Origin of the sequence: Pseudomonas sp. DVZ6 (assembly GCF_024259445.1) — a bacterium.
GTDB lineage: Bacteria > Pseudomonadota > Gammaproteobacteria > Pseudomonadales > Pseudomonadaceae > Aquipseudomonas > Aquipseudomonas peradeniyensis.
Window position 1 is genome coordinate 1 of sequence record NZ_JANCLM010000026.1, and the last position, 90221, is coordinate 90221.

At 66.9% G+C, this 90221-nt stretch carries 59 protein-coding genes, 1 pseudogene and 1 riboswitch; of the genes and pseudogenes, 33 read left to right on the plus strand and 27 right to left on the minus strand.

Translation table 11 applies throughout. The features are described from left to right. Positions 1-170 precede the first annotated feature (170 nt). The 7 genes from ribD to NMG10_RS16030 are packed head-to-tail and all read right to left on the minus strand — an operon-like array spanning position 171 to position 7103. Positions 171-1085 carry a bifunctional diaminohydroxyphosphoribosylaminopyrimidine deaminase/5-amino-6-(5-phosphoribosylamino)uracil reductase RibD gene (gene ribD / locus NMG10_RS16000; RefSeq protein ID WP_254464689.1) on the minus strand — a complete coding sequence of 305 codons (915 nt, stop codon included), beginning with the start codon at positions 1083-1085 and terminating at the stop codon, positions 171-173. Then, positions 1082-1741 (minus strand): cyclopropane-fatty-acyl-phospholipid synthase family protein, encoded by a 660-nt coding sequence (locus NMG10_RS16005; protein ID WP_203647086.1) that lies wholly within the window; start codon positions 1739-1741, stop codon positions 1082-1084. Before NMG10_RS16005 ends, ribD begins: the two co-directional genes overlap by 4 nt. Positions 1742-1753: 12 nt before the next feature. Next, a complete protein-coding gene (locus tag NMG10_RS16010) occupies positions 1754-3445 on the minus strand; it encodes a WD40 repeat domain-containing protein (RefSeq protein WP_203647087.1) in 1692 nt (563 codons plus the stop codon). Positions 3446-3468: 23 nt separating this feature from the next. Next, entirely contained in the window at positions 3469-4065 is a 597-nt protein-coding gene (gene ribA, locus NMG10_RS16015; RefSeq protein WP_028691687.1) for a GTP cyclohydrolase II RibA, read from the minus strand. Between the two features lie 34 nt (positions 4066-4099). After that, complete coding sequence (locus tag NMG10_RS16020; RefSeq protein WP_254464690.1) at positions 4100-5110, minus strand: SUMF1/EgtB/PvdO family nonheme iron enzyme; 1011 nt, start codon at positions 5108-5110, stop codon at positions 4100-4102. Positions 5111-5166: 56 nt separating this feature from the next. After that, positions 5167-6060 carry a VOC family protein gene (locus tag NMG10_RS16025; RefSeq protein WP_254464691.1) on the minus strand — a complete coding sequence of 298 codons (894 nt, stop codon included), beginning with the start codon at positions 6058-6060 and terminating at the stop codon, positions 5167-5169. Next, positions 6060-7103 (minus strand): methyltransferase, encoded by a 1044-nt coding sequence (locus NMG10_RS16030; RefSeq protein WP_203647098.1) that lies wholly within the window; start codon positions 7101-7103, stop codon positions 6060-6062. Before NMG10_RS16030 ends, NMG10_RS16025 begins: the two co-directional genes overlap by 1 nt. Positions 7104-7413: 310 nt before the next feature. On the opposite strand from NMG10_RS16030, the gene NMG10_RS16035 reads away from it, so the two are divergent. Then, entirely contained in the window at positions 7414-8058 is a 645-nt protein-coding gene (locus tag NMG10_RS16035; protein ID WP_203647100.1) for a metalloregulator ArsR/SmtB family transcription factor, read from the plus strand. 109 nt (positions 8059-8167) lie between these two features. On the opposite strand, the gene NMG10_RS16040 is transcribed toward NMG10_RS16035, so the two are convergent. Continuing rightward, positions 8168-14506, minus strand: coding sequence for a non-ribosomal peptide synthetase (locus NMG10_RS16040; RefSeq protein ID WP_254464692.1), 6339 nt, complete (start codon positions 14504-14506; stop codon positions 8168-8170). A gap of 418 nt (positions 14507-14924) precedes the next feature. Here NMG10_RS16040 and NMG10_RS16045 point away from each other — a divergent pair, with 418 nt between their 5' ends. Beyond that, the gene (locus NMG10_RS16045; protein WP_232856474.1) at positions 14925-15677 is read left to right on the plus strand and encodes a LuxR C-terminal-related transcriptional regulator; all 753 of its coding nucleotides are present in this window, start codon (positions 14925-14927) and stop codon (positions 15675-15677) included. A gap of 16 nt (positions 15678-15693) precedes the next feature. Then, a complete protein-coding gene (locus NMG10_RS16050; protein ID WP_254464693.1) occupies positions 15694-17124 on the plus strand; it encodes an efflux transporter outer membrane subunit in 1431 nt (476 codons plus the stop codon). Here the strand turns inward: NMG10_RS16050 and NMG10_RS16055 are convergent. Both NMG10_RS16055 and NMG10_RS16060 read right to left on the minus strand, forming a co-directional pair. Further along, entirely contained in the window at positions 17094-17846 is a 753-nt protein-coding gene (locus NMG10_RS16055) for a helix-turn-helix transcriptional regulator (protein WP_254464694.1), read from the minus strand. The two genes, NMG10_RS16050 and NMG10_RS16055, sit on opposite strands and share 31 nt — an antisense overlap. A 442-nt stretch (positions 17847-18288) precedes the next feature. Then, the gene (locus NMG10_RS16060; RefSeq protein ID WP_198743248.1) at positions 18289-18726 is read right to left on the minus strand and encodes a PACE efflux transporter; all 438 of its coding nucleotides are present in this window, start codon (positions 18724-18726) and stop codon (positions 18289-18291) included. Positions 18727-19041: 315 nt separating this feature from the next. Here NMG10_RS16060 and wecB point away from each other — a divergent pair, with 315 nt between their 5' ends. The 5 genes from wecB (at position 19042) to NMG10_RS16085 (ending at position 27432) form a co-directional block, all read left to right on the plus strand. Then, positions 19042-20196 carry a non-hydrolyzing UDP-N-acetylglucosamine 2-epimerase gene (gene wecB / locus NMG10_RS16065; protein WP_203647108.1) on the plus strand — a complete coding sequence of 385 codons (1155 nt, stop codon included), beginning with the start codon at positions 19042-19044 and terminating at the stop codon, positions 20194-20196. Further along, on the plus strand, positions 20193-22367 hold the full coding sequence (nrfB, locus tag NMG10_RS16070; RefSeq protein ID WP_203647111.1) for a cyclic di-3',5'-guanylate-activated glycosyltransferase NrfB: 2175 nt from the start codon (positions 20193-20195) through the stop codon (positions 22365-22367). The genes wecB and nrfB overlap by 4 nt, the downstream gene beginning before the upstream one ends. Next, positions 22364-25366 (plus strand): phage receptor, encoded by a 3003-nt coding sequence (locus tag NMG10_RS16075; RefSeq protein WP_254464695.1) that lies wholly within the window; start codon positions 22364-22366, stop codon positions 25364-25366. Before nrfB ends, NMG10_RS16075 begins: the two co-directional genes overlap by 4 nt. After that, positions 25366-26211, plus strand: coding sequence for a DUF4434 family protein (locus tag NMG10_RS16080; protein ID WP_254464696.1), 846 nt, complete (start codon positions 25366-25368; stop codon positions 26209-26211). Before NMG10_RS16075 ends, NMG10_RS16080 begins: the two co-directional genes overlap by 1 nt. Before the next feature lie 132 nt (positions 26212-26343). Further along, complete coding sequence (locus NMG10_RS16085) at positions 26344-27432, plus strand: diguanylate cyclase (RefSeq protein WP_254464718.1); 1089 nt, start codon at positions 26344-26346, stop codon at positions 27430-27432. A gap of 155 nt (positions 27433-27587) precedes the next feature. Here NMG10_RS16085 and NMG10_RS16090 read toward each other — a convergent pair whose 3' ends face one another. Both NMG10_RS16090 and NMG10_RS16095 read right to left on the minus strand, forming a co-directional pair. Then, positions 27588-28886, minus strand: coding sequence for an ATP-binding protein (locus NMG10_RS16090; protein ID WP_203647117.1), 1299 nt, complete (start codon positions 28884-28886; stop codon positions 27588-27590). Between the two features lie 6 nt (positions 28887-28892). Beyond that, the gene (locus NMG10_RS16095; protein WP_050705882.1) at positions 28893-29594 is read right to left on the minus strand and encodes a response regulator transcription factor; all 702 of its coding nucleotides are present in this window, start codon (positions 29592-29594) and stop codon (positions 28893-28895) included. 158 nt (positions 29595-29752) lie between these two features. On the opposite strand from NMG10_RS16095, the gene NMG10_RS16100 reads away from it, so the two are divergent. The 3 genes from NMG10_RS16100 (at position 29753) to mobA (ending at position 34699) form a co-directional block, all read left to right on the plus strand. After that, on the plus strand, positions 29753-30928 hold the full coding sequence (locus NMG10_RS16100) for an efflux RND transporter periplasmic adaptor subunit (RefSeq protein ID WP_232856464.1): 1176 nt from the start codon (positions 29753-29755) through the stop codon (positions 30926-30928). An 11-nt stretch (positions 30929-30939) separates the two neighbouring features. Then, positions 30940-34062, plus strand: coding sequence for an efflux RND transporter permease subunit (locus tag NMG10_RS16105; RefSeq protein WP_254464697.1), 3123 nt, complete (start codon positions 30940-30942; stop codon positions 34060-34062). Positions 34063-34123: 61 nt separating this feature from the next. Then, a complete protein-coding gene (gene mobA / locus NMG10_RS16110; protein WP_232856462.1) occupies positions 34124-34699 on the plus strand; it encodes a molybdenum cofactor guanylyltransferase MobA in 576 nt (191 codons plus the stop codon). Positions 34700-34915: 216 nt separating this feature from the next. Here the strand turns inward: mobA and NMG10_RS16115 are convergent, their stop codons facing one another. Genes NMG10_RS16115 through NMG10_RS16125 form a run of 3 tightly spaced genes read right to left on the minus strand, consistent with a single transcriptional unit; the run spans position 34916 to position 40605 of the window. Continuing rightward, on the minus strand, positions 34916-36319 hold the full coding sequence (locus NMG10_RS16115) for an efflux transporter outer membrane subunit (protein WP_254464698.1): 1404 nt from the start codon (positions 36317-36319) through the stop codon (positions 34916-34918). Continuing rightward, entirely contained in the window at positions 36319-39447 is a 3129-nt protein-coding gene (locus NMG10_RS16120) for an efflux RND transporter permease subunit (RefSeq protein WP_254464699.1), read from the minus strand. Before NMG10_RS16120 ends, NMG10_RS16115 begins: the two co-directional genes overlap by 1 nt. A gap of 15 nt (positions 39448-39462) precedes the next feature. Further along, on the minus strand, positions 39463-40605 hold the full coding sequence (locus NMG10_RS16125) for a MexC family multidrug efflux RND transporter periplasmic adaptor subunit (protein ID WP_254464700.1): 1143 nt from the start codon (positions 40603-40605) through the stop codon (positions 39463-39465). Positions 40606-40787: 182 nt separating this feature from the next. On the opposite strand from NMG10_RS16125, the gene NMG10_RS16130 reads away from it, so the two are divergent. From NMG10_RS16130 to NMG10_RS16140, 3 genes are all read left to right on the plus strand, one after another. Beyond that, positions 40788-42287, plus strand: a complete 1500-nt coding sequence (locus NMG10_RS16130) for an FAD-dependent oxidoreductase (protein ID WP_254464701.1) — start codon at positions 40788-40790, stop codon at positions 42285-42287. An 89-nt stretch (positions 42288-42376) separates the two neighbouring features. Next, positions 42377-43384, plus strand: a complete 1008-nt coding sequence (locus NMG10_RS16135; RefSeq protein ID WP_254464702.1) for an aldo/keto reductase — start codon at positions 42377-42379, stop codon at positions 43382-43384. 242 nt (positions 43385-43626) lie between these two features. Then, positions 43627-44259 (plus strand): LysE family translocator, encoded by a 633-nt coding sequence (locus NMG10_RS16140; protein WP_232856454.1) that lies wholly within the window; start codon positions 43627-43629, stop codon positions 44257-44259. Between the two features lie 3 nt (positions 44260-44262). On the opposite strand, the gene NMG10_RS16145 is transcribed toward NMG10_RS16140, so the two are convergent. Next, the gene (locus tag NMG10_RS16145; protein ID WP_337994567.1) at positions 44263-44514 is read right to left on the minus strand and encodes a hypothetical protein; all 252 of its coding nucleotides are present in this window, start codon (positions 44512-44514) and stop codon (positions 44263-44265) included. A 274-nt stretch (positions 44515-44788) separates the two neighbouring features. On the opposite strand from NMG10_RS16145, the pseudogene NMG10_RS16150 reads away from it, so the two are divergent. The 4 genes and pseudogenes from NMG10_RS16150 to NMG10_RS16165 form a co-directional block, all read left to right on the plus strand. Beyond that, a pseudogene (locus NMG10_RS16150) lies at positions 44789-44992 on the plus strand (type VI secretion system tip protein VgrG); the annotation flags it as partial. A gap of 143 nt (positions 44993-45135) precedes the next feature. Next, a complete protein-coding gene (locus NMG10_RS16155; protein WP_254464704.1) occupies positions 45136-48393 on the plus strand; it encodes a T6SS effector BTH_I2691 family protein in 3258 nt (1085 codons plus the stop codon). Then, the gene (locus NMG10_RS16160; RefSeq protein ID WP_234562394.1) at positions 48390-49208 is read left to right on the plus strand and encodes a DUF6708 domain-containing protein; all 819 of its coding nucleotides are present in this window, start codon (positions 48390-48392) and stop codon (positions 49206-49208) included. The genes NMG10_RS16155 and NMG10_RS16160 overlap by 4 nt, the downstream gene beginning before the upstream one ends. Next, a complete protein-coding gene (locus NMG10_RS16165; RefSeq protein WP_234562395.1) occupies positions 49205-49462 on the plus strand; it encodes a PAAR domain-containing protein in 258 nt (85 codons plus the stop codon). The genes NMG10_RS16160 and NMG10_RS16165 overlap by 4 nt, the downstream gene beginning before the upstream one ends. Before the next feature lie 125 nt (positions 49463-49587). Here NMG10_RS16165 and NMG10_RS16170 read toward each other — a convergent pair whose 3' ends face one another. Continuing rightward, a complete protein-coding gene (locus tag NMG10_RS16170; RefSeq protein WP_254464705.1) occupies positions 49588-50487 on the minus strand; it encodes an MFS transporter in 900 nt (299 codons plus the stop codon). 76 nt (positions 50488-50563) lie between these two features. Here NMG10_RS16170 and NMG10_RS16175 point away from each other — a divergent pair, with 76 nt between their 5' ends. From NMG10_RS16175 to NMG10_RS16190, 4 genes are all read left to right on the plus strand, one after another. Then, positions 50564-51733, plus strand: a complete 1170-nt coding sequence (locus tag NMG10_RS16175) for a DUF1624 domain-containing protein (protein WP_254464706.1) — start codon at positions 50564-50566, stop codon at positions 51731-51733. Between the two features lie 27 nt (positions 51734-51760). Beyond that, positions 51761-51959: riboswitch (cobalamin riboswitch) on the plus strand. A gap of 113 nt (positions 51960-52072) precedes the next feature. Continuing rightward, positions 52073-53086, plus strand: a complete 1014-nt coding sequence (locus NMG10_RS16180; protein ID WP_254464707.1) for an ABC transporter substrate-binding protein — start codon at positions 52073-52075, stop codon at positions 53084-53086. Beyond that, positions 53083-54099, plus strand: coding sequence for an iron ABC transporter permease (locus tag NMG10_RS16185; RefSeq protein ID WP_254464708.1), 1017 nt, complete (start codon positions 53083-53085; stop codon positions 54097-54099). The genes NMG10_RS16180 and NMG10_RS16185 overlap by 4 nt, the downstream gene beginning before the upstream one ends. Further along, the gene (locus tag NMG10_RS16190; protein WP_254464709.1) at positions 54096-54881 is read left to right on the plus strand and encodes an ABC transporter ATP-binding protein; all 786 of its coding nucleotides are present in this window, start codon (positions 54096-54098) and stop codon (positions 54879-54881) included. Before NMG10_RS16185 ends, NMG10_RS16190 begins: the two co-directional genes overlap by 4 nt. 549 nt (positions 54882-55430) lie before the next feature. Here the strand turns inward: NMG10_RS16190 and NMG10_RS16195 are convergent. Further along, positions 55431-55865, minus strand: a complete 435-nt coding sequence (locus NMG10_RS16195) for a VOC family protein (protein WP_254464710.1) — start codon at positions 55863-55865, stop codon at positions 55431-55433. 223 nt (positions 55866-56088) lie between these two features. Next, the gene (locus tag NMG10_RS16200; RefSeq protein WP_232857425.1) at positions 56089-56460 is read right to left on the minus strand and encodes a GFA family protein; all 372 of its coding nucleotides are present in this window, start codon (positions 56458-56460) and stop codon (positions 56089-56091) included. 167 nt (positions 56461-56627) lie between these two features. On the opposite strand from NMG10_RS16200, the gene NMG10_RS16205 reads away from it, so the two are divergent. The 3 genes from NMG10_RS16205 (at position 56628) to NMG10_RS16215 (ending at position 59054) form a co-directional block, all read left to right on the plus strand. Beyond that, the gene (locus tag NMG10_RS16205) at positions 56628-56783 is read left to right on the plus strand and encodes a hypothetical protein (protein ID WP_155952705.1); all 156 of its coding nucleotides are present in this window, start codon (positions 56628-56630) and stop codon (positions 56781-56783) included. Between the two features lie 58 nt (positions 56784-56841). Then, a complete protein-coding gene (locus NMG10_RS16210; protein WP_234562402.1) occupies positions 56842-57321 on the plus strand; it encodes a hypothetical protein in 480 nt (159 codons plus the stop codon). 149 nt (positions 57322-57470) lie between these two features. Then, positions 57471-59054, plus strand: coding sequence for a sensor domain-containing diguanylate cyclase (locus NMG10_RS16215; protein ID WP_254464711.1), 1584 nt, complete (start codon positions 57471-57473; stop codon positions 59052-59054). A gap of 43 nt (positions 59055-59097) precedes the next feature. Here the strand turns inward: NMG10_RS16215 and NMG10_RS16220 are convergent, their stop codons facing one another. The 4 genes from NMG10_RS16220 to mqo all read right to left on the minus strand — a co-directional run bounded on the left by NMG10_RS16220 (position 59098) and on the right by mqo (position 75161). Next, positions 59098-59403, minus strand: coding sequence for a hypothetical protein (locus NMG10_RS16220; protein WP_186734798.1), 306 nt, complete (start codon positions 59401-59403; stop codon positions 59098-59100). 134 nt (positions 59404-59537) lie between these two features. Further along, positions 59538-71789, minus strand: a complete 12252-nt coding sequence (locus tag NMG10_RS16225) for a filamentous hemagglutinin family protein (RefSeq protein ID WP_254464712.1) — start codon at positions 71787-71789, stop codon at positions 59538-59540. A 265-nt stretch (positions 71790-72054) separates the two neighbouring features. Beyond that, the gene (locus NMG10_RS16230) at positions 72055-73200 is read right to left on the minus strand and encodes a substrate-binding domain-containing protein (RefSeq protein WP_203647159.1); all 1146 of its coding nucleotides are present in this window, start codon (positions 73198-73200) and stop codon (positions 72055-72057) included. A gap of 386 nt (positions 73201-73586) precedes the next feature. After that, complete coding sequence (mqo, locus tag NMG10_RS16235) at positions 73587-75161, minus strand: malate dehydrogenase (quinone) (protein ID WP_203647160.1); 1575 nt, start codon at positions 75159-75161, stop codon at positions 73587-73589. Between the two features lie 338 nt (positions 75162-75499). Here mqo and aroQ point away from each other — a divergent pair, with 338 nt between their 5' ends. Both aroQ and NMG10_RS16245 read left to right on the plus strand, forming a co-directional pair. Then, the gene (gene aroQ / locus NMG10_RS16240) at positions 75500-75949 is read left to right on the plus strand and encodes a type II 3-dehydroquinate dehydratase (RefSeq protein ID WP_203647161.1); all 450 of its coding nucleotides are present in this window, start codon (positions 75500-75502) and stop codon (positions 75947-75949) included. After that, a complete protein-coding gene (locus tag NMG10_RS16245) occupies positions 75946-76791 on the plus strand; it encodes a shikimate dehydrogenase (RefSeq protein ID WP_254464713.1) in 846 nt (281 codons plus the stop codon). Before aroQ ends, NMG10_RS16245 begins: the two co-directional genes overlap by 4 nt. A gap of 48 nt (positions 76792-76839) precedes the next feature. On the opposite strand, the gene NMG10_RS16250 is transcribed toward NMG10_RS16245, so the two are convergent. Both NMG10_RS16250 and quiC read right to left on the minus strand, forming a co-directional pair. Beyond that, positions 76840-77502 carry a TetR/AcrR family transcriptional regulator gene (locus tag NMG10_RS16250; protein ID WP_203647163.1) on the minus strand — a complete coding sequence of 221 codons (663 nt, stop codon included), beginning with the start codon at positions 77500-77502 and terminating at the stop codon, positions 76840-76842. 211 nt (positions 77503-77713) lie between these two features. Then, on the minus strand, positions 77714-79606 hold the full coding sequence (gene quiC / locus NMG10_RS16255; protein WP_232857437.1) for a 3-dehydroshikimate dehydratase QuiC: 1893 nt from the start codon (positions 79604-79606) through the stop codon (positions 77714-77716). A gap of 504 nt (positions 79607-80110) precedes the next feature. Here quiC and NMG10_RS16260 point away from each other — a divergent pair. Both NMG10_RS16260 and NMG10_RS16265 read left to right on the plus strand, forming a co-directional pair. Continuing rightward, positions 80111-81484 carry an MFS transporter gene (locus NMG10_RS16260; RefSeq protein WP_254464714.1) on the plus strand — a complete coding sequence of 458 codons (1374 nt, stop codon included), beginning with the start codon at positions 80111-80113 and terminating at the stop codon, positions 81482-81484. Between the two features lie 93 nt (positions 81485-81577). After that, entirely contained in the window at positions 81578-83485 is a 1908-nt protein-coding gene (locus NMG10_RS16265) for a hypothetical protein (protein ID WP_254464715.1), read from the plus strand. Between the two features lie 60 nt (positions 83486-83545). On the opposite strand, the gene NMG10_RS16270 is transcribed toward NMG10_RS16265, so the two are convergent. Further along, on the minus strand, positions 83546-84457 hold the full coding sequence (locus NMG10_RS16270; RefSeq protein WP_203647171.1) for a LysR substrate-binding domain-containing protein: 912 nt from the start codon (positions 84455-84457) through the stop codon (positions 83546-83548). 94 nt (positions 84458-84551) lie between these two features. On the opposite strand from NMG10_RS16270, the gene NMG10_RS16275 reads away from it, so the two are divergent. The 4 genes from NMG10_RS16275 (at position 84552) to NMG10_RS16290 (ending at position 89887) form a co-directional block, all read left to right on the plus strand. After that, a complete protein-coding gene (locus NMG10_RS16275; RefSeq protein WP_234562408.1) occupies positions 84552-85643 on the plus strand; it encodes a tartrate dehydrogenase in 1092 nt (363 codons plus the stop codon). Between the two features lie 282 nt (positions 85644-85925). Beyond that, the gene (locus tag NMG10_RS16280) at positions 85926-87524 is read left to right on the plus strand and encodes a BCCT family transporter (RefSeq protein WP_198744704.1); all 1599 of its coding nucleotides are present in this window, start codon (positions 85926-85928) and stop codon (positions 87522-87524) included. A 209-nt stretch (positions 87525-87733) separates the two neighbouring features. Then, a complete protein-coding gene (locus NMG10_RS16285; protein WP_050706148.1) occupies positions 87734-88855 on the plus strand; it encodes an aromatic ring-hydroxylating dioxygenase subunit alpha in 1122 nt (373 codons plus the stop codon). Between the two features lie 57 nt (positions 88856-88912). After that, the gene (locus NMG10_RS16290; RefSeq protein WP_254464716.1) at positions 88913-89887 is read left to right on the plus strand and encodes a PDR/VanB family oxidoreductase; all 975 of its coding nucleotides are present in this window, start codon (positions 88913-88915) and stop codon (positions 89885-89887) included. Positions 89888-90038: 151 nt separating this feature from the next. Here the strand turns inward: NMG10_RS16290 and NMG10_RS16295 are convergent. Further along, a partial coding sequence (locus NMG10_RS16295) for a hypothetical protein (RefSeq protein WP_254464717.1) occupies positions 90039-90221 on the minus strand: 183 nt, incomplete at its 5' end.

Here is a 90221-nt window from a genome sequence, read left to right on the forward strand (position 1 = left end):
TATCACCGGCAAAGCCGGTGCCACACATCGCATCGCGGGGCAAGCCCGCTCCCACGCTATTGCAGTTAAATCAATAAGGCCCCAAGGATCTGTGATGTGAACACGATCGCCGGGGCTGCTTTGCAGCCCTTTCGCGGCACAAGGCCGCTCTACAGGGAAAGCACAGGGCGCTAGACCTGGACCAGCCACTCATCCACCAGCCCCTGGCGCGCCAGGGCCTCGCACCAGGCCGGCTCGGCCTCCACCTGGACTTCGTTGCAGTCGAGTTCATGCAGCGCCTGTAGTACCTGCAAGCCACCCAGATCCTCCAGCTCCTGGCAACGCGCCCGGGCATAACGACCGTCCCGCCTCGCCTGCGCCCCATGCAACACCAGCGTCGGCGCCCGCCCATCGAGCATCTTGGCCGAAGCCGGGCAGTCCAGCCCCTGGTCGAGCAGTACCCGCAAGGGCACCACCGGCTCGGCCCTTTGCCCGGCAACCTGCGCCACCAGCGAGGTGTCGCAGGCCTTCACCCAGTCACAAGTGGTCAGCAACGCCGAAGCCCTGCCCCGCCAGTGCGCCAGGGGCGTCTGCTCGTCGCAATGGCTGAGCATCGTGCCTTCGCCCAGCGCACCGATCTCCAGCGCCGCCGGACGCAACACCCGCACCCAAGGGCGCTGGCGCTCGATGCGCGAGAAGAACCCGCGATTGAGCGCCCGTGCCCGTGGGCAAGGCAATGCCTCGACCGCGATGCCCGCACCACGCAGGCGATCCGCGCCGATGCTCTGCGAGACATCGCCGCTGGCCGTGACTACCCGACTCACCCCCGCCGCCACCAGGGCATCGGCGCACGGCGGCGTGCGCCCATGGTGACCACAGGGTTCCAGGGTCACATAGGCGGTCGCCCCCCGCGCCGCCGTGCCCGCCTCGCGCAGGGCGTGCACTTCGGCATGGGCCTGGCCGGCGCGCTGATGCCAGCCGCGCCCCACCACCTGCCCGGCGTTGACGATCACGCAGCCGACCCGCGGGTTGGGCATGGTGCTGTACAGGCCCTGGCTGGCGAGCGCCAGGGCCATGTCCAGGTAGTGGCGATCAATTGCACTCACGTGCGGACCAGCGCCAGCAGATAGCGAGCCTCGCCATGCTGGCGCTCGATCACCTCCAGCCCCTGCCAGGTGAAGCCATGGCCCTCGAGGGTCTGGCGGATGCCGTCGTCGGTGAAGAAGTAGCCCTGGCGCTGGTTGTCCATCTCGCGCCAGCCCGGCTGCGGATGGGCCGCGTCGACCCCGAACACGTTCAGCCCCACCAGCGCGCCGGGGCGCAGCAGGCGGCGCACATGGCCCAGGTATGCAGCCCACTCATCCGGGTGCTGGTGGTGGAAGCAGCCATTGTCCAGGGCCGCGTCGAACACCGTGCCCGGCGCCGGCTGCCAGTCCTGCATGGCCTTGTTCACCAGGTCCAGTCGATCGCCCCAGCGCTTGCGCAGCAACGGCCAGCTGGAGTTCTCGACGATATCCAGCCCGGTGACCCGGTGCCCGGCGAGGATGAAGGTGGAGGCGTCACGGCCACGGCCCACGCCGATGTCCAGCACATGCTGGTCGGCACGCGGGTCGAGCCGTTCAAGGAAGGCCTGGGCCGCCTGGATCATGCCGATATCCCACGACCACTCGTCCTCGCCATGGCTGTAGCGGTGCACGAACGAAGTGTCGAGGGCCTTGCGGTAATCGCCCTGGGCCATGAAGTCGCTTGCTTGCTTGCTCATCGTGCTGCTCCTTCAGGACGCCAGGCGGGCGTCGATACCGTAGATGCGCCCGTCATAGGAGCTGGCCAGGAAGGCGTCGCTGACGGCGTCGTGGGTCAGGCAGGAAATACCGCTGGCGGTCGGCCGCTGCATGGGCAGCCAGCGCCGCGAGGCCAGGTCGAACAGCGCCACGGTACCGTTGTAGGCCGCGGTGGCGATCACCCGGCCATCGCCGGAGGCGGCGATGCACTTGATCGAGTGCTGGTGCGGCGAGTCGAACACCTCGTCGCCGGTCTCCAGCCACAGGCGCAGCTTGAGGTCGCGACCGATGCTGGCGAAGCCGCCGGTGATCGGGCAGCAGCCATTGGAAATACGCGTGTGCGCCCCCTCGATATGCCGCACGCTGCTGAAATCCTCGATGCTGTGCAGCGCGGCATCGGCCGAGGCGCAGACGCTGAACAGGTGGCGCTCGTCGGCGGCCACGCCCTTGATCGCGTTGTCGTGCATGGGGATCGACGCCACCAGGCGCAGTCCGCCCTGGCCGTCATGGCCGAACACCAGGCCTTCGCCGGTGTAGGTGCCGATCAGCGCCAGGTCCTCGCCGTTCCTGACGAAAGTGGCGCCGCAGTTGAGCGGCGAACGGTGCTGGTACAGCATGCGCCCGGACAGGCCGTCGAACACCTGGCCCATCTGGCCGCCGGTCAGCAGCAGCGGGCCGAACGGCAGGAGGAAGTTGCACAGGCTGCCGACACTGGTCACCGGCTGGTCGTCACGGTGCAGGATGCCGGCGTCGCCGATGCTGTACTGGCGCTCGTCGCTGCGCACCACGGCGTTGATGCTCACCGCCGGCTCGATGCCCGACACCTGCCACTGGTCCTGCTCGTAGTTCCAGGTGGCGTAGCGCGAGCCGAAGGTGGCGAACACCAGCTGTTCGTCACCGACGAAGGCGCAGCTGCGCGGCCAGACGATGCTCGGCAGCGCGGTGCTGCGGCGCTTGACCAGGTTACGCCCGGCGTCGAAGGTCCAGAGGATCGCCGAGCGGTCGTAGCTCAGGCTCACCAGCAGGCGCTTGTCGTCGTTCCAGACGATGCGCTTGATCCCGGCGGCATGGGCCGGCACGGTCTGCACCTGGCCCTGGGCGATGATCGAGATGCGCCCCTCGTCGTCCCCGGCGAACACCACGCCTTCGCGGGTGATGGCAATGGTGTCGGTTTCCACGCCGCCGATGTCCACCTCGTCGCATTGCTGGCCGGTGCGGGTGTCCCACTGGCGCACGGTACCGTCGTCGCTGCTGGAGATCAGGCGCTGGCCATCCGGCGACCAGACCACCGAGATGACGTCGGCCTGGTGGCCATGGAACGCCTGCAGCTGCACGCCGTCGAGGTCGAAGATGCGCAGCACGTGGTCACGCGAGCAGGTAGCCACGCGCTGGCTGTCGGGCGAGAACACCGCCATCTCGACGTCGTCGTTGTGCCCCTGCAGCACGGCTTTCAGGCGCATGCTCGGCACTTCCCAGATGCGCGCGGTGTAGTCGCTGCTGGCGCTGACCAGGTGCTTGCCGTCACTGCTGAACGCGCACTGGTTGGCCAAGTGGTCGTGGTGCACGCGGTGGATCGGCTCGCCGGTGGCGGCGTTCCACAGGATCACCTGGTTGTCGTAGCCGGCGGTGGCGACGAAGCGCGCGGCATGGGCGGCGATACCGCTGATAGGGCCAATGTGTTTCATCGAAAGATCCTTTTTCGCTGGAGTCAGAGCTTGATCGAATGGCTGGACTTGACCGCCTTCGCCTGCAGGTAGTTGCGGTTGTGATTGGTCAGGAACACCCCGGTGGGGACCTGCTCGATCACATCGATGCCGCCGGCGCGCAACTGGGCGACCTTCTCCGGGTTGTTGGTCAGCAACCGGCACTGGTCAACGCCCAGGGCGCGGAGGATCTGCACGGCCGGGTCGAACGAGCGCGAGTCGGCCAGGTGGTTCAGACGCAGGTTGGCCTCGTAGGTATCCAGGCCCTTGTCCTGCAGCAGGTAGGCCTCGAACTTGGAGTACAGGCCAATGCCGCGCCCTTCCTGGCGCAGGTAGATCAGGTAGCCGCCCACCTCCTTGAGGGTGCGCAGCGCCTCCTGCAGCTGCGGGCCGCAATCGCAGCGCTGCGAGCCGAACACATCGCCGGTGATGCATTCGGAGTGCACCCGCACCAGCGGCACGTCGCACTGCTCGCGGCCGATGCCGACGGCGAAGTGCTCCTGGTCACGCTCGAAGCCGTGGAAGCCGAAGAAATGGGCGTCGACGTCGCCGCCGAGGATGGAAATCGGCACGATGGTGTGAAGCGAAACATCCTTGTTCATGGAATCAGACCTCTTGCACGGAAGACGGAACAGCTCAGTTGTGGTTTTCAACCAGGCGAAAACCCATGACGTAGATCGGTCGCGGGTAACGCCCGTGGCGGCGCGCGGTGCGCGCCAGGTCGCGGAAACGGGTGAAGCTGCCACCGCGGGCCACGCGGTGGGTGCCGACATCGAGCACCAGGTCGTCCTCGATCTGCGGTCCGCCGGGGTATGGCCGGTAGTCCTCGGCCACGTACTCCTCGACATTGCCGGCCATGTCCAACACGCCGAAGGGCGAGGCGGCGTCGATGAACACGCCGACCGGCGTGCTGTCCAGGTAGCCCAGCTCGGCGGTGTTGGCCTGCTCGACCTGGTAGGCGTCGCCCCAGGGGAACTGGCGGCCTTCAGGGCCGGCGGCGGCGTACTCCCATTGCGCCTCGCTGGGCAGGGCGAAACGCCGGCCGGTGCGTTCGCTGAGCCACCGGGCGTAGGCGTCGGCGTCACTGGCCGAGACGCTGTACACCGGATGGTTGGCGTGATGCCGCGGGTAGCGGCCGAACGCCCAGCCGTCAGGGATGCCGGCATGCCCGCTGTCGAGCAGGAACTGGCGGTACTCCTGGTGCGTCACCGGGAAGCGGGCGATACGAAATGCCGCCAGCTCCACGGCGTGGCGCGGGGTCTCCTTGTCGATCCAGCTGCGGTCCAGGCCGAGCCCGTCGAACTGGTCCATCACCTGCTCGACCGCGCGCGGATCGAGGCCGATGTGCACCCGCGCGGCGGGAATGTCGATCATCTGCGGGGCGAAGGTGTCGATGCGCGGGTCGCCGCGCAATGCCAGCACCTCGCCGGCGGCAATACGCCGGGCCAACGGCTGGCGCGGCTGTTCGAGCAACGTCAGCAGGACGTCCAGCGGCGCCTGGAGCAGATCGTCGAGCGCCGTGGCGACCTGCGTCTGCAATGGGTGCTCCTGGTAATGCTGCGGGTAACCCATCAATGCCCGGTCGCTGACATCCTTGGGCAACGGGCTGGGCAGCCGTGGCCAATGCCACTGTTTGTAGCTGTTCATGCAAATACCTGCCTGGGCACAGGCCTGCCCGATGGCAGGCCTGCGACGACGTGGGATCAGAGGCGGTCGAGGAGCAACCGTGGGTTGCTTTCGATCATCTCCACTTCAGCGCTGTAGACTTCGATCACCAGACCATCCGGGTCCTCGAAGTAGACGGCGCTGCGCACGTTGTCCGGCCCATGGTGGTAGCCCGGCGCCGGGCCGTTGCCCTTGACCAGCTTGATGGTGCCGGCGGCGCTGACCTGCTCGGCGATGCGCCGAACGTCCTCGGGCAGCGCCCGCACACCGATGTGGTAGCCGGTCGGGTAACTGAACGACTCGCTCTGCTCGATGAAGAAGTCGAAGCCGTTGAGCTCCATCACGGCCTTGCGCGGCCCCAGGTTGTAGCAGTAGTTGGCGCCGAGGATGTCGCTGTAGAACGCCTTGGAGGCTTCCAGGTCGCGGGTGAGGATATTGACGTGGTTCATCTCGGGACGCTGCGCGGCCCGCGCCGCTTCGTCCAGCCCCAGGCCGTCGAGCGAGCGCCACAGCTTGGTCGCGGCTGCGAACTTGGCGAAGCCCGCCAGCCAGTCCTTGATCGCCAGCTCCGGCGCCTGCCCGGCACCGATATCCAGCGAGTAGGGATAGAGGAAGCCCTGGCTCGCCTGCTGCCACTGGGCGATCACGCCGCTGGCAGGCGGCAACTGCGCCAGTGCGCCCTGCACGCGGACCAGCACCAGCGCGGTGTTGCGGCACAGTCCGCTGGCCTCGTTGAGCAGCGTGTTCAACGCCGCCGGCGGCGTGGCGCTGTCGAGCAGCAGGCAGACCGCGTCCACCGGTCCCTGGCCGGCCGGCTTCTGGCTGACCTGCAGGCTGAAACCCGCCGCCGCCGCTGCGCTGCCCAGGCTGTCCAGGGCCTGGGCCGCCGCGTCGCCGAGCGGCGCGGCATGCAATGCCAACAAGCGCAGCATCAGACAGCCCTCCGTCCGATCAGCAGGGTGTAGCGGCCGATCGGCTCCTGCTCCACGGTGAGCCCCGCCTTCGCCATGCTGTCGATCAGGTAGCGGGTCGAGTGCAGCTCGCCGTTGACCGTGTTGAGCATCATGTGCAGGGAGAAGTCGGCCGACAGCGCCGGATGGATCTCGTCATCCTCCAGGGCCATGCTCAGCACCAGCAGCGCGCCGTCACCCTCGACCATGCCGGCGGCGCCGGCGATCAGGGTGCGCACCTGCTCGCGGGTGAAATAGTGCAGGCAGTCGTTGAGCATCACCACGTCGGCCCGCTCGCCCTGGTACTGCGCCAGGTCCAGCAGGTTGCGGGCATGGAAGCCCAGGCGGTCGTCGAGACGGTACTTGGCGAAGGTGGCCGCAGCCGCCTCGCGGGTCGGCTCCAGGTCCCAGACCTCACCCTTGACCTGCGGATTTCGGCTGGCGATCTCGGCCAGGTAGGTACCGTGGCCACCGGCCAGGTCGATCACCCGCCGGGCCTTGTCGAACAGCGGCAGGTCACGCAGCACGTCGACCATGGGCTGGCTGAAGCGGACCATGGCATCGTTGAAGGCATCGCGAGCCGCCAGGTCGTGCTTGAAACGGTTTTCCTGCTGGAAATCCAGCGAGGTGCGGCTGCGCAGCACTTCGTCCAGGCGCGGCCAGTTATGCCACTGCAGACGCTGATGATCGATGATCGGGCCGATGAACTCGGCGCTGTCGCTGACCAGGAAACGCTGGCTCAGCGGCAGGTTCTCGAAACCTTGGGCAGTGCGTTTCAGCAGGCCCATGGCTACCAGCGCGTTGAGGAAGATGCGGCCCTTGTTCGGCACCCAACCCAGCGCATCGCTCAGGGCCTGGGCGCTGACCGGCTGGCGGGTGTGGTCGAACACACGCTGGGCCAGCGCCGAATGCAGGATGGCGGACTGGCGGTACTGGTCGGAGAGCTTCACCAGGTCGACCACGCCTTGCAGACTGTTCAGTTCGTCGGCGTGTTCGTAGATGGTCACGGGTTTCTGGGCATTCATGCACTCACATCCCTGTCGAGTTATTGTGGGTGAGCCCATGCCCGGCATCTACCAGCAAGGTGTCGATTGACTTGCACGCACCCCTCCCTGGGACCGGCAAGCACAGGCTCCGCAATTGAGCCTAGACGCAGACCCAATAAATACAACTAATACCTTTTATATTTTTATCGCATATAAATTTTCTTATCGATAATCGTTCATCTTGCACAATTCACCGCGAATCCGGGCTATCCTTCGCCCACTTGCCTGCGCAAAGGATGGCCCAGGAGAGTGCCCGATCCGTTCATTCACGCCCGGTTTCCAGCGCTCCATGACCTCGACCACCGTTGATACCAACTGCACCGCCGACCGCATCCTGTTCCTGCTCAAGACCCGCGGGCCGCTCAAGACCGCCGACCTGGCCCAGCTGCTCGCCATCACCTTCGAAGCCACCCGCCAGCAGGTGCAGAAACTGCAGGCGTCCGACCTGATCAGCGGCATCAGCGTGCCGGCCAAGGGCGCCGGGCGCCCTTCGCAAAAATGGGCGCTGACCGCCACGGCCCAGCGCCGCTTCCCCGATTCCCACAGCGTGCTGACCCTGCAACTGATCGAGAGCGTCGAGCAGGTCTTCGGCAGCGACGGGGTCGACCGCCTGATCAGCCGCATGGAAGACAGCAACAGCCGTGAGTACCAGCAGGCCTGCGCCGATGGCCAGAGCCTGGAAGACAAGGTGCGCATCCTCGTGCAGTTGCGCGAGCGCGCCGGCTACATGGCCGAGATGCAGGCCGACGGCAATGACTGGCTGATCGTCGAAAACCACTGCCCGATCTGCATCGCCGCCACCCGCTGCCAGGGGTTCTGCCGCAGCGAGCTGCAGGTGTTCCAGGCGGCGATCGGCGAGCAGGGGCTGGTGGAACGTTGCGAGCACCTGATCTCGGGGGATCGGCGCTGCGTCTATCGCATTTCGCCGAAATAATCTGGCGTTCTAGCAACGTGGGAGCGTTCTAGCCCCGCGATCACCGGCCAAGCCGGTGCCATGCAGCGCCTCGCGGGGCAAGCCGGCTCCCACGCCCCCTCGTGACTCATCAGATCCGCCGCCTGCCCTTCAGCGCCGGAATGGTGGTCTGCGCAATCGCCACCTGTTCCTGCTCACGCCGGGTGTTGGCCGCCAGGCCCGCCAGGGTCGGCTGGCTGAACAACAGGCGCGCATCGGCATGCAACCCCGCCTGGCGCATGCGCGCCACCAGGCTGACCGCCAGCAGTGAGTGTCCGCCGAGCTCGAAGAAGTTGTCGTCACGGCCGACCTGCTCGATCTTCAGCACCTCCGTCCAGATCTGCGCCAGCGCATGCTCCAGCTCGTCGCGGGGCGCCTCATAGGCCCGGCTGATCACCGCCTCCGCGCCCGGTGCCGGTAAGGCGCGGCGATCGACCTTGCCGTTGGGGCTCAGCGGCAGCTCGGCCAGGAGCACATAGGCCGAAGGCACCATATAGGCCGGCAGGCGCGCCGACAGGTACGCACGCAGCGCTTCCAGCGTCGGCGCGGCATGGCCGTCGCGACAGCTGGCATAGGCCACCAGCCGCTCCTCGCGCACCAGCACCACGGCCTGGCTTAAGGCCGGGTGGGCGGCCAGCAGCGCCTCGATTTCGCCCGGCTCGATACGCAGGCCGTTGAGCTTGACCTGGAAGTCATTGCGCCCGATGAACTCCAGCTCGCCATCGGCGCGATAACGCACCAGGTCGCCGGTACGGTACAGGCGGTCGCCGGCCACGAACGGGCTGGCGATGAAGCGCTCGAACTGCAACGTCGGCAAGCCCAGATAGCCGCGGGCCACGCCGATGCCGCCGATATGCAGTTCGCCAGCACAACCCACGGGCACCGGACGGTCATGGGCGTCGAGCACGTACAGGCGGGTATTGCCGATCGCCCGCCCGATCGGCGGGGCGACGGCGGGCAACGGCTGGCGCGGCTCCAGGGTCCAGGCGGTGCTGTCCACGGTGGCCTCGGTGGGGCCATAGACATTGTGCAGGCGCACCTGGGGCAAGGCCTGGCGCACCTGTTGCGCCAGCGCCAGGGTCAGCTCGCCGCCGCCACAGAAGACATCGCGCAGGCTGCTGCAACGCTCGACGCCCGGGGTGTCGAGAAACGCCTGCAGCAGGGCCGGGACAAACTTGACGGTAGTCACCCGGCGCGTCTGGATCAGCTGCACCAGATAGGCCGGATCGCGGTGCCCGTCGGGGCGCGCCAGCACCAGGCGCAAGCCGGCGCACAGCGGCCAGAACAACTCCCACACCGAGCCGTCGAAGCTGAACGGCGCCCGTTGCAGCAGCGCGTCGTCGGCCTGTGGCGGGCACAGCTCGCTGCCCCAGCGCATCAGGTTGCACAACCCGCGATGCTCGACCATCACCCCTTTCGGCGTACCGGTGGAGCCCGAGGTGTACATGACATAGGCCAGGTGCCCGCCGCCCAGTTCCGGCAGTTCGGGCGCAGGGTCGCCATGCCCCTGCCAGTCACCGTGATCCAGGTCCACCAGCGGTGTCGACAGGCCCTCGAACAGGCCGCGGGTGGCTCCGTGCACCAGCAGTGCCAGGGGCGCGCTGTCGGCAAGCATGTAGTGCAGGCGTTCGTCGGGGTAGCCGGGGTCCAGCGGCACATAGGCGCCACCGGCCTTGAGCACGCCGAGCAAGCCGACAATCAGCGAGGCGCCGCGCTCCAGGCACACGGCGACCCGGCTGTCGGGCCGCACGCCCAGGCCGATCAGGTGATGGGCCAGCCGGTTGGCCAGGGCATCGAGCTCGCGGTAGGTGAGCTGTGTCTCTTCGCTCTGCAGCGCCACGGCATCCGGCGTGCGTCGCACCTGGGCGGCGAACAACGCCGGCAGGTGCGGATAGGCGGGATCCAGCGCCACCTCGGTGGCATTGAGGGTCTCCAGCAGATAGACGCGCTCCGTCTCCGGCAAGGTCGAAAGCGATTGGAGCGCCACTGGCGGCTCGCTGACCAGGGCATTGGCCAGCGCCTGCAGGGCGCAGCAAACATGCCCGAGCACCCGTTCGGCGCCCAGCTCGCGAGGCGCCCGCACACTCAGCCGCAGGCTGTCGCCCTGCTCGTCCACGGTCAGCACCAGGGCGTGGCTGTGCACCTCGCTGGCATCGAGCAACGTCACGCCAGGCAGCGCCACGCTGTCGTGCGCGGCGCCATGCCGATAATTGAGCAGGCTGTCGAACAACGCCACCCCGGCAGGCAAGCCGCTGCAGCGCTGGGCCAGCACCAACGGCGCATCCTCGTGCCCGAGCAGTGCCGCCAGCTGGCCGTGGATTCCGGCCAGCGCCTGGCCCACATCACGACCGGCCAGCGACACCCGCAGCGGCAGGCTGTTGATGAACATGCCCAGCGCCCGCTCGGCACCCTCGCCCGCCATCACCCGACCCAGCAGCACGGTGCCAAATAGCACCTCGTCGCGACCGCCCAAGGCTCCCAGCACCTGGGCCCAGGCCAGGTGCATCAGGCTGCCCAGGCCGACGTCGTGCTGACGCACGCGCTGGCGCAAGGTCGTGGCCAAGCCCTCAGGAACGGTCAGGGCGCAGGTTTCGACGGTGGCCTGGCCCTCCTCGCCCATGCCGGCCAGCCTAGGGGGCGCTTCCACCCCGGCCAGGGCTTCGCGCAGGAAGGCTTCATGCCCCGCCTGCCTGGCCTCGTCGCGGCTCAGGGCGACGTAGTTGCGATACGGCACGGGCGCTGGCAGCGTGTGTCCCTCGCCCGCCATCAGCGTCGCCAGCTCGGCCAGCAGCACCTGCACCGAGACCGCGTCGTTGACCAGGTGGTGGAAGTGCAGCAGCCCCAGCCAGCGCTGCCGCGCGCTGTCCTCGACGCAGGCCAGGGTCATCATCGGCGCCTGGCGCAGGTCCAGCCGCAGGGCCTCTTCGCGCAGCCGGGTGGCCGCGTCGCCCGAACCGGGCGCAAGCACCCTCAGCGGCAACCAGGCCTGGCGCCACACCACTTGCTGCGGCTGCGCCAGGCCTTCCCAGGCCAGGCTGGTACGCAGGATGTCGTGACGCTCGATGACCCCGGCCAAGGCGCGGTTGAACGCCTCCAGCGCAGCCTGGCTGGCGAAGGCGAACAGCGCCTGTTGCTGGTACGGGTCACGGTCTTCGGTGAGGTGGTGATACAGCAGGCCTTCCTGCAGCGGTGCCAGCGGGTAGATCTCCTGCACATTGGCCGCGCCACCCGGAACCATGCCGACGATGCGGTCGATGCTGGCCTGATCGAGGCGGGTCAGGGCCAGCATCTCGGGGGTGATCCGCTGGCTACCCGGGGCCACGTGGTTGGCCGGTACCGACTGCGCGGGGGTACTGCCGAGCGATGCGGCCAGGCTCGCCAAGGTCGGCTGACCGAACAGGACCTGTGCATCTACTTGCAGCCCCGCCTGACGCATGCGCTCGATCAGGCGCACCGCCAGCAGCGAATGGCCGCCCAGCTCGAAGAAGTGATCGTGCCGTCCGACCTGCTCCACCTCCAGCAGCTCGGCCCACAGCGCGGCCAGGCGCAACTCCAGTTCGCCCTGGGGCGGCTCATGGGCGCGCCGCACCGCGGCCTCGCTGCCCGGCGCGGGCAAGGCGCGACGGTCGAGCTTGCCATTGGCGGTCAACGGCCAGGCCGTCATCGCCACAAAGGCGCTCGGCAGCAACGCGGCCGGCAGGCGCCTGCGCAGGTGCTCGTGCAACTGCAACGGGGTCGATGCCTGTTCGCCGAGGTACCAGGCCACCAGCTGGCCGTCGCGCAGCAGCACCAGCGCCTCGCGCACGGCCGGGTGGCTGGCCAGCGCGCTCTCGATCTCGCCCAGCTCGACCCGCACGCCGCGGATCTTCACCTGGTCGTCGCCGCGCCCCAGGTACTCCAGGGTGCCGTCGGGCAACCAGCGCACCAGGTCCCCTGTGCGGTACATCCGGGCGCCGTGCTGCGGGGTGAACGGGTCGTCGAGGAAGCGCTCGGCTGTCAGGTCGGGCCGATTCAGGTAGCCGCGGGCGACACCCGCACCGCCGATGTACAACTCACCGACGGCGCCTATCGGCAGTTGCCGGCCCTGGGCATCGAGCACATGCAGGCGGGTATTGGCCACCGGCGCGCCGATGTGCAGCACCTGGCCCGGGCGCACCTCGCCCGCGCTGGCCACCACCGTGGCCTCGGTCGGCCCGTAGTTGTTGATGATCCGCCAGCCTTGCTCCCGGGCCAGGCGACGCAGGCGATCACCGCCGACCAGCAAGGTGCGCAGGGTAGGATGCGCCTCGCCCTGGGCGAAGGCGTGCTCTGCCACCGGCGTGGGCAGGAAGCTGACCTGCAGGGGCTGGGCGCGCCACCAGCGCAGCAGCGCGTCGATGTCCTCGCCGCTCTCGCCCACCGGCGCCAGGTGCAGGGTGGCGCCGGCGCACAGGGTCGGCCAGATCTCCCAGGCCATGGCATCGAAGCCAAAGCCGGCCAGGCTGGAGGTGGCGCTGCCAGGCTGCAGGTCGAAGGCGGCGCAGTGCCAGTCGACCAGGTTGGCGAGCATGCGCTGCTCGATCATCACCCCCTTGGGCTGGCCGGTGGAGCCGGAGGTGTAGATCACATAGACCAGGCTTTCGCCCGATAGCCCAGGCACCTCGAGGTCATCAAGCACTGCCGTGGGCAATGGCAAGCGGTCCAGCTCGATCACCGGCACATCGATGGCCGGCAAGCGCTCGCGCAGGACGGACTGGGTCAGCACCACCTTTGGTGCGCAATCGTCGAGCAGGTAGCGCAGACGCTCGCCCGGGTGCGCCGGATCGATCGGCACATAGGCCGCGCCAGCCTTGAGCACCGCCAACAGGCCAACCAGAGTGTCCAGGCCTCGGCGGGCGACCACCGCCACCCGCTGCTCCGGCGCCACGCCCAAGGCCTGCAGTTGCGTGGCCAGCTGATTGGCGCGGTTGTTCAGCTCGGCATAACTCAGGTGGCGCCCCTCGTGCACGGCGGCCGTCGCCTCGGCGCGCAGCGCGGCCTGGGCCTCGATGCGCCGATGGATCAGGGCCGGGCCTTGGGCGGCGCTGGCCGTGGCATTCCACAGCCGCAGGCGCTGGTGCTCGTCGGGCAACAGCAGGTCGTAGTCGTCGATGGCCGCCTGCGGCCGCTCCAGCCCCTGGGCCAGCACATGCAGCAGGCGCGCAGTGAACACCTCGACCTCTTCGGGGGCCAGCCAGGCCTGGTTGTACACCAGGTGCAGCCAGGCCTTGCCATTGTGCGGGTTGCTGCGCAGGTAGATCGACAGCGGCGTCGGCTCGTGATCGTTGCATACCTTCACGCTGTGGGCGCCGAGGCTGCCAAAGCGCAGGTCGTGGCCCTCTTCCTCGTAGGACACGGTGATCTCGAACAATTGCCCCCGGGCCTCCCGGGACAGCCCCAGCGCCCGGTTAAGGTCGCTGAGCGGCAGGCGCTGGTGGCGCAGGTCGCGCCGCAGGGCATCGCCGATACCGCGCACCAGCTCGGCGAAGCTCAAACTCCGGCCGAAGTCCATGCGCAAGGCATTGACCTGGACGAACATACCCAGTGTCGCCTTGGCCCGCGCATTGCCACGGTTGCGCACCGGCAGGCCGACCACCCAGTCATCCCGCTGCCAGGCCCGGGCACAGCACACGTGCAAGGCCGCCAGCAGCACATGGGCGACCGATCCCTGCAGCTCGTCGGCCAGTTGCCGCATGCGCGCCAGCAGGTCGCCATCGAAACTGCGCTCCAGCGCATGGCTGGGCGTGGCACCTGACGGCAGGCCCTGTTCCCTGGGGCGCAGCAGCGCATCGGGCAGTTGCGGGTAACGGCATTGCCAATAGGCAAGATCGCGCTGCTGGCGGGCCGATCCCTGGTAGGCCAGGTCATCCTCGATGAACGTCCGGTAGGACGGGGCTGTGTCCGGCAGTGCCAGGCCCTGCTCGAGCAGACCGTAGTACTGGCCCAGCTGGTGGAGCAACTGCTCCAGGCCCCAGCCGTCGAGGATCAGGTGATGGGCCTGCAACATCAGCAGGCTGCGCCCGCCGCCCACATGCAGCAATGCCATGCGCAGCAACGGTCCGGTTTCAAGGGCGAAGGGCTGTTGCAGCAAGGTCTTGGCCAGACGCTGTGCAGCGGCGAACGGCTCAGCCTGCCCGCGCAGGTCGTGCTCGTCCAGCGGCACCTGCAAACCGGCCACAAAGCGCTGGCGGGCCACGCCATCGTCCCCCGCCTTGCGCACCAGCACCGTGCGCAACCCGTCGTGAAGCGCGACCAGATGCGCCAGCGCGCGCCGCAGCAGGCCGCTATCCACGGCGCCGTCGAATTCGAGATAGCCGCCGACGTTGTAGAGCGGCGAGTCGCCATGGCTGATCTGGTCCAGCCAGATGTCGCGCTGGGCGCAGGTCAGGGGGAAGCTATCGGCGACGGACATGGGCGGGTCTTCCTTGAAACGGGATCGTCCGCGGATTCAAGCACCCACCCCGCGCCCTGTATGGCCCCCCAAACCCGGACATTGGCCATTACCTTTTCGCTCCGCCTGAGCCTGCTGAATCTTTTGTAGGAAATTGACGATAGTCGGCAGCCGGTACCTGCCTACCCCTGTCAGCCGGCGGGGCAATCGCCGGCGATCTGGTCGGTTTCTGGCGCCAATTGTCCGACAATCCATCGATTCAAGCTGCATGAGCCCGGGGAAATACCGACTTTTCTTGTCGGATAATTTGGCATTTCCTGTCCCCGCTTTCCGCTACAGACGCAGGCTCGGAGCCTGCTATTCAATAGCGCCAAGCCCCAGCACAGAGAGGACTCGACCGCGAGACCCACCGCGTTACCGGATCAAGGAAGACAACGACATGAAGCTGATCGACAGCCTCGAACACCGCCACGACCCGCACCTGTACCTGCAGTTGGGCGCACTGGTTGCCAGCACCGGCGATGCCACCTTCGCCGAACAGATGTTCCAGCTGATCGACGACCAGGTACCGATCCATCGACTCGACCTCAGCGAATGGACCCTCGACAGCGACCAGGCCAGCATCCGCCAGGTCAAGGTGCTGGGCAGCGCCGGCCTGCCCGAGGCGACGCCCGCGCAGGCGCAGCTGCGCCATCCCCTGCTGCAAAGCATCATGCGCATGGAAGACCCCTTGCTGATCCAGATAAACGCCCCCGTGCACCAGTGCAACCTGGTGTCGCGCAGCGGCGACCGGCGCTGGGTCATCTGCTGTCATCGCCAGCGCAGCGAGCGGATGTTCTCCCTGGCCGAACTGTCGCTGCTCAAGCGCCTGTCCGACACCCTGTTGCCTCTGGTCGAGCACCATGCCCAGCTGTTCCTGCAGGCCGCCCAGCGCCGCCCGGGAAGCCTGCAGGCGGATGAGGCCGGCTCGCTGCGCCAGGTCTTCACCGAGCGCCTGGAGCAGGAGGCAATCCGCCTGTCCACCCGCGAACAGGAAGTGTGCATCGGCCTGCTCACCGGAGCCACCGTGCCACAGATGGCCCAGCGCCTGAATGTGAAGAACAGCTCGATCGAGACCTACCTGAAACGCGCCACCGCCAAACTCGGCGTCAGCGGACGCCATGGCCTGGCCCGCTGGATGGCCGGCACCTGACCCCAGAGACCCTGTCATGCCGCGAATCACCCTGCCCTTGCTTGCTCTCGTTTTGACCGGTTGCAGCCTCGCCCCCGACTACCAGCGCCCACTCTCGCCCAGCGCCGAGCAGTACCCCACGGGTGTCGCCTACCGGGGCGGGCCACCCGCCACGGACGTGACCGGCGACTGGCGCGGGGTGTTCCGCGACCCGGTGCTGCGCCAGTTGCTCGACAGCGCGCTGGTCAACAACCGCGACCTGCGCGTGGCCGTGCTCAACGCCGAGGCCTACCGTGCCCAGTACCGCATCCAGCGCGCCGAACTGCTGCCGAAGATCGCCGCCAACGCCCAGGGCACGCGCCAGTACCTGCCACGGCGGCGCACCGGTGGCGAAGGCATGATCAGTTCCCAGCAATCGGCCACCGTCGGCATCAGCGCCTATGAACTGGACCTGTTCGGTCGATTGCGCAGCCTCAGCGACCAGGCCCTGCTCAACTACCTGGCCACCGACGAGGCCCGGCGTGGCGCCGAGCTCAGCCTGCTCAGCAGTGTCGCCGGCGCCTACCTGACCTGGCGCGCCGACCAGGAGCTGCTGGCCCTGTCGCGCCAGACCCTGCAGGCCGACGAGAAGAGCCTGCGCCTGACCCAGCGCCAGCGCCGCACCGGCACCCTGTCGGCGCTCGACCAGATCCAGGCCACCACCCGCGTCGACAGCACCCGTGCTGCCGTGGCGCGTTACACCCGCCTGGCCGCCCAGGACCTCAACCAGTTGCAGCGCCTGGTCGGCGCGCAGGTCGACGAACGCCTGCCGGCGCTGCCGCTGGCCGACGAGCAGATCGCCCGGGTGCCCGCCGGCCTGCCCGCCGACCTGCTGCAACGGCGCCCGGACATCCGCCAGGCCGAGTACCAGCTGCAGGCCGCCAACGCCAATATCGGCGCGGCGCGGGCGGCGTTCTTCCCGAGCATCAGCCTGACCGCCAACGCCGGCAGCAGCAGCCGCGAATTGGCCGACCTGTTCGATGCCGGAAGCGGCACCTGGCTGTTCCAGCCGCAGGTCAACCTGCCGCTGTTCAACGCCGGCAGCCTGCGTGCCAGCCTCGACTACGCCAAGTTGCAGAAGGACATGCAGGTGGCACGCTACGAGAAGTCAATCCAGACCGCCTTCCAGGAAGTAGCCGACGGCCTGGCGGCGCGCAGCACCTACCAGCAGCAGTTGCAGGCCCAACGCGACCTGGTGGAGGCTAGCCAGCGCTACCACGACCTGGCCGAGAACCGCTACCGCACCGGCATCGACAGCAGCCTGACCTTCCTCGACGCCCAGCGCTCGCTGTTCAGCGCCCAGCAGGGCCTGATCAGCGACCGCCTGGCGCAGCTGCTGGCCGAGGTGAACCTGTTCACCGCGCTGGGCGGCGGCTGGGAGGAGTCGCCGGGGCTGGCCTACCAGCGTTCGGCGGCCCTGCCGAAGTAGACCGACGGCGACACCCCGAGGGTGCGACGGAACATGGCGCTGAAGGCACTGGGGCTGTCGTAACCCAGGTCCAGCGCCACCTCCAGCACCGATTGTCCGGCGGCCAGGGCATCCAGGCTTGCCAGCAGGCGCATGCGCCGCAGCCATTGCACCACGCTCAGGCCGGTCTCGCGCTGGAAGGCGCGGGTCAGGGTGCGCGGGTTGAGGCCGCTGTGGGCCGCGGCACGGGCCAGGCTCCAGTCCTCGGACGGTGCCTGGCGCAGGGCCTCGCACAGGCCTTGCAGATGCGTCGAGTGCGGGCTGGGCACATGCAGGGCGAACACCGGCAGCACGCGCAGCTCGTCGAGAATCAGTTGCATGATCCGCGCCTCGCGCCCCTGGGCCGGATGGTCGGGGGCGATGTCCATGGCGCGGATGATCAGTTCGCGCAGCAGCGGTGAGATCTCGATCACCTGGCACTGGCGCGGCAGGTCCGGGCGCGCGCCAGGGTCGACGAACAAGGTACGCATGCGCACTACGCCGGCCATGCGCAGCTCGTGATCGACCGCCGCCGGCACCCAGACCCCGCGCCCCGGGGGGACCACCCAGCTGCCTTCACGGGCGCTGACCGTGACCACGCCGCTGATGGCGTGGATCAGCTGGGCGCGGTCATGGCAGTGCGGGGCGATGTGCTCGCCATGGCGGTAGTTCTCGGCGAGCGGCAGGATGATCGGGCGCGGCATTGGTGCGGGTCTGGCTAGGGTGGAGGGGGGATTATGGCGATGTGGGGGGTGAAGGGGAAATCGGGTGGGCGTGGGAAATTGCAGATGGTGGGGTGTTTCGAGGTGTTCGGCGACAGGATTGCAGCGCCTATGAGTTCGAGCGCCGCCCGCGCGGCGCATCGCGACGCAAGGCCGCTCCTACATCTGTTTCGGGCCAGTCAATCCTGTGCCATTACCGAGTCCGCCTTGTTGGTATGACGCGGTTTTGGGGTGTGCACCACTGGCGCCTCACCTGTCTCAAGGCATGCACCAAGGCGGGCAACCATGGCCTGACAGGTTCGGCACGTTGCAACAAATGTAGGAGCGGCCTTGCGTCGCGATGCGCCGCGCGGGCGGCGCTCGATCTCATGGGCGCTGCAAACCTGTCGCCAGGCACCTTTACGCCACTACACAATCCCCGCCATCAACACCCCTTGGCCACTTCCTGCGCCGACACCGGCACATCGAAGACCTTGTCGAATCCCCACTGGAACACGAACGCATAGACAAAGAAGAACACGAACAGCGCCAGGTTGGTCACCAGCGCCGCCCACAGCCCGATGTCCAGCCAGTAGGCCACCAGCGGCAGCAGGATCAGCACCAGCCCACCCTCGAAGCCCAGGGCATGCAGCAGGCGCCGCAGGAAGGTGCGGCTACGCTGACTTTGGCGTGCCTCCCAACGCTCGAACGCCCAGTTGTAGGCCATGTTCCAGCTCATGGCGATGCCCGACATGAGGATCGACAGCACGGTCGACTGGGCCATGCCGGCGCCGAATGCCAGCTCCAGCGCCGGCGCCACGCAGGCCACGGCGATGGCCTCGTAAAGGATGGCCTGGACGACCTTGCGCGCCTTGCCTTGCATGTTCAGCTCCCCGAAGAAAAGACCTACAAAGCTACAAGAAGAAGGCTGTAAGAAAAAGTCGGAAATACTTTATTGACTGACCGTTCAATCAAGAAAAGCTAGCATAAACGTTTCCGCACCACCCCTCCCTGGCGTCCGGCCCGTCAAGTGCCGACACGACCCCCGCCTCCGTGGCACTTCCGCAAGCGCCTGCACCGCACCGTCCGGCGCAGGCCGCGCATTGGACAACCCCGTGATCGACTGCTTGTATCTATGACTGGCAAGCGGCGACACGTCGTACAACTTCGTCCAGGGAATCGAACGAGGAACTACACGATGGCTTACACCGTGATGATGGTATTCGGTACCCGCCCTGAAGCGATCAAGATGGCCCCGCTGGCCCGCGTCCTGCGCGACTGGCCTGAGGTCGACTTGCATATCTGCTCCACCGGCCAGCACCGCGAAATGCTTGAGCAGGTCCTGACCGCCTTCGGCCTCACGGTCGACCAGGACCTGCAGGTGATGACTCAGAACCAGACCCTCAACGGCCTGTCCCGCGACCTGCTGGACAAGCTCGACCGCGCCTACGAGCAGGTCAAGCCCGATATCGTCCTGGTCCACGGCGACACCACCACCAGCTTCATCGCCTCGCTGGCGGCCTTCCACCGGCATATTCCCATCGGCCATGTCGAGGCCGGCCTGCGCACCGGCAACCTGCAGCAGCCCTGGCCCGAGGAAGCCAACCGGCGCTTGACCGGCGTGCTCGCCGACCTGCACTTCACCCCCACCCGCGACTCCGACGCCAACCTGATCCGCGAGGGCGTGCCGCCCGAGCATATCGAGGTCACCGGCAACACGGTGATCGACGCCCTGCTGTGGATGCGCGACAAGCTGCACCGGGACAACTGGCGCCCCGCGCCCGAATCCCCGCTCAAGGTGCTGCGCGACGACCAGCGCATGGTGCTGATCACCGGCCACCGCCGGGAGAACTTCGGCAGCGGCTTCGAACGCATCTGCCTGGCCCTGGCGGAGCTCGCCCTGCGCTACCCGGATGTGCAATTCCTCTACCCCGTGCACCTCAACCCGCAGGTGCAGCACGCGGTGTACAGCGTGCTGTCCGGCCGCGACAACATCCACCTGGTCGCGCCCCAGGACTACCCGCATTTCGTCTGGCTGATGAACCGCGCCCATATCATCCTCACCGACTCCGGTGGCGTGCAGGAAGAGGCGCCCGCCCTGGGCAAGCCGGTGCTGGTGCTGCGCAAGGTCACCGAGCGTCCCGCCGTGCTCAAGGGCGGCACGGTCAAGCTGGTCGGCACCCTGACCGAGCGCATCGTCCACGAGACCAGCCAGTTGCTCGACAACCCGGACGCCTACGCGCGCATGGCGCAGGTGTTCACCCCCTTCGGCGACGGCCACGCCAGCGAGCGCATCGCCGAACGCCTGAGCCGCTGGTTCGCCGAGCAATCCGCCGCACGGGACAACGCATGAGCCTGGTCTTCATCGATTTCCTCACCTATGTCCTGTTCGGCCTGAAGATCCTTGCCATCATCCTGGCGACACTGATGTTCGTGCTCGGCCTGGACGACCTGTTCATCGACCTGTGCTACTGGGGGCGCAAGCTGATCCGGCGCTTCCGGATCTACGACAAGTTCGAGAAGGCCGACGAGAAGCGCCTGTTCGAGGTGCCGGAAAAGCCCCTGGCGATCATGGTGCCGGCCTGGAACGAGGTCGGCGTGGTCGGCGAGATGGCGCGCCTGGCCGCCTCGACCATTGACTACGAGAACTACCAGATCTTCGTCGGTACCTACCCCAACGACCCGCAGACCCAGGCCGACGTCGACGCCGTGTGCCTGCACTACCCCAATGTGCACAAGGTGGTCTGCGCCCGCCCCGGCCCGACCAGCAAGGCCGACTGCCTGAACAACATCATCGACGCCATCCTGCGCTTCCAGCAGGACGCGCGCATCGAGTTCGCCGGGTTCATCCTGCATGACGCCGAGGACGTCATCTCGCCCATGGAACTGCGCCTGTTCAACTACCTGCTGCCGAACAAGGACATGATCCAGATCCCGGTGTACCCCTACGCCCCGGAATGGAAAGGCTTCACCGCCGGCCACTATGTCGACGAGTTCGCCGAGAACCACGGCAAGGACGTCATCGTCCGCGAGGCGCTCACCGGCCAGGTGCCCAGCGCCGGAGTCGGCACTTGTTTCAGCCGCCGGGCGATCAGTGCCCTGCTCGAGGACGGCGACGGCATCGCCTTCGACGTGCAATCGCTGACCGAGGACTACGACATCGGTTTTCGCCTCAAGCAAAAAGGCATGAAGTGCATCTTCGCCCGCTACTCCATCACCGACCCGGCGCTGGCCCTCAAGCAGGACTGGCGCCCCGGCATGAGCCGCGAGTTCGCCCAGGTGATCTGCGTGCGCGAGCACTTCCCGCGGGACTGGCAGCACGCCATCCGGCAAAAATCGCGGTGGATCGTCGGCATCGTGTTCCAGGGCACCAGCAACCTCGGCTGGAGCCGCAAGGGCGCGCTCAACTACTTCCTCTGGCGCGACCGTCGCGGGCTGTTCGCCTACCTGCTGAGCTTTTTGGTCAACCTGTTGCTGCTGGTGCTGCTGGCGATGTGGCTGGTCACGGTGATCGCGCCGGAGTCGTGGCGCTTCATGTCGATCCTCAGCGACAGCAAGCTGCTGACCACGCTGCTGTGGCTCAACGGCCTGCTGCTGTTCAACCGCCTGTTCCAGCGGTTCTGGTTCGTTACCCGCTACTACGGCATCTTCGAGGGCCTGCTGTCGGCGCCGCGGATGATGTGGAGCAACTTCGTCAACTTCTTCGCCAACCTGCGCGCCTTGCGCCAGGTGATGGAGATGGGCGATTCGCGGCGGGTGGCCTGGGACAAGACCACCCACGAGTTCCCCGCCCTCGCCGCGCCTGCGCGCACACCGCTGGGCCAGCGCCTGGTGGAGAAAGGTTTGATAACCGAGACCCAACTGGAGCAGGCCATCACCAGCCCGGTCCGCCGGCGCCTGGGCCGCGAGCTGCTGCTGCGCGGCTGGCTGAGCAGCGAGCAACTGGTCGAGACCCTGGCTGAACAGCTGGACCTGCCCTGGGCGCCGCTGAACCCGTTCAAGATTGAGCCTGCGCTGATCGCCAAGCTGCCGCGCAAACTCGCCACCCACTACGGCGTGCTGCCGGTGGACGAAGACGGCGACACCCTGGTGCTGGCCAGCGAGAGCCCGGTCAGCCAGGTCTCGCTGGGGGTGATCAGCCGCCAGCTCAAGCGCCCGGTGCACGCCCGCCTGGCGCCGCAAGGTCGGGTCACCCTGGGCCTGCGCTACCACTACCCGAGCCCCTGGCAGAAGCCCGAGACCCGCGAAATGCTCGCGGTACTCGAACGTCATCAGGACGACGCTACCCTGCTGGAGCAGGTGGGCATCCACCAGGTGATGCTCGGCACGCTGCTGCAGGTACGCGGCATGGTGCCAGTGACCCTGTTCAACCAGGCGCTGATCGACTTCAGCCCCGAGCAGCAGAGCCTGGGCGAGCACCTGATCGCCCGCGGCATCATCACCGAAGAGGTGCTGCAGCAAGCCCTCGCCGAGCAGGCCAGCGAACAGCAGGCCGCCTATGAACTGACCCGGGAGGTGGCATGACGCCCCGTCTTTCCCTGACCCTCGCCAGCCTGCTGCTGTGCTCATCCACCCTGGCCGCGCCGACCAAGCCGATGACCGACTTCCAGCGTTTCACCAGCTACCCGTTCATGGAGCGTGGTTACCGGGAAGCGCAGAAGGACAACTGGGCGGAGGTCGAGCGCCTGACCCGTCATGTACTCAAGCGCGTGCCCAACAACAACGAGGCCCGCGCCCTGCTGGCCGAATCCCTGGCCCACCAGCGCCGCTACAAGGAGGCCGAGGCCATCGCCGAGGACCTCGACGACAACCCCGAGCACGCCGACGCCCTGCTCGAACTGCGCCTGACCTGGATCGAGCAGGACCCGCCCGCGGCGAGCCAGGTGGAGGCCTGGCTGGCCGACAGCCAGGGCCAGCAGCGCGTGCGCCTGTGGCAGGCCTACAGCGTCAGCCTGGCCAAGTTCGGTGGCGCGGCCAAGGCCCTGGAGTGGCTCAACCAGTTGCCGGTGCGCGACGACGGCATGGTGCTGCGCATGACCCGGGCTAACTTTGCCGAGCAACTGCGCAACTGGGGCGAGACCATCGACCAGCTGCAACCCCTGGCCGACAAGGGCGAACTGCCGCCGCAGGACTGGCAGCGCCTGGCCAACGCCTACATCCAGCAGGTCGATGAAAAGGGCCTGAACAAGCTGCTGGCCAGCGCGCCGTCCCAGGAGGCGGCGACCCACGCCCGCCTGGCCATGGCCAACCGCGCCATCGCCATGGGCCACAACCAGCAGGCCGAGCGTTGGCTGCAGAGCCTGCCGGCCGATCAACTGCAGCATCCCGAACAACGCAGGCAACTCTGGGAGCTGGCCCGCGAGGGCGACGACGCGGCGCTGGTGCGCCTGCTGAGCAACGAATTGCAGCGCCCGTGCCTGGAGACCGTCGACTGGCTGTCGCACAAGGACCTGAAGCTGGCCCGCGAGCAGCTCGCCCAGTGCCAGGCAAGCGACAATCCACGCAGCTACGCCATCCTCAAGCAGCGTCTGTACGGTGAACCCGCGCAGCCGCCGCAGCCACGCACGGCGGCACAATGGGAGCAACGCTACCGCCAGACCGGCGGCCTCGCGGCGCTGGAACAAGCCACGTTCATGCTGCTCGAACGCGGCCAGGCCGAACACGCCCGGCAGCTGCTGGAGAACGCCTACGACCGCCGCCAGGGTCGGTTGACGCCCTCGCTGCTGCAACGCCTGGGCAACCTCTATGCGCGCAACGACGGCCCACTGGACACCCCGCGCATGCTTGCCCTGGTGCCGCGGGTCGATGCCGCCACCCGCGGCCTGTTGCTCGCCCGCCTGGCCGAGGCCGGCCAGTGCGACGCGGTGCGCAAGGCCATCCCGGCCAACCCGAGCGAAGCTGGCCAGTATCGCGCCCTGGGCCGCTGCGCCATGCCCGACCAGCCCGGCGAAGCCGTCATCTACTACCAGGCCGCCGAACGCCTGGGCGACACCGGCAGCCGCCTGCCCCTGGCCTACGCGCTGGAGGCCTCGGGCGACTCCGAGGCGGCGCTGCCGATCTGGAACAGCCTGCCGGCCGACGCCTGGACCGACAATGCTCGCCTGACCGCGGCGCGTGGTGCCTTGAACGCCGGCGACGCCAACGCCGCCCGCCGCCACTGGGACGCGGCCGCGCACCTCAGTGCCGACGATTGGGCCCTGGGCGCCGCCATTGCCCAGCGCCAGGGCGACACCCAGCAGGCCCTCGCCTTCCAGCGCGAAGCCCTGCGCCACACCCCGCGTGCCGATCATTACTACGCCGCCGCCGGCACCGCCCAGCAGGCCGGCGACAGCGCCCAGAGCACCGCCTGGCTGGCCGAGGCCGTGCGCCTGGCGCCGGACCAGCCGCGCTACCGGGCCGACTACGGCATGCGCCTGGCCGGCTCGGCAGACAAGCAGCAACGACGCCAGTCCATACCCTACCTGGAACGCGCCACCCGCGACTTCCCCGAGGACTACCGCCTGGGCGAGACCCTGGCGCTGCGCTACGACGAGGCCGAGGACAGCGCCTCGGCCCGCCGCGAACTGCGCCGGGTGCTGGACGTGGAACGCAACCTGGTCGACGGCGACGACGAGTACGGCAGCCTGGAAGCGCGCAAATACCGTCAGCGCCGCGCCCATGAAGCGCTGTCGCGCCGCGATACCATCACCCTGGCCAGCACCTGGTCGCCAGCCGGCACCTCGACCAACGACAAGTTCCTCGACGACGGCGCGCGCGCCGGCAGCTCACGCCGGGCGCAATCGCAGAACGTGCAGCTGGCGATGTGGGACCACGCCCTGGGCGAGGAGCCCAGCCGCAACGGCAGCACCCTGTCGGTGTATGGACGCGTGCTGTTCGGTGGCCAGAGCCGCACCGACTACGCCCAGAGCATGGGCACCGGCGTCGGCCTACGTTACAAGCCGCTCGGCCAGGCCAACCTCAACCTGTACGCCGAGCTGTACCACCAGCGCCAGATCGACAGCACGCACTACAGCGGCCTCAGCCTGGGCGAGTTGCTCAGCCCGGCCAAGGTCGGCGGCAACTGGGGCGACCTGCGCCACAACGCCGAGTCGAGCAACGACCTGCTGCTGCGCGCCACCGCCTCGTTCCTCGACCAGGGCCGGTACCGCAACGACTGGCGCATCGACGAGGACGACTGGGACGAGCGTTTCCTCTACCTGGACGCTGCCTGGTGGACCCGGGCCGGCGATCATGCCTGGCTGTCGCGCTTCCAGCAGGGCCATGCCTGGAAACTGCCGAGCCAGTCGCCGCAGACCATCATGCCCTACGGCTTCCTCGAGTTCTCAAGCCAGGACCCGAGCAACGACTGGCGCCAGGACGCCCGCGCCGGGGTCGGCGTGCGTTGGCAGTGGTGGTTCGACGATGACCGTTACAACGCCTACCGTGGCTCGCTGAAAGTGCGCGCCGAGTACCAGCAGGCACTGGGCGGCAACCTCTACGAGCGCGCCAACGGCGTGTTGCTGGGTGTGGAGATGAACTTCTGATGCGTACCTTCCTGGCGCTCTGCCTGCTCGCCCTGTGCCTGCCCGCCCAGGCCGACCAGCGCCTGTTCTACCAGCCGCTCAACCGTGATGCCAACGTCACCCACGCGCAATGGCAACAGCTGTGGCGCGCCACCAAGGCCCAGGGTGGCAAGACCCTGATCGTGCAGTGGAGCGCCTACGGCGACAGCGACTTCGGCGGCGCCAACGGCTGGCTCGCCGACAGCCTGCGCGAGGCGCGGACCCAGGGGCTGGAGCTGGTGCTGGGGCTGTACATGGATCCGGCCTACTACCAGCGGCTCGAACAGCTCGACGGCGAAGGCCTGAACAGCTATTTCAAGGCGCAGCTGGGCCGCTCCCTCACCCAGTACCAGCAACTCAAGGCCGACTGGGCGCTGCCGGTGTCCGGCTGGTACCTGCCGCTGGAGCTGGACGACCTGCACTTTCGCGATGCGGCCAGGCGCGAGGCGCTGTACACGCAGTTGCAGGCGTTCAACCGACAACTGGACAAGCCCCTGCATATCAGCGCCTTCAGCGCCGGCCAGCTGTCGCCTCGGGTCAATGGCGCGTGGCTGGACCAACTGGCAAGTCTTGGCCTGAACGTGTGGTGGCAGGATGGTGCCGGCACCGGGCGCCTGCCGCCGCTGGTGCGAAAGGGCTACGAACAGGCCCTGCCCTGTCGGGTGGGTATCGTGCGCGAGGCGTTTCGCCAGGTCAGCCAGCCGGGGCAACCGTTCCGCGCGGAACCTGCGCAGCCGACGCTGAGCGGGGGTTGCCACGCAGAGGCTGTGTTCGCCTTGCGCTACCGGCCCTGGGCCAGGGACGTGCTGAAACCGGACTCGCTGTAGGAGCGGCCTTGTGCCGCGAAAGGGCCGCGCAGCGGCCCCGACGATCTTTGCATGAACGCTGAAATCCTGGGGCCGCTGCGCGGCCCTTTCGCGGCACAAGGCCGCTCCTACACGGCCACAGACACCATCCCCATGTACAAAACCCTCGAAGCCCACATCCGCCAACAGGTCGCCCCCGCCGCCCTGCGCGCCGAGTTCCGCCAGCACGAATTCGAGGCCATGCGCCGCTTCTGCCTGCTGATCTTCTGCATCGGCATCGCCATCTGGCTGATCTTCGATCTGATCGTCAGTTACCTCGGCGGCCAGGGCTTCACCTGGCTGTCGGGGATATTCATCGCCCTGCTGTGCAGCCTCTGCGTGGTCCTGGGCTTCACCCGCAAGAGCCAGCATTTCGACGTGCTCAACCTGTTGTTCGTGGCAGTGATCACCCTGGCCATGCGCCTGGTGATCGAGGGCATCCCCATCGTCCTGCGCCCGGTGTGGCTGGTGCTCGGGGTGTCGACGGTGCTCTACGCCGTCTCGGTACTACCGGTGCGGCGCTGGTCGTTCTTCTGCGCCATGGCCATCACCTGGCTCATGCTCAACCCCTTCTACCACACGCGTATCGAGGCCCTGGAGCTCGAGGGTGCGATGCTGCTCAGCTACGCGGTGTTCCTCAGCGGCTTGGTGATCTACAGCTACCTGCGCATCCGCCAGGCCAAGCTGCACAACTTCTACCTGACCAAGGTGCTGCTGGAACAGGCCTACATCGACGCCCTGACTGAAATCCCCAACCGCCGCTCGTTCATGGCCAAGGCCGAAAAGCAGCTGCGCCAGGCGGATGCCGGGCAGTTCCTGGCGATGATCGACATCGACAACTTCAAGCAAGTCAACGACCGCTTCGGACATGACATCGGCGACGAGGTGCTCAAGCGCGTGGCGGCGCATATCAAAGCGGCGATGACCGGCTACGAGATCGCCCGGCTGGGCGGCGAGGAATTCGCGATCTTCTTCCAGGGGCTGGACGAGGCCGGCGCCGAACAGCAGGTCGCGGCGCTGTGCCGGCGGGTGCGCGAGGACCTCGGCGCGCATCCGGTGACCATCAGCATCGGCCTGGCCCGGATCGACAGCGGCGATAGCCTGAGCATGGCGCTGATCAGGGCGGACCAGGCGCTGTACGAGGCCAAGCACACCGGCAAGAACCGCTTCGTGACCTGGTCGGCAAGCCTGTCAGGGCAATGAACATCGCGGGGCAAGCCCGCTCCCACGCCAGCCTCCATCACCTGCCTCCAACACCTGCCTTCATCACCTGCCTTCATCACCTGCCTTCATCACCTGCCTTCATCACCAGCGTGGGAGCGGGCTTGCCCCGCGATGAGGCCGGCCCAGGCACTGAATCAACCAGCAGGCAAGCGAATCCTGAACTGCGCCCCACCCAGCGCCGACTGCGCCACCGTCAGCGTGCCCCCCTGCCCTTCGATGGCCCGGCGGCTGATCGCCAATCCCAACCCGAACCCACCGGTATTGCGATCACGGCTACGGTCCAAGCGATAGAACGGCTGGAAGATCCGCTCACGCTCCTCGGTCGGGATGCCGATGCCATCGTCCTCCACGGTCACCAGGCAGGCGCCGTCTTCTTCCCGGCGCAGGCGCAGCAGCAGGCTTTCATCGCAATAGCGCATGGCGTTGCGCACCAGGTTCTGCACGGCGCGGGCGGTCAGCCGCGGGTCGAGGACAAAGCGCGGCAGGTCGGTTTCGCAGCGCACCTCCCAACGGATGCCACGGTTGTCCAGCTCCTCGGCGAAACTGCCGAGCACGCTGTCCACCAGCTCCAGCAACGACACCTCGACCCGCTCGCGGGCCTGGTCGACGCTGTCCAGGCGGCTGTAGGACAGCAGCTCGAGCACCAGCTCGTCCAGCTCGCGCACGTGCCCCACCAGCCCCAGCAGGCGCTTGCGGCTGGCCGGCGGCACCTCGTCGAACAACAGCACCAGGCCGAAGTCCAGACGCGTCAGCGGCGTGCGCAGCTCATGGGAGACCGCGTTGAGCAGTTCGCGCTGCTGGTTGACCTGGCGCTCCAGGTCGCTGGCCATGGTGTCGAACACCCCGGCCAGTTCACCGATGTTCGAGCGTGGCGAAATAGACGTGCGCTCGGACATCTCGCCGCGCCCCAGGCGCCGGGCGGTGTCCTTCAACCGTTCGAGGTCGCGCCAGTGCGGCCATACCCACAGCAGCAGGCAGCCAAGCATGGCCGCGCCGATCAGCACGGTCACGCCCCAGGACAGCACGTTGATGTCCAGCGGATCGTCCGGCGAGTGCAGGCGCACCAGCCATTGCGAATCCAGCGGCGCCAGTACCGTTTCGTAGTAGCCCCAGTCGGCCATGCGCACCGCGTACAGGCCATGCTCGAGCCGGGCTTTTTCCTCGCCGCTCAGCTCGGCCTCGTCCATGCGCAGCAGGCGCACTTGCAGCGGCTTGAACACCTCGGCCAGGTCTTTTTCCACTGCCGGCCACTGCTCCCGCGGCGCCTGCTGGAACTGGCGCACGATCAGGGTCTGCACGCCTTTGGCCTGCTCGAGGTTGTAGGCCATGAAACGCTCATGGAACAGTCCGACGATGGTGTCGGGGATCAGCGCGATCGCCCCGGCATAGGCGACGATGATCACCAGGTACAGCCGCACCAGGATCTTGAGCATGGCCTGTCAGTACTCCCACTCGACCCGGCTGAACAGATACCCCTTGCCCCACACGGTCTTGATCTTGCGCGCCTCGCCGGCGCTGTCGTCGAAGCGCCGGCGCAGCTTGGAGATGGCCACGTCCACCGAGCGATCGGTGCCATTGAACTCGATGCCGCGCAGTTGCTGGAGGATACGGTCGCGGCTCATCACCTCGCCGGCGTTGCGCGCCAGCACCACCAGCAGGTTGTACTCGCCACTGGACAGCTCCACCTCCTCGCCGCGCCAGCTGACCGTGCGCTCGGCCAGGTCGATGCGCAGGCCGCCGACCTGGATCAGGTCGCTGTCCAGGCGCGGTTCGTTTACGCTGCTGCGGCGCAGCAGGGTGCGCACCCTGGCCAGCAGCACCCGGGGTTCGCAAGGCTTGGTGACGTAGTCGTCGGCGCCCATTTCCAGCCCCAGCACCTGGTCGTGGCTGTCGTCACGGGCGGTCAGCATGAGGATCGGCAGGCCCTGGGTTTCCTGGCGCAGTAAGCGGCACACCTGCAGGCCGTCGAGGCCCGGCAGCATCAGGTCGAGGATCACCAGGTCCGGTTTCTGCCGGCGGAACTCGTCCAGCACATGGTCGCCGCGGGCGATCACCCGGACATGGAAATCGTTGCGTTGCAGGTAGCTGGCGATCAGCTCGGACAGCGCGCTGTCGTCTTCGACCAGGAGAATGTTCGGCATAAGGGGATTTGACGAAAGATTGAAGTAAGGCAGGATATAGAATCCTGGGCGGGCCACCGCCGATTGTTCACACTTTTTCACACACGCCCAACACAGCTTAACAGCCGCCACCCGAACGGCTGCTTTAGCATACGCTGGATCAAACCTGGAAGATCCGTATGTCCATTCCCTGCCCTTCGCGCCTGCGCCCCTTGGCGCTGCTGGCGCTGATGACCCTTTCCCTGGCCGGTTGCAACGACGCCGCCGAACAGGAAGAACAAGCCCCGCCTTCCCAGGTCCGGGTCGAGACCCTGGCCGTGCAGCCATTGGCGATCAGCACTGAACTGAGCGGCCGCATCCTCGCGCCGCGTACCGCCGAGGTGCGCGCCCGGGTAGCCGGCGTGGTGCTCAAGCGGGTGTACCGCGAAGGCAGCGACGTCAAGCAAGGTGATGTGCTGTTCCTGATCGACCCGGCGCCGTTCAAGGCCGACTTCGACAGCGCCCGCGCCAGCCTGGCCAAGGCCGAGGCAACCCTGTACCAGGCCCGCCTGCAGGAGCAGCGCTACCGCGAGCTGGTCGACGACAAGGCGGTCAGCCGCCAGGAGTACGACAACGCCCGCGCCGCCTTCCTCCAGGCCGATGCTGCGGTCGGCGAAGCCAAGGCGGCGCTGGAACGGGCACGCCTGAACCTGGGCTACGCCACCGTCACCGCGCCGATCTCCGGACGCATCGGCCGCGCCCTGGTGACCGAGGGCGCGCTGGTCGGGCAAAGCGAAACCACGCCGCTGGCCACCATCCAGCAGTTGAACCCGATTCATGCCGATGTCACCCAGTCGACCCGCGAGCTCAATGCCCTGCGCCGCGCATTGCGCGCCGGCGAGCTGCAGCAGGTCGGCCAGGGCCAGGTCAAGGCCACGCTGATCCAGGATGACGGCAGCGCCTACCCGCTGGCCGGCAAGCTGCTGTTCTCGGACATCAGCGTCGACCCAAGCACCAACCAGATCACTTTGCGCAGCGAGTTCCCCAACCCCGACCTCGACCTGCTGCCAGGCAGCTACGTGCGCGTGCGCCTGGACCAGGCCGTACAGCCCCAGGGCATCAGCGTGCCGCAGCGCGCCATCCTGCGCGACAGCGCCGGCGTGCCCAAGGTGCTGCTGGTCGACCCGCAGGACCGCATCAGCGAACGCCAGGTGGTCCTGGGCAGCGCCCAGAGTGATCGCTGGATCGTCAGCGAGGGCCTGGCCCCCGGTGATCGCGTGGTGGTCGAGGGCCTGCAACACGTCAAGGCCGGGGACCAGGTCCAGGTCGACGAGCAGCCGGGCGCCTCCGCGGTCGCCCAACACACCGGCCAATGAGGGCCTGATCCATGCCGCAGTTCTTCATCGACCGCCCGGTATTTGCCTGGGTGGTCGCCCTGTTCATCCTCCTGGTCGGCGCCCTGGCCATCCCGCAGCTGCCGGTGGCCCAGTACCCCGACGTGGCGCCGCCGCAGGTGGAAATCTACGCCGTCTACCCGGGCGCCTCGGCGGCGACCATGGACGAGAGCGTGGTCAGCATCATCGAGCAGGAGCTCAACGGTGCCGACAACCTGCTCTACTTCGAGTCGCAGAGCAGCCTGGGCAGCGCCACCATCACCGCCAGTTTCCAGCCCGGCACCAACCCGGACCTGGCCCAGGTCGACGTGCAGAACCGCCTCAAGGTAATCGAGTCGCGCCTGCCGCGCCCGGTGACCCAGCAAGGCCTGCAGGTAGAAAAGGTGTCCACCGGTTTCCTGCTGCTGGCCACCCTCACCTCCGAGGATGGCAGCCTCGACGAGATCGCCCTGTCGGACATCCTCGCGCGCAACGTGATGAACGAGATCCGCCGCATCAAGGGCGTCGGCAAGGCACAGCTGTACGGCTCGGAGCGGGCCATGCGCATCTGGATCGACCCGGCCAAGCTGGTCGGCTTCAACCTCACGCCCAACGACGTGGCCGAGGCCATCGCCGCGCAGAACGCCCAGGTCGCCCCCGGCAGCATCGGCGACCTGCCCAGCCGGCCGACCCAGGAGATCACCGCCAACGTGGTGGTCAAGGGCCAGCTGAGCACCCCCGAGGAATTCGCCGCCATCGTCCTGCGCGCCAACACCGACGGCTCGACCGTTACCGTCGGTGATGTCGCCCGGGTCGAGATCGGCGCCCAGGAGTACCAGTACGGCACGCGCCTGAACGGCAAGGCCACCAGCGCCTTCAGCGTCAAGCTGTCACCCGGCGCCAATGCCATGGAAACCGCGGGCCTGGTCAAGCAGAAGCTCGACGAGCTGGCGCGCTACTTCCCGGCCGGGGTGAAGTACGACATCCCCTACGACACCTCGCCGTTCGTCAAGGTCTCGATCCAGCAGGTGATCAACACCCTGGTCGAGGCCATGGTGCTAGTGTTCGCGGTGATGTTCCTGTTCCTGCAGAACTTCCGTTACACCCTGATCCCGACCCTGGTGGTGCCGGTGGCGCTGATGGGCACCTTCGCGGTGATGAACGCGCTGGGCTTCTCGATCAACGTGCTGACCCTGTTCGGCATGGTGCTGGCCATCGGCATCCTGGTGGATGACGCCATCGTCGTGGTGGAGAACGTCGAGCGGATCATGGCCGAGGAAGGCCTGCCGCCCAAGGAAGCCACACGCAAGGCCATGGGCCAGATCAGCGGCGCCATAGTCGGCATCACCCTGGTGCTGGTGGCGGTGTTCCTGCCGATGGCCTTCATGAAGGGCTCGGTAGGCGTGATCTACCAGCAGTTCTCGGTGTCGATGGCGGTGTCGATCCTGTTCTCGGCGTTCCTCGCCCTGAGCCTGACCCCAGCGCTGTGCGCCACCCTGCTCAAGCCCCTGGAAAAGGGCGAGCACCATGAGCGCAAGGGTTTCTTCGGCTGGTTCAACCGCCGCTTCGAAGGCATGAGCAACGGCTACCAGCGCTGGGTGACCCACGCCCTGGCCCGCAGCGGCCGCTACCTGCTGGTGTATGCCGCGCTGCTGGCGGTGCTCGGCTACGGCTTCAGCCAGCTGCCCACCGCCTTCCTGCCCACCGAGGACCAGGGCTATACCATCACCGACATCCAGCTGCCGCCGGGCGCCAGCCAGGCGCGGACCATCGAGGTGGCGCAGCAGATCGAGGCGCACAACGGCGAAGAGCCGGGCGTGGCCAACACCACGCTGATCCTCGGTTTCAGCTTCTCCGGCAGCGGGCAGAACGCGGCGCTGGCCTTCACCACGCTCAAGGACTGGTCCGAACGCGGTGGCGACGACAGCGCGCAGTCCATCGCCGACCGCGCCACCCTGGCCTTCACCCAGCTCAAGGACGCCATCGCCTACGCGGTGCTGCCGCCACCGGTGGACGGCCTGGGCGAGTCGACCGGCTTCGAGTTCCGCCTGCAGGACCGTGGCGGCATGGGCCACACCGTGCTCATGGAGGCCCGCGACCAACTGCTGGAGGCGGCGCGCAAGAGCAAGGTGCTGGTCAATGTGCGCGAAGCCTCGCTGGCCGAAAGCCCCCAGGTGGAACTGGAAATCGATCGGCGCCAGGCCAATGCCCTGGGTGTTTCGTTCGCCGATATCGGCGCGGTGCTCGACACTGCGGTGGGCTCCAACTACGTCAACGACTTCCCCAACCAGGGCCGCATGCAGCGGGTGGTGGTGCAGGCCGAAGGCGACCGGCGCAGCCAGGTCGAGGACCTGCTGAAGATCCATGTGCGCAACAACAGCGGCAAGATGGTGCCCCTGGGCGCCTTCGTCACGGCCCACTGGCAGTCCGGACCGGTGCAGCTGACCCGCTACAACGGCTACCCGGCGGTGTCGATCTCCGGCGAGCCGGCGGCCGGCTACAGCTCGGGCGAGGCCATGGCCGAGATCGAGCACCTGGTCGCCCAGTTGCCGGCCGGTTCCGGCCTGGAATGGACCGGCCTGTCGCTGCAGGAGCGTCTGTCCGGCAGCCAGGCCCCGCTGCTGATGGCGTTGTCGCTGCTGGTGGTGTTCCTGTGCCTGGCGGCGCTGTACGAAAGTTGGTCGATCCCCACCGCGGTGCTGCTGGTGGTGCCCCTGGGCGTGCTCGGCGCGGTACTCGCCGTGACCCTGCGCGGGATGCCCAACGATGTGTTCTTCAAGGTCGGCCTGATCACCCTGATCGGCCTGTCGGCAAAGAACGCCATCCTGATCATCGAGTTCGCCAAGGACCTGGTGGACCAGGGGCACGACGCGGTGGACGCGGCGATCCAGGCCGCGCGCCTGCGCCTGCGCCCGATCGTGATGACCTCGCTGGCGTTCATCCTCGGCGTGGTGCCCCTGGCCATCGCCAGCGGCGCCAGCTCGGCCAGCCAGCAGGCGATCGGCACCGGGGTGATCGGCGGCATGCTCAGCGCCACCTTCGCCGTGGTGTTCGTGCCGGTGTTCTTCGTCGTGGTGATGCGCCTGGCCGGGCGTGGCCGGACAAGGACGGCCGAGGCAGCTACCCACGAGGCCTGACTGGACAAGCCCCGCGGTAAATGGGAGGGTTCCCGGCATTGACCGCCCGGAACCCTTTTTCATGCCTGACGCCCTCCCCCCCTGTTCCATCCTTATCCTCGCCGGTGGTCGTGGCCAGCGCATGGGCGGCCGCGACAAGGGCCTGGTGGCCTGGCGCGGCGAGCCGCTGGTGGCCCATGTGCAACGTGCCGTGCGGGCGCTCAGCGATGACCTGGTGATCTCCTGCAACCGCAACCAGGCGGCCTATGCGGCGTATGCCGACCAGCTTGTCGGCGATGCCGAAGCAGATTTTCCCGGTCCGCTGGCCGGGGTCATCAGCGGGCTCAAGGTGGCGCGGCATGAATGGGTGGTGCTGCTGGCCTGCGATGCGCCGCGGATCGACCGGGCCTTGATCGAAGACCTGCTGGCCCTGGCGGTGGCCCGCGACAGCGCGGCCATGGTACGCCAAGGTGGGTACTGGCAGCCGATGTTCAGTGTGTTGCCGCGGCGGTTGCTGCCGCTGCTGGAGCAGGCCTGGCAGGCGGGGGAGCGGAGTTTGCAGAAGGCGTTGCTGCAGGCGAGCGTCCAGGGGCTGGAGTGTGTCGAGGACGATCCGCGATTGAGCAACTTCAACAGCCCGGATCTGCTGCAGGATTAACCTGTCCACGATCCTCTGTAGGAGCGGCCTTGTGCCGCGAAAGGGCTGCGTAGCGGCCCCGGCAATCTGCGCTTCGCCACGAGATCTTGGGGCTGCTGTGCAGCCCTTTCGCGGCACAAGGCCGCTCCTACACAGATTGTGTAAGCCCAAATAAAAAAGCCCCGGGCAAAGATCCCCCGGGGCCGAGCGGTTGGAATCCCCAACCAAAGGAGTCTTTCAGCCCTCGTCCGGCCAACCACCGCCCAGGGCGCGGAACAGATCGACCAACGCCAGCTGGCGCTGGGTGCTGGCCTCGATGAAGGCCGCTTCGTTGACATAACCGCTGCGCTGCGCATCCAGGTAGCGCAGGTGGCTGTCCACGCCGCCCTCGTAGCGCGCCTTGGCCAGCGCCACGGTCGCCCGGCTGGTGTCGGCCAGGGCCCGGCGCGCCGCTTCCTCGCGGCGCAAGGTGTCGGTGGCGGCCAGGGCGTCGGCGACTTCGCGGAAGGCGGTCTGGATCGTGCCCTCATAGGCCGCCACCGCCGAATCCTTGCGCGCCTCGGCCAGGCTCAGGCCGGCCTTGTTGCGCCCGGCGTCGAACAGCGGCAGCGACAGCTGCGGCATGAAGCTCCAGCTGCGCGAACCGCCGTCGAACAGCCCGGACATCTGCGCGCTGGAAGTACCGAAGCTGCCGGTCAGGCTGATCCGCGGGAAGAACGCCGCCCGCGCCGCGCCGATATCGGCATTGCGCGCCCGCAGCCGGTGCTCGGCGGCGAGGATGTCCGGGCGGCGCTCGAGCAGCGCCGACGGCGCGCCTGGGGCGATGTCCTGCAGGACCAGCGGCGCCTCGCCGCGCTCGGCCGGGATCGCCTTGGCCGCGTCCGCGCTGCCCAGCAGCAACACCAGGGCGTTGTAGGCCTGGCGCTGCTCGCGCACGATGCCTTCGAGCTCGGCCCGCGACTGCTCGACCAGCCCCAGTGCTTCCTGGTGATCCAGCGCCGTGGCCGTGCCAGCAGCGCGCCGCTGGCCGACCAGGGCCAGCGAATCCTCGCGGCTGGCCAGGGTCTGGCGGGTCAGCGCCAGGCGCCGCTCGGCGCCGTCCAGGGTCAGGTAGGCCTGGCTGACCTCGGCGATCAGGGCAATGCGTGCGGCACGGCCAACTTCCTCGGTGGCCAGGTACTGTTCCAGGGCCGCATCACTCAGGCTCTTCACCCGGCCGAACAAATCGACCTCGTACTCCGGCAGCGACAAGCCCACCTGATAAGTACTGCTGACACCCTCGCGGCCATTGCTCGACAAGTCGGCCGGCAGGTGCTGACGGTTGCCGGAGGCCCCGGCATTCAAGCCCGGCACCCGGTCGGCGCGCTGGATGCGGTACTGCGCGCGGGCCTGCTCGATATCGAGCAAGGTCTGGCGCAGCGAGCGGTTGTTGTCCAGCGCGGTACCCACCAGCTGGCGCAGGGACGGGTCGACGATAAACGCCTGCCAGTCCAGTTGCTCCACCGACTTGCCGTGGTGGCCGGCGGCATCGCCCCACGCGGTCGCCACCGGTGCCTCGGGGCGCTGGTAGGTCGGCGCCATGGAGCAGCCGGCCAAGGTGACGGCCAGCGCGAACGGAATTGCAAGATTGCGCATGAGCATCACTTGGTCACCTCGACAGCGTGTTGCACGGGGGCCGGCTTGCGCTTGAGCAGCTTCAGCACGAATACGAAACAGATCGGCACGAACACCACGCCCAGCAAGGTGGCGCTGAGCATGCCGCCGATCACCCCGGTACCGATGGCGCGCTGGCTGGCCGCACCGGCGCCGGTGGCGATGGCCAGCGGCACCACGCCGAGGATGAAGGCCATGGAGGTCATCACGATCGGGCGGAAACGCAGGCGCGCGGCTTCAATGGCGGCGTCGCTCAAGCTGTAGCCTTTCTCCCACAGCTCCTTGGCGAACTCGACGATCAGGATGGCGTTCTTCGCCGCCAGGCCAATGATGGTGATCAGGCCGACCTTGAAGTACACATCGTTGGGCAGGCCGGTGAGCATCACCGCCCACACCGCGCCCAGGGCGCCGATCGGCACGATCAGCATCACCGTCAGCGGGATCGCCCAGCTTTCGTACAGCGCCACCAGCAGCAGGAACACCACCAGGATGGCCAGGGCGAACAAGGCCGTGGCCTGGCCGCTGGAGACCTTCTCCTGGTACGACAGGCCCGTCCAGGCATAGCCGATGCCAGGCGGCAGCTCGCTGACCAGGCGCTCCATCTCGGCCATCGCCTGGCCGGTGCTGTGGCCGGGCGCGGCGTCACCGGCGATGCGAATCGACGGATAGCCGTTGTAGCGCACCAGCTGCACCGGGCCCTCTTCCCACTTGGTGGTGACGAAGGCACTGAACGGTACCTGCTCGCCTGCGGCATTAGGGGCATACAGGCGCAGCACGCTTTCCGGGGTCATGCGCTCACCCTGCTCGGCCTGCACCACCACGCGCTGCTGGCGCCCGGCGTTGCTGAAGTCGTTGATCACCGCCGAACCGAAGGCGGTGGCCAGGGTGCTGTTGATGGTTTCGAAGCTCACGCCCAGGGCGCGGGCCTTCTCGCGGTCGATCTGCACGCGCAGCTGCGGTGCCTCGGCCAGGCCTTCCATCATCGCGTAGAGGATCACCGGGTTGCCGTTGGCACGGGCCAGCAGCTGGTCGCGGGCCGCCAGCAGTGCTTCGCGGCCCAGGCCGCCACGGTCCATCAGGCGCAGGGCGAAACCGCCCGAGTTGCCCAGGCCATCGATCGGCGGCGGCATGACCGCCGTGATGGTGCCGTCGCCATTGGCCGCGAACTGGGCGTTGATGGCGGCGGTTTCCGCCTCGGCCGACTGCTCGGGGCCGCGCACGGACCAATCCTTGAAGGTCGGGAACGCCAGCGCGGCATTGTCGCCCTGGCCCGAGAAGCTGAAGCCGCTGACGATGAACGAGCTGGCCGTCGCCTCGCGGGACATCAGGAATTGCTCCAGCGCCTCGGCGGTGTGGTCGGTACGCACCCGGCTGGCGCCCGGCGGCAGTTGCACGTCGACAATGCTGTAACCCAGGTCCTCCGAAGGCACGAAGGCTTCCGGCAGACGCAGGTAGGAATAACCGAGCACCACCAGGATGCCGACGTAGGCCAGCATCCAGCGACCGGCGCGGGCCACCAGAGCGCTGTTCATTACCGAGTAGCGCTCGGTCACGCGGGCGAAGGCGCGGTTGAAGGCACCGAAGAAACCGCCCTTCTCATGGTGGCCATGGGGCACCGGCTTGAGCAGCGTGGCGCACAGCGCCGGGGTGAAGGTCAGGGCGAGGAAGCCGGAGAACAGGATCGACACCGCCAGCGACACCGAGAACTGCTGGTAGATCACCCCCACGGAACCGGACATGAACGCCAGCGGCAGGAACACCGCCGCCAGCACCAGGGTGATGCCGATGATCGCCCCGGACACCTGCCCCATCGCCTTGATGGTCGCGTCCACCGGCGACAGGCCCTCCTCGGCCATCAGCCGCTCGACGTTCTCCACCACCACGATGGCGTCGTCCACCAGGATGCCGATGGCCAGCACCATGCCGAACATGGTCATCATGTTCACCGAGAAGCCGAGCAGCTTCATGATCATCAGCGTGCCCAGCAGGCACACCGGTACCACGATCGACGGGATCAGGGTGTAGCGCACGTTCTGCAGGAACAGGAACATCACCAGGAACACCAGCACCATGGCTTCGATCAGGGTGTGGATGACCTTCTCGATGGCCACGTCGACGAAGCGCGAGGTGTCGTAGGGCACCGAGTACTCGACGCCCTCGGGGAAGAACTGCGCAAGCTCGGCCAGGCGCTCCTTGACCAGCGTCGCGGTCTGGATGGCGTTGGCACCGGGCGCCAGCTGCACCGCACCGGCCACGGCCGGGTGGCCGTCCAGGCGCGAGGACAGGTTGTAGTTCTCGCTGCCGATGGCCAGCCGCGCGACATCGCCCAGGCGCACGCTGGAGCCGTCCGGGTTGGCGCGCAAAACGATGCCGGCGAAGGCCTCGGGAGTATCGAGGGTGCCCTGCACCGCCAGGGTCGCGGTCAGCTCCTGTTCGCTGGCACCCGGCGTGCTGCCGAAGCTGCCGGCCGGCACCTGGACGTTCTGGCCACGGATGGCGTTGTTGATGTCGTCGATGGACAGGCCATAGCCCACCAGTTTCTGCGGATCGACCCAGACCCGCATGGCCGCTTCGGCGGCGAAGAACTGCAGCTTGCCCACGCCCGGCACACGCAGCAATTCGTTGTTGATGTTGCGCGCGGCGTAGTCGGCCAGGGCCGTGGTGTCGCCACGGTCGCCGGCCTTGCTGGTCAGGGCGTAGATCAGCAGGAAGCCGGAGCTGGCCTGCTCCACCTTCAGGCCCTGGGTCAGCACCGCCTGGGGCATGCGCGCCTCGGCCTGCTTCAGGCGGTTCTGCACGTCGACCTGGGCCATGTCCGGCTTGGTGCCTGGCTCGAAGGTCACCAGCACCTCGGCGACGCCGTTGGAGTTGTTGGTGGACTCGTAGTACAGCAGGCCCTTGGCGCCGTTGAGGGACTCCTCGATGATGCTGGTCACCGATTCCACCAGTACCTTGGCCGAAGCGCCCGGGTAGGTGGCGGTGATGGAGATCTGTGGCGGTGCCACGCTGGGGTACTGGGCCACCGGCAACGCCGGGATCACCAGCAGGCCGGCCAGGGAAATGAACAGCGCCACGACCCAGGCGAAGTTGGGGCGATTGATGAAGAACTTGGACATCTCGCTACCCTCGCCTTATTTCGCCGCGACCGGCTGCGCCTGTGCCGGCACCACGGGCATGCCCGGGGCCAGGCCGGCCGGGCTGCCGACGATGACCTGGTCACCGCCGCGCAGGCCTTCGACGACCTGCCAGCGCGAACCCTGCATCACGCCGGTGCGCACGCTGCGCGCCTCGGCCAGGCTGCCAGTGCCGACCACCATCACCCGCGCCTCGCCGTCGCTGCCGCGCTGCACCGCCCGTTGCGGCACCAGGATGGCCTGCTGGTCGGTGCCCTGGGGGGTGCGCACGCGCACGTACATGCCCGGCAGGAGAATGCCGTCGGCATTGTCGAAGCGCCCGCGCAGGGTGACCTGGCCGGTGCCGCGGTCGACCGCCACGTCGGTGAACATCAGCGCGCCCTGGCGCTGGTAGTCGGTGCCTTCCACCTGGGCCGTCAGCGCCTTGTCGTCGCCGCCACCGAGGGCGCCGTCCTTGAGGGCCTGGCGCAGGCGCAGGGCGTCGGCGGCGGACTGGGTGAAGTCGACGTAGATCGGATCGAGCTGCTGGATGCGCGCCATCAGCGTGGCATCGCCCTGCCCGACCAGCGCGCCTTCGGTGGCCAGGGCGCGACCGATGCGCCCGGAGATCGGCGCGGTGACCGTGGCATAGCCCAGGTTCAGGCGCGCGGTCTGCACGTCGGCCTGGGCCGAACGCACGGCGGCCTGGGCGCTGCGCAGCTCGGCGGTGGCGCTGTCGAAGTCCTGCTGGCTCACCGCTTCGATCTTCACCAGCGGCGCATAGCGTTTTACCCGCGCCTGGGCTTCGTGCTGCACGGCCTGGGCCCGGGCCAGGTCGGCCTCGGCGCGGGCCAGGGCGGCCTTGAACGGCGCCGGGTCGATCTGGAACAGCACATCGCCGACCTTGACGTCGGCACCTTCCTCGAAACGCTTGTGCAGGACGATGCCGGCCACCCGCGCACGCACCTCGGCCACCCGCATCGGCTCGACCCGGCCTGGCAAGGTCGAGGCCAGGGCCAGTGGCTCGGCGGCCACGGTCACGATTTCCACCGGAAACGCCGTTTCAGCGCCGACCTGCTGTTCATCGGCCGCCCCGCAGCCAGCCAGGGCTACTGCCACTGCCAGCCAGCTGGCCACTCCTATTGCACGCAAATTGCTCATGAACTCACCCGAGCCGTTAACTAAATTTGGCGCGAATGGTACTAACACATTCGATTTGAGTCAATTTAGTCTCATTTGAAGTTTTTGTGAAAAGTTGTAATGACCACCTCCGATCGTCGGGTCGTCGCAGTCCAGGCCCATGGCAGGCGTCAAATGAAACACAACGCCTGAGGAGATCCGCCATGACCCTGCACGCCGTGGCCAGCCTCGACCAGCTCGAGGAACACCGCCCCCTGCGCGTCCAGGCCGGCACCGAGGACATCGTCCTGGTGCGCCAGGGCGAATTGGTGAAGGCCTACCAGGCCAACTGCCCGCATGAGGGCGCGCCCCTGGAAGAGGGCGCGGTCTGTGGCGGGCTGCTGGTCTGCCCCTGGCACAAGGCCGCCTTCGCCGTGGACGAGGGCGCGGTCTGCGAACCGCCGGCCCTGACCGGCCTGCGCCGCCATGCCGTAGAGCTCAGGGATGGCCAGGTCTGGGTCGACGACCAGCCGTTGCCCGAGACAGCACCGCCGCGCCACAGTGACGCCCGCACCTTCGTCGTGGTGGGCGCCGGCGCCGCCGGCTCGGCCGCCATCGCCACCCTGCTCGAGCATGGCTTTGCCGGGCGCCTGCTGTGGATCGACCAGGAACAGCCGAACGCCTACGATCGCACCGCCCTGAGCAAGTTCGTCATCGCCGGGCAGATGCCGGTGGACGAAGTGCCGACCCTGCTGGCCCCGGACGCCCTGCGCCGCGGCCAGCTGCAGCGCCTGCACGGCAAGGTGCGCGCCGTGGATGCCGGCAAGCGCGTGATCACCCTGGCCGACGGCCAGAAGCTGAAGTACGACGCCGCCCTGCTGGCCACCGGCGGCAAACCCAGGCGCCCCGAGCTCCCCGGCGTGCAGTTGCCCGGCATCTGCGTGCTGCGCTCGCGCACGGATGCCGCGCAGCTGCTCGACCTGGCCGAGCCGGGCCAGCCGGTGGTGATCGTCGGCGATGGTTTCATCGGCCTGGAGGCCGCCAGCGCCTTGCGCAAGTACGGCCTGCAGGTGCATGTGGTCACGCGTCACGCCATCCCGCTGGCCCGGCAGCTGGGCGAGCGCAAGGGCGTGGTATTCCACGGGCCGACCGAGGTGAGCGGCTTCGAAGGCCGGGAGCGGGTCGAGGCCGTGTTGCTGGCCACTGGCGAGCGCCTGGCAACCCCGCTGGTGCTGCTCGGCACCGGCGTCAGCCCGGCCACCGGCTACCTGCACGACCTGCCCCTGGCCGAGGACCGTTCGCTGACGGTGGATGCCCACCTGCAGGCCGCCGACGGCCTGTGGGCGGCCGGTGATATCGCCACCTTCCCCCTGGCCGGACGCCCGGTGCGCATCGAGCACTGGCGCCTGGCCCAGCAGCATGGGGTGATCGCCGCCGCCAACATGCTCGGCGAGCACCGCCGCTACGACGACGTGCCGTTTTTCTGGACCTACCAGCACGGGCGCACCTACGAAGTGCTCGGGCATGCCAGCGGCTGGAACCGCATCGAGTACGTCGGCACCCCGGAACAGGGCGACTTCATCGCCCTGCAGTGCCTGGACGACCAGGTCGAGGCGGTGATCGCCAAGGGCCACGCACGGGCCATGGCGGTGCTGTCGCAGCGGCTGAAACGACCGCTGTCGAGTCGCGAGGCGCGTGATCTGATCGATGCCTGGCCGGATTGAAACGGCGCCCGCCGCACGCTTTCAATGCCGGACGGAACTGTGTAAAAGAGGGAAACCCCCCTCAAGGCGTCAGAAAAGGATTATCTGCAATGATCTACCGCCCCCTCGGCCGCTCCGGCCTGCACGTCTCGGCCCTCACCCTGGGCAGCATGATGTTCGGTGAGCAGACCGGCACCGAAGACTCGCTGCGCATCATCGACAAGGCCTGGGACCAGGGCATCAATTTCGTCGACACCGCCGACGTCTACAACAGCGGCCGTTCCGAGGAGATCGTCGGCGAGGCGGTGGCGCGCAACCGCCACGACTGGATCATCGCCTCCAAGGCCGGCTACGGCCCGGTCGATGGCGTGCCGAACCGCAGCGGCCTGTCGCGCAAGCACCTGTTCAATGCCATCGAGGCCAGCCTCACGCGCCTGGGCACCGACTACCTGGACATCTACTACCTGCACCGCGAGGACCACTCGGTCCCCCTGGAAGAGACCGTGCGCGCCATCGGCGACCTGCTGGCCCAGGGCAAGATCCGCTACTGGGGCGTGTCCAACTTCCGTGGCTGGCGCATCGCCGAGATCTGCAACCTGGCGGAGAAACTCGGCGTGGCCAAGCCTGTGGTCAGCCAGCCGCTGTACAACATCGTCAACCGCCAGGCCGAACCCGAGCAACTGACCGCCGCCGCCTACCATGGCCTGGGCGTGGTGCCGTTCAGCCCGCTGGCCCGCGGCGTGCTCAGCGGCAAGTATGCGCCCGGCTCGACCCCGGACCAAGGCAGCCGCGCCGGCCGCCAGGACAAGCGCATCATGGAGGTGGAATGGCGCCAGGAGTCGCTGGCCATCGCCCAGAAGATCCATGCCTACACCGAGGCCAAGGGCGTGGGCATCGTCGAGTTCGCCATCGCCTGGGTGCTGAACAACCGCCTGGTCAGCTCGGCCATCGTCGGACCACGCACCGAGGCGCAGTGGGACACCTATGCCGGCGCGCTGGAGGTGAAGATCACGGCGGAGGACGAAGCGTTCATCGACTCGCTGGTGACACCGGGCCATGCCTCGACGCCTGGGTTCAACGACGTGGCGCACTTCGTCAGCGGGCGCCTGCCACGCTGACACCCAGGTCTAGGTCTGGGACGTAGAGCATAGAACGTGGGAGCGGGCTTGCCCCGCGATGAAGGTTGCGCAATCCCTGGCACCCGCTTCGCGGGTGTTCGCGGGGCCCGTCGCATCGGCGCACCGCCGCTCCCACACTGTCCCCAGCAGATCGACAGTTCATGTGTCCGCAAGCCCCCCCATGGCGGCCCGCCCCGATTGCTGGCATTGTTCGATTTTCCCCGCGCAAAGGACGCGCTCCCATGGCCCTGCACCTCTGGTTGACCTTCTCCTTCGCCTACCTGCTCACCTCGCTGATCCCCGGCCCCAACGTCCTGCTGACCGTGCGCAACGCCCTACGCTACGGCCCCTCCGGCATGGGCATGACCCTGTTCGGCAACCTCACCGCGCAACTGCTGACGATCACCGCCGTGGCGATGGGCGTGGGCGCCCTGCTGATCTCGCTGCCCACGGCGTTCCTGGTGCTGAAACTGGCCGGCGCCGGCTACCTGATCTACCTAGGCCTGCGCCAGTTGCTGAGTAAAGGAGGCCCCGCCGCCCCGGCGACCCAGGTGGTCGCGACCCCACCCCAGACGCAATGGCGGATCGCCGTGGAGGCCTTCCTGGTCTCGGTGAGCAATCCCAAGACCCTGGTGTTCTTCTGCGCCTTCCTGCCGCAGTTCCTCGAGCCCGGGCGGCCGATCTTCGGCCAGTTCGCGGCGATGTACCTGAGCGGCTCGCTGATCGTCTGCCTGGTGCATTCCTTCTACTGTTTCACCGCCTGGCGCTTCGGCCTGCGCCTGAAGGCTTCGCCCCTGGCCGCCTGGTTCAAGCGCGCCACCGGCGCACTGTTCATCGGCCTGGGCGTGCGCCTGCTCAACGCCCGGGCGGTGTGACGCTCACCGGCTCCCTCGCAAGGCCTGGGTGATGACGGACCAGGATGATAGGTCGATGGCCCGGCGGGTGTTGCCCTCAAGGCTGGCATTGAACAACCCGGCCGGGTCGGACAGGCGCGCGCCTTGGGCGAAGGTCAGCTTGAGCTTGTCCTGGTAGGCCTGGTGGATCTGCGCCCTGAGCCGGGCTAGGCGCGGACCACGCCAGTCGGCAAGGCTGGCGATGCGGGCGTCGATCTGCTCGCGGGCTTCGGGCATGGGCATCCTCAGGCAGGTTCTCCCCAGAACTGTAAGCGAATGCTGCCAAATAGCCCTTAAAGGGAAAATCAGAGAAACGTCCTACGCGGATTTGGGAAGCCCTGTCGACCACCCACAATCCGTTCCTCGCTAGTGTTTCAGGTCTGCGTCACCGTCGCTCTGCCTGAGGCTCTCAACGCCTTCATGCAGCAGTAACCGACGGGGGCATTCCGCAACAGCCAGGCAACGGCGAGCACTGTCTCGTTCATGGACAGCCGTATCCGAAGGACCTCTCATGCCCAATCAATCCAACTTGAGCTACCGCTTCGAGCCCCTGGCCAGCCAGGACCCGTTCGAAGTGGTCTCGTTCACCCTCGACGAAGCCCTCAGCACCCCGTTCAGGCTGGTGCTCGAACTGGTCAGCTACGAAGACAACGTCGATTTCGGCCACCTGCTCGACAAACCCGCGCTGTTCACCATCCTACGCGGCCAGCGCCCGCAGCTGCATACCTACCCTGCGCTCCGCACACTGATCGACAAAGCCGTGCATGCGCAGATCCCGCTGACCCAGACACTCGCCGAATACACCGAATCCAACTGGCGGTATGTGCTTGCAAACCTGCCTCAATCCGGAGTACGCCCATGACCCTCAGCAAGCGAATCGCCCACGTCATCGCCGAATCCGTCCTGCCCCACGACCAGTGCCAGGCCTGCGAACGCAAGGGTCTGCCCATCCTGCCCCTGCGCCGCGCCCTGGTCCCGGACCTGCGCCCGGCCTACCGCCACCCCCTGGCCGGCGGTGACCAGGTGGCCACCCGCTTGGGGCTGCGCACCCTGCGCACCGGCTACCTGTATCTCCTGCTCGACCAGCGCATCTGGTACGCCTACGAAGTCACCGACGAGGCCCACCTGCGCCGCTTCAACCCTATCGAGCCGCCACCCGCGCCACCGCGCCTGCTCGCCCGCCAGTGCCTGGGCGAAAACCACGACATCCCCTCCTCCTTCCTCACCGTCGACACCGAGGCCTTCTCCACCGCCTGGATCGCCTTCAGCAGCGACGCCTGGCCACCCAGCGTGCTCAATACCTACCGCAACGCCAAGACCCCGCCCGAGCGCTTCCAGGTGCTGGACCTCGCCCTCGCCCGCAGCGCCCCCGCCCAGCTCGGCCTGGCCATGACCCTCAGCGAGCTGCAGGTGGACCGCCAGGTCTTCGAGTACAACCAGCAACTGCCCGGCGCCTTCGACAGTGTCCATGGCTTTCACAGCCGCCTGCTGCGCCAGACCGCCACCCGCGGCTACCTGATCAACGCCATTGCCCGCCACCAGCTCGAACATGGCGTGCTCGCCCTGGTGCTCGACGACACCGTCGGCCTGGTCCAGGAGTACAACCACCAGCGCCTCAACTGGATCGCCCGGCGCCAGCAATGGCGCGAGGACCCGCTGCGCGCCTATCAGCTGCAGACCTCGCAGATCCTGCTGACCCTGCGCGCCATGCAATGGCCCTGGGCCGAACAGCAGACCCCGTCCTTCGAGCCCCACAGCGGCGATGGCCCACCGGTGTTCGTCGACCCGCAGGTCGAGCGCCAGCGCGAGGTCGAACGGCGCGCCCGCGACGGCGTCGCCCGGCTCGAGGAGCGCTACCACGAGCCCCTGCGCGCAGGCTTCCAGGCCGAGTACGAACGCCAGGAAGCCGAGTACCAGCGCTACATCGACCTGAACACCCAGGCCTACACCCAACTCTGCGACAGCAGCCTGTTCCACACCATCGAGGAACACGACTACGACGGCGACGACCGCGAGTCCGGCATCGCCTACAGCAAGACCATGGCCCTGTGCCTGGCCGGTGGCGTCACCGAAGCCCCCGACGCGGACGGCGAAGCCCGCGCCCCTGCCCTGGGCAGCAGCGCGGCGCTGTGGCAGCGCTGGCTGCAGGATCCCAACAGCCCGCCCTACCGCGCCGTGCTCCTGCGCGACCGGGCCTTGCTCGCCGCGTTGCTGCCCAGTTTTTCCACCACCGATCCCACCGACTGGGGCGACAGCGAGAAGCTCTATGGGGCGCTGAGCAAGGTCATCGCCAGTGACGATGCCGGCTTGAACCTGCGTGACACCCTGCGCCAGGCCATCGCCGAGACGCAAGGCGCGATCAATGGCGCCAGCCTGCGCCTGAAGCCCCTGCTACCGCCCGGCGTGCAGCGCGCCGTGATGCGCCTGAACAGCGCCAGCCAGTGGCTGTACAACGGCGTGCAACTGATCGAGCTGCAGGTGCAGATGAAGCTCAGCGAGTACTACGCCCTGCAGAGTGCCCACCTGCGCGAGCTGCAGCACAAGGCCAGCGCGCAGACCGCCAAGGCCCGCGAGCGCATGCTCCTGGGCCTGCGCGAATTCGATGACGGGGTGAGCGCGTCCAGGCGCTGGGTGCGGCCAGTCATCCAGCACGGGCTGCTGAGCCTGGCGGTGCTCGACCCGAAGCTGGCGCACAGCGTCATCACCGTCAGCGTCTGGGTCGAGGGCACAGCCGACGTGCTGCAGGAGCGCCTGGCCCAGGAAGCCGGTCTGCGCGTCAACCAGCTCAGCGACGCCGCGCAGATCAGCCTGGTCAACCTCTCGGTCGCCGCAGGAACCCTCGACGCCAGCGCCCGGCAACTGCTCCACGGCATGCGCATCACCGCGAAGCAGGCGGCGCAGTTGGTACGTACCAGCTTCACCGGCGTGCGCGGCGTGGCGGGCAGCTGGGAGCTCCTGCTGGCCCTGGGCGGTTTGTACCTGACCCACGACAGCCTGGCGAAGAATCTGGAAAAGGCGGAAATCGAGATCGGCGATAAATCCAGGGAAGCGGTGATGGCGTTGCATGGGTCCAAGCTGGCGATTCTTGGCGGAGGGATCGAGACGCTGGGCTTGATCATCAGGACCGGCGCCACGCAGATCAACACCAGGATCCCCATGACGCCTGCGGGGACGGCACGGATGGCCACGGCCATAGAAATGGGGCGGGCAACGGTCAGGGTAGGTGCCGTCATGGGGGCCGTGGCCGGGATTTACGATACGGCACAGGCAGTGTTTGCCTTAAGGCGAACGTCTGTAAGCGGAGATAATACCGCTATGCATGCTTATGTCTTATCGGCTATGGGATTTGGCCTGGGGACAGTGGCCTCGGTATACGCAGTATTCGTTCCTACCTTTTTGGGGCCGCTAGGAATAGCAATCATCCTTGCTGCCATCTCTTACGGTGCTAAAAAGATTGCAGAAAGCCTTGAGTCAAGCCCCTTAGAGCGCTGGGCAAGGCGTTGTTACTTCGGCAAGGCAAATGAAACCCCCGCCATCCACTGGGAGTTCCCTGAGCATGCTGATATCGCTTTTGCAGAGCTAAACGCTGCTACATTGGGCATTGAGGCAGGCCTAAAATTCGAATCCCAAAGAGCCGACCCCACGCTCACGGCTAAAATCGGATGGATTGCCCAAGCCGCCACCGAGCAAAAGCTGACATTCAAGATCCTCCTCCCCAACATTAATGCCTCCAGCTACAGCTATCACTGGTCCCTGACTGTTCATCGACATGGCGATGGGGTTCCGTCCAACTACACAAGCGGAGAAACAATCGCCTCAGGGTCCCATGAGGTTTTACACCCGCTGCCAACTTCACAGAAAAAGCCGTCGTCGCGCCCCTCTCACAAAGCTAAAGACTACAGAGTAGATACCCTCAGCCAAAAAACCAGTAAAAAATCTGTCGTACTGCACTCCGGGGGATCCACTACCACCGAGTTCATAACCGGCCATATAGAACTCACCCCAAGCCTTGGCAGGCACAGCATACAGGCTGCAACTTTTAACGTCACTTACTGGCCAGACCGAAACTCTCCCGAGGCCTACGCACACTTAGAAATCCCGGCGGTCAACGAATGACTAAAATCAATGAATATCTACCTCGCCATCCCCTAGGTTGGAAATATGATCTAGCTCTTCCCCACGAAGAGCCAACCCAACGATTAAATTCACTCCCACTACCACCCACACCAAGCAAAATAAATAACACTTATTTGGAGATCCCCAGATCAAGCGTGAGCATTAGAGGCATTGCCTCAATTGGCGGAAGTATCACCTTATCATTCGGACTTATATTATATTTATACACTACACTCAGCACAATAACAGAAATCGGCATCAGCGAAGCGAAAATCATAGCTATAGGCCTAACAATAACCACAGCCGCATACTGGGCAATGATACCGTTCGTGCGCTTAGACATAGAACTCCCACGCAACGAACCAATCCGCTTCAATCGACTCAGGCAAAAAGTTTATTTTTATGAATATCGATTTGATCGCTTCTACATATTCAGCCGAAAGAAATGGGGGGTACGACCCGTAGCCTACGATTGGAAAGACCTTATCGCCGAAGTCTGTAGTGTCTACGCTCCCATGGGCAATGGCGGACTCGTCGAGAACGTCCTTATTGCAGTCCGCAAGCCAGGCACCGACGAAATCATCGACCGTCTTTTCTTCACCCATAGCATCGAGGATGGAAAGCGATACTGGGAGATCATCAGACTTTTCATGCAACAGGGCCCAGACGCCCTTCCCACCTTTGTTCGCCCACCCCGCAATTGGGACAATGACTTCGAACTCACCCCCATTCGCCGACTGGCCCCCAGGGTGCAATGGCCTGAAGCGATAGACCGTGAGTCACGTACCGGCCCTGCCGCAGGAGAACACACGTGAAACCGGTCGTACTTTTAGGCCACCTGCACGAGTGTCCACTGCATGGCGCGGGTGTGGTGGAAACCGGCAGCGAAACCTATCAGTTCAATGGTAAACCCGTTGCCCGGATTGGGGATCGTATCAGCTGTGGGGCGCTGATCGAGACAGGGGCCGCGCACTTTCTCATCGATGGCAAGCGCGTTGCACGCCAGGGCGATCGCACCAGTCATGGCGGCACGCTTGTCGAGGGGGACTCGGGGTGGCTTCTCGACTAAGAAAACCGATCAGAGCGAAACCGTCGATCGGGCTGGCCGGTTCAAGGACAACCTGTCGGCCATTGCCACCCTTGCCCTCCCCACGTGGAGGGCAAAGGCATCTGTGCCAGAGGGTGGAACAGGCCTCACTCGCTCCGTTGCAGTACCAACGTGGCCACCCACACCAGCACCGCAAACCCACAAGCCACATAACCCAGCGCAGCCAGACCAAGCCCCTGGATCGCCGCGCCCCCCAGCGCGGCACCGGCGGCGATGCCCGCGTTGGCCGCCGACACGTTGAGGGTCCCGGCCAGGGCCTGGGCCTTGGCGCCGGCGCGCATCACCCGCACCTGGCACACCGGGAACAGCGCCGTGTAGGCGATGCCCCACAGTGCCAGGGCGCCCACCAGCAGCAGCGGGTTGCCGATCACCGGGGTGACCAGGCCCATGCCCAAGGCCAGCATCGCCAACAGCAGCAGCGTGGCCCGCAGCGGGCTGCGATCGACGATCCGTCCGGCCAGGGCGTTGCCGAGCATGCCCACCAGGCCAAAGCCCATCAGCCACCAACCGACCGCGTTGGCCGGCACGGCGGCGAGCTGCTCGAGGATCTCGGCCAGGTAGGTGTAGGCAGTGAATATAGCGGTGAACACCAGCGCCGAAAGCAGCACATGGGCGATGAAACGACGGTCCTTGAGAATCACCGTCTGCCGCTCCCCTGCGGCGCGGGCCGGAACCGCCGGCAGGGACGGCAGCCAGGCCCACATCAGCAGCGCCACCAGCAGGCACAGCCCGGCGCTTTCGCTGGCGGTGCCCCAGTACACCGGCAGGGCCAGCGCGGCGAGGAACCGCGCCAGGGCCAGTACCCAGACGTTCGGCGCCAGCGCCGACAGAGCATTGAAGGCGGCGAACAGCAGCAGGATGGAGATAAACAGCCCCCTGGCGCCGCAACCGCGGGCATCTGCCCAAGGTAAGCGCGATGGTCCAGGCCCTGGCCGAGCGGCTGGGGCCGCTGATTCAGGGCTGATCCAGACTGAACGCCAGTGCATGCCTGTATCCAGGCACAGACAAATGAAATAAAATAACATTTCATTTGAATGTTATTCCTGCCTGCGACCCGCCTCGATGACCAGCCTCCCGACCGCCCTCCCCAGCCAACGCCTGCACAGCATCGACGCCCTGCGCGGCCTGGTGATCCTGTTCATGCTGCTGGACCACGTACGCGAAACCTTCTTCCTGCACCGCCAGGTCAGCGACCCGATGACCATCGACGCGATCGACGCCACCGACCCCAGCCTGTTCGTCAGCCGCACCCTGGCGCACCTGTGCGCGCCAGTGTTCGTGCTGCTCACCGGGCTGTCGGCCTGGCTCTACGGCGGAAAGCACCAGGGCCGGGGCGATGTAGCGGCGTTCCTGTTCAAGCGCGGCCTGTTCCTGGTGCTACTGGAGCTCACCCTGGTCAACTTCGCCTGGACCTTCCAGTTGCCGCCGGGCGTGATCTACCTGCAGGTGATCTGGGCCATCGGCCTGAGCATGATCGCCCTGTCGCTGCTGGTGTGGCTGCCACGCCCGCTGCTGCTCGCCCTGGGCGCGCTGATCGTCGCCGGCCACAACCTGCTCGATGGCCTGCATTTCGCGCCACACTCGGCGCTGCATGTACCCTGGGCGATCCTGCACGAGCGCAGCTGGCTGGAGCTGTCCGACAGCCTGCGCCTGCGTACCTCCTATCCGGTGCTGCCATGGATCGGCGTGATCGCCCTGGGCTACGGGCTCGGCCCCTGGTTCAGACGCGGCAGCGACGCCGGCGAGCGCCAGCAGCGCTTGCTGCTGGGCGGTGTGATGCTGCTGCTCGGCTTTATCGTCGTGCGCCTGCTCAACGGCTACGGCGAGGCGCCGTGGGCCTTCTACCCCAGCGTCGGCCAAACGCTGATGAGCTTCTTCAACATCACCAAGTACCCGCCGTCGCTGCTGTTCCTGGCCATTACCCTGGGCGTCGGCCTGTTGCTGCTGCGCGGTTTCGAGCGGGCCGGCGAGGCCCGCTGGATCGGCCCGCTGGCGGTGTTCGGCGCAGCGCCGATGTTCTTCTACCTGCTGCACCTGTATGTGCTCAAGCTGCTGTATGTAGCCTGCGTGGCGCTGTTCGGCCTGAACCAGGGCAGCCATTTCGGCTTCGACGGCATCGGCGCGGTGTGGCTGGTCGCGGTACTGCTGGCGATCGCCCTGTACCTGCCGGTGCGCGGCTTCGCCCGGCTCAAGGCGCGGCGGCGCGACATCGCCTGGCTCAAGTACCTGTAAAAGCGTTTTCAGCCGATGGCCCGATGGTCTACCATGCCGCCCGCCGGTTTCCACACGGAATCAAAAGGGAATCCCGGGCGCGCCGAGAGCGGGCCAAAGGGAACTGCCCCCGCAACTGTAGGTGCCGAGCCTGCGCCATCGATGCCACTGGGTCTGCCGACCCGGGAAGGCCGGCGCCGGCCAGGACGCACCAGTCAGGAGACCTGCCGGCACGCATTCACCAACCGGCGGGGTGTCCGGGATGGTCATCCGCCCCTGGCCGCGTGCTTGCCGCACGACGCCTGGCGATGCCTGTCCGTGGGCCATTCCGTGTACCACCCGACAGGAGATCGCCCCACCATGCCGCACCGCCTCGCCACCCTGCTCGCCGGCCTGTCACTGGCGGGCCTGGCCCACGCCGACGCCACCCGCTACCCGCTGACCGTCGACAACTGCGGCCTGCCGCAGACCTTCGCCCAGGCCCCGCAGCGCGCGGTGACCATCGGCCAGGCCGGCACCGAGCTGCTCTATGCCCTGGGCCTGGGCGAGCGGCTGGCGGGTACTTCGCTGTGGTTCAACAACGTGCTGCCCGAGTTCAAGGCGCAGAACGACAAGGTCGAGCGCCTGGCCGACAACGAACCGGGCTTCGAGGCGGTGGTCGGCAAGCGCCCGCAGCTGGTGACGGCGCAGTTCGAATGGATGGTCGGCGCCCAGGGCGCGGTCGGCACCCGCGAACAGTTCGCGGAACTGGGCATTCCCACCTACCTGCTGCCCTCGGATTGCGAAGGCAAGGACAACCTGGTGGGCGCCGACGGTACCCGCCTGCAGCCGTTCAGGATCGACACCATCTACAAAAGCGTCAGCCAACTGGCCGAGATCTTCGACGTGCAGGATCGCGGCGAACGCCTCAATGCCGAGCTCAAGGGCCAGCTGGACCAGGCCCGGCAACGCCTGGCCGGCCAGGACCTGAGCCACACCAGCGCGCTGTTCTGGTTCTCCAGCGCCGACCTCAAGGTCGATCCTTACGTCGCCGGTCGCCAGGGCGTGGCCGACTTCATGCTGCAGACCCTCGGCGTGCGCAACGTGGTCGAATCCAGCGAAGAATGGCCGGCGGTGGGCTGGGAGACCCTGGCCAGGGCCAACCCCACCTGGCTGATCGTCGCGCGCATGGACCGCCGCCGCTACCCCGCCGACGACTACCGGAAAAAACTCGAGTTCCTGCGCAGCGACCCGGTGACCCGCAACATGGACGCGGTCAGGCAAGGCCGGATCATCGTCCTCGACGCCGACGCCATGCAGGCCGGCATCCGCCTGTTCCGTGGCCTGGAGGTGCTGTCCAGCGCCTTTGCCAGCGGTAAAGCGCCACAACCATGAGCCGCTTGCTGCCCATCAGCGCCTTCGCGCTGCTCGCCCTGTGCCTGACCATGCTCGCCGGGATCGCCATCGGCGAGACACGGATCAGCGCCGAGGTGGTCTGGCAGGTGCTGGCCAACCAGTTGTGGCAGGCCGGTCATGCGCTCGACCCGATCGACGCCGGCATCGTCTGGAACTACCGCCTGCCGCGCACCCTGGTGGCCGCCGCCTGCGGCGCGGGGCTGGCGACCTGCGGGGTGATCCTCCAGGCGCTGCTGCGCAACCCGCTGGCCGAGCCGTACCTGCTGGGCCTGTCGGCGGGCGCCTCGACCGGCGCCGTGGCGGTGGGCCTGTTCGGCCTCGGTGGCGCGGTGCTGTCGCTGTCGGCCGGCGCCTTCATTGGCGCGCTGGCCGCGTTCGCCCTGGTGCTGGTGCTGTCGCGGGCCAGCGGCAGCCGACAGGACAATGCGCAGGTGATCCTCGCCGGCATCGCCGGCTCGCAGCTATTCAACGCGCTGACGGCCTTTCTGATCACCAAGTCGGCAACCGCCGAACAGGCCCGAGGCATCCTGTTCTGGCTGCTGGGCAACCTCAGCGGCGTGCGCTGGCCAGCGGTGTGGCTGGCGCTGCCGGTGGCCGTGGTCGGGCTGGCGGTGTGCCTGTGGCACCGCCGGGCGCTGGACGCCTTCACCTTCGGCGCCGACTCGGCGGCCTCGCTGGGCGTGCCGGTGCGACGCACGCAATTGTTGCTGATCAGTTGCACGGCGCTGGTGACCGCGGTGATGGTCTCGATCGTCGGCGCCATCGGTTTCGTCGGCCTGGTCATCCCCCATGCCCTGCGCCTGTTGCTCGGCCCCGGGCACAGCCGCCTGCTGCCGGCCAGCGCGCTGGGCGGCGCGTTGTTCCTGATCGTCGCCGACATCCTCTCGCGCACCCTGATCGCCGGCCAGGTGATCCCGGTGGGCGTGGTCACCGCCTTGATCGGCGCGCCGGTGTTCGCGTTGATCCTGGTCAGCCGCCGGGGGCGTCCATGACCGTGATGACCGCCATCGCCCACGCCCCGCTTGCCTGCGAGGGCCTAAGCCTGCGCCTGGGCGACCGCGAAGTGCTGCAAGACATCGACCTGAGCGTGATGCCCGGCGAGACCCTCGGCGTGGTCGGCCCCAACGGCTCGGGCAAGTCCACCCTGCTCAAGCTGCTCGCCGGCCTGCGCACGCCCAGCAGTGGCGGCGTGCACTTGCTGGGCGAGGCGCTGGAGCGCATGCCGCGTCGGCGCGTGGCGCAAAGCCTGGCGCTGGTCGAACAGCAAGCCGACACCCTGGACGCCATCTGTGTGTATGACGCCGTGGCCCTCGGCCGCACGCCGTGGTTGTCGGCCCTGGCGCCGTTCGGCGCGGATGACCGTGCGATCGTCGAGCAGGCGCTGGCCGACGCCGATGCCGGCCACCTACGTCGGCGCCTGTGGGGCGAGCTGTCCGGCGGCGAACGCCAGCGCGTGCACATCGCCCGGGCCCTGGCCCAGCGGCCGCAGGTGCTGCTGCTGGACGAGCCGACCAATCATCTTGATATCCAGCACCAGTTGAGCCTGTTGCGGCAGGTGCAGGCGTTGCCGGTGACTACCCTGGTGGCCTTGCATGATCTGAACCAGGCGTTGACCTGTGACCGGTTGGCTGTCCTGGATCAAGGGCGGTTGGTGGCCTTGGGGAAGCCTGAAATGGTGCTGACGCCGGAGCGGTTATTGGGGACGTTTGGGGTTCAGGCTCATTACCTGGTCGATCCGTATGATGGGGCGCGGGTGCTGCGGTTTCGTGCCTGAAATGGCTGGGGGGGCTTTACAGCCCTATAAAGGTCTTTGGAGGCGGGGTTATTGATTGTATCAAGGCCACCAGGTGCTCGCCGCGCCCCTTGCAGCGCCTATGAGATCGAGCGCCGCCCGCGCGGCGCATCGCGGGACAAGCCCGCTCCTACATCTGTTTCGGGCCAATTTCTCCTGTGCCATTACCTGGTCCGCCCTGTTGGTACGACGCGGTTTCAGCGTGGGCATCACTGCCGCCCCGCACGACTTGAGGCATGAGCCAAGGCGGACAGCGATAACCTCACAGGAGTGACTGGCCCGAAACAGATGTAGGAGCGGGCTTGTCCCGCGATGCGCCGCGCGGGCGGCGCTCGATCTCATAGGCGCTGCAAAGCTCGTGGCAAGCACCTAGTAGCCCTAATGCAGTCAATAACCACCCGCGTCCAAACCTTGAAAGGACTGGCCCCAAGACCGTGGAGCACCGTGATCGCGGGGCAAGCCCGCTCCCACGTTGGTAATGCTGGTAAGGTTGCTTGCAGCGCGACAGCGCAAATGAGCAGGACACGGACTCTACCGCAGATTCGACTGTGCCGGACGCTCGCCCATCCGTTGCGCCAGCCTCAGCAGATAACCATCCGGATCCTGTACCAGAAACTGCCGCAGCCCCACTTCAATGGCGTCGGCGCGATACCAGACGTCTTCGCACGCCTGGAACAGCGGCCAGCGCTGGCGCTCGAGCCGTTCGACCAGCGGCGCGACCGCCACGACGTCGATCTGCAGGTTGATCCCCCGCCCCAAGGGTTTTTCCAGGGGCCCGGTAAGCCAGTGATCCTCGGCGTCGAACTGCTCGAGCATGACCTGCGCGCCCTGCAGGTCGAGGTAGGCAAAGCCCTGCTCAGGGCGCTGATAGGCAATCTCGAACCCCAACAACGAAACCCAGAAATCCAGACTGCGATCGAGGTCACTGACGATCAGTTCGGGCACCATCTTGTTGCGCTGCAGCATGCAATCGTCCTTGAGCGGCATGGGAAAGTGGCGCACATGATATCCCTTACTCAATCTCAAGTCGTGCGCCAAGGCGGGCAACCATGGCCCAACAGGTTCGGCACGTTGCAATAGATGTAGGAGCGGGCTTGTCCCGCGATGCGCCGCGCGGGCGGCGCTCGATCTCACAGGCGCTGCAAGGCCCTCGCCGAACACCTGTCAGCCTCCCCCCAATCCCCAACCTTCACCCCACCCTCCACCAACGCGGCCGACAAGCCCGAAACGAATGCGAACTCGGCCGCAGGGCCTGGTCGCCCTTGGCATCGAAGCAGCCCAGCAGCAAGGCCACCGTCGGCGCATCGTCAATGGCCCCGAGGGAACTGCCGCAGGTGGCACAGAACGCACGGCAGGAGCCCTCGGACGAGCGGTACAGCGCAGGCAATCCACCCTCCCCGGTCCAGGCGACCGCTGCCTTGTCGAACTCCACCCAGCACAGGGTCAGGCTGCCGGAATGTCGCTGGCACTGCCCGCACGAGCAGGTATGCGGAAAACGCGGCTCGCCGCTGGCGGAGAACCGGATACGGCCGCACAGGCAGCCACCTTTGTAGCGGGTCATGGGGTTACCTTCCTTGGCTGCCGGGATTGCCGCACAATAGCCAACCTCGCGCCTACCAGTGGTGCAAAAGTGTTACGCCGTGTGGCATGCCGATCTGCCCTGCCTGCGTCGCCTGCTACAGTGCGCCCCGCGGCCCTTCCGGCCCCTGCAATGATGGAAACCTGCTGATGGAAAGAATGATCCAGTTCGTGGCCGTGGTGGTGGTCTGCACCCTCATCGGCGTTGCCTGCGAACACTACGAAGTCAACCGCTACCTGAAATGGCTGCTGATGGCCCTGCCGGCGATTCTCTGGGTGCGCCTGCGCAATCCGCTGCAACGCTGATTCCACCACCACGGGTTTGCAGTACACTCCCAGGCCTTACCGTGCCCAAGGCCCCACCATGCCCCGCCTGTCTCGTCTACTGCTGCCCGTGTTGCTGCTCGGCGCCCTCGCCGCCTGCGACCAGAAACCCAGCCGCGAGGAAAAGATCCTCGCCAACCTGCCCCTGCAGGAAGCCTACGACCACAACATCGAGCGCATGGCAGGCCTGTTGGCCATGACCCACGCGCAGGTGCCCGAGGACAAGATCAAGGACGTGCTGCGCAAGCACCTGACCGTCGACGACCAGCGCCAGGACCTGTTCAGGCTCTACAGCGAGGAGCACTTCAGCGATGCCGAGTTCGACCTCATCGTTCAGGCTACCCGCGACCCGGCCAAGGCCAGGGAGCTTGGCCAGAGCGAGGAAGGCAAGCGCCTGAGCGAGAAGCTCACCACGCTGATGCGTGAAAGCGCCAGCGACGCCAAGGTCCAGGCCCTGGTGCAGGAGCGCATGCAACAGGTCGAGGATGACCTGCAGGCGCTGGAGCAGACTGCGCCCTGACCCTGGATAACAAGGGAGGATAATTCCGCGAGCTTTGTGGGAAACCGGAGCTCCCCTTGTCCTCCAATCCTGCAATTGCGCACAAGCATGGTCCACCTTGCGCCAAGCGCGTAAGGTGCGTTTTCCGCTGTATCCGACGAGGCCAAGGATTGCGATATTTCACCCCGCACGGACCGCGCCCCGACCTGCGCACCCTCATACTCGCCCTGTGCGCCACCACGGCCCTGGTCATGCTGCTGGCCAGCTACTTCGCCAGCTACCGGGTACAACGGCAACTGCTGATCGACAGCGCCCTGGAGGCCAACCGAGCCTATGCCGCCAAGCTGGCGGCCGTGACCGAAACCACCTTGGTCAGTGCCCTGCAGCAACTGGCCTACAGCGCCCGGCAAAGTGGCCTGCACCCGAACGACGACAGCCTGGTGCAGGATGAGATCGACCGCCTGCAACAGCAGGGCAACCTGTTCAATTCCACCTTGCGGGTCGATGCCCAGGGGACCGTGCGTTCGCTCTCGCCCGCCTCGCTGCAGCACCTGGCCGGCAGCCAGGCGACTTCACCCGGCGCCCAGCAAGCACTGCGCGAACACCGCACGCTGGTCTCCACACCTTTCCTGTCGGCGGCCGACAACCTGCTCGTGGTGCTCTCGCAACCGATCTTCGACACCAGCGGCCACTACCACGGCTACATCGGCGGCAGCCTCTACCTGCGCGAGCGCAACCTGCTCAACAGCCTGCTGGGCACGCACTTCTACCAGAACGGCTCGTACCTCTATGTGGTCGATCGCAACCGCCGGCTGCTGTTTCACCCTGACAGCAAACGGGTCGGCACCCTGGTCGGCGACAACGCGCTGCTCGACGACCTGCCGAACCTCGACCATGGCACCCGGCGCCTGGTCAACAGCCAGGGCGTCGAGATGCTGGCCGGCTTCGCCACGGTGCCCAGCGCCGGCTGGACCATCGTCACCCAGCAGCCACTGCGTAACACCGTAGCCCCGCTGCGCCAACTGGTCCTCAATGTGGTTGCCATCTCCGCGCCGCTGGCCCTGCTCGGCTGCCTGCTGTTGTACTGGCTGACACAGGTCATCGCCCACCCGCTGCGACAGTTGACCCACGTTGCCCGGGGCATGGGCCAGCAACAGACCACCGAACGCATCCATCAGGTCCGCGCCTGGTACGCCGAGGCCGCCGAGCTCAAGCGCGCACTGCTGTTCGGCGTCAACCTGCTGCAGGAACGTATCGGCCGACTCAACCGTGATGCCCAGACCGACCCACTCACCGGGCTGGTCAATCGTCGTGGCCTGCAACAGGCGCTGCGCCTGTTACAGGCCGAAAAGCGCGGCTTTGCCGTGGTGGTGCTGGACATCGATCACTTCAAGCGGATCAACGACGGCCATGGCCACGATATCGGCGATCAGGTCCTGCAGCAGCTGGCAGGCTTGATGCGTGGAAGCTGTCGCGAGGGGGACCTGCTGTGCCGCACCGGCGGCGAAGAGTTCCTGATACTGCTGCCAGGGGCGAGCCTGGAGGTGGCGACCGCGATCGCCGGTCACCTGCGCCTGACCGTCGAGCACGCCCCTTTCGCGCCAACTGGCGGCGTCACCCTGTCACTGGGCGTGGCCAGCTGGCGGCCTGGGGACGGCAGCGAACCCGCTGATGTGTTGGGCAACGCCGACAGGGCGCTGTACCGGGCCAAGCAGAAGGGTCGCAACCGAGTCTGCATCGACAGTCCGCACTGACGCCTGCCTGTCGCTGGTCATCGCCCAGCCACATCCGTCACGCTCAGGCCTGGCGTCTGCGCGGCACCTGTTCCGGCAGCGGCAAGGCGCCGGTGGCCAGGGCGCGAGCGCGGTCCACGCCCCAGACCAGCGCTCGGGTCATGGTCTCGCCTGGCCGCGAGGGGTAGTACTCCTCCAGCAAGGCCTTGCCGCCTCGGGCATACAGCCCGAGAAACAGTTGCGTGGCACCGACCCTGGACAGGCGCACCTGTACATCGATGCTGGTGCCGTCGCTCAGTTCCTCGTCATGGCAGCGACTGTGCAACTGCGCATCGGCCCACTGCCAGTAGGTCTCTTCCCTGATTCGCATTGCGCTCGATACTCCGTGTCTGAAATGCCGCGCAAGAAAAGCACAGCCACGAAGCCGCGACGAGGGCCACTCGCCGAAACCATGAGCGGGATCAAGAAACCACAGGAAAAGCCTGCCGTTGGGCGGTTTTGCTCTCACAGCAACAGGTTGCCCCGCTCCTCCTCGGTCAACTGCGCCTTCGCCCGTTCGTCCAGCGTCCCCGCGCCCAGCACCTGCACCGGGCTCTGGCGGTTGTACTGGGGATTGAGGCTCGCCCCGTCCTGCCCCGGCACCAGCCGCTCGCCGCCGAAACCCAGCACCTGCACGGTGATCACCGAAGGCTGGCGCTGCCTGGACGCAGCCTGCTGCTGGCGGCCCGCCTCTTCGGCAGCCTGGCTGGCCGACGATGCCGCGGCACTGGCCGAGGCGATCGCACCGGTGTTCACCGAGGCCACCACCGGCATGCCCTTGGCATCGCCCTGGACCTGGATGTTGGCGGCGTTGACCACCTGTAGCGCGGCGATGTTGACGTTGCCCGACACGCGGATCCCGGCCTCGCCAGCATCGATGGTGCCCAGCGGCGCGATCAGGTCGATATCCCCCGGTGGCACCTCGGCGATCGGATTGAGCGTGGCGATGCCGGCGCCGGTACTCGGCACGCTCGGCGCCAGGCCGACGTTGCCCCAGCGGTCGTAGGTGCGCTTGGGCGGGGTGTAGACCACGGTGGTCTTCGAACCGCGGCCGGCGTTGATGTCGCCCTGGGCCGACCAGCCGAGGATCGAGCCGCCGAAGGTGGTCATGATCCGGCTCTGGCCGAGCAGGATGCTGCCTTGCGAATACAGCTGGATGTTGCCGCTGCCCTGGGTGATCACCCCGGCGGTGGACGGCGGGGCCTCGCCTTCGATACCGAACACTTGCTGGCCACCCGGCGTCAGTACCTGGATATCGCCGCCGAAGTCGGTGTGGATGCCCGCCCCGCCGTAGAAGGTGGCGCTACCACCATAGCTGATCGGGTTGCCGGCCACGTCCCGCTCCGGGAACAGCGCGGCGATCGCCTGGCGACCGCGCAGGTAACTGCCGCTGCGCGGGCCGTCGACGTCATTGTATTCGCGGCCACCCTCGCGCAGTTCGGCGAAGTACACCTGGCGGGCGAAGATCCGCTGCTGCTCGGCGGGCAGCGTGGCGAGGAACGCCCTGCCCGCCTCGGCGTCACCCTCGAAGGCAAAGCGCGCGCGCAGCCAGGCCAGCAGGTCCTGGTCGTAGACCTTGACGACCTGGCCCGGTTGCCCCGCCAACGACCGGGAAGGATCGGCCAGGTGCTGCGGATCCAGGTAGCGTGCCAGCAGGCCGGCGTAGTCCGGTCCATGCTTGCCGGCCCCGACGATGATGGCGATGGCCGCGCCATCGTTACCGGCGCCACTGCCACCGACCCGACCGATACTGGTGATCGCCGCCTCCTGATAGGCCGAGTCGACGCCCGATCCGGACTGGTACAGGTTGCGCCCGGCGACCACCTCGAGCTGGCCGGGGCCGGCAACATTGAAGGTGCTCAGGCGGATGTCACGACCGGCGCTGACCAGCGAGACATCGTGGCGGTCGCCATGGATGATGAGGTTGCCGCGGGACAGGTTGTTGCCACCCTCGCCACCGGCCACCAGGCCGCCGGCCGCCTGGCGCTGGCTGCCCAGCACGGTGCCGGCGTTGACGATGTCGCGACCGGCCATGATGCGCAGCGGCCCGCTGCCCTGATAGAGCCTGAGCCCCAGCACGGGATAATCGATGACCTCGCCGGTGTTCAGCCCGACGATATCGCCGTCCAGCGCATAGAACCGCACTGGCTGCGCAGGCTGCACCCGGCTTTCGACATAGGTGTTGACGCCGAAACTGTAGAGTGGACTTTCCCAGACATTGCGCGGCAGGTCGCCGTGCAGGTTGGTCGACAGCACGAGGTTGCCGGTACTGCTGCCCAGGAATGCGGGGCGCCACGGCATAGGCAGCGCCGAGGCGTCGGTGCCCGCCTGGCTGACTGTGTAGCCGCCGGCATAGATCGAGTCCCCCGCGAGCAACTGCAAGCGCGTGTTGGCCGACGGCGCGGTCATCAGGCTCTCCGCCGAGGCCTGGCTCGCCGAGCTGCGCACCGAGTCGCCATAGTACAGGCTGCCATTGACGGCGGTGGCGCTGAGCGCGGTCGGATAGAACACGCGGCCGCCATGGATCGCCAGGTTGCGGGTCGCGACACTGGCACGGTTGTGAACGTTCGGTGCCAGGTCGCCACCCAGGCTGACCAGTTCGATGGAGGTCTGCGGGGTCCACAGCGAGAACCAGCTGTTGCCGCGCCCGCTCATCCGCGTGCCATCGTCGGCAGTGAACGGCGTGCTGTTGAACGTCGGCACCCGGCCCGGATCGCCTACCCCCTGCAGCACCAGGTCGCCGCGGCTGAGCAGGCGCACGCCGCTGTCACCCGGCATCAGCGTGACGCCGCCCCAGGCCTTGGCCCGGGTTGCGCTGTAAGGGTCGTAGGCGCGCGATTCGCTGTTGTCCTGCTCGATGCCGTAGCTGCCGTAGATCGACTGCAACAGCCCGATATTGGCCGCCTCCACCTGCAAGGCGCCGCGCAGGTTGACCAGCGTTCCCTGCAGGTCCATCTGGGCGTCCGCGGCCGTGATCGCGGCCAGCCCCGGGTTGAGTCCGCCACCGACACGCAGGTCGAGGTCGCCCCCGCCGGTCTGTACCAGGCGCCCATCGGCGTCCACCCGGCCGCTGCTGGCGACCACCAGGTTCAGGCCCTGGCTGCGCTCGACGCTGGAAAGGTCGGCGCCGCTGGCCTGCAACAGGCCGGCCGCGCCCGCCACCCGCACATCCAGATTGCCGCCACCCAGGGTGCCGATGCCGGTGAAACCGACCAGGTACGGCAAGCCGGGTGCGCTGGCCGGGTCCTGGGCGAAACTGCCGAAATTGAGCCACCAGGCACCTGGCGTGCCAGCGTCGGTCTGCCCTTGGCGCCACAGCCAGTTGCCGACAGCCGCCGAAGCGGTCTGACGGCGCGTCTGCTGCTCGGTAGCCTTGGGCCCGACCAGGTTGCCGGTCAGGTCGCCGCCAGCGGCGATCAACAGGTTGCCGCCCTGCTGCGGATACCAGGCCCGGTACTGGCCGGTGATCGATTCGTAGGCCGCGCCCAGGGCGCCAAGCACGCTGCCATCGGCCTGGCGACCGCGGGCCAGCTGATGCGCATCGATGCCCTGCTCGAGCAGCGCTGGTGCCTGGGTACCGGCGGTGTAGACCCCATACAGCGAGTCCATGCGCCAGTCGCCGGCGCTGAGCAGTTCAAGGTCGCCGGTACCGGTGCGCAAGACGCTGTACAGCTGGGTCTGCGGGGTGATCTCGGCCTTGGTGACGCCGCCCGGCGTTTCGACCTTCAGGCACCAGGTCGGCCGGGCGGTACACAGCGCCAGCAGGTTGGAGGGTACCGGTTGGCCGGGCACCCGCCCAACCGCCAGGTTGGTCCAGAAATAGCTGATGATGGGTTTGGAAGTCTCGATCACCCGCGTGGCGATGTAGTGCTGGTCGGCCAGGCGCAATGCGCCGGCGTCCGGCTCCGGGCGGGTGATGCGGCTGTCGGCGGCGCCCAGGTCGGCGCCGGCCACCAGGCGCATCGACCAGGATTGCGAGCCCTCTGGCAGCATCTGCCCGAGCGCCCAGTTGCGTCCCTGCTGGCCGGCGACTTCCTGGCGCAGGTCGACCCAGAACACACCTGTGGGCAGCTTGACGTCGGTGCCGGCCGGCAGCAGCGCGCCCACTGCCAGGGCCAGGGCGCCACGCTGGGTCAGCCCTCCCACAGGCAGGGCAGCGCCCTTGCGCCAGACCCCACCGCGCACCGCCACGCTTACCGGCAGGCGGCTGCCGGCATCCAGCCGGGTATCGGCGGCCAGAGTCACCGCCTGCTCGAGCAAGGTGCCGGCGGCATACAGGAGATTGCCGGAAGCATCACGCACGGCGGCATCAAGCACGGTACCGGCCGGCAGGGTCACGGCGCTTGCCAGGGTCAGCACAGCGGGCAGCCGGGTGTTGGCCGGCAGCGAGGTGTCGGCGAACGGCAGGTCGAAATTCAACGTGCTGCCCGCGGGGTAGCGCGTGCCGGCGGCCAGTTCGACGCCGCTGCGTGGAATCACCAGGTCACTGTCGAACGGCTGCTTGCCGGGAATCAGGATCCAGCCACGGCCATCCATGCGTTCGCTGCCGGTGGCCAGCTCCGGCGGCAGGAAGCCGTCGCTGATGCTGCCATGGACTTCCAGGTTGCCGCCGGCGCGCAGGGCCAAGTGGCCGACTTCGCCGGAACCGCGCAGCGCAGTCTGCGCCGTGGCCGGGTTAATACTGGCGTAGCGATGACCGGACAGGTCGAGGTCGCTGCGCACCACCAGGTCGGTCTGGCCATCGCGGCTGGCGATCTCCACGCCGGGGCGCAGGTGCAGGGCCTTGGCGTAGGTGGCGTTGTTCAGGCCGGCCAGGCGGTTGTCGAGCAGGTCGCGGTTGGCCAGCGCGGCGTTGACGAACAGCACGCTGCGCGCATGCTTGGCGTCGAGATAAGCCTGGTCGATGTACTGGTACGGCCGACCACTGGCCGCCGTGCCGCCATTCGGCGCGTCGGTGTAGCGCTGCTGGCCGACCACGGCGATGGACTGCGCACCCTGGATGTCCAGCCTGCCACGGGCATCGATGGCGATATCACCGGCGATGTCGCCGCCCACGCGCGGCGCCGTCAATACCAGCGAGCCGCGGGCACGGCCGTCGTGTTGCGCGGCGGCGGTGCCGTGGCGCAGGTCCAGGCGAGCGCCGGGGCTCAGGGTCAGCACGCCGTCGCCGCTGGCCAGCTCGATCTGCGCCCGGTTCGGCGCATCGATGATCGCACCGTTGCTGTCGACCCGCAGCAGGCTGCCATGGGCATCGAGCACCGCCCCGGCGGCCAGGGTCAGGCCATGCCCGGCCGCCAGGCGGATGCTGCCGACCTGGGCGCCGCTGGCATCGACGGTGCCGGCCACGGTCAGCTGGCCGTTGTCCAGCGAGAGGCTGATTTCCCGCGCCTTGAGCTCGCTGCCGATGACCAGGTCGCCCTGGGTGATCTGGAAGCTGCGCGCGCCGAACACCTGGTCACGGTTCAGGCGCTGGTTGAGGCCGGCGAAATCATCCACCTGGCGGGCACGGATCGCCACCGCTCCCTGGTCGTACGGCACTCGCGTGCCACCGGCGTCATGATCACCGCTGGCGGCGCCAAGGAGCTGGCCCTGCAGGCTGACCTGCCCGCCCAGGGCAGTGGCGCTCAGGCGGCCGGCGCGATTGTTGCGGGCACTGAGGTCAACCAGGCTGCCACTGGCCTGGCGGATGTCACCGGCAGCGCTGGCCAGCAGCAGCTCACCGCCCCAGCTGTACTGGGTCACGTCGTTGAAGGTCAGGCTGCGCCCGGCCAGGTCGATGCGCGAACGCTCCCCCAGGACCAGCGCCTGTTGCGCCGAAACGCTCAGCTTGCCGCTGGGCAGGCTGAAGGTACCGTCGAGGAGCACCTGCTGGCCACTGAGCGCGAGTTCCGCGCCCACGCCATCGCGGCCGCTGGCCAGCGCGCCGCCGCCACCGGTCACGCGCAACAGACCACCGGCGCTGATACGGTTGATCGAACCGGCGCCGCCGGTCCACAGCGGCGTCTCCACCAGCAAATCGCCACCGCTGTACTGGAAGCCGCCCTCGCCCTGCCAGGCGCCGCGCTGGTGGTACACCTGCAACGCCCCGCTGTGGTTGGCGCTGACCTGGCGGCTGGCACGGATGTCGACCTGGCTGAAGCCCAGGGTCTGGCGGCTCATGCTGGCGGTGCCGTCGGGCTGGCTGGCCGGCCCGTAGCCGAAGGTCAGGTTTTCCACCCGCAGTTCGAGCACACCGTCGCCACTGCCCGCGCCACCGGCGATGGGCGCGCCGGGCAGCGTGCGGGCGCCGTTCCACACCAGGTTGCCGGTGTGGATGGTCGCCCGTTCGCTGGCCTGGCCGAGGCCGTAGATGGCCGGCGTGCCGAGGATCAGTTGCTGCACGCGGTTACGCCCGGTCAAAGGATCATAGGTGTCGAGCACGCTGTTGCCGAAGAAGTTCAGCGAGTCGGCCGCCGTCAGCGACAGGGTCTCCAGGGCGGGAATGCCGCCCTCGGTGCTGCCCTGGAACAGGCGGTCGAGTACTTGCTGGTTGAGCGTCAGCCCCTGGCCCAGCACCCCGGCGTTGGCTGCGGCGGTCAGCGCTGCGGCGGAGCCGACGTTGATCCGACCCACCGCCAGGCCCAGGTGGCGGGTGCCGAAGCTGACCTGGTCGTCGAGATTGAAGGTGCGGTCGGTCGCGGCGAACAGCGAGCCGTCCGAGTACAGGCGGGTCACCCCCGCGCAGTTGCCCGAAGGGCAATCGCCAATGAGGATGCTGCCGGGCGCGAAGACATCGCCGGCCACCGAGGGCAGCACGTCCAGGCGGCCGTTGGACAGCGCCAGCAAGCCGTGGGCATTGGGGTCGATGAGGAAACCGTCATTGGCATCGAACGGCACCGCCCCCTGGCCCAGGGTGATGATACCGGCCCCCTGCTCGACGACGATGGCGCCACGCGCCCTGTCGGTAGCCAGGAACACCTCGCCGGCGCGCAGTTCGGCACCACTGCGCACGAGGATGTCAGCGGTCGACTCCTTGAAGCGCATCATGTTGCCACCCTGGCCGTAGAGCACCTCCGGACGGGCGCCGATGCTCAGCCGCGGCGCCTTGAGCGCGCTCAGGTCGCTGGCGCGCAGCGCGACCCGGTTGGGTTGCAACCAGTCGCTGGCCTGGCCGTCGGCGAGGATCTCGATGGCCTCCACGCCCAGTACCGCCACGCTGCCGCCACGTCCGTCGCGGGCGGCGTCGAAGCGCGCCTGACCGGTAAAGCGGAACGCGGTCTCGGGATCGGCATTGGGCTTCAGGCGCAGGGTCAGCCACTTGCCATCGGCCTCGAGCGCCGCCCGCGGAACACCCTTGGCCAAGGCGTCGGCCTTGACGAAGCTGGCGTAGGACATCTCGTTGTACTGGCTGTAGCGGCGCAGCGTGTCGGCGGCGGTGAGGATGACCTGTCCCGACAACGGCTGGCGGATATCGGTGTCGGCCACCGACAGGCTGCCCGAGGTGGTCCAGGAACCATTGCGCATGACCTGGCTGATACCTCGCTGGCCGGCCATGGCCAAGCCGTTGAGCTCGACGCGGAAAGCGCCCGGCAACAGCGCGTAGCTGGCCGGCAGCAAGGTGTAGGTACCCGCCGCCAGCCCCGGCACGCCCTGGTCGAGGGTGATGCGCTGGCCGATGGCCGGGTCCACCACGCCGGCCTCCCCGGCCAGCGGCGCGTAGTCGCCGGCCAGGCCTGGGACGATGGCATAGACCGGGTTGCTCGACAGCGACGGCAGTACCAGGCGGCCATCGGCATCGAGCTGCATCAACGGATGGTAGCGGGCGTCGGTGGAGCCGCCGCGCCCGGAGACGAAACCGGCGCCGGTCAGTTCGCCGCCGCCAGCCAGGTCGATCAGCGCCCCGGCCTGCACATCGATGCGCTTGCCGGCCAGGACCACCCCGTGATCGCTATCGCCGGTGCCGCCGATCAGGTTCACCGGCTTGCCGTCGTACAGGTAGCTCAGGCCATCGACCGTGCCGCCGTAAGGCATGCGCAGCCCCGCCGCGCTGACCGAAGTGATGCTGCCGGGCAGCAGGCGCACATCCTGGCCGTTCTCGCCGGTATCCCCCAGCAGCACCTGGCCAAGCGGCGCCCGCACCACCCCACCCTGCTCCACCGTGCCAGCGCCCAGGTGCAGGCGGCCGAACACCGACAGCGGCACGCCTGGCGTGGCCTCACCGACCCGTCCGATCCGCAGGGTGGCGTCGCGGGTGCTCAGCACGCGGGCGTAGGCACCGCTCACGGGGTACAGTTGCGCCGCCAACAGTTCAATATCGGCATTGCTGCTCAGCTGGGTCGGCATCGAGGGGATGTCGCGGCCGAGGAAGCGGATATCCCCTTCACTGCGCAGACGCGTCAGGGCAAAGCCCCGACGGTCGAACTCAAGCTGTTGCCCGCCACTGAGGGCCAGGTTGCCGTGGGCGCCCAGGCTCAGTTCGTCGCGTATTTCAAGCAGGTTGGCCTCGACCTGCAACAGTGCGTGCGACGCCTGCTGCGACAGCCCGCCCTTGACCGTCGGGCGCACGGTCTGGTCGCCGCCCAGGTGGTTGCTGCCAGCCAGTCGCACGTAGGGCGCACGCAGGCGGATGCGGCTGTCGTCGGCACTGCCGTCGGCGAGCACCAGGGAGCCGGCGTACAGTTGCAGGCCCTGGGCCAGGTCCAGTGCCAGTGAGCCATCGAAGGCCAGCACACCGTCGCTGAGCAGGGCCAGGTTGGTGAAGCCACCGCGCTCGACGGTGTCCACATCCAGGCGTGCATGGCCATAGCGCAAGCGCTCGTCGGTCCCGGCCCCACGGCCGAGTACCAGCTCGCGCGGCACATTCAGGCCATCCTCCAGGCCATCCTTGCGGTACAGACCGGTATCGAGGGCCACGCCGAGGCTGCCGCCCGCCGCGCCGACACCGCCGGACCTGGCGCTGAGCGTGCCGTCCAGGCGCAGGCCATAGCTGGAGGCCAGGCTGATGCTGCCACCGGCGCTGGCCATTGCCAGTGGGCCCTGACCACGGATGTCCAGCACGGCGCTGGCGCCATCGGCGCGCAAGCGGGTGCCACGGGCGATGTCGACAAAGAGGTAGGCGCCGTCGCTGGTCCCCTTGGCGTGGTCGATCTGCCCACCAATGACGATGTTGCCGCCGGCGGTGACCCGCCCGTAGCGCCGGCCCTGGCTGTCGAGGGCGGTAAGCGCCTGGCCGGAGACATCGATCAACGCCTCGCTGCCCAGGCGGATCGCACGGTTGTGCAGGCTTTCCTGCACCCCGCTCACCACCGTTTCGGGCAATACCTGCAACAGGCTCACCTTGCCACCGGCGGCCAGCAGCGAACCGTCCAGATTCAATTGCGCGGTACTGCTCAGGGCGATCGACTGCAACGGGTCGACACCGATGCTGGCGCCACGGCGCACCTCCAGCAGCGCGGCCTCGCGGTCCGCCTGGGCCAGGCGGGTATCGCCGGCGGCGAGGCTCAGGCTGGCACCGGCACGCAGGCCCAGCTCGCCCTTGATCGCGTTCTCGCGCACCTGCGGCGGCAACCACAGGGTGGCCTGGTCGCCGACCGGCAGGCTGGCGTCGAGCAGTTCCACGGGTCGGGTGACCTGCACCTGGGCGCCTTCGGCCACGGTCAACTGTCGCGTGCCACGTACGGTGTAATGGGCGAAGCCGCGGTTGAAGAAATCCTCGCCGAGGGACAAGGCGCTGGCGTCGGCCACGCCGCCGATCCGCACGCGCTCGGCCTGCAGGTCGAGGGTCCCGGCGCCGTTGCTGCCATGGCCGCGCAGCTCGCCATCAAGGCGCAGGCGCCCGTCACCGCTGGCGTTGAACACGCCGGCCTGCAACGTCAGGTTGCCGCCGCTGCCACCGCGCAGCTGGTTGCGCTCACCGCGCACCACCCCGCCGGAAACATCCAGCACGCTGGCCTGCCCGAGCAGCACATCGCCTGAGCTGCGCAGCGACAGGCTGCCGCCGTTGCGCCAGGCCATGGCCCCTGCGTCTTCGCGGTCGCTGCGCGCACCACCGACATCCAGGCGCACACCTTCGCCAACCAGCACCTGCGCACGCAATCCGGCCGGCGTGGCCAGGGCGATATCGCGCAGATCGGCGCCGTCACGCTGGCGCAGCACATCGCCCAACATCATCTGCCCGCCCTTGGCGGTAAGGTCGGCCGCGACCCGCACCTGCGGCGCGTACAGGGTCAGTTGCCCGCCGTCGGCCAGGTGCAGCGCCTGGTCGACCTGCACCGACTCGCTGGCGGCAATGCTCAGGCCGCCCAGCGCGAAACCGTTGAGCAATTCGCTGTCCAGTACCAGTCGCCCGCGCCGCTGCTCGTCCAACGGCGCCTGCAACTGCACATCGGCACTGGCGCCAAGGTTGCCGCCAGCCAACGTCACCTGGCGCAGCACCGGGGTCAGGCTGAAGGCCAGGTCCTTGCTGCCTGTGAGGTAACCCGGCAACTGCTGGCCGATGACCAGCTGGGCGCCTCGGGCGCGAGCACTGTGGACCTGCTTGTAGCCATCCAGCCCGGCCACCGGCGCCTGCACCTGGCGCTCGTCCTGCCAGGTCTCGCCGACCAGCCGGCCGTCGAGCAGCGCGCCCTGGGTGGCCACCACCAGGCTGCCGGCGTCGCGCCCGACGGTATAACCCTGCTCGAAGCGCTGCTGCGGCGCGATCAGCGGGTTGTAGAACACACGGGTCTGGGCCCAGCGCGCCGAATGGTCCTCGAAGCCCTGGTACAGGCCGCTGTAGAGCAGGTCGCCAGGCGCCCGCGACAGCTCGTACAGGCGCCCGTCCTCGCCACGCAGCCAGCTCTGGCGCACATAGCCGTCCTGCACCGCCAGGGTGCCGCCGGACAGGTTGATCTCGGCGCCAGCGCGGGTGACCAGGTCCTGGCCGGTGAAGGTCACGGTGCCGCCCTGGGCCATCCATTCACCCACGCCGTGGCTGCGCGTGCCCAGGTAGCCGCCCACCTCCAGCAGGCCACCCGCGGTGTACCAGCGGTCGCCGGCATGACCATTGACGCCGGCCGCGACGTGCACCAGCTCACGCACGTCGACCCACACATCGCTGTTGATCAGCCCGCCCTTGTCGCGGTTGCCGGCGGCATCGCGCTGCTCGTTGCCCTGGACATTGATCTTGATGACATTGCTTTCCATCGCCACCTTGACCCCAAGCGCGCCGGCCACATCGAGGCGCGCGCCATCGTCGACCAGGCTGCGCCGGCCGGCGCTGACCGCCACCTGGCCACCAGTGGCCAGGGTCAGCGAACCGTCCTGGAAGTGCACGGTGCCGCCGCTGACCACTTCAACCCGCGACTGCTCGGGGCGGTCGATGACCGTGCTGAGATTGTCGAAGCGCCCCGTGGCCAGGTTGCCGTTGCTGCCGTTGACCACCGCCCTCGAGGCTTCGCGCTGGCTGTCGAGCGCCGCGCTGTCGTCGAGCAGCACGGCGGTAACGCTGCCGCGCTCGAAGCTGACGCTGCCGGTGGCATCGCTGGCGGCGTTGAGCAGGTGGATGCTGCCGCGCCGATCCACCGAGGTGCTGGCCAGGACCACACCCTGCTGGCGCACCTGGTGACCGGTCAGGGTGACATCGCCGCCACTGGCCTGGATCAGCCCGCTGTTGCTCACCGTGCCGGCACTGCTGCCGGGCTTCAGGCTACCCGCCACTTCGTTGCCACGGGTGGTCGAGTAGCGGTTGGCCTCGGTGCCCTGGCCGCGACGGATATAGAAATCGTCCGCCGCCGCCAGGGTCGCCTGGCCCTTGCCGGCGATGATCTGGCCGTCGTTGCCCACCTCGCTGCCCAGCAACAGCACGTAGCCGCCACCGCTGGTGGAGCTGCTCGGCGCCTGGGTACGAATCTGCGCGCCGCGCTCGACCAGCACCTTGCCGGCGGCATTGGTGAAGGTGGCCTGGCTGGCGCTGCTGTCGACGTAGAGCCCGCGCTGGGTGAACTGCTCGTCACTGACCTGGGCGGCGGCGGCCACCAGGTTGCGCACGTTGACCTGGCTGGTGCCGTTGAATACCACGCCGTTGCGGTTGAGCAGCATCACCGTGCCGGGCGCCTCGATCTGGCCATGGATCTGGCTCGGACGGGCGGCGGGGTCGTTGACCCGGTTGAGCACGGCCCAGTCCGCCTGCTGCTCGAAACGCACGGTGGTGTCGCGCCCGACGTTGAAGGTCTCCCAGTTGAGGATGGCCTTGTCGGCGGTCTGTTCGATGCGCACCTGGGTCTTGCCATCGGCCTGGCTCTGCTGCGGTGCCTTGGCATTGAGCCAGCCCTGGGTCAGCGGGTTCTCGTCGACCTTCAGGCCACCCTCGCCCAGGCCGTTGGGCACAACCTGCGGCTGCACCTGGGCCAGGGTCCGGCCATTGGCCTGGGCCGCCTGCTGGGCGGCGATGGCCGCCACCGTGTTGTTGAGGTTGTTCACCGAACGCTGGAACTGCTGGTTCAGGCGCTGCTGCTGGGCCAGCGGTGGTGGCGATCCCGGCAGCACCTGCCCCGCCCCGCCGGCGCCAGCGGCGCCGCTCGGGGCATTGGAGGCGCCCTTGGCGGCGAACCAGCCCGAGCTGAACGGCTGCGCCGCGTGGGCGCTGCCCGCCAGCATCAGCAAGGCGATGGCCTGGGCCAGGGGCTTGAGCCGCGGCGGCTCGCCGCGACGCTGGATGGCGGAGGCTGAAAGGGCTGGCTTGGGCATGCCGCGCGACATCGCAGGGTTCCTTGTGCTGGTTCTCGAGATCAGGGGATGGCGGTCGTGATGCCGCTTTGCCATAAGGCGCTCCGGCGACCGGGGGACCGAAGCTTTGTCATGCAAAGTTCATGGGGCTGGGGTATGGCGAACGCCTGCACCCGGCGCAATGCCGGTGCTCGTGCTGCCAGGTCGACACAAAATGAAAAAAGCCCCGGCGTCACCCACGGGTGCCGCCAGGGCCCATGCCCACGCCCGAGGACGCGGGCCACCGGGGTTTTGCCTGTTACGAGCGACCGATACCGTTGCACACGTTGGTGTTGGCGATATCCAGGCCTTCGTTGCCTGCGTTGGTCAGGAAGGCCTTCTTGATTTCATCGGCGAAGGCGACCGGAACCGGCACGAAGGAGTGGATACCGATGGCCAGGTCGTGGTTGCCGCTGTACAGGTCGTTGAGGAAGCCACGAACAGCGGTGGCGTCGGCGGCGTCCTTGTAGCACTGGCCAACCAGCAGGTTGGTGTAGCCGACGATCGGGTAGCCAGTGGTTGGGACCGGCTTGTCGCTGGCGCCACGGCCGAAGGTGACAGCCCAGCTGGCCGGGTTGGCGCGGTTGGCGGTCGGGGCGGTGGCGCTGGCCAGGGCGGCCTGGGCGTTGTCGACGGTCGGCAGTACGGCGGTGCCGCTGGCCAGCTTGCTGACACGGGCCACCTGGGCGTTGTTGGCGGTATCGACGAAGTCAGGGCTGACGTAGCCGATGGCGCCGTCGGTGGCATTGACCGCATTGATCACGTCAGCGCTGCCGGCCACGCCCTGCCAGGTGCTCGGCTCGGTGCCGACGTTGGCGCTGGTGAAGGTGCTGCTGACCGAGAAGGCGGTCGGGCAGCTGTCGTTGAGGAAGCGCGCCAGCAGCTCGGTGGTGCCGCTGCTGCCGTTGCGGTAGATCACCTTGATCGGGGTGGTGTCGGCGGTGCCGAGCAGTTGGCCCCAGGTGGAGATGCTGCCGGAGAACACGCCGCACAGCTGCGAAGCGTTGACCTGCAGATCGCTGACACCATTGCGGTGGTAAGGGATGGTGACGGTGGTGCCGACGGCCGGGATCTGGATCAGTTTGCCCCAAGTCGCGGCGCGGTTGGTGTCGTAGGTCGACAGTTCGCTGGCGCTGAGCACCGAGTCGGAACCGGCGAAGTCGACGTTGGTGCCGGCCGGCTGGTTGATCGACGCAGGGGCGTTGGTCAGGAAAGCGGTCTTGCCACCGCCGCTGCCCACGCCGGTGTAGCTGAAGCCGCTTGGCAGGATGCCTTCCCAGGTGGCGTTGCCGTTGTACAGCGGCTCAGGCAGGGTGGCGCCGCCACCGACAACAGCAGCCATGGATTGGGCCGAAGCCAGGGTAGCAGCCACCAGGGAGGCGGCGATCACAGTACGCTTAAACATGAAGCAATCTCCTATCGTCGTGTTCGTACGTTGAGTGGGTCGCGCATTGCTGTGGCCACAGGCCGCATCCCCTGATCCAGAGGGGCTGGCGGCCTGTCCACGGAGGCAACATTCGCAGCTTGTGGTGACAGGCAGAGGAAAAAACATCGGGAGTTCGGCGGGGAAAAGCTCGGGTGTCGGGGGGCGTTTTTTGCGCTCGCGGCTGGGCAGACAGTGAACAGGGCAAACGGTACCGGAGGGATCGATCAGGAGGATGGCGGATCAGGCACTCGGGAGTTTGTAGCAGGTGAGAAAAAAGATTTTGCCAGTGCGACCACTTCACAGTGGCCGGTGGCTCATGTTGGGGGGAACCCGCTCCCGCAGCTCCCGGCTGCGGGAGCGATCACTTAGGGCGCGGCGACCTCGCTGGGCGTCGCCAGTTGCAGGATCTCGCTGGTGTAGGCCCACTCTTGCTGGACCTTGTCCGGGTGCTCGTTCAGGCGGATGCCGTAGGACGGGATGATCTGCTTGATCTTCGCCTGCCACTCGGGCGTGGCCACCTTGTCCTTGAACACCTTGTTCAGCAGGTCGAGCATGATCGGCGGCGCGGTCGAGGCGCCCGGCGAGGCGCCGAGCAGCCCGGCGATGCTGCCATCCTTGGATGTCACCACTTCGGTGCCCAGCTTCAGCACCCCGCCCTGGTTCTCGTCCTTCTTGATGATCTGCACCCGCTGGCCGGCCTGCCACAGGCGCCAGTCAGCCTTCTTCGCCTCGGGGAAGTAGGTCTGCAGCGCGGCGAAGCGGTCATCGTCGGACTGCATCAGCTGGCCGATCAGGTACTGCACCAGGTCGAACTCGCGCACCCCGACCCGCACCATCGGCCAGGTGTTGTGCAACGACATGCTGGCGAACAGGTCGAGCAGCGAACCTTCCTTGAGGAACTTGGTGGAGAAGGTGGCGAACGGCCCGAACAGGATCATGCGCTTGCCGTCGAGCACCCGGGTGTCCAGGTGCGGCACCGACATCGGCGGTGCGCCGGTCGCGGCGATGCCGTAGGCCTTGGCCATGTGGCGCTGGGCGATGGCCGGGTTGTCGGTGACCAGGAACGAGCCGCCCACCGGGAAGCCGGCATAGTCCTTGGCCTCGTCGATGCCGGACTTCTGCAGCAACGGCAGTGCCGCGCCGCCGGCGCCGATGAACAGGAATTTGGCGTCGGTGGTCGAGGTGCTGCCGTCCTTGAGGTTCTTGTACTCGACGTGCCAACTGCCGTCGTCGTTGCGGGTGATGTCCTGCACCTCGCTGGACAGCTTGAGGTCGAAGTTGGGCCGGGTCTGCAGGTAGCCGACGTACTGGCGGGTGATCTCGCCGAAGTTGACGTCGGTGCCGATGGGCGTCCAGGTGACGGCGAGCTTCTGGTTCGGGTCGCGCCCCTCCATCATCAGCGGCACCCACTTGGCGATCTGCGCATGGTCCTCGGAATACTGCATGGGTTTGAACAATGGGCTGGCCTGCAGCGCCTCGTAGCGCTTCTTGAGGAAGCGGATGTTGTCGTCGCCCCAGACGAAGCTCATGTGCGGTGTGGTGTTGATGAACGAGCGCGGATTCTTCAGCACCCCCTGCTTCACTTGCCAGGCGAGGAACTGGCGGGTGACCTGAAACGACTCGTTGATCTCCACCGCCTTGCTGATGTCGATCTTGCCGTCCTTCTCCGGGGTGTAGTTGAGTTCGGCCAGCGCCGAGTGGCCGGTACCGGCGTTGTTCCAGCCGTTGGAGCTTTCCTCGGCGACCTTGTCCAGGCGCTCGACCATCTCCATCGACCAGCCCGGCTCCAGTTCGTTGAGCCAGACCGCCAGCGTGGAACTCATGATGCCGCCGCCCACCAGCAGCACATCGACCCGCTTGCCTTCGGCGGCGTGGGCGTGAAGGCCCAGGGCCAGGACCAGTGCCGCGACTGCCCACCTGGGCGTTTTGCTGATGTTCATGTGCTCTCCCGTGTTGGTCGTTCCGTGCGTCTGCGGAATCAAGCTTAGCCGACTGATTTGCTCGGGCATGGTCAGGATGCTTGTTGTCGCCTTTAAACCCAGCACTTTTAAGGTATTGACGTCCGGCTTGGACTTGCCGGGGCTGCTTTGCAGCCCTTTCGCGGCACAAGGCCGCTCCTACAGGGGGGGCGCGGTCGCCTGTAGGAGCGGCCTTGTGCCGCGATAGGGCCGGTACAGGCAGCCGATAATCGCCCGCTTTATACAGCCAATCATTTGACCAAACTAACCAGATAGTACAATTATCGAAACATCCAAAAACAACAAAGCGATGCCCCGTCATGACACCTCGAATCCTCGTGCTCAACGGCCCCAATCTCAACCTGCTGGGCACCCGCGAACCCGCCCAGTACGGCCATGAAACCCTCGCCGACCTGGCCCGACTGTGCGCCGACAGCGCCAGCGAACTGGGCCTGGAACTGGAGTTTCGCCAGACCAACCACGAAGGCGAGCTGCTCGACTGGATCCATGCCGCCCGTGGCCGCTGCCACGGCATCCTGATCAACCCCGCCGCCTGGACCCACACCTCGGTGGCCATCCGCGATGCCCTGGTGGCCAGCGAACTGCCGGTGATCGAGGTGCACCTGTCCAACGTGCACAAGCGCGAGCCGTTCCGCCATCTGTCGTTCGTCTCCAGCATCGCCGTGGGGGTGATCTGCGGCCTCGGCAGCCAGGGCTATTGCATGGCCCTGGGCTACTTCAGCAAATACCTGCGCGAGCACGCGGCATGAACGGCGCGGGTATCCTCGCCGGCCTCATCGGCCGTGGCATCCAGGCCTCGCGCACCCCGGCGCTGCACGAGCATGAAGGCGACGCCCAGGCGCTGCGCTACCTGTACCGGCTGATCGACGCCGACCAGCTGGGCCTGGACGACAGCGCCCTGCCCGCCCTGCTCGATGCCGCCGAGCGCACCGGTTTCACCGGGCTCAACATCACCTTCCCGTTCAAGCAGGCGGTCCTGCCGCTGCTCGACGAGCTGTCGGACGAAGCCCGTGGCATTGGCGCGGTGAACACCGTGGTACTGCGCGATGGCCGGCGGGTGGGCCACAACACCGACTGCCTGGGTTTCGCCGAGGGCTTGCGACGCGGCCTGCCTGGGGTCGCGCGGCAACGCGTCGTACAGATGGGTGCCGGCGGCGCCGGCGCGGCAGTGGCCCATGCGCTGCTGGCCGAAGGCGTCGAGCGGTTGCAGCTGTTCGAGGTGGACCCGGCCCGCGCCCGGGCACTGGTGGACAATCTCACCCAGCGTTTCGGCGCCGGTCGTGCCGTGCTCGGCGAAGACCTGGCCGGCGCGGTGGCCGACGCCGATGGTCTGGTCAACACCACGCCCGTGGGCATGGCCAAGCTGCCCGGCACCCCCTTGCCGCCCGCACTGCTGCACCCTCGACTATGGGTGGCGGAAATCATCTACTTCCCCCTGCAGACCGAGCTGTTGCGCCATGCCCGCGCCTTGGGCTGCCGCACCCTGGATGGCGGCACCATGGCGGTGTTCCAGGCGGTCAAGGCCTTCGAGCTGTTCAGCGGACGCCCGGCCGATGCCGAGCGCATGCAGGCGCACTTCGCCAGCTTCTGACCACCAGGAGGTCCATCGCGGGCCTGTCGACTTGCCCGCGATCGCCCGTCAGGCCTTGATGTAGCGCATCACCGCTTCGCAGATCACCTGTTTGTGACGCTGCTTGACCTGTTCGTCGGCCAGGTCGATCTGGAAGATATCGCCGAAGGTATGGCGGTTCGACACCCGGTAGAAGCAGAAAGAGCTCATCAGCATGTGCAGGTCGATCACCTCGATCCCCGGGCGGAACACGCCCTGCTCCACGCCACGGGCGAGGATCTTGCCCAGCGCATCGAGCACCATGCTGCTCATTTCGCGGATCACCGGCGACTGCTTGACGTACTCGCCGTAATGGATGTTCTCGGTGCAGACGATGCGCACGAAGTCGACGTTGTTGGCGTGGTGGTCGAAGGTGAACTCCACCAGGCGCTGGATCGCCTGCTCGGGCGCAAGCGAGTCGAGGTCCAGGCTGTGCTCGGTCTTGCGGATGTCGCCGTAGAGCTTGACCAGGCATTCGACGTAGAGCTGCTCCTTGCTGCCGAAGTAGTAGTAGATCATGCGCTTGGAGGTGGCGGTGCGCTCGGCGATGGCGTCGACCCGGGCGCCGGCCAGGCCCTGCTGGACAAACTCGGTGATGGCGGCCTGGAGAATGTTCTCGCGGGTCTTTTCCGGGTTGTTCTTGCGCGATCTGCGCAGCCCTTCGACTTCAGGCTTGGCTACCGAATCACTCATACCGACTCACAGGCTCGTTATAGGAATCCGGGCGATTATCCGTGAGCCAGGCGATGCAGGGAAGCGTGGTGTTGCGCGAGAGTGCGCGGTCCCTGTAGGAGCGGCCTTGTGCCGCGAAAGGGCCGCAAAGCGGCCCCGGCGATCCTTGCTTGAACGCTGAAATCCTGGGGCTGCTACGCAGCCCATTCGCGGCACAAGGCCGCTCCTACAGCTACAGCACCGACTTGCGCGCCTTGGCCATCGCCGCCAGGCGCACCGCCACATTGGCCGCGCCATACCCGGCGTAACCGCCCTTGCGCTGCAGGATCTCGAAGAAGAAGCGCCCCTCGAACGGTTCGGTGTACACATGGAACAGCTCGCCGCCCTGGGCATCGCGGTCGTACAGCACGTTGTAGTACGCCAGCTCGCTGAGGAACTCGTCATCGAAGTCGAAGCGCGCCGCCAGGTCGTCGTAGTAGTTCAGCGGGATCTCCAGCAACGGCACGCCGGCCTCCTTGGCCCTGGCCACCTCGCGGAAGATATCGTCGCAGTCGAAGGCGACATGGTGCACGCCCGAGCCGCGATAACTGTCCAGGGCATGGGCGATGGCGGTGTTGCGGTTCTCCGAAATGTTCAACGGCAGGCGCAGGCTGCCGCACTGACTGCGCAGGGCACGGCTCTTGACCAGGCCATAGGGGTCGGGCAGCACCACCTCGTCGTCGGCGGTGAAATCGAACAGGCTCTTGTAGAACAGCACCCAGCTGTCCAGCGCCTCGGCCGGCAGCGCCAGGGCCATGTGGTCGATGCGCTTGAGCCCGCCGCTGGCCTGGGCGTTCCGGTCCAGGTGGAAGTCGGTGTCGTAGAGGGTCGGGCCATCGCTGTCCGGCTCTACCAGGTACAACAGACTGCCGTCGGGGGCGCGCACCGCCGGGATCTCGCGCTCATTGGGGCCGACCAGGCCACGGAACGGCTGGCCACGGTAGGCGGTGGCGCGCCGCAGCGCGGCCTGGCCGTCGTTCACCCGCAGGGCCGTGGCGCACAACGACGGGCCATGGGCCTCGAAGAAGTTGTGGGCGAACGAGTAAGGCTCGGCGTTGAGCACGATATTGATATCGCCCTGGCGCAACAGGCGCACCGCCTTGCTGCGGTGTTCGCCGACCTCGGCGAAGCCCAGGCGCTTGAGCCACACGCCCAGGCGCGCGCCTACCGCCTCGTCGACGGCGAATTCAAGGAACTCCACACCGTCGTAGCGGCTCGCGGGCGGCGGCGCGAACAGCACGCCAGGCTCGGCAGCCCGCGCCTCACGTTCCAGCTGAAGGCGAGTCTTCTCCTCCAGATACAGCAGCGAACGCAAGCCGTCGGCGGCATTCTGCCGGGGCGGTGCCGCACGGAAACCGTCGTTGAAGATCTCCAGCGACAGCGGACCGCGATAGCCGGTGGCCAGAATCGGCGCGAGGAAACCCGCCAGGTCCATCTCGCCCTGCCCCGGGAAGCAGCGGAAGTGGCGACTCCACTCCAGCACGTCCATGGCCAGGATCGGTGCGTCGGCCATCTGCACGAAGAAGATCTTCTCGCCAGGGATATCGCGGATGCCGCTGGGATCACCCTTGACCGACAGGGTGTGGAAGCTGTCGAGGATCACCCCCAGCGCCGGATGATCCGCCTGGCGCACCAGGCTCCACACCTGCTGCCAGGTGTTGACGTGGCGGCCCCAGGCCAAGGCCTCGTAGCCGATGCGCAGGCCGCGGTCACCAGCGTGCTCGGCGAGCAGGCGCAGGTCGTCCACCAGCAGTTGCTCATCGCCCAGGGCGTCGGGCTGGACGTTGCTGCACACCAGCACCAGGTCGGTGCCCAGCTCCTGCATCAGGTCGAACTTGCGCTCGGCGCGGTCGAGGTTCTTGTGCAGGCGGTCGCGGCGGCAGCCTTCAAAGTCGCGAAACGGTTGGAACAGGGTGATCGCCAACCCCAGGTCCGCGCAAAGCTGGCGGATCTCGCGGGGGCTGCCGGCGTAGTACAGCAGGTCGTTCTCGAAGATCTCGACGCCGTCGAAACCCGCGGCGGCGATGGCTTCGAGTTTTTCCGGCAGGGTGCCGCTCAAGGAAACGGTGGCGATCGAACGGTGCATGGCGGGTGTTCCTTGTTATTGAGGGAGGCCTGGGCAGGTCCGGCCCTTTCGCGGGCAAGCCCGCTCCCACAGGTGTTGCGTTGTTCCCTGTAGGAGCGGGCTTGCCCCGCGAAAGGGCCAGTCCCGACAGCATCTGTCTGGCACGATCGATTATTCGCAGGTAAAGTCGCCCCGGCAACGCACTTTGTACGAAACAGTTAGTTTTCGTTCGATTACCGAACAAAACCCGTTCCGGCGAATTGATTCACCCACCCCCGTGAACAACCATGAACACCAGTCGCAGGCCCCGCCGGCCCTTCTCGCTGCCACGCCGGTCGTTCGGCGGGCCACGCGCTGCAACGCCCAACGTCACCACATAATAAGTTCAAGAAAACGGGTACCGACCTATGCATACCTTGCTCGCCCTGCGATCCGCGCCGCCGCGTTCGTCTTCTCCCTACAGCCCCGTTGCCGTGCCCCGCGCGCGCTGACCATCCGGCCCCTGACAAGAACAACGGAGACAACATGGCCCGCTCAAGCTCCCAAGCCAAGAAAGCCACCGCCAGCGGATGGATCGGCTCTGCCCTCGAGTACTACGACTTCTTCATCTACGCCCAGGCCGCGGCGCTGATCTTCCCGCAGATCTTCTTCCCCTCCGCCGACCCGAAAATGGCCATCATCGCCTCGCTGGCCACCTACGGCGTGGGTTACCTGGCGCGCCCGATCGGCGCCTGCGTGCTCGGCCACTGGGGCGACACTCGCGGGCGCAAGAACGTGCTGCTGCTGTGCATGTTCCTGATGGGCCTGTCGACCATGGCCGTGGGCCTGCTGCCCACCTACCACGACATCGGCCTGCTGGCCCCGGCGCTGCTGGTGGTGCTGCGCCTGGTCCAGGGCTTCGCCGTGGCCGGCGAAATCTCCGGAGCCAGCTCGATGATCATGGAGCACGCGCCGTTCGGCCGCCGCGGCTACTACGCCAGCTACACCCTGCAAGGCGTGCAGGCCGGCCAGGTGATGGCGGCGGCGGTGTTCCTGCCGCTGGCCTACTTCATGCCCAGCGAGGCCTTCAACGAGTGGGGCTGGCGCATCCCGTTCCTGATGAGCGCGGTAGTGCTGATCGCCGGTTTCATCATCCGCAAGGAAGTGCACGAGACCCCGGCTTTCGTCCAGGAGGAGAAACAGGACAAGGTCGCCAAGTCGCCGATCGGCGAAGCCTTCCGCCACAGCTGGAAGCACATGGTGCTGGTGATGTTCATGGCGCTGATGAACGTGATTCCGGTGGTCGCCACCATCTTCGGCGCGGCCTACGCGGTGCAGCCGGCCTACGGCATCGGCTTCGACAAGAGCGTGTACCTGTGGATCCCGGTGGTGGGCAACATCGTCGCGGTGCTGGTGATCCCCTTCGTCGGCAACCTGTCCGATCGGATCGGCCGTCGCCCGACCATGATCGCCGGCTGCCTGGGCTCGGGCCTGCTGGCCTTCGCCTACCTGTACGCGATCAGCATCCAGAACGTGCCGCTGGCCTTTACCGCTTCGATCCTGATGTGGGGCATGGTCTACCAGGGCTACAACGCGGTGTTCCCAAGCTTCTACCCCGAGCTGTTCCACACCCGCTACCGCGTCTCGGCCATGGCCATCGCGCAGAACATCGGCACCATGATCACCGCCATGCTGCCGGCGCTGTTCGCCGCCGTGGCGCCACCGGGTTCGGAGCATATCTGGCTGGTGGTCGGCGGGCTGGCGTTCCTGGTCACCTGCGTGTGCGCGTTCGCCGCGTACCTGGCGCCGGAGACCCATCGACTGGCCATGGAAGACCTGGGCAACCCACAGGCGCGGCCGATGGATCGCGAGGTCTATGAATCCGGCCGCAAGGCCACCGCGAAAGTGATGAGCCACTGAGGGCCCGGCCAGTCACCTGACATTATTGCCAGGTGACTGGTATTTCACAAACTGCTCTGCTGTGGGCGAGGGTTAAACCACAGGAGCAATCCGATGAAAGTGCGCAATTGGAAAACAGCGTGGGCGGGGGTATTACTGGCGATGGTCACGGTAATTTCCGCGCAAGCGGCCACGCCACTGTTTACTGTAGAAACCGGGCAGGATACCGCCCAGTTGAAGAAGACCGCGACAGGTTACCTGGCCAGGTTGTTAGCTGAACCTGCCAACGTCGAGATCAAGCTGGTCAAGGTGGATGCGAAGTTGGTCAATCCACAGACTCAGGCTATCGCCGTCTCGACACCTGATGGCAAAACCGTAGAGTTCCACTTGCGCCCCTCCAAGCCCCTGGCCAGCGGATTTGACAGTTGGGTAGGTTACAAGGCCTCCGAGTGGAAGAAAAAACACGCCAGCCAAGCGAAGAACGAAATCGATTACGATCCGCGCTACTATCTTTCCCTTGTACGCCAACAGGACAAGGTCGTCGGTAGGCTGATCGTCGATGGGCAGCTCTATCGTCTTGACTACATAGGCCCTGGCCAGCACGCACTGATCAAGGTGGATGAGTCGAAACTGCCTGCGGAAGCCAGGCCGTTACGGGACACAGACGCCACTGACAAGATCACCCCGTCCGACAACGCCAAACGGCCTGACTTCTACGAGATAAATGTGCTGCTGGTATCAACCAAGCCCGTTCGCGAGAGTAAGCCAAACTATAAGGAAGAATTGATTGGTGCCTTGCAGGATGCCAACCAGTACTTCGTCAATAGCAAGATCAAAGTCATCTATTACCTTGCCGCTATCTACGACTCCAACTACGAAGGCGACGGTAGTGACCTGAACGAGCTGAAAAGCAAGGACACCGAGCTGGGCAAGATGGTCTGGAAATACCGCGGCGCGCTGGGCGCACACCTGGTCTCGCTGTATGGCACCTTCACCGAGTCCTGTGGGGTCGCGTACAGCTGGTCGACCAAGGAGACCGCGTACAGCGCCATCAGTTGCCCTTCGTCACTGGCCCATGTACTTGGCCAGAACTATGGTGGCACCGTTGGCTGGGACCCCGCGCCTACCAATCCACTCAACCATGGCTACAAACGCGAGACCGCCCCCGAGTTCCATACCCAGATGGTCACCGCCCACGGCGCCCTGCCCAACTTCTCCAACCCCAGGGTGGAATATCAGGGCAAGCCCATGGGGGACGCGCTGCATGACATGGCGCAGTTCATTGAGGACAAGAGGGCCGAGTATGTGAGCAGTTTCTACGGCCCGCTCAATGCACTCAGTCTGTCGTTATATGAACAAACGGACTCCCAGGGAGAGAAATGCTACCTTCAGATTCGTTCCGGGCAACCAGTGAATATTTCCAGCGCGTGCAATGAGCAACCTGTGCGGTCCTTCTGGCTGACCAATATCGGCATCGCACAGCGCCTTTGCCTCTATGACGGACCAGGAGAACGTCATGTGTGCTACACGAGAACCGCCGAAGGTGCAGATGATGTCGAGGTCAAGAATATTGACGACTCAAAAGATGTACCCGCAGGCTACATTCGTGAGCAGAAAGGCGGAGCACTGAATGGCGCCGTTGTAGATGCCCTGCATGGAGGTAATGCTGTCCTGCTGTTTGCTGAGAAAAACTTCAAAAGCCCGATGTGTGGCTTTAGCACTTCCTTTGCCGAATACCTGATCACTGAAGAAGTAGGCTGCCCTCACGACGCGGGCGGCAAGGCACGTTCAGCGCGAATCTTCTCGCATTCAGCAGGCAGCCCCCCCACTAGCTATTGGACGTTCTATAACGAAGACCGTAGCCGGACATTGAATTTCAAAGGTCAGCTATACGGTAAATTCGGGATAGCCGACTTCGATTCCCCCAACGGTATTCCAAACACTATCGAGAGGACTCAGACAGGCGGTGCCATGAACGGTAATGTTCACCGCTTCAGGTTCAATATTTCTCCACCCAATTAAACGGAGTTCGAACCCGCCAAGTCATTGAAGGCGGTGGGGTCGCTACACGGCTCCCTGCCTTCAATCAGGCAACCGATACCGCTCGGTAAAATACTGCCGAAAGAACTCCACCGCCACCCGCACCTTGGCCGAGCCGGCCAAGGGCGCGGTGTACACCGCCCAGATGTCCGCCGCCTGCTGGTAGTCCGGCAGCACCTGCACCAGCCGCCCCTCGGCGATGCTGTCGTGCACGTCCCACCACGAGCGCAGCAGGATGCCACGCCCGTCCAGGCACCACTGGTGCGCCACCTCGCCATGGTTGCTCGACAGCCCGCCGGTCACCCGCACGCTCTCCTCGCCCTGCGGCCCTTCCAGGTGCCATAGCCCGAACGGGTGGTCACGCTCCTTGATCACCAGGCAGTCATGGCTGGCCAGGTCCGCCAGCACCCGCGGCGTGCCATGCTCGGCCAGGTACGCAGGCGCCGCGCACAACACCCGACGGTTGCGCGCCAGGGGCTTGGCGATCAGGTGCGGGGCGATCACGTTACCCACGCGGATATCCAGGTCGACGCCTTCGGCGATCAAGTCCACCAGGCGGTCGTGCACATCCAGGCGGATGTCCAGGCGCGGATAGCGCGCCGCCAGTTCCGACAGCGCCGGCGCCACGAAGCGTCGGCCCAGGCCAAGGCTGCTGGCGATACGCAACTGCCCGACCGGCTCGCGCTGGCCGGCGTTGAGGTCGTCGCCCATGCGTTGCAGGGTCTCGAAGATCTGCTGCGCCCACTGGTACACCCGCTCGCCCTCCTCGCTCACCGTCACCCGCCGGGTGGTGCGGTGTAGCAGGCGCACGCCGAGGCTGTCCTCCAACAGGCGGATGCGCTTGCTGACGAACGCCGCCGACATGCCGCGCTCGTCGGCCACCGCGGCAAAGCTGGCGCGACGGGCCACCTGCAGGAAGATATCGAGGTCATCCAGGTTCGGCAGATTATTCACGATTCGTGCACCAAGAATTGATAGATTGCCGGATTATCTCCGAAGCACAGCCTTATAGCATGGCCGCATCTTCCCTGAACACGAGAGGCGCCCCATGACCAAGACCTTCAAGATCGCCGCCATCCCCGGTGACGGCATCGGCAACGAAGTCCTCCCCGAAGGCCTGCGCGTGGTCGAGGCCGCCGCCCGCAAGCACGGGCTGAACCTTGAGTTCGAGTTCTTCGAGTGGGCCAGCTGCGACTACTACCTGGCCCACGGCAAGATGATGCCCGACGACTGGTTCGACCAGCTCAAGGGCTTCGACGCCCTGTACTTCGGCGCCGTCGGCTGGCCGGACAAGGTCCCGGACCATATCTCGCTGTGGGGTTCGCTGCTGAAATTCCGCCGCGATTTCGACCAGTACGTGAACATCCGCCCGGTACGCCTGTTCCCCGGCGTGCCCTGCCCGCTGGCGAACAAGCAGCCCGGCGACATCGACTTCGTGGTGATCCGCGAGAACACCGAAGGTGAATATTCGTCCCTGGGCGGGCGCATGTTCGAAGGCACCGACAACGAGTTCGTGCTGCAGGAGTCGGTGTTCACCCGCCGTGGCGTGGACCGCATCCTCAAGTACGCCTTCGACGTGGCCCAGACCCGCGAGCGCAAGCACGTCACCTCGGCGACCAAGTCCAACGGCATGGCCGTGAGCATGCCCTACTGGGACGAGCGCACCGCCGCCATGGCCGCCCACTACCCCGAGATCAGCTGGGACAAGCAGCACATCGACATTCTCTGCGCCCGTTTCGTGCTGCAGCCGGAGCGCTTCGACGTGGTGGTGGCCTCCAACCTGTTCGGCGACATCCTCTCGGACCTCGGCCCGGCCTGCGCCGGCACCATCGGCATCGCGCCGTCGGCCAACCTCAACCCCGAGCGCAAGTTCCCGTCGCTGTTCGAGCCGGTGCACGGTTCGGCGCCGGACATCCATGGCCAGAACATTGCCAACCCGATCGCGATGATCTGGTCCGGCGCGCTGATGCTCGAGTTCCTCGGCCAGGCCGACAATGACGCCCGCTACCAGGCGGCCCATGACGACATCCTCAAGGCCATCGAGACAGTGATCGCCAACGGCGACACCACCCGCGACATGGGCGGCAGCCGCTCGACCCAGGAAGTGGGCAAGGCCATTGCCGAGCTGCTCGGGGCCTGAGTCGGCGTCAGGTCATCGCGGGGCAAGCCCGCTCCTACAAAGAAGCAATGCGTCTTTCCGTGCGTGGGAGCGGGCTTGCCCCGCGATAGCGCCAGCCCAGACAACACCCAACCATCCGGATTGTCCGACGATCCTATTGCCACCCACTTCGATTCAATGCAGAATCTGTAAACCAAAAGATACTTGTTATCCATCGGTTAACAGAAAGGAAAACCCAGCCTCGATACGGACTTCCCCAACGCCTGACGCCTACTACAAAAAAAATGCTCCAGGAGACAATTGATGTCCCCCAATAACAAAAAGATCGACGTGTTCCTGATCGCCGTGAGCCTGTTGGCCGTGCTGCTCACCGTGATCGGCCTTGCTGCCTTCCCCGCCCAGGCCGAAAGCCTGGCCAACCAGCTGTTCGAGGTGGCCACCCGCACCTTCGGCACCAGCGTCCAGGTCCTGGTGTTCGGCAGTTCCCTGGCCGTGCTGTACCTGGCCTTCAGCAAGTACGGCAACATCCGCCTGGGCGCCGGCAAGCCGGAGTACTCCACCACCACCTGGGTGTTCATGTTCATCTGCGCCGGCATGGGTTCCTCGACCCTGTACTGGGGCGTGATGGAGTGGGCCTACTACTACCAGACCCCGGGCCTGAACATCGCGCCGATGTCGGCCAAGGCCCTGGAGTACAGCGTCAGCTACTCGTTCTTCCACTGGGGCATCAGCGCCTGGTCGATCTACGCCCTGGCCTCGCTGGCCATGGCCTATCACTTCCATGTGCGCAAGAAGAGCGGCCTGAACCTGGCCTCGATCATCGAGGCGGTCACCGGCTTCAAGGCCACCGGCCCCGTCGGGCGCGCCGTCGACCTGATCTTCCTGCTGACCATGATGGGCGCGCTGACCGTGTCGCTGGCGCTCACCGCCTCGACCCTGACCCGTGGCCTTGCCGACCTGGCCGGCACCCCCAACACCTTCACCGTGCAACTGCTGGTGATCGGCGCGGTGGCGCTGCTGTTCTCGCTGAGTTCGTACATCGGCATCGACGGCGGCCTGCAGCGCCTGTCGAAGATGGTCTGCATCGGCGCCCTGGTGTTCGCCGCCATCGTCCTGCTGGTCGGCCCGACCCAGTTCACCCTGAACAACACCGCCAATTCCATCGGCCTGATGCTGCAACATTACGTGCAGATGAGCCTGTTCACCGACCCGGCCGGCGATGGCGCCTTCACCCGCAACTGGACGGTGTTCTACTGGCTGTGGTGGGTGTCCTACGCGCCGGGCGTGGCCATGTTCGTCGCCCGCGTCTCGCGTGGCCGGCTGATCAAGGAAGTGGTGTTCGCCCTGCTGCTGGGCGGCAGCTTCGGTTGCTGGTTCTTCTTCGGCGCGCTGGAAAGCTACAGCATGCACCAGTTCATCAACGGCCAGATCGACGTGCCCAAGCTGCTCGGCACCCTCGGTGGCGAAGCGGCGGTGACCGATCTCTTGCTGGCCCTGCCATGGGGCACGCTGTTCCTCGCCGCGTACCTGTTCATCATGGCGGTGTTCTGCGCCTCGCACATGGACGCCGCCGCCTACGCCGTGGCCGCCACCAGCACCCGCAACCTGCGCGAGGGCGAGGACCCGAGCCCGACCCTGCGTCTGTTCTGGTGCGTGGTACTGACCCTGGTGCCGCTGGCCATGCTGTTCGCCAAGGCCTCGCTGTCGACCATGAAGACCGCCGTGGTGCTCACCGCGATCCCGTTCATGGTGATCCTGCTGGTGAAGATCTACGGCTTCTTCAAGTGGCTGGCGGCCGACTACGGCCAGGTGCCGGCGTACCGCATCGAGGAAGAGGCCACCCGCCTGGCCGGCGAAGAGCCGCAGCAGCAGGCGCCGCGCAGCGCAGCGGCGGTGCACTGACCATGTAGGAGCGGCCTTGTGCCGCGAAAGGGGCGCGAAGCGGCCCCCAGGATCTGGGGTCTACCTCGGATTAGCAGGGGCTGCTGCGCAGCCCTTTCGCGGCACAAGGCCGCTCCTACAGGAAGCAGCGTCACGCAGCAGTACAAAAAAATTTACCCAGCTTGTTAACCACCAGATACGCGTTAACCAATAAGAACAGAGATAGAGCCATGAACGATTTCAAACGCCTGCCCGCCGACTTCTGCGCCAACCCCGAAGAGGCCTTCACCCTCCCGGCAAAGTTCTACACCCAGGCCGCCGTCTTCGAGCACGAGAAGGAAGCGATCTTCGCCCGCAGCTGGATCTGCGTCGGCCACCGCAGCGAAGTCGCCGAAAAAAACGCCTACATCACCCGCCAGGTGATCGGTGAGAGCATCATCGTCGTGCGTGGCCGCGACGACGTGCTGCGCGCGTTCTACAACGTCTGCCCGCACCGCGGCCACCAGCTGCTCGAAGGCAGCGGCAAGGCCAAGAACGTCATCACCTGCCCGTACCACGCCTGGACCTTCAAGCTCGACGGCGAACTGGCCCACGCGCGCAACTGCGAGAACGTGGCCAACTTCGACAAGGACAACTCCACCCTGGTGCAGCTGCGCGTCGAAGAGTACGCCGGCTTCATCTTCATCAACATGGACAACGACGCCGGTTCCGTCGAAGACCAGCTGCCCGGCATGCAAAAACGCATGCGCGAGGCCTGCGCGGTGATCGACGACCTGCACCTGGCCGCACGCTTCGTCAGCGACACCCCGGCCAACTGGAAGTCGATCGTCGACAACTACCTCGAGTGCTACCACTGCGCCCCGGCCCACCCCGGCTTCTCCGACTCGGTGGACGTCGGCCAGTACAGCCATAGCCTGCACGGCAACTGGACCTTGCAGTACGGCCTGGCCAAGCCGTCGGAGCAGTCGTTCAAGTTCGATGAAACGGTCAAGGATCCGTCCTTCGCCGGCTTCTGGGCCTGGCCGTGCACCATGTTCAACGTACCGCCAGGGGCCAACTTCATGACCGTGATCTACGAGTTCCCGGTCGATGCCGAAACCACCCTGCAGCACTACGACATCTACTTCCTCAACAAGGACCTCAGCGAGGAGCAGCACAAGCTGATCGACTGGTACCGCGAGGTGTTCCGTCCCGAGGACCTGCGCCTGGTCGAGAGCGTGCAGAAGGGCCTGAAGTCCCGCGGCTACCGCGGCCAGGGCCGGATCATGGTCGATTCGCAGCGCAGCGGCGTGAGCGAGCACGGCATCGCCCACTTCCACAACCTGATCGCCGTCGCCCACCTGGACGACTGAACACGCTCCCCGCCCCGCGCCAGGGCCTGGCGCGGGGCTTCGTTGTCGAGGTACGCCATGGCCAAGCAATACGAAATGTTCAAGGTGCGCGTGACCGACGTGGAACAGGCCACGCCGCAGATCAAGCGCTTCACCCTGGCCCGCGCCGACGGCGCCGCCCTGCCCGCCTTCAGCGGCGGCAGCCACGTTATCGTGCAGATGCAGTCGGCCTGCGGCAGCCAGTTCAGCAATGCCTACTCGCTGATGAGCGACCCGCGCCAGTTGCACAGCTACCAGATCGGCGTGCGCCTGGAGGAGCAGTCCAAGGGCGGTTCGGCGTTCATGCACCAGCAGGTCGAGGTGGGCAGCGAGCTGACCATTTCCACCCCCAACAACCTGTTCGCCCTCGACCCCAAGGCGGGACGTCACGTGCTGATCGCCGGCGGCATCGGCATCACCCCGTTCCTGGCGCAGTTGCACGAGCTCGAAGGCAGCACTACCCCCTACGAGCTGCACTACGCCTTCCGCGCCCCCGAGCACGGCGCCTTCCAGGGCGACCTGGCGCAAGGCCCGCATGCTGGCAACACCCGCTTCTATATCGACAGCCTGGAGCGCAAGCTCGACCTCGCCGCGCTGTGCGCGGGGCTGGCCGATGACGCCCATCTCTATGTGTGCGGGCCCAAGCCGCTGATCGACGCGGTGATCGCCAGCGCCGCCGCCGCCGGCATCGCCGAGCCCCGCGTGCATTGGGAACAGTTCGCCGCCGCCGCGCCGGCCGCAGGCTCGGCGTTCACCGTGGTACTGGCGCGCTCCGGCACTGAACTGGAAGTCGAGCAAGGCATGACCATTCTCCAGGCCATCGAGAAATCCAAGGCCGCCAAGGTCGAGTGCCTGTGCCGCGAAGGCGTGTGCGGCACCTGCGAGACGGCGATCCTCGAAGGCGAAGCCGAGCATTTCGACCAGTACCTGAGCGACGAGGAGAAAGCCTCGCAGCAGACCATGATGCTGTGCGTCTCGCGGGCGCGCTCGGCGCGGTTGGTGCTGGATCTCTGAACCTTGGCGGCGGATCGCCTGCCCGCGCGGATTCGCCGGTGAGATGTAACTGAATAGTGCCAATAAGCGCTGAAAAGGAAAATCAGAGAAACGTCCTACGCGGATTTGGGAAGCCCTGTCGACCACCCAGAATCCGTTCCTCGCTAGTGTTTCAGGTCTGCGTAACGTCGCCCGTGGCTGGCTGCAACAGCCAGCCATGGGCCTGCACGACGGTACGGCCATTGCCAGCGAGGACCTTATGCGAAATTCCCCCGGAACACTTCAGCAGGTAATCAACAGCCCCGACGAGGCTCTCGGCCATCAGCTCGACAAACCGGCCATCCAGCACGACTGC

Bases quoted from the DNA above. Each gene is read 5' to 3' on its own strand.
- NMG10_RS16180 (WP_254464707.1), top strand. From the start codon at position 52,073: ATGCCGCACCGCCTCGCCACCCTGCTCGCCGGCCTGTCACTGGCGGGC.
- NMG10_RS16095 (WP_050705882.1), bottom strand. From the start codon at position 29,594: ATGCCGAACATTCTCCTGGTCGAAGACGACAGCGCGCTGTCCGAGCTG.
- NMG10_RS16025 (WP_254464691.1), bottom strand. From the start codon at position 6,060: ATGCTGCGCTTGTTGGCATTGCATGCCGCGCCGCTCGGCGACGCGGCG.
- NMG10_RS16100 (WP_232856464.1), top strand. From the start codon at position 29,753: ATGTCCATTCCCTGCCCTTCGCGCCTGCGCCCCTTGGCGCTGCTGGCG.
- NMG10_RS16040 (WP_254464692.1), bottom strand. From the start codon at position 14,506: ATGTCCGTCGCCGATAGCTTCCCCCTGACCTGCGCCCAGCGCGACATC.
- NMG10_RS16280 (WP_198744704.1), top strand. From the start codon at position 85,926: ATGTCCCCCAATAACAAAAAGATCGACGTGTTCCTGATCGCCGTGAGC.
- wecB (WP_203647108.1), top strand. From the start codon at position 19,042: ATGGCTTACACCGTGATGATGGTATTCGGTACCCGCCCTGAAGCGATC.
- NMG10_RS16030 (WP_203647098.1), bottom strand. From the start codon at position 7,103: ATGAATGCCCAGAAACCCGTGACCATCTACGAACACGCCGACGAACTG.
- NMG10_RS16205 (WP_155952705.1), top strand. From the start codon at position 56,628: ATGGAAAGAATGATCCAGTTCGTGGCCGTGGTGGTGGTCTGCACCCTC.
- NMG10_RS16085 (WP_254464718.1), top strand. From the start codon at position 26,344: ATGTACAAAACCCTCGAAGCCCACATCCGCCAACAGGTCGCCCCCGCC.
- NMG10_RS16155 (WP_254464704.1), top strand. From the start codon at position 45,136: ATGACCCTCAGCAAGCGAATCGCCCACGTCATCGCCGAATCCGTCCTG.
- NMG10_RS16120 (WP_254464699.1), bottom strand. From the start codon at position 39,447: ATGTCCAAGTTCTTCATCAATCGCCCCAACTTCGCCTGGGTCGTGGCG.
- NMG10_RS16115 (WP_254464698.1), bottom strand. From the start codon at position 36,319: ATGCTCATGCGCAATCTTGCAATTCCGTTCGCGCTGGCCGTCACCTTG.
- mqo (WP_203647160.1), bottom strand. From the start codon at position 75,161: ATGAACATCAGCAAAACGCCCAGGTGGGCAGTCGCGGCACTGGTCCTG.
- NMG10_RS16225 (WP_254464712.1), bottom strand. From the start codon at position 71,789: ATGTCGCGCGGCATGCCCAAGCCAGCCCTTTCAGCCTCCGCCATCCAG.
- nrfB (WP_203647111.1), top strand. From the start codon at position 20,193: ATGAGCCTGGTCTTCATCGATTTCCTCACCTATGTCCTGTTCGGCCTG.
- ribA (WP_028691687.1), bottom strand. From the start codon at position 4,065: ATGAACAAGGATGTTTCGCTTCACACCATCGTGCCGATTTCCATCCTC.
- NMG10_RS16020 (WP_254464690.1), bottom strand. From the start codon at position 5,110: ATGAACAGCTACAAACAGTGGCATTGGCCACGGCTGCCCAGCCCGTTG.
- NMG10_RS16080 (WP_254464696.1), top strand. From the start codon at position 25,366: ATGCGTACCTTCCTGGCGCTCTGCCTGCTCGCCCTGTGCCTGCCCGCC.
- NMG10_RS16175 (WP_254464706.1), top strand. From the start codon at position 50,564: ATGACCAGCCTCCCGACCGCCCTCCCCAGCCAACGCCTGCACAGCATC.
- NMG10_RS16285 (WP_050706148.1), top strand. From the start codon at position 87,734: ATGAACGATTTCAAACGCCTGCCCGCCGACTTCTGCGCCAACCCCGAA.
- aroQ (WP_203647161.1), top strand. From the start codon at position 75,500: ATGACACCTCGAATCCTCGTGCTCAACGGCCCCAATCTCAACCTGCTG.
- NMG10_RS16145 (WP_337994567.1), bottom strand. From the start codon at position 44,514: ATGCCCGAAGCCCGCGAGCAGATCGACGCCCGCATCGCCAGCCTTGCC.
- NMG10_RS16210 (WP_234562402.1), top strand. From the start codon at position 56,842: ATGCCCCGCCTGTCTCGTCTACTGCTGCCCGTGTTGCTGCTCGGCGCC.
- NMG10_RS16265 (WP_254464715.1), top strand. From the start codon at position 81,578: ATGAAAGTGCGCAATTGGAAAACAGCGTGGGCGGGGGTATTACTGGCG.
- NMG10_RS16290 (WP_254464716.1), top strand. From the start codon at position 88,913: ATGGCCAAGCAATACGAAATGTTCAAGGTGCGCGTGACCGACGTGGAA.
- NMG10_RS16195 (WP_254464710.1), bottom strand. From the start codon at position 55,865: ATGCTGCAGCGCAACAAGATGGTGCCCGAACTGATCGTCAGTGACCTC.
- NMG10_RS16220 (WP_186734798.1), bottom strand. From the start codon at position 59,403: ATGCGAATCAGGGAAGAGACCTACTGGCAGTGGGCCGATGCGCAGTTG.
- NMG10_RS16185 (WP_254464708.1), top strand. From the start codon at position 53,083: ATGAGCCGCTTGCTGCCCATCAGCGCCTTCGCGCTGCTCGCCCTGTGC.
- NMG10_RS16250 (WP_203647163.1), bottom strand. From the start codon at position 77,502: ATGAGTGATTCGGTAGCCAAGCCTGAAGTCGAAGGGCTGCGCAGATCG.
- NMG10_RS16045 (WP_232856474.1), top strand. From the start codon at position 14,925: ATGAAGCTGATCGACAGCCTCGAACACCGCCACGACCCGCACCTGTAC.
- NMG10_RS16245 (WP_254464713.1), top strand. From the start codon at position 75,946: ATGAACGGCGCGGGTATCCTCGCCGGCCTCATCGGCCGTGGCATCCAG.
- NMG10_RS16055 (WP_254464694.1), bottom strand. From the start codon at position 17,846: ATGCCGCGCCCGATCATCCTGCCGCTCGCCGAGAACTACCGCCATGGC.
- NMG10_RS16260 (WP_254464714.1), top strand. From the start codon at position 80,111: ATGGCCCGCTCAAGCTCCCAAGCCAAGAAAGCCACCGCCAGCGGATGG.
- NMG10_RS16160 (WP_234562394.1), top strand. From the start codon at position 48,390: ATGACTAAAATCAATGAATATCTACCTCGCCATCCCCTAGGTTGGAAA.
- NMG10_RS16230 (WP_203647159.1), bottom strand. From the start codon at position 73,200: ATGTTTAAGCGTACTGTGATCGCCGCCTCCCTGGTGGCTGCTACCCTG.
- NMG10_RS16170 (WP_254464705.1), bottom strand. From the start codon at position 50,487: ATGCACTGGCGTTCAGTCTGGATCAGCCCTGAATCAGCGGCCCCAGCC.
- NMG10_RS16200 (WP_232857425.1), bottom strand. From the start codon at position 56,460: ATGACCCGCTACAAAGGTGGCTGCCTGTGCGGCCGTATCCGGTTCTCC.
- NMG10_RS16130 (WP_254464701.1), top strand. From the start codon at position 40,788: ATGACCCTGCACGCCGTGGCCAGCCTCGACCAGCTCGAGGAACACCGC.
- NMG10_RS16275 (WP_234562408.1), top strand. From the start codon at position 84,552: ATGACCAAGACCTTCAAGATCGCCGCCATCCCCGGTGACGGCATCGGC.
- NMG10_RS16125 (WP_254464700.1), bottom strand. From the start codon at position 40,605: ATGAGCAATTTGCGTGCAATAGGAGTGGCCAGCTGGCTGGCAGTGGCA.
- NMG10_RS16010 (WP_203647087.1), bottom strand. From the start codon at position 3,445: ATGAAACACATTGGCCCTATCAGCGGTATCGCCGCCCATGCCGCGCGC.
- NMG10_RS16060 (WP_198743248.1), bottom strand. From the start codon at position 18,726: ATGCAAGGCAAGGCGCGCAAGGTCGTCCAGGCCATCCTTTACGAGGCC.
- NMG10_RS16140 (WP_232856454.1), top strand. From the start codon at position 43,627: ATGGCCCTGCACCTCTGGTTGACCTTCTCCTTCGCCTACCTGCTCACC.
- mobA (WP_232856462.1), top strand. From the start codon at position 34,124: ATGCCTGACGCCCTCCCCCCCTGTTCCATCCTTATCCTCGCCGGTGGT.
- NMG10_RS16190 (WP_254464709.1), top strand. From the start codon at position 54,096: ATGACCGTGATGACCGCCATCGCCCACGCCCCGCTTGCCTGCGAGGGC.
- NMG10_RS16075 (WP_254464695.1), top strand. From the start codon at position 22,364: ATGACGCCCCGTCTTTCCCTGACCCTCGCCAGCCTGCTGCTGTGCTCA.
- NMG10_RS16005 (WP_203647086.1), bottom strand. From the start codon at position 1,741: ATGAGCAAGCAAGCAAGCGACTTCATGGCCCAGGGCGATTACCGCAAG.
- NMG10_RS16035 (WP_203647100.1), top strand. From the start codon at position 7,414: ATGACCTCGACCACCGTTGATACCAACTGCACCGCCGACCGCATCCTG.
- NMG10_RS16050 (WP_254464693.1), top strand. From the start codon at position 15,694: ATGCCGCGAATCACCCTGCCCTTGCTTGCTCTCGTTTTGACCGGTTGC.
- NMG10_RS16105 (WP_254464697.1), top strand. From the start codon at position 30,940: ATGCCGCAGTTCTTCATCGACCGCCCGGTATTTGCCTGGGTGGTCGCC.
- NMG10_RS16090 (WP_203647117.1), bottom strand. From the start codon at position 28,886: ATGCTCAAGATCCTGGTGCGGCTGTACCTGGTGATCATCGTCGCCTAT.
- quiC (WP_232857437.1), bottom strand. From the start codon at position 79,606: ATGCACCGTTCGATCGCCACCGTTTCCTTGAGCGGCACCCTGCCGGAA.
- NMG10_RS16135 (WP_254464702.1), top strand. From the start codon at position 42,377: ATGATCTACCGCCCCCTCGGCCGCTCCGGCCTGCACGTCTCGGCCCTC.